This window comes from Litoribaculum gwangyangense (assembly GCF_039543505.1).
In the GTDB taxonomy this organism is placed as follows: domain Bacteria; phylum Bacteroidota; class Bacteroidia; order Flavobacteriales; family Flavobacteriaceae; genus Litoribaculum; species Litoribaculum gwangyangense.
This window is the reverse complement of sequence record NZ_BAABJW010000002.1, coordinates 691,420-806,762: the sequence shown is the minus strand read 5'-3', so window position 1 is coordinate 806,762 and position 115,343 is coordinate 691,420. Positions and strand designations below refer to the sequence as shown.

The 115,343-nt window shown below is 33.9% G+C and carries 83 protein-coding genes and 1 tRNA gene (2 of these 84 only partly in view); 34 read left to right on the top strand and 50 right to left on the bottom strand.

Annotated features, from left to right (window positions below; translation table 11 throughout):
- The 7 genes from ABD963_RS09085 to ABD963_RS09055 all read left to right on the top strand — a co-directional run.
- Window positions 1–225 carry the 3' portion of a DUF2891 domain-containing protein gene (locus ABD963_RS09085; RefSeq protein ID WP_345276634.1) on the top strand. Its footprint begins 888 nt before the window's first position, so only the last 225 of its 1,113 coding nucleotides appear in the window; its start codon lies off the left edge, out of view; the stop codon is at window positions 223–225.
- Between the two features lie 100 nt (window positions 226–325).
- Window positions 326–3,544 (top strand): S41 family peptidase, encoded by a 3,219-nt coding sequence (locus ABD963_RS09080; protein ID WP_345276633.1) that lies wholly within the window; start codon window positions 326–328, stop codon window positions 3,542–3,544.
- A gap of 3 nt (window positions 3,545–3,547) precedes the next feature.
- Entirely contained in the window at window positions 3,548–4,780 is a 1,233-nt protein-coding gene (locus ABD963_RS09075) for an Nramp family divalent metal transporter (RefSeq protein ID WP_345276735.1), read from the top strand.
- Window positions 4,780–5,520, top strand: a complete 741-nt coding sequence (gene pxpA, locus ABD963_RS09070; protein WP_345276632.1) for a 5-oxoprolinase subunit PxpA — start codon at window positions 4,780–4,782, stop codon at window positions 5,518–5,520. Before ABD963_RS09075 ends, pxpA begins: the two co-directional genes overlap by 1 nt.
- Window positions 5,521–5,526: 6 nt before the next feature.
- A complete protein-coding gene (gene pxpB, locus ABD963_RS09065; protein ID WP_345276631.1) occupies window positions 5,527–6,258 on the top strand; it encodes a 5-oxoprolinase subunit PxpB in 732 nt (243 codons plus the stop codon).
- A complete protein-coding gene (locus ABD963_RS09060) occupies window positions 6,251–7,102 on the top strand; it encodes a 5-oxoprolinase subunit C family protein (protein ID WP_345276630.1) in 852 nt (283 codons plus the stop codon). Before pxpB ends, ABD963_RS09060 begins: the two co-directional genes overlap by 8 nt.
- Window positions 7,103–7,150: 48 nt before the next feature.
- Window positions 7,151–7,900 carry a DUF6503 family protein gene (locus tag ABD963_RS09055; RefSeq protein ID WP_345276629.1) on the top strand — a complete coding sequence of 250 codons (750 nt, stop codon included), beginning with the start codon at window positions 7,151–7,153 and terminating at the stop codon, window positions 7,898–7,900.
- Here ABD963_RS09055 and ABD963_RS09050 read toward each other — a convergent pair.
- The 6 genes from ABD963_RS09050 to clpB all read right to left on the bottom strand — a co-directional run bounded on the left by ABD963_RS09050 (window position 7,890) and on the right by clpB (window position 14,618).
- Window positions 7,890–8,414, bottom strand: coding sequence for a SixA phosphatase family protein (locus tag ABD963_RS09050; RefSeq protein WP_345276628.1), 525 nt, complete (start codon window positions 8,412–8,414; stop codon window positions 7,890–7,892). The two genes, ABD963_RS09055 and ABD963_RS09050, sit on opposite strands and share 11 nt — an antisense overlap.
- Window positions 8,415–8,425: 11 nt before the next feature.
- The gene (gene deoD / locus ABD963_RS09045) at window positions 8,426–9,124 is read right to left on the bottom strand and encodes a purine-nucleoside phosphorylase (RefSeq protein ID WP_345276627.1); all 699 of its coding nucleotides are present in this window, start codon (window positions 9,122–9,124) and stop codon (window positions 8,426–8,428) included.
- 2 nt (window positions 9,125–9,126) lie between these two features.
- The gene (gene deoC, locus ABD963_RS09040; protein ID WP_345276626.1) at window positions 9,127–9,789 is read right to left on the bottom strand and encodes a deoxyribose-phosphate aldolase; all 663 of its coding nucleotides are present in this window, start codon (window positions 9,787–9,789) and stop codon (window positions 9,127–9,129) included.
- A 160-nt stretch (window positions 9,790–9,949) separates the two neighbouring features.
- Window positions 9,950–10,687 carry a deoxyribose-phosphate aldolase gene (gene deoC / locus ABD963_RS09035; RefSeq protein ID WP_345276625.1) on the bottom strand — a complete coding sequence of 246 codons (738 nt, stop codon included), beginning with the start codon at window positions 10,685–10,687 and terminating at the stop codon, window positions 9,950–9,952.
- A gap of 297 nt (window positions 10,688–10,984) precedes the next feature.
- Entirely contained in the window at window positions 10,985–11,845 is an 861-nt protein-coding gene (locus tag ABD963_RS09030; RefSeq protein WP_345276624.1) for a TraB/GumN family protein, read from the bottom strand.
- 163 nt (window positions 11,846–12,008) lie between these two features.
- A complete protein-coding gene (gene clpB / locus ABD963_RS09025; RefSeq protein WP_345276623.1) occupies window positions 12,009–14,618 on the bottom strand; it encodes an ATP-dependent chaperone ClpB in 2,610 nt (869 codons plus the stop codon).
- A 192-nt stretch (window positions 14,619–14,810) separates the two neighbouring features.
- On the opposite strand from clpB, the gene ytxJ reads away from it, so the two are divergent.
- The 5 genes from ytxJ to ABD963_RS09000 all read left to right on the top strand — a co-directional run bounded on the left by ytxJ (window position 14,811) and on the right by ABD963_RS09000 (window position 19,747).
- Window positions 14,811–15,200, top strand: coding sequence for a bacillithiol system redox-active protein YtxJ (gene ytxJ, locus ABD963_RS09020; protein WP_345276622.1), 390 nt, complete (start codon window positions 14,811–14,813; stop codon window positions 15,198–15,200).
- A 73-nt stretch (window positions 15,201–15,273) separates the two neighbouring features.
- Window positions 15,274–16,107, top strand: a complete 834-nt coding sequence (locus ABD963_RS09015) for a glycoside hydrolase family 16 protein (protein ID WP_345276621.1) — start codon at window positions 15,274–15,276, stop codon at window positions 16,105–16,107.
- Window positions 16,108–16,114: 7 nt separating this feature from the next.
- Entirely contained in the window at window positions 16,115–17,560 is a 1,446-nt protein-coding gene (locus tag ABD963_RS09010) for an MltF family protein (protein ID WP_345276620.1), read from the top strand.
- A gap of 22 nt (window positions 17,561–17,582) precedes the next feature.
- A complete protein-coding gene (locus tag ABD963_RS09005; RefSeq protein ID WP_345276619.1) occupies window positions 17,583–17,990 on the top strand; it encodes a gamma-glutamylcyclotransferase family protein in 408 nt (135 codons plus the stop codon).
- 71 nt (window positions 17,991–18,061) lie between these two features.
- Window positions 18,062–19,747: an RluA family pseudouridine synthase gene (locus ABD963_RS09000; RefSeq protein WP_345276618.1), complete on the top strand. Its 1,686-nt coding sequence runs from the start codon at window positions 18,062–18,064 to the stop codon at window positions 19,745–19,747.
- Window positions 19,748–20,020: 273 nt separating this feature from the next.
- On the opposite strand, the gene ABD963_RS08995 is transcribed toward ABD963_RS09000, so the two are convergent.
- From ABD963_RS08995 to fahA, 3 genes are all read right to left on the bottom strand, one after another.
- On the bottom strand, window positions 20,021–20,164 hold the full coding sequence (locus ABD963_RS08995) for a DUF5679 domain-containing protein (RefSeq protein ID WP_345276617.1): 144 nt from the start codon (window positions 20,162–20,164) through the stop codon (window positions 20,021–20,023).
- Between the two features lie 88 nt (window positions 20,165–20,252).
- A complete protein-coding gene (locus ABD963_RS08990) occupies window positions 20,253–21,428 on the bottom strand; it encodes a hypothetical protein (RefSeq protein WP_345276616.1) in 1,176 nt (391 codons plus the stop codon).
- Between the two features lie 124 nt (window positions 21,429–21,552).
- Window positions 21,553–22,836 (bottom strand): fumarylacetoacetase, encoded by a 1,284-nt coding sequence (gene fahA, locus ABD963_RS08985; protein WP_345276615.1) that lies wholly within the window; start codon window positions 22,834–22,836, stop codon window positions 21,553–21,555.
- A 201-nt stretch (window positions 22,837–23,037) separates the two neighbouring features.
- On the opposite strand from fahA, the gene glyA reads away from it, so the two are divergent.
- Window positions 23,038–24,309 carry a serine hydroxymethyltransferase gene (glyA, locus tag ABD963_RS08980; protein WP_345276614.1) on the top strand — a complete coding sequence of 424 codons (1,272 nt, stop codon included), beginning with the start codon at window positions 23,038–23,040 and terminating at the stop codon, window positions 24,307–24,309.
- A 63-nt stretch (window positions 24,310–24,372) separates the two neighbouring features.
- Here the strand turns inward: glyA and ABD963_RS08975 are convergent, their stop codons facing one another.
- The 6 genes from ABD963_RS08975 to ABD963_RS08950 all read right to left on the bottom strand — a co-directional run bounded on the left by ABD963_RS08975 (window position 24,373) and on the right by ABD963_RS08950 (window position 30,992).
- Entirely contained in the window at window positions 24,373–25,929 is a 1,557-nt protein-coding gene (locus tag ABD963_RS08975) for a hypothetical protein (protein ID WP_345276613.1), read from the bottom strand.
- Window positions 25,930–26,022: 93 nt separating this feature from the next.
- Entirely contained in the window at window positions 26,023–26,886 is an 864-nt protein-coding gene (locus tag ABD963_RS08970; protein ID WP_345276612.1) for a glycoside hydrolase family 16 protein, read from the bottom strand.
- A gap of 15 nt (window positions 26,887–26,901) precedes the next feature.
- Window positions 26,902–27,924, bottom strand: coding sequence for a UDP-glucose--hexose-1-phosphate uridylyltransferase (locus tag ABD963_RS08965; RefSeq protein WP_345276611.1), 1,023 nt, complete (start codon window positions 27,922–27,924; stop codon window positions 26,902–26,904).
- A 19-nt stretch (window positions 27,925–27,943) separates the two neighbouring features.
- Complete coding sequence (gene galK / locus ABD963_RS08960; protein WP_345276610.1) at window positions 27,944–29,092, bottom strand: galactokinase; 1,149 nt, start codon at window positions 29,090–29,092, stop codon at window positions 27,944–27,946.
- A 12-nt stretch (window positions 29,093–29,104) separates the two neighbouring features.
- Window positions 29,105–29,992: an aldose 1-epimerase gene (locus ABD963_RS08955; protein WP_345276609.1), complete on the bottom strand. Its 888-nt coding sequence runs from the start codon at window positions 29,990–29,992 to the stop codon at window positions 29,105–29,107.
- Window positions 29,993–29,999: 7 nt separating this feature from the next.
- Complete coding sequence (locus tag ABD963_RS08950; RefSeq protein WP_345276608.1) at window positions 30,000–30,992, bottom strand: GntR family transcriptional regulator; 993 nt, start codon at window positions 30,990–30,992, stop codon at window positions 30,000–30,002.
- 142 nt (window positions 30,993–31,134) lie between these two features.
- On the opposite strand from ABD963_RS08950, the gene ABD963_RS08945 reads away from it, so the two are divergent.
- Window positions 31,135–32,784: a sodium/sugar symporter gene (locus ABD963_RS08945; protein WP_345276607.1), complete on the top strand. Its 1,650-nt coding sequence runs from the start codon at window positions 31,135–31,137 to the stop codon at window positions 32,782–32,784.
- 70 nt (window positions 32,785–32,854) lie between these two features.
- Here the strand turns inward: ABD963_RS08945 and ABD963_RS08940 are convergent, their stop codons facing one another.
- From ABD963_RS08940 to ABD963_RS08880, 13 genes are all read right to left on the bottom strand, one after another.
- Window positions 32,855–34,288 carry a T9SS type A sorting domain-containing protein gene (locus tag ABD963_RS08940; protein WP_345276606.1) on the bottom strand — a complete coding sequence of 478 codons (1,434 nt, stop codon included), beginning with the start codon at window positions 34,286–34,288 and terminating at the stop codon, window positions 32,855–32,857.
- A 197-nt stretch (window positions 34,289–34,485) separates the two neighbouring features.
- Window positions 34,486–36,624 (bottom strand): T9SS type A sorting domain-containing protein, encoded by a 2,139-nt coding sequence (locus ABD963_RS08935; protein WP_345276605.1) that lies wholly within the window; start codon window positions 36,622–36,624, stop codon window positions 34,486–34,488.
- Between the two features lie 259 nt (window positions 36,625–36,883).
- Entirely contained in the window at window positions 36,884–37,792 is a 909-nt protein-coding gene (locus ABD963_RS08930) for a glycoside hydrolase family 17 protein (RefSeq protein ID WP_345276604.1), read from the bottom strand.
- Between the two features lie 17 nt (window positions 37,793–37,809).
- A complete protein-coding gene (locus ABD963_RS08925) occupies window positions 37,810–39,240 on the bottom strand; it encodes an MFS transporter (RefSeq protein WP_345276603.1) in 1,431 nt (476 codons plus the stop codon).
- Between the two features lie 16 nt (window positions 39,241–39,256).
- A complete protein-coding gene (locus ABD963_RS08920) occupies window positions 39,257–40,711 on the bottom strand; it encodes a glycoside hydrolase family 30 protein (protein WP_425562797.1) in 1,455 nt (484 codons plus the stop codon).
- A gap of 59 nt (window positions 40,712–40,770) precedes the next feature.
- Complete coding sequence (locus ABD963_RS08915; protein ID WP_345276601.1) at window positions 40,771–42,075, bottom strand: glycosyl hydrolase family 17 protein; 1,305 nt, start codon at window positions 42,073–42,075, stop codon at window positions 40,771–40,773.
- Window positions 42,076–42,077: 2 nt separating this feature from the next.
- Window positions 42,078–43,259: a glycoside hydrolase family 17 protein gene (locus ABD963_RS08910; RefSeq protein ID WP_345276734.1), complete on the bottom strand. Its 1,182-nt coding sequence runs from the start codon at window positions 43,257–43,259 to the stop codon at window positions 42,078–42,080.
- Between the two features lie 107 nt (window positions 43,260–43,366).
- Complete coding sequence (locus ABD963_RS08905) at window positions 43,367–46,825, bottom strand: hypothetical protein (RefSeq protein ID WP_345276600.1); 3,459 nt, start codon at window positions 46,823–46,825, stop codon at window positions 43,367–43,369.
- Between the two features lie 75 nt (window positions 46,826–46,900).
- On the bottom strand, window positions 46,901–47,788 hold the full coding sequence (locus ABD963_RS08900; protein ID WP_345276599.1) for a glycoside hydrolase family 16 protein: 888 nt from the start codon (window positions 47,786–47,788) through the stop codon (window positions 46,901–46,903).
- 31 nt (window positions 47,789–47,819) lie between these two features.
- Window positions 47,820–49,292, bottom strand: coding sequence for a hypothetical protein (locus tag ABD963_RS08895; protein ID WP_345276598.1), 1,473 nt, complete (start codon window positions 49,290–49,292; stop codon window positions 47,820–47,822).
- Window positions 49,293–49,327: 35 nt separating this feature from the next.
- Complete coding sequence (locus ABD963_RS08890; protein ID WP_345276597.1) at window positions 49,328–50,695, bottom strand: glycosyl hydrolase family 16; 1,368 nt, start codon at window positions 50,693–50,695, stop codon at window positions 49,328–49,330.
- A 6-nt stretch (window positions 50,696–50,701) separates the two neighbouring features.
- Window positions 50,702–53,926: a glycoside hydrolase family 2 TIM barrel-domain containing protein gene (locus tag ABD963_RS08885; RefSeq protein WP_345276596.1), complete on the bottom strand. Its 3,225-nt coding sequence runs from the start codon at window positions 53,924–53,926 to the stop codon at window positions 50,702–50,704.
- Between the two features lie 295 nt (window positions 53,927–54,221).
- Window positions 54,222–57,029, bottom strand: a complete 2,808-nt coding sequence (locus tag ABD963_RS08880; RefSeq protein WP_345276595.1) for a helix-turn-helix and ligand-binding sensor domain-containing protein — start codon at window positions 57,027–57,029, stop codon at window positions 54,222–54,224.
- 212 nt (window positions 57,030–57,241) lie between these two features.
- On the opposite strand from ABD963_RS08880, the gene ABD963_RS08875 reads away from it, so the two are divergent.
- Window positions 57,242–57,315: transfer RNA gene (locus ABD963_RS08875), tRNA-Arg, on the top strand.
- A gap of 163 nt (window positions 57,316–57,478) precedes the next feature.
- Here ABD963_RS08875 and ABD963_RS08870 read toward each other — a convergent pair.
- Window positions 57,479–58,858, bottom strand: a complete 1,380-nt coding sequence (locus ABD963_RS08870; RefSeq protein ID WP_345276594.1) for an exonuclease domain-containing protein — start codon at window positions 58,856–58,858, stop codon at window positions 57,479–57,481.
- Window positions 58,858–59,628, bottom strand: coding sequence for an XRE family transcriptional regulator (locus ABD963_RS08865; protein WP_345276593.1), 771 nt, complete (start codon window positions 59,626–59,628; stop codon window positions 58,858–58,860). The genes ABD963_RS08870 and ABD963_RS08865 overlap by 1 nt, the downstream gene beginning before the upstream one ends.
- 52 nt (window positions 59,629–59,680) lie before the next feature.
- Here ABD963_RS08865 and ABD963_RS08860 point away from each other — a divergent pair, with 52 nt between their 5' ends.
- From ABD963_RS08860 to ABD963_RS08850, 3 genes are read left to right on the top strand one after another with little or no spacing between them, the layout of a single operon-like run.
- Window positions 59,681–60,895: a DNA polymerase Y family protein gene (locus ABD963_RS08860; RefSeq protein ID WP_345276592.1), complete on the top strand. Its 1,215-nt coding sequence runs from the start codon at window positions 59,681–59,683 to the stop codon at window positions 60,893–60,895.
- Window positions 60,895–63,855, top strand: coding sequence for a DNA polymerase III subunit alpha (locus ABD963_RS08855; protein WP_345276591.1), 2,961 nt, complete (start codon window positions 60,895–60,897; stop codon window positions 63,853–63,855). The genes ABD963_RS08860 and ABD963_RS08855 overlap by 1 nt, the downstream gene beginning before the upstream one ends.
- 46 nt (window positions 63,856–63,901) lie before the next feature.
- Window positions 63,902–64,633 (top strand): SOS response-associated peptidase, encoded by a 732-nt coding sequence (locus ABD963_RS08850; RefSeq protein WP_345276590.1) that lies wholly within the window; start codon window positions 63,902–63,904, stop codon window positions 64,631–64,633.
- 117 nt (window positions 64,634–64,750) lie between these two features.
- Here ABD963_RS08850 and ABD963_RS08845 read toward each other — a convergent pair whose 3' ends face one another.
- The 8 genes from ABD963_RS08845 to tsaD all read right to left on the bottom strand — a co-directional run bounded on the left by ABD963_RS08845 (window position 64,751) and on the right by tsaD (window position 73,312).
- Window positions 64,751–67,063 carry a glycoside hydrolase family 65 protein gene (locus ABD963_RS08845; protein ID WP_345276589.1) on the bottom strand — a complete coding sequence of 771 codons (2,313 nt, stop codon included), beginning with the start codon at window positions 67,061–67,063 and terminating at the stop codon, window positions 64,751–64,753.
- On the bottom strand, window positions 67,060–67,731 hold the full coding sequence (pgmB, locus tag ABD963_RS08840; RefSeq protein ID WP_345276733.1) for a beta-phosphoglucomutase: 672 nt from the start codon (window positions 67,729–67,731) through the stop codon (window positions 67,060–67,062). The genes ABD963_RS08845 and pgmB overlap by 4 nt, the downstream gene beginning before the upstream one ends.
- A 265-nt stretch (window positions 67,732–67,996) precedes the next feature.
- Complete coding sequence (locus ABD963_RS08835) at window positions 67,997–69,178, bottom strand: class I SAM-dependent methyltransferase (RefSeq protein ID WP_345276588.1); 1,182 nt, start codon at window positions 69,176–69,178, stop codon at window positions 67,997–67,999.
- A 6-nt stretch (window positions 69,179–69,184) separates the two neighbouring features.
- The gene (locus ABD963_RS08830; RefSeq protein WP_345276587.1) at window positions 69,185–70,273 is read right to left on the bottom strand and encodes an AI-2E family transporter; all 1,089 of its coding nucleotides are present in this window, start codon (window positions 70,271–70,273) and stop codon (window positions 69,185–69,187) included.
- Between the two features lie 125 nt (window positions 70,274–70,398).
- Window positions 70,399–70,896, bottom strand: coding sequence for a TrmH family RNA methyltransferase (locus ABD963_RS08825; protein WP_345276586.1), 498 nt, complete (start codon window positions 70,894–70,896; stop codon window positions 70,399–70,401).
- A 38-nt stretch (window positions 70,897–70,934) separates the two neighbouring features.
- On the bottom strand, window positions 70,935–71,576 hold the full coding sequence (locus tag ABD963_RS08820) for a DUF4159 domain-containing protein (protein WP_345276585.1): 642 nt from the start codon (window positions 71,574–71,576) through the stop codon (window positions 70,935–70,937).
- A 5-nt stretch (window positions 71,577–71,581) separates the two neighbouring features.
- Window positions 71,582–72,286, bottom strand: coding sequence for a 16S rRNA (uracil(1498)-N(3))-methyltransferase (locus ABD963_RS08815; RefSeq protein ID WP_345276584.1), 705 nt, complete (start codon window positions 72,284–72,286; stop codon window positions 71,582–71,584).
- 3 nt (window positions 72,287–72,289) lie between these two features.
- Window positions 72,290–73,312, bottom strand: coding sequence for a tRNA (adenosine(37)-N6)-threonylcarbamoyltransferase complex transferase subunit TsaD (gene tsaD / locus ABD963_RS08810; RefSeq protein WP_345276583.1), 1,023 nt, complete (start codon window positions 73,310–73,312; stop codon window positions 72,290–72,292).
- A 254-nt stretch (window positions 73,313–73,566) separates the two neighbouring features.
- Between tsaD and ABD963_RS08805 the strand changes: the two genes are divergently transcribed.
- The 5 genes from ABD963_RS08805 to ABD963_RS08785 all read left to right on the top strand — a co-directional run bounded on the left by ABD963_RS08805 (window position 73,567) and on the right by ABD963_RS08785 (window position 82,283).
- Complete coding sequence (locus tag ABD963_RS08805; protein WP_425562796.1) at window positions 73,567–77,955, top strand: translocation/assembly module TamB domain-containing protein; 4,389 nt, start codon at window positions 73,567–73,569, stop codon at window positions 77,953–77,955.
- 142 nt (window positions 77,956–78,097) lie between these two features.
- Window positions 78,098–79,084, top strand: coding sequence for a 6-phosphofructokinase (pfkA, locus tag ABD963_RS08800; RefSeq protein WP_345276581.1), 987 nt, complete (start codon window positions 78,098–78,100; stop codon window positions 79,082–79,084).
- Window positions 79,085–79,101: 17 nt separating this feature from the next.
- Window positions 79,102–80,106: a type I glyceraldehyde-3-phosphate dehydrogenase gene (gene gap, locus ABD963_RS08795; RefSeq protein WP_345276580.1), complete on the top strand. Its 1,005-nt coding sequence runs from the start codon at window positions 79,102–79,104 to the stop codon at window positions 80,104–80,106.
- 84 nt (window positions 80,107–80,190) lie between these two features.
- Window positions 80,191–81,051, top strand: a complete 861-nt coding sequence (locus ABD963_RS08790) for an N-acetylglucosamine kinase (RefSeq protein ID WP_345276579.1) — start codon at window positions 80,191–80,193, stop codon at window positions 81,049–81,051.
- A gap of 20 nt (window positions 81,052–81,071) precedes the next feature.
- Window positions 81,072–82,283, top strand: coding sequence for an ATP-binding cassette domain-containing protein (locus ABD963_RS08785; protein WP_345276578.1), 1,212 nt, complete (start codon window positions 81,072–81,074; stop codon window positions 82,281–82,283).
- Between the two features lie 336 nt (window positions 82,284–82,619).
- Here the strand turns inward: ABD963_RS08785 and ABD963_RS08780 are convergent, their stop codons facing one another.
- From ABD963_RS08780 to ABD963_RS08755, 6 genes are all read right to left on the bottom strand, one after another.
- Window positions 82,620–82,949, bottom strand: a complete 330-nt coding sequence (locus tag ABD963_RS08780; RefSeq protein WP_345276577.1) for a hypothetical protein — start codon at window positions 82,947–82,949, stop codon at window positions 82,620–82,622.
- Between the two features lie 161 nt (window positions 82,950–83,110).
- A complete protein-coding gene (locus ABD963_RS08775; RefSeq protein ID WP_345276576.1) occupies window positions 83,111–84,976 on the bottom strand; it encodes a mucoidy inhibitor MuiA family protein in 1,866 nt (621 codons plus the stop codon).
- A gap of 200 nt (window positions 84,977–85,176) precedes the next feature.
- Window positions 85,177–87,612: a family 78 glycoside hydrolase catalytic domain gene (locus tag ABD963_RS08770; protein WP_345276575.1), complete on the bottom strand. Its 2,436-nt coding sequence runs from the start codon at window positions 87,610–87,612 to the stop codon at window positions 85,177–85,179.
- 26 nt (window positions 87,613–87,638) lie between these two features.
- Complete coding sequence (locus ABD963_RS08765; RefSeq protein ID WP_345276574.1) at window positions 87,639–89,273, bottom strand: sulfatase family protein; 1,635 nt, start codon at window positions 89,271–89,273, stop codon at window positions 87,639–87,641.
- Window positions 89,274–89,277: 4 nt separating this feature from the next.
- Window positions 89,278–90,684, bottom strand: coding sequence for a Gfo/Idh/MocA family protein (locus ABD963_RS08760; RefSeq protein WP_345276573.1), 1,407 nt, complete (start codon window positions 90,682–90,684; stop codon window positions 89,278–89,280).
- A 366-nt stretch (window positions 90,685–91,050) separates the two neighbouring features.
- Entirely contained in the window at window positions 91,051–92,157 is a 1,107-nt protein-coding gene (locus ABD963_RS08755; protein ID WP_345276572.1) for a heparan-alpha-glucosaminide N-acetyltransferase domain-containing protein, read from the bottom strand.
- 84 nt (window positions 92,158–92,241) lie between these two features.
- Between ABD963_RS08755 and ABD963_RS08750 the strand changes: the two genes are divergently transcribed.
- From ABD963_RS08750 to acs, 4 genes are all read left to right on the top strand, one after another.
- A complete protein-coding gene (locus tag ABD963_RS08750) occupies window positions 92,242–93,600 on the top strand; it encodes an alanine/glycine:cation symporter family protein (RefSeq protein WP_345276571.1) in 1,359 nt (452 codons plus the stop codon).
- A gap of 116 nt (window positions 93,601–93,716) precedes the next feature.
- On the top strand, window positions 93,717–93,971 hold the full coding sequence (locus ABD963_RS08745) for a DUF4212 domain-containing protein (protein ID WP_345276570.1): 255 nt from the start codon (window positions 93,717–93,719) through the stop codon (window positions 93,969–93,971).
- Window positions 93,972–93,990: 19 nt separating this feature from the next.
- Window positions 93,991–95,691 carry a sodium:solute symporter family protein gene (locus ABD963_RS08740; RefSeq protein WP_345276732.1) on the top strand — a complete coding sequence of 567 codons (1,701 nt, stop codon included), beginning with the start codon at window positions 93,991–93,993 and terminating at the stop codon, window positions 95,689–95,691.
- Window positions 95,692–95,733: 42 nt separating this feature from the next.
- On the top strand, window positions 95,734–97,641 hold the full coding sequence (gene acs / locus ABD963_RS08735; protein WP_345276569.1) for an acetate--CoA ligase: 1,908 nt from the start codon (window positions 95,734–95,736) through the stop codon (window positions 97,639–97,641).
- A 3-nt stretch (window positions 97,642–97,644) separates the two neighbouring features.
- Here the strand turns inward: acs and ABD963_RS08730 are convergent, their stop codons facing one another.
- On the bottom strand, window positions 97,645–98,259 hold the full coding sequence (locus ABD963_RS08730; RefSeq protein ID WP_345276568.1) for a fumarylacetoacetate hydrolase family protein: 615 nt from the start codon (window positions 98,257–98,259) through the stop codon (window positions 97,645–97,647).
- 134 nt (window positions 98,260–98,393) lie between these two features.
- On the opposite strand from ABD963_RS08730, the gene ahr reads away from it, so the two are divergent.
- Window positions 98,394–99,401, top strand: a complete 1,008-nt coding sequence (ahr, locus tag ABD963_RS08725) for an NADPH-dependent aldehyde reductase Ahr (protein WP_345276567.1) — start codon at window positions 98,394–98,396, stop codon at window positions 99,399–99,401.
- A gap of 257 nt (window positions 99,402–99,658) precedes the next feature.
- Window positions 99,659–101,419, top strand: a complete 1,761-nt coding sequence (locus tag ABD963_RS08720; RefSeq protein ID WP_345276566.1) for an ABC transporter ATP-binding protein — start codon at window positions 99,659–99,661, stop codon at window positions 101,417–101,419.
- A gap of 149 nt (window positions 101,420–101,568) precedes the next feature.
- Here the strand turns inward: ABD963_RS08720 and ABD963_RS08715 are convergent, their stop codons facing one another.
- Window positions 101,569–102,078, bottom strand: coding sequence for a hypothetical protein (locus ABD963_RS08715; RefSeq protein ID WP_345276565.1), 510 nt, complete (start codon window positions 102,076–102,078; stop codon window positions 101,569–101,571).
- Between the two features lie 136 nt (window positions 102,079–102,214).
- Window positions 102,215–103,420 (bottom strand): multidrug effflux MFS transporter, encoded by a 1,206-nt coding sequence (locus ABD963_RS08710; RefSeq protein ID WP_345276564.1) that lies wholly within the window; start codon window positions 103,418–103,420, stop codon window positions 102,215–102,217.
- A gap of 98 nt (window positions 103,421–103,518) precedes the next feature.
- Here ABD963_RS08710 and ABD963_RS08705 point away from each other — a divergent pair, with 98 nt between their 5' ends.
- The 5 genes from ABD963_RS08705 (at window position 103,519) to ABD963_RS08685 (ending at window position 110,345) form a co-directional block, all read left to right on the top strand.
- Window positions 103,519–104,103 (top strand): Crp/Fnr family transcriptional regulator, encoded by a 585-nt coding sequence (locus ABD963_RS08705; protein WP_345276563.1) that lies wholly within the window; start codon window positions 103,519–103,521, stop codon window positions 104,101–104,103.
- A gap of 108 nt (window positions 104,104–104,211) precedes the next feature.
- Window positions 104,212–104,790, top strand: coding sequence for a YceI family protein (locus ABD963_RS08700; RefSeq protein WP_345276562.1), 579 nt, complete (start codon window positions 104,212–104,214; stop codon window positions 104,788–104,790).
- 170 nt (window positions 104,791–104,960) lie between these two features.
- A complete protein-coding gene (locus ABD963_RS08695; protein ID WP_345276561.1) occupies window positions 104,961–106,049 on the top strand; it encodes an amidohydrolase family protein in 1,089 nt (362 codons plus the stop codon).
- 128 nt (window positions 106,050–106,177) lie between these two features.
- Window positions 106,178–109,081, top strand: a complete 2,904-nt coding sequence (locus ABD963_RS08690; protein ID WP_345276560.1) for a PEP/pyruvate-binding domain-containing protein — start codon at window positions 106,178–106,180, stop codon at window positions 109,079–109,081.
- A gap of 4 nt (window positions 109,082–109,085) precedes the next feature.
- The gene (locus ABD963_RS08685; RefSeq protein WP_345276559.1) at window positions 109,086–110,345 is read left to right on the top strand and encodes a serine hydrolase; all 1,260 of its coding nucleotides are present in this window, start codon (window positions 109,086–109,088) and stop codon (window positions 110,343–110,345) included.
- Here the strand turns inward: ABD963_RS08685 and ABD963_RS08680 are convergent.
- From ABD963_RS08680 to ABD963_RS08670, 3 genes are all read right to left on the bottom strand, one after another.
- On the bottom strand, window positions 110,335–113,169 hold the full coding sequence (locus tag ABD963_RS08680) for an Npt1/Npt2 family nucleotide transporter (RefSeq protein ID WP_345276558.1): 2,835 nt from the start codon (window positions 113,167–113,169) through the stop codon (window positions 110,335–110,337). The genes ABD963_RS08685 and ABD963_RS08680 overlap by 11 nt on opposite strands.
- Before the next feature lie 127 nt (window positions 113,170–113,296).
- Complete coding sequence (locus ABD963_RS08675; protein WP_345276557.1) at window positions 113,297–114,220, bottom strand: serine hydrolase; 924 nt, start codon at window positions 114,218–114,220, stop codon at window positions 113,297–113,299.
- A 158-nt stretch (window positions 114,221–114,378) separates the two neighbouring features.
- Window positions 114,379–115,343, bottom strand: partial view of an acyl-CoA carboxylase subunit beta gene (locus ABD963_RS08670; protein WP_345276556.1) — the 3' portion only. 586 nt of this gene lie beyond the right edge of the window; the window shows 965 of its 1,551 coding nt (coding positions 587–1,551); its start codon lies beyond the right edge, outside the window — the gene reads right to left on this strand; the stop codon is at window positions 114,379–114,381.

The window sequence follows — 115,343 nt, the reverse complement described above, 5'->3', positions numbered from 1 at the left end:
TCGGATAGAACGGACGGACAATTGGTGCATTTGGATGGCGTTAATTTTTCTCGCGCTTGGAGTTTAGCTAAAATAGCTGAAGGATTACCAGAATACAATCATTTATATAATGTGGCTAATAAACATATCAATTATTCATTGCCAAGTATATTTGGCGATAGTTATGAAGGTGGCCATTGGTTAGGAAGTTTTGCCATTTATGCGCTTAATTCAGTTGAGCAATAAGTTAAGCTATTGTTAAAATGTGTTAAAAGTATGTTGATAATTCAGACCAATCAACATATTCAAATTAACTTTAGGGCAAAAAATTAAAACCACCATTGAAATGAAAAAGTCTTTGAAGTTATCACTATGTTTTATACTCGTTTTTGTTGCCAAAAATTTTGCTCAATCCCCTTTAATAAATCATCCATCAATAAGTCCTGACGGACAGTATATTGCGTTTAATTTTCAAGGCGATATATGGACATCAGATATAAATGGTGAAAACCCAAAACGAATTACTATTCACGAAGGATACGATACAAAACCACTTTGGAGTTATGATGGGAATAATATTGCCTTTGAAAGTGACCGTTATAGTAATAATGATATTTATGTGATTTCAAAAGATGGTGGTGTTCCAAAACGTATTACGTATCACTCAACATCCGATTATTTGACCGATTATACAAAAGAGGGCTCCATTTTATTTTCCACACGTAGAGACTTTGTACAAGTGGAAAGAGAAATGGAAACTCATATGGTAAGTGATGTCGGAGGTACACCTACCAGATTGATGAGCACTATTGGTTTTGATGCAAAAGTCTCACCAAATGGTAAATTTATTGTTTTTGTAAAGGGTTCTTGTAGAATTGCCCGCGAAGCTTATCGTGGTCCAGCAAACAGGGATATTTGGCTTTATAATAAGGCGAATGATAGTTACACCCAACTCACAACGTATGATGGTAATGATTTTTATCCACAGTGGGGAAATGACTCAACCATCTATTTTCAATCTTCAAGAGATGGTAAATACAATGTTCATAAATTGAATATCGATTCCAATGGCAAAAAAGTAGGGGTCATAACACCTGTTACGACTTTTAAGGATATGGGTATTTTTTCTTTCAATGTAAGTGTTAACGGTAAGGATTTAGCCATGGTTCAAGGGGATAAATTGTTTGTTTTAAATACAACAACCAATGCACCCAAAGAAGTCAAATTGAATATTGGTTCAGATTATAGACACGACCCCGTTGAACATAAAACTTTTACAAATCGTATAGAGGAAATTGCTATTTCGCCAAACGGGAAATATGCCGCCATGGTAATTAGGGGTGAACTTTTTTTAAGATCCACTGATAAGGATAACAAAAGAACCATAAATCTTTCCAATTCGCCATTCAGAGATAGAATGCCCACTTGGTTAAATGATAGTGCCTTGGTTTTTGTATCAGATAAAGAAGGACAAAATGATTTGTATTTATTAAAATCGGATGATGCCAAAGAAACCGATTTGTTTAAAACCTTAAAACATCAAGTTGTTAGATTAACCAATACGAAAGAAGGTGAAGAAGACCCTGTAATGTCGCCTGATGGAAAATCCATAGCCTATAAAGTGGGAAGAGGTAAATTAATTGTTTCAAAAATTGATGCCAAGGGTAAGTTGTCAAATGAAACTACTTTGTTAAATGGCTGGGACACACCTTCAGGAGTATCATGGTCACCAGATTCGAAGTGGTTAGCTTATAATTTAAGTGATTTAAATTTTAATGGCGAAATTTATATTCATAAAGCCGATAATTCTATAAAACCAGTTAATATTTCCATGCACCCAAAGCAGGATACCAGGCCTTTATGGAGTGCCGATGGTAAAAAATTGGTGTTTTCATCCAATAGAAATAATGGTGATTATGATGTGTGGTTTACTTGGTTAAATAAAGAAGATTGGGAAAAAACACCACAAGATTGGGAAGAAGAAAAAAATGCTGATAAACTGGAAAAGGATAAATCTAAAAAAGATGATAAAAAAGATGCGGGCGTAAAAGATATTGTTATTGATTTTGATGATATACACGAACGTCAAGTTCAGGTGACTTCTTTTGTTGGAGGCGAGTTTGTACAATACATATCCAGAGATGGTAAAACCATTTACTACACGACTGGTAATGGCTCAAGGGGTGATGCCGATATCGAATCAGATTTATATAAAATTTCTTGGAATGGAGAGGATAAAAAAGCCATTACCACGGGTAATTCAAGGCCTTCTAATATAGTGGCTGATAAAAAAGAAAGCATGTTTTTGTTAACCACCAGTTTTGGTAGTTTATCCAGTATTAATATTTCCAATGACAAAAAGGAGTCATTATCAATAGGTGCAAAAATGGACGTGGATTATGTTGCAGAATCCAACCAAATTTTTGAAGAAGCATGGAAAGCCATCAACGATGGTTTTTATGATCCTAATTTCCACGGTCAAGATTGGACAGCCTTAAAGAAAAAGTACAAACCTTTGGCCATGAAAGCTTCTACAAGAACCGATTTTCAGGAAATATTTAACTGGATGCTCGGTCAAATTAATGCGAGCCATATGGGTTTTAGAGTGGGTGAAGACCGAGAGGAATTACAAAGAGAATCAACAGGTTTATTGGGAATAGAATTAAAACCAAATAACAATGGCGCTGTTGAGGTCACTAAAGTAGTTGAAAATATGCCTGCAGCTAAAAGCGCTAGTAATTTGAATGTTGGAGATGTTATTTTAGGTGTAAATGGAACCAGACTTTCAAAAAATCTAAATTTTTATAGTTTGCTAGAAGGCACTTCAAATGAAAAAATTTATTTGGAAATTAAGCGTGGAAATAATAACCTAGAAGTTGTCATCAGGCCTGATTACAGTAACAGAAAAGAAAATTATAATGCTTGGGTTAAAGAACGTAAACGATTAACCGATAAATATTCCAATGGCAAATTGGGATATATTCACATACAAGGTATGGACTGGCAAAGTTTTGAAAATTTTGAACGTGAGTTAATGGCTGCTGGGTTAGGTAAGGAAGGGCTTGTAATAGATGTGAGATACAACGGTGGTGGTTGGACTACCGACTACTTAATGGCTGTGTTAAATGTTAAACAACATGCTTATACTGTGCCTAGAGGAGCAGCAGAAAATTTAGAGAAAGAGCATACAAAGTTTAAAGATTACTATCCATATAGTGAGCGTTTGCCTTTAGCTTCTTGGACCAAACCATCTATAGCGATGTGTAATCATACCAGTTACTCTAATGCAGAAATATTTTCTCATGCTTACAAGGCACTAGGTATTGGCACGTTAGTTGGTGAGCCCACCTTTGGTGCCGTTATTTCAACTGGATCTGCGAGATTAATAGATGGATCATCTGTAAGAATGCCCTTTAGAGGTTGGTATGTAAAAAACACGGAATCCAATATGGAATTAGGGCCGGCAGTGCCAGATATCTTGGTGAAAAATAATCCTGATGATAAAGCTAAAGGTGAGGATACTCAACTAAGAATGGCGGTAGATACACTTTTAAAACAATTATAAACTATATTGAAAAACTGGTTTAAAAATATCGGTCCAGGGCCATTAATTGCAGCAGCATTTATTGGCCCTGGTTCGGTTACAGTATGTACCCTAGCAGGGGTTGGTTTTGGTTTTGAACTTTTATGGGCGATGGTTTTGTCTATTATAGCTACCATTGTTTTACAAGAAATGTCGGCGCGTTTAGGTATTATTACTCAGAAGGGTTTATCAGAAATTATTAGAACTGAATTAGAGCACCCTGTTTTTAAATTTATAGCAATTCTTTTAATACTTTCTGCTATCGTTATTGGAAACGCCGCGTATGAAGCTGGAAATATTACGGGTGGTGTATTGGGTTTGGAAGCTATCAGTGGAAACCCAAGTTTAAAAATGTGTGGTTTTTCAATAAATTTATTGAGTGTAGTTATTGGATGTATAGCTTTTATTTTGCTTTATATTGGTAATTATAAAGTACTGGAAAAAGCCCTTATTTCGTTGGTTGTTTTAATGAGTATTGCATTTTTAATTACTGCTATTATCACGAAACCTAATATAAGTGAAATTTTAAAAGGTGCCTTATTTCCAAAATTTCCTAAGGGAAGCTTACTTACCATTATTGCACTTATTGGTACTACAGTAGTGCCTTATAATTTGTTTTTACATGCTTCTTTAGTTACAGAAAAATGGAAAGCAAAGTCAGACCTACGGTTTGCAAAAAGAGACACCATCATTGCCGTTTTTTTAGGAGGTCTAGTATCCATGTGTATTATTATTTCGGCAGCTTCCATACAAAGTGAAACCATCAGGAACGCCTCCGATTTAGCACAAGGTTTAGAACCCCTTTTTGGCAGTTTCGCAAAATATTTTTTAGCAATTGGCTTGTTTGCTTCAGGAATTACCAGCGCTATCACAGCACCTTTAGCGGCTGCTTATGTGGCAAGTGGTTGTTTGGGTTGGTCATCTGGCATGAAAACCAAAAAGTTTCGTGCAGTTTGGATGTTCATTTTGGTTTTAGGGGTTGTGTTTTCCTCATTAAGCATAAAACCGATTGATATTATCAAGTTTGCCCAAGTAGCCAATGGTATTTTACTGCCGGTTATTGCTGGGTTTTTACTTTGGATTATGAATAAGAAATCTGTTTTAGGGGCTTTTAAAAACACTACAAAACAAAACATTTTTGGGTTTTTAATTCTAGGAATTAGTATCTTACTGTCAATGGCAACTTTAAATAAAGTATTTAGCTTAAACCTGTTTTAGTGGAAAATCAAACGGTGGATATTAATGTAGATGTTGGTGAAGGCGTTGGTAACGAGGCTTCACTAATGCCATACATCGCATCTTGTAATATTGCTTGTGGCGGACATGCAGGTGATTATGACACCATGAAAACGGTCGTCAAGTTAGCTAAACAAAACCAGGTCAAAATAGGAGCACACCCTTCATTTCCTGATAAGGAAAACTTTGGAAGACAACCCATGGATATGTCTTGTGCTGCCTTGTTCACATCCATAAAATCCCAAATAGATGATTTAATACATGTTTTAAATGAAGAGCATGTTCTGTTGCATCATATAAAGCCACACGGTGCGCTTTACAATATTGCAGCCGTAGATGAAAAGATTGCCAAGGTCATTATTGAGGTGATGAAAAGCATCACTTTACCCATAAAATTATATGTGCCTTACAAATCGGTTATTGAAGATTTGGCATTAAAAAATGGTATTAATATTACTTATGAAGCCTTTGCGGATAGAAACTACAATAATGATTTGACCTTGGTTTCAAGAAGTGAAAATCATGCGGTGATTGAAGACCCAAACCAAGTTTTTGAGCATGTTTTTAGAATGGTTTCTGAGCAGAAAGTTAAGACGATTCATGGTACAGAAAATGACATGAAAGCCGACACATTTTGTGTACATGGCGATAATCCTAAAGCGATAGATTTGATAAAAAACCTGAACGAAAAATTAACGTTAAAAGGAATTAAAATAAGATGATTTTTAATGGCTTTTGAACTTACATACAAACCCTTTGGAGAACGTGCTATTTTGGTTGAATGGCCTCAAGAAATAAATGAGCTGATTTTAGCGGACATTATCCATTTTAAGCAAAAAATCAAAAAAAGTAAACTTAAACTTTTAGTTGAATTAAAATCTTCATATAATTCATTATTAATAATTTATAGTAATTCGATTAAAAATTTAGAACACGAAATAGTGATTATAGACAAAATCTATGGCTCTGAAAAAATATCAGCTAAAAATGAGTCTAAACTATGGAAAATTCCTGTCTGTTATGACACTGATTTCGCATTGGATTTAGAGTTTATTTCAAAAGAAAAAAAGCTATCAAAAAAAGAGATAATAAAGCGTCATTCCCAACCCATTTACACAGTTTATTTTATTGGTTTTTTACCAGGGTTTTTATACTTGGGTGGTTTGGATAAATCACTAGAAATTCCCAGAAAATCATCTCCCAGATTACACATTGAAAAAGGGGCAGTTGCCATTGGCGGAAATCAAACTGGCGTGTATCCAAATACGAGTCCAGGTGGTTGGAATGTTATAGGTAATTCACCCTTAAACTTTTTTGATGCTTCTAATGTCAATCCTTGTTTTGCTCAAGCTGGGGACAGGATAAAATTTTATCCAGTGAGTTTAAAAGAATATCAAGATATTAAAACTCTAGTAGACGCGAATGTTTACCAAATGGAAAGCGAGGTTTACCATGATTAAAGTTTTAAATACTGGGTTTTACAGTTCTATACAAGATTTTGGACGTAATCATTATCTGGAATTTGGAGTGCCGTATTCTGGGGTTATGGATCGAAAAGCTGCTTCTTTTGCTAATGCATTATTAGGAAACAAGGAAGATGAAGCTGTTTTGGAAATGACAATGACAGGCGCTAAACTTCAATTTCAAGTTGAGACTTTTATGGTCATTTCAGGTGCTGATATGTCGCCCAAATTGAATGATTATCCTATCGGGCTAAATAAAGTAGTTGCCCTTAAACCCAACGATGTGTTGTCTTTTGGTAAATTAAACTCTGGTTTTAGATGTTATTTAGCCATTTGGGGAGGTTTTAAGAGCGAAACAATAATGGGTAGTAAAAGTATGTGTCAAAACATTACGGAGCAATTTAAGCTCTTTAAAAACGATGAACTGATAGTTTGTGATTATTCAACTGATATTATTTATAAAAATGCATCTGTTAGGTTTAATGTATCTTATTTGACCTCTGATATTGTGGAGGTTTTAAAAGGACCAGAGTTCGATCTGCTATCAGATGACCAAAAAAATCAATTGTTGAATAAGTCATTTACTATTTCAAAAGATAATAATCGAATGGCCTATCAATTGGAGGAAAACCTTAAAAACAACTTAAAGCCCATTATTACCTCTGGAGTGCTTCCAGGAACGGTTCAACTAACACCTTCAGGAAAGCTTATTATATTGATGCGCGATTGCCAAACCACGGGTGGGTATCCTAGAGTGCTGCAGGTTAAGGAGTCATCCATAGATATTTTAGCTCAGAAATTTACGGGGAACCACATAAAATTTAAATTTATTTCAAGCTAAAATTAGGCATCTATTGACTTTAGTACTTACTATAAAACTTTATTTATTATGAAAAAAATCACGTTTTTTATTTTATTGATGATGTCATTTTCAAGTTGTGAAAAAGACAGTAAAGATGCTAACGTCATCGTTGATAGATCCATTGAAGTTTCAGGTGGTGAGCTATTTAAGAAATCGACTATTGCATTTGACTTCAGGGGTAGACGATATGCAGCTAGAAGATATGGTGGAGGTTTTTCACTTTCGAGACTCATTATAAATTCTCAAGATTCAATCTATGATGTCCTAGATAATAATAGTTTCACTCGTTTTGCAAATGGTCAAAAAATGGAATTGGAAGATTCTTTGGTAAATAAACTCAAAGCCTCTGTAAACTCGGTACATTATTTTTCGGTTTTACCTTATGGGTTAAATGATAGAGCTGTTAATAAAACTTACCTTAACGAGGTTGAAATTAAAGGGCGCAGTTATTTTAAAATAAAGGTAACTTTTAATGAGGATGGAGGAGGAGAAGATTTTGATGATGAATTTATTTATTGGATTGATAATAAGAACTTTAAAGTAGATTACTTAGCGTATTCATATAATGAGAATAAAGGAAAAGGTTATCGTTTTAGAGAGGCTTATAACGAGCGCTACCTAAGTGGTATTAGGTTTGTTGATTACAATAACTATAAACCTAGAAACAATGAAATCAATTTACATGATCTAGATATTCTATTTGAAAAGAATGAATTGGATTTGCTATCAAAAATTGAATTGAAAAATATTACGGTCAGCACGGAAGCTACTCAATAAACAATAAATTGCTGGAAATAGTGTTTCCTGTTTTTGTAACAATATAAAGATTTTTATTGTTACTGTCGTCAATATCTTCATAAGTCTCGCTTCCTAAAATTTTATTGACAAAATCAGGAGTTGTGTTACTATGTCCAACAACCAAAACATGCTTGCCTTCATTATCGCTTAAAAACTTTGAAATATCGATGGTTTTCGGATTATAAATAATTAATTCTAAATTATTTTTTGATGCCGTTGGTGCTGCTGTTTCTCTAGTCCTATTATAATCCGTAGAATAAATAGCATCAAATGAAATGTTTTTAAAAACGTCATTCCATTTTTCTGCTCTTAAAGATCCTTGCTTATTGAGGTGCGGATTTTGGTTAGTGCTATCACTTCTGTCTTTTTCAGCATGCCTTATAAAATAAAAGATTGAGGTGCTTTCATTAGATGGTTGTATAGTTTTTTGTTCTTTTTTACAAGACAACGAAAAGAAAATTGAGATTACAGCCAGAGTTTTTAAAAATTTCATATTCTTTGATTTTAAGCTAATTCTAAAGCAATTTTGATCATATCTTTAAACGTGGTTTCACGTTCTTTACTCGTGGTCCTTTCTCCTGTAACCAAGGAATCTGAAATGGTTAATATAGATAAGGCATTTACATTATATTTTGCAGCCACGGTATATAAACCCGCGGTTTCCATTTCAACACATAATACACCAAATTTCGACCATTTTTTATACGATTCAAAATCATCTGCATAAAACTCATCACTAGTAAAAACATTCCCTGCTTTTAAAGGAATTCCTTTAGTTTTTGCTGCTTCAACTGCTTTTTGAAATAACTCAAAATTGGCAGTTGGTGCATAATCTGCTCCACCAAAGCGTAATTCGTTCACTCCGGAATTGGATGATGCAGCCATAGCTAAGACGATATCCCTGATTTTCACATGTTTTTGATAGGAACCTGCGCTACCTACACGTATAAGGTTTTTTACTTCGTATTCTGTAATTAATTCATGTGCATAAATAGAAATAGAAGGTACGCCCATGCCAGTACCCATTACCGAGACTTTTTTGCCATTATAATTACCCGTGTAGCCTAACATTCCTCTTATTTTGTTAAAGCAAACGGGGTTTTCTAAAAACGTTTCAGCAATCCATTTCGCACGTAAAGGGTCACCAGGAAGTAATATGGTTTCAGCGATGTCGCCTTTTTTTGCTTCAATATGTACACTCATTATTAATAATTTAAATTTGAAGAACCACCTTTAATAATAGCTATGCCCGAGGAGGTGCCCAAACGTTCAACACCAATATTGATATATTCTAAAGCGGTTTTAGCATCTTTTATGCCGCCTGATGCTTTTATTTTGGCTTTATTGCCAACAACACTTTTAATAAGTTTAACGTCATGAATAGTGGCCCCACCAGTACCAAAACCTGTTGAAGTTTTTATAAAGTCGGCACCACTTTGTAGGGCAAGTTCACTGGCTTTTATAATTTCAATATCCTCTAGATAACAGGTTTCCAAAATAACTTTTAATACGTTATTTGGCATGGAATTCTTAACTGCCTCTATATCCTTCCAAACAAAATCGAAGTCCTTACTTTTTAACAACCCAATGTTAATTACCATATCAATTTCATCGGCTCCATCATGTAGTGCAGCTTTAGTTTCATCAACTTTAGCTTTTGTGCTCATGGCACCTAAAGGAAAACCAATAACACTACAAACCTTTACAGAACTATTTTTTAAATGAGATTTAGCCAAAACTACATAACTACTGTTTACACAAACCGAAAAAAAGTCATGGGTTTTTGCTTCATTACAAAGATTAATAATTTCTTGTTTTGTAGCCGTTGGTTTGAGTAATGTGTGATCAATAAAACTATTTAGCTTCATCTGGTTTTATGGTTATATTCGTAGAAATTAATAGTAAGGGAGTTATTAATATTATTATTTATTCCCTTAAAAGTTACTAATTTGCTGCTTAAATTATATAAGAAAACCAATCTCAATTATGAAGATTGGTTTAAAATTTATTTTTTAGTTTTATATGTTTTTAAGCTTTACTGACAGTATTTAGGCTTGATTCCGTAGTGGTTTTTTCTAAATTTTCGATGTACTGTTTATAAATCTTACTATTTCTTATTTGTTGGGCTTTATTGGTAGCCATAATATTTGAGGATGTCTCAACTCTATCAGCTCCAACTTCAATAAACTTAATTGAAGTTTCGTAATCCTCAATACTGCCAGAAGCTACAATTTTTGTATTATCCCTAACTATTTTTTTAATCATTTTTACGGCAGTAAAGGTTGCTCCATTTTTTGAAAAACCAGTGGATGTTTTTATGAAATCTGCTCTAGCATCTAAACATATTTCGCAAATTTTAACAATTTCGTTTTTGTTTAGTTCAGAGATTTCTATGATTACCTTAAGAGGTATATTTCCAATCGCCATTTTAACATCGGTTATATCTTTTAAAACGGAAACATAATTTCTGCTTTTAAGTAAACCTAAATTAATAACCATCTCAATCTCGCTAGCACCATCGTTTATGGCTTGTTGAGCTTCAAATATTTTAGATTTTGTTGATGCAGCCCCTAATGGAAACCCAACTACAGTAGATATTTTGACACCAGTACCTTCTAAAAATTGTTTCGCTAAAGCAACGTAACAACTATTAATGCAAATACTATGAAAGTTACTTTGCACGGCTTCATGGCATAATTGAATAATATCATGCTCTGATGCAGTGGAGTCTAATAAAGAGTAATCAATATATTCCGAAATATTCATTTTATTCTAGTAGGGTTAAACATTTATCTATGTAAAAAACAATTTCAATTATTTTGAAATTATAACGAATTGAGGATTTTCGATAGGCTAAGTTAAAAATTTTAACCAATATTGGAAGTTTACTTGTAAGTTTTTATTAACAACAGCCTGTTGATTGTTCGAATAGTTAAACTTTAGTTATTGGTATTTTTATCCTTTCAAAAGTATTTTGGTAAGCGTCAAATAAAAAAACCATAAAAGAGCAACCTTGTTATGGTTTTAATTTAGAGTGATTTAATAATAATTTCAGAAAAATAATTATTGAATGGCAGTAACCGTATATCCAGCTTTCATAAGTAATTTAATAACGCCATTCTCTCCTGCTAAATGGCCAGCACCCACAGCAAAGAATGTAGGTTGTTTTTTTGAATATTCTGCAATTTTAGAAATCCAATTTTTATTTCTATTAGTTAATAATTTATCTTGATGTTTAGAGAATGCACTCATGTTTTCATCATTTATCATTTCCAACATCTCAGATATATTTTCTTCTTTATAGGTTTTAAGCATTTTAGCAAAATTCGCCTTATCATATGCTAAATTGTCCTTTGCCATTCTTAGTAAATCTGAAACTTGATCTGCATAAGGAATATCATCAAACACTTGTATTTGGTCTTCAATAGTTTCAAGACCATTAATTTCTTCCTCTTGGGTTTTAGCGACTTTTATTAATTCCATTTCAAAAGATTGCATTGGGCAGTCAATCATTTTTGGATATAGCATGGCTGTTAAGAAAAAAGGCTTAATATTTTCTATCATTTTTACAGACATACCTGCATTTTTAATAAAAAGTGAATCTATAACTGAATAATCTTCTTCAGAAACAAAATCTTTAATTGTTTTACCATCTTTCATATACATGCCACCCATCATTTTGGATTGCATAGAGGGGTCGTCCATGTCAATTTCCAAAACAATTTGTGTAGTTTCATCAAGTGCATTTTTTACATCTTCATCTAATGTGGCATCACATGTTATATGAATTGTACCAAACAAGTAGGAGGCTTTTTCCAGGCCATTCCCGGAGATTTTCCAAAGTGTCGAGTTTTCTAGTTGTTGAGAATTTACTATGAATACTGATAGTAATAATGTGGCAAGGAGTGATAATTTTAATTTCATAACTTTAAATTTAAATTCGGTATATCAGTAGCATTATTTTTTTTTTGTTACAAAAAAAAAAGCAACAATCATCTTAAATTAAAGATTCATGTTGCTTTTCAACTAACCAACCAATTAATAGACTTAATTAAAAAACTTTTGTTACAATAAATCCTAATTAAGTTTAAAATTCCTCTGTTACCAAATCACCTTGATTTCTAAAAACCAATTTATCATCAAAGGCATCCAACAAAATAATGCTATCTGTAGTTACTTTTCCTGCTAGAATTTCTTTACTTAAACCATTTAAAACCTCTTTTTGGATGACTCGTTTTACAGGGCGTGCGCCATATTCTGGATTATAACCTTTGTTGGCCAAATAACTTATAGCTTCTGGAGTGGCATCAAAAGTAATTCCTTGTTTAGCTATCATTTTTGTAACACTTTTTAACTGTAAACCAACAATTTCAATGATGTTCTCTTTCGTTAAAGGTGTGAACATAATCGTATCGTCTATACGGTTTAAAAATTCGGGTCTTACACTTTGTTTTAATAATGCCAATACATCAATTTTTGCCGCTTCAATAGCAGAATCTATGTCTTTTGTGGCTTCAAAACGGTCATGTATTATTGTACTTCCTATGTTGGATGTCATAATAATAATGGTATTTTTAAAGTCTGCTAAACGGCCCTTGTTATCTGTTAAATGGCCTTCATCCAAAACTTGTAATAAGATATTAAAAGTATCTGGATGAGCTTTTTCAATTTCATCCAATAATACCACTGAATACGGTTTTCTCCTAACGGCTTCCGTAAGTTGTCCACCTTCATCATAGCCTATATATCCAGGAGGTGCTCCAACTAATCTACTTACGGCATGTCGCTCTTGATATTCGCTCATGTCGATTCTTGTCATAGCATTTTCATCATCAAAAAGATATTCTGCCAACGCTTTAGCAAGTTCGGTTTTACCAACACCAGTAGTCCCTAAAAACAAGAAGGTTCCTATAGGTTTTTTTGGGTTTTGTAAGCCGGCGCGACTTCGTCTAACAGCATCACTAACAGCCTCAATAGCTTCATTTTGACCCACCACACGTTTATGTAATTGATCTTCTAATTTCAATAGCTTTTCGCGTTCGCTTTGTAGCATTTTAGTAACAGGAATTCCTGTCCATTTGGCAACTACTTCGGCAATATCATCATAAGTTACTTCTTCTTTAATTAAAGAGCTTCCTGACTGATTTTCCTGTAATTGTCTTTGATAAGCTTCCAATTGCTCTTGGGCTTCCTTGATTTTACCGTAGCGCAATTCGGCAACTTTACCGTAATCGCCATCGCGCTCCGCTTTTTCAGCTTCCAATTTAAAGTTCTCGATATCCTGTTTACTATTTTGAATGTTATCAACCACTTCTTTTTCGCTTTTCCACTTGGCATTGATTTCGTTGCGAGTTTCTTTCAAATTCGCCAAATCTGAACGCAATGATTTTAACTTGGTTTCATCTTTTTCGCGTTTTATGGCTTCAATTTCAATTTCAAGTTGCATGATTTTTCTATCCAAAACATCTAATTCCTCAGGTTTAGAATTGATTTCCATACGTAATTTAGAAGCAGCTTCATCCATCAAGTCTATCGCTTTGTCTGGTAAAAATCGATTCGTAATGTAACGTTGTGATAACTCAACGGCACCAATAATAGCTTCATCTTTTATTCTAACTTTATGGTGGGTTTCATACTTTTCTTTAATACCACGTAATATGGAAATGGCGCTTTCAGTGTCAGGTTCATCAACCGTTACTTTTTGAAAACGACGTTCCAAAGCTTTATCTTTTTCAAAGTATTTTTGATATTCATCTAAGGTGGTGGCACCAATGGCTCTTAATTCGCCACGAGCTAAAGCTGGTTTCAAAATATTAGCAGCATCCATAGCGCCTTGTCCGCCACCAGCACCTACAAGCGTATGGATTTCGTCAATAAACAATACGATATCACCTTCGCTAGTTGTTACTTCTTTAATAACCGATTTTAATCGCTCTTCAAATTCACCTTTATATTTGGCGCCTGCGATAAGAGCGCCCATATCCAAAGCGAAAATTTGCTTTTCTTTAAGGTTTTCTGGTACATCTCCATCAATAATTCTGTGCGCTAAACCTTCCGCGATTGCGGTTTTACCAGTTCCTGGCTCACCGACTAGAATAGGGTTGTTCTTGGTTCTTCGAGATAAAATTTGAAGAATTCTTCGTATTTCCTCATCACGACCAATTACAGGATCTAATTTTCCATCCTTTGCTAATTGATTTAAATTTTTGGCGTATTTCCCCAAAGCATTATAGGTTTCTTCCTGACTTTGGGAGGTTACATTTTCTCCTTTACGAAGCTCTTCAATTGCCGCTTTAAGGTCTTTTTCGGTAACACCTTGGTCTTTTAGCATTTGGGAAATTTTACTGTTTGATTTAAAAATGGCCATGATTAAATGTTCAATAGACACAAATTCATCATTCATTTTTTTAGCTATGATGGACGCTTCGTTTAAACTTTTTCCTGCTTCGCGAGATAACATCAATTCACCTCCAGAAACTTTTGAAAAGCTTTCCAGTTGCTTATCTAAAACTTGTTTTATTATGGAAACATTCACATTCAATTTTTTTAAAATGAATGGTAATACATTTTCATCAACTTCAAAAATACCTTTAAAAAGATGCTCATTTTCTATTTGTTGATGCCCATAACCTTGCGCAATTTGCTGTGCTTGCTGTATGGCTTCTTGCGATTTTATTGTATAATTATTTAAATTCATATCTTATATTTTTAATTTTCACTTGGGTGAAAACATTTATATTATTTTACTTTTACATCTTAATTTATTCAATAATCTTACCAAGGCTATTTAAAGGACAGAATGTCTGTTAAAGCCTTATTTTTAATGACTTTTAGTCAGTTTGTAAGATTTATGGATTGTTTCGACTTAGGTAAAGAATAAAAAATTATAATGGGGATATTAAACAAATTATTTGGTGGCTCAACCGAGCAAAGGGAGAAAAAAGAATTGCCTTGGATTTCATTAAGTGAACTACAACAATTGGACTTTATAGAAGAAAAATCAACCAATAAAACACAAGTTATTTTTAAACATTCTACCCGGTGTGGCATTAGCAGTATGGTAATGAACCTATTTATTGATGCTTATGATTATTCAGAAAACGATATTGACCTTTACTATTTGGATTTAATTAGTTATCGAAATATTTCAAACAAAATTGCTCATAAATTTCAAGTGATTCATGAATCTCCACAACTATTAGTGATAAGAAATGGTATCGCCGTGGCTCATGCTTCACACAGTCAAATTAATGACCTAAATCTGCAACAATTTATATAAAGCGGTATTTGCCACTTTAATTTTTTTAATAATTACCGTATATTTAGAAGGTTATTATTTAATATTCTAATTTATGAGGAATTATTTATACGTAATTTCACTTTTTTTTATTTGCTTCTTTACAACGCAATGTGGAAAAAAAAAGGAAAGTTCCCATGCTATATTCAAAAAACTTGTTTGGTCTGATGAGTTTGATGGAGAAGGTGCCATTGATTCAAAAAAATGGTTTCATCAAACCCAACTTCCTTCCGGTGGCGATTGGTATGGAGGATTAGTAAATCATTATACTGATAGACTGGAAAACTCGTATGTTAAGGATGGCTTTTTACATATTGTAGCTCGTAAAGAAATATTTAATGATCAAGGTGAACTTAAAGAATATACATCGGCCAGGTTAAACTCAAAATTTGCTTTTACTTATGGTCGGGTAGAAGTAAAGGCTAAATTACCAACTGGTATTGGCACATGGCCAGCAATTTGGATGTTAAATAAAAATATCAATGAGCCTGGTGCCTATTGGCAAAAACAAGGTTTTGGTACTACCTTTTGGCCCGTTTGTGGTGAAGTTGATATTTTAGAGCACTGGGGAAAAAACCAAAATTATGTTCAAAGCGCGGTACATACAGAGTCGAGTGCTGGTGATGATGTAATTAACCTAGGTGGCAAGCTTTTGGAAAATGTTTCCAACGAATTCCATACCTATGCCCTTGATTGGTATGAGGACAAAATGGTTTTTAGTATCGATGGAAGTGTTCATTACACATATGAGCCACCGTTGAAAGATTCGTCCACATGGCCTTTTACAACCGATCAATATTTATTGCTGAACATAGCCATAGAATCTGATATAGAGCCATCTTTTCAAAAAAGTGCTATGGTGGTTGATTATGTAAGAGTTTATCAATAACGGTTTTATGCAAAAGATATTAGCATCTAATAAATACATAAAAATACTTTACCTGGTTTTATTCCTTGTTTTTTGCTGTGAACAAGATTCTATAAAGAGGGATGCCATAGAAGAAATACCTAGTAAATGGGACTTAGAACAGATTAAAGCCTCTGGAACCCTCAAAGCCTTAACTATATACAGCGGTACCACTTATTTTCTTTACAAAGGTCGACCAATGGGTTATGAATTTGAATTACTACAACGTCTTGCAGATTTTTTGGAGGTAGGTTTAGAAATTATTGTAGTTCAAAATGTTAATGAACTGTTCGAAAAATTGAATAGTGGAGAAGGCGATATAGTCGCTCATGCCTTGACCATTACCAATGATAGAAAAGAGGACGTATCTTTTACTGACCATTTATATTTAACGAAACAAGTTTTGGTGCAAAAAAAACCAGATAATTGGAGAACCATGCCTTGGAGTAAATTAAAAAAGAAAATGGTGAATGATCCTGTAGATTTGCTGGGAGATACCGTATCTGTTAGGGACATGTCTTCTTTTAAGGAAAGAATCTATAATTTATCTGAGGAATTAGGAGGTACTATCCATATTGATACGGTTCCCGGAGCACTTGCAACCGACCAAATCATAGAGAAAGTGGCTAATGGAGAAATTAAATATACTATAGCAGATTATAATATAGCGAGTATTATGGCTACTTATTACCCGATATTGGATGTTAAAGTGCCTGTTAGTTTTTCCCAAAGGGTTGCATGGGCCACAAGACATGAGTCTGAAAATTTATTAAAAGCCACTAATGATTGGTTGGAGCAAATAAAAAGGAAGGTAGATTTTAATGTGATTTATAATAAATACTTCAAAAATGAAAAATATTTCAGAAGGCGTGTAAAAAGTAATTTTTATAGTTTGAATGATCAGCAAATCAGTCCTTATGATGAATTAATAAAAAAATATGCTTCGCCTTTAAATTGGGACTGGAGATTACTAGCGTCTCAAATTTATCAAGAATCTAAATTCGACCCACGAGTAAGTTCTTGGGCACAAGCTTCTGGTTTAATGCAGATTATGCCAGAAACAGCCAAAGATCTTGGAGTAACCAATAGGTCAGATCCTGAACAGAGCATCAAAGGAGGTACGAAATATTTAAATCAACTAATCAAAAATTTTGAAGAGGTAACAGATTCCATTCAACGTATTAAGTTTACATTGGCATCTTACAATTGTGGGCTTTATCATGTAAAAGATGCACAGGCCTTAGCCAATAAACGGGGTTTAGATGAAAATATTTGGGATGATAACGTAGAAAACATGATTCTTGAATTGAGCTTGCCAAATAATTACAATGATCCTGTTGTAAAATATGGTTATGTGCGCGGTATTGAGCCATATAATTACGTTCAACAAATTTTTGAGCGTTATCAACACTATGTACAGTTTATCGATATGTAACTTTTACAGGTAAGTTTAAACCATGTCCGAAAATTTATTAAGTTATCTTTTTGTTTACGGCACCCTATTAAAAGATGTTGATAATGAGATGTCATCGTTTTTGCATTCTCATGCTGTTTTAAAAGGGAAAGGATATTTTTATGGTAAATTATACCGAGTATCGTGGTATCCTGGAGCAGTAATTAGTGATAATACTTCAGAAAAAGTATTTGGGATGGTTTATAAAATTGAAAACCCAAAATACGTTTTTAGAGTTTTAGATGATTACGAAGGTATTGGAGCACTCTACCCCAAACCGCACCTTTATAAAAGGAAATTAATTGATACTTTTTTAAACAATGGTACCCAAATAAAAACATGGGTGTATCTTTATAACCAATCCATTACAGATTTACATCAAATTGTATCTGGAGATTTTTTGGAAAACTAAACCTCCGTGGTAATTTTAGTTATTTACAGCTAATTAAAAATTTGTTTCTTTGCAAGGTTTGTGAATCAACTATGCATCCATTTAGCTCGTTATTATTCCACCCCTTAAAAATTAATACGGCCCTATCATTGCCTGAAAAATTTACGTTCCCTTTTTATTATGAACCTCATGAGTTAAGTGTTTTAGCAGCAAAAGATTTACAATCATATTTGGAAACGCAAATTGATTTCATACATAATTTTGGCTTAAATGCGGAGCAAACAGGAATGGTAATTGGTAAGATGTTTGGAGTTATGGTTGTTAAAAACACCCAAGGAGATTTAGGGTATTTAGCAGCATTTTCCGGTAAACTTGCTGATAGTAATGACGTTAAAGGCTTTGTGCCGACAGTATATAATACCTTAAATGTAACTGGTTTTTATAAAAAAGGTGAAGCTGAATTAAATACAATAAATACTGAAATTGATGTTTTAGAGCATTCCAGCCAATTACAAAATGCGAAACGTAAATTAATGGAGGCGAAAAGCATTTTTGAAACCGAATTAAAATCCTTAAAGGCAAAAATTAAGCTGGAAAAAAAGCTGAGAGATCAGCAAAGAGAAACCATGGAAGATTGTTTAGATTCGATAGCTTATAACGAACTTTTAAAAAATTTAAAAGCTCAAAGTATTAGTTATCAAGTTAAATTAAAGCATTTAAAACGTTATTGGGAACAGAATATTAAAGAATTAGAAGATCATTTAGAGGTTTTGAAAACCCCTATAAATGATTTAAAAGTCTATCGAGCTAATTTGTCGGCATCACTTCAAAAACGGATACACGAACAATACCAATTTTTAAATTCAAGAGGAGAAAGTAAAGATTTGCTTGATATTTTTAAAAATACATCATCACCAATTCCCCCAGCAGGCAGCGGTGAATGTGCGGCACCTAAATTGTTTCAATACGCCTATAAAAATAATTTAAAACCCATTGCAATGGCAGAGTTTTGGTGGGGTGCATCACCAAAATCCCAAGTGCGTAAACATAAACAATTTTACCCATCTTGTCGGAGTAAATGCGAACCTATTTTAGGGTTTATGATGCAAGGTTTAAACGTTGACATAAACCCGATTGAGCAGGCGATTTCACACGAACCAGCATTAGAAATCATCTACGAAGACGACTTTTTGTTACTAGTAAACAAGCCACATGAGTTTCTGTCGGTACCTGGTAAAACTATATCCAATTCAGTACTTACCAAAATGCAAGCCTATTTGCCTAACGCTTCAGGACCATTGTTGTTGCACAGATTAGATATGTCTACCTCTGGTTTACTATTAGTTGCTAAAAGTATTCATATTCATAAACAATTACAAAAACAGTTTATAGAGCGTAGTATAAAAAAACGTTACGTGGCATTGTTAGACGGTGTTATACCCAATACTGAGGGAACTATAAATTTACCATTAAGAGTCGATTTAGATAACCGACCACAACAATTGGTATGTTACCAATATGGTAAACAGGCCATTACTAAATATAAGGTAATTACCGCTGAAAACGGAGTAACACGTATTCATTTTTATCCGGTTACAGGGCGTACCCATCAATTAAGGGTACATGCGGCGCATAGCCAAGGTTTGAAAACCCCTATTGTTGGAGATGACCTTTATGGCACGAAAGCAAAGCGTTTGTATTTACATGCTGAAAGCCTCACTTTTATACATCCGGTAACTAAAAAAATACAAACCATTACATGTAATGCCCCTTTTTAATAGCTCTAGTTAGGTAAATAACTAAAATTAGTTAATTAGTTGTATGCAAATAAGTTCGCAAGCGATTTAAGAAAAAAATTAAATTATAATTTTTTTAGTTCCTATCCTTAAAACTAATTGTAATTTTTCAAACATTTAGATCAGTAAGAATTTTGAACTCATGATAGCCAACCCAAACAATGAATATTAAAATACAGTTATGGACTTAAGATTAACACATAAAAAAACTCCTAAAATATTTGGAGTTTTTTATTTTCATTAAGAAAAGAATACTTATGCTTTTCCCATAATTCTGAACATGCCGGTTCCACATGTTGGACATTTACCCTTCATGGCTTTTCTACCGTTTTTCATAGTAGTTTCAGCGGCATCTTTCATTTCTTTTTTTGACTTACATTTTACGCAATATGCTTCCATTTGGTTAGTTTTAGATTAATATGCTCTAAAGTAATTTTAATCCTTTAAACACACAAGGTAATTTGTAAGTTTTTGTTAAAAAATATCTTTAATTCAATGTATATGAATTAATAATATTCTTTAATTGGAGTTTTAAATCCTCACCTGTGTCATAAATCATTTGTTCTTCTGTTGGAAAGGGGACAGCGCGTCTCTCCAAAAATGGTATTAAGTTCGTGTCTAAAGCACGTCTATCTCCTCTTGAGGTGGCATAGATATGTTCAAATACAAATTCACTAGTTACGGGGAATGCATCCACTAATTGATTCGTTTTTACATTAACATATTCTACATTTCCAGTTACTTGGGAAGCTTTAAACTGTATAAACTCATAATATTCACAACGTACCATTTTTAAATTATCCACTTTTATAACATTTCCAAGACTGTCTTTAACAACTTTTCCATTTTCAATTAACTCTTTTTTACCATCGGCAATTTGTTTTTCCTTAATAATTTGACGCTCTTTAATTTGCTCTGGTGATATATTTATATCTCTAAGGTTAACACGCATATGATAATCATAGGATACATTGTCTTCTGGTGAACTGTGATATACAGCCCAAAAATTATTGAGACCATAACTACTAAAGTTTAATAAATCATTTTCCAATCTTGTGGGGATTACTTTTCTTGTATCGTTTACCATATTCACTAAAACAAAATCAGTACCTTTTTGATGGGCAACTTCCATTAAATTGCGCACGTCTTTATAATTTGGGTTAATATCTTCAATTTCTTTTAAATATTGAAATGCTGTTCTAAAATCTAATTTATTATTGGAATTCAATAACACTTTAGCATTACTGTAGAGTTGCTCTGAAGCATCATTTTTAAAACTAATAATTTGACTGTTATAATTGTTGAATTTAAATGAAACTTCCCTACCATTTAAATATAAAGGCAATAATGGTTTTATACGTTCTTGTCTGTCATCCAAACCAACATATGCATCATAAATACGGATGTAATTTTCAGTATTATTATCCTTTTTTAGAAAATCGATATTACTCAAGTCACGCTCTGTAGCTTTATTGTAGGCTTCGTGAAGCATAGCAATAAAATCTGCTTTTCCTTTTTTGTCTTTATTAGTTCGTAATTTGCCTATCGCATCATAAATGGCCTGGTCATAATTTCCAATGCTTACCGCTTTTTCAATTTTTTTACTAGTGCTGCACGATAGTGTAACTAATAAAACTAATGTAGAGAGTAGTATTTTTTTCATGTGTTTTAGATTTTGGTGTATTGGCATTTGCTTTCAATAAGGGTGCCAAAATACTAAAATACCAGATAAAATACTAATAAATACGATAAAATGTAAAAATCAATTATTTTAAGTAATCTTAATCTTACTTTTTCTTGTAAACAGGTAGTAATTTATTTGAAACCTCGCCAAAGCCTATACGGGTACCATCTTTTTCACAATAACCACGCATAATTACAGTATCATTATCGTTGATGAATTTACGCTCACTACCATCTTTCATTTTTATTGGTTTTTCACCTTTCCAAGTCAATTCAAGCATAGAGCCATAAGAATCGGGTGTTGGCCCAGAAATAGTGCCACTACCCATCATATCACCAGAATTTACGGGACATCCATTTACAGTGTGATGCGCCAATTGTTGCACCATATTCCAATACATATATTTAAAATTGGAATTACTTACCACGGTTTCCTTAGCTCCTTTAGGACGAATTGCTACTTCTAAATTGATGTCATAACTCTTTTTACCTTTGTATTGCAAATAAGGTAATTGTGGTTTTAATGGTTTAGGGCCTTCCACACGATAGGGTTCTAAAGCATCCAAAGTTACAATCCAAGGTGAAATCGAGGTTGCGAAGTTTTTGGCTAAAAATGGCCCTAATGGGACATATTCCCATTTTTGAATATCACGGGCACTCCAGTCATTCAATAGTACCAATCCGAAGATGTATTCTTCAGCTTCCTCAATAGGGATAGGTTCACCTAAATCATTAGCATCGGTAGTTATGAAAGCCATTTCCAATTCAAAATCCACTAATTTACTAGGTCCAAAAACGGGTTCAGTAGCCTCATTAGGAAGCGTTTGTCCTTGTGGGCGGTGTATAGGAATCCCAGAAGGAATGATGGATGAACTTCTTCCATGATAGCCAACAGGAATATGCAACCAGTTTGGTAATAATGCGTTATCTGGGTCTCTGAACATGCTTCCTACATTGGTAGCGTGCTCGATACTAGAGTAAAAATCTGTATAATCACCTATTTGAACAGGTAATTGCATTTCAATTTCATCTAAACGAAATAAAACAATTTCTTTGTGATGTTTATTTTGTTTTAATGCGTCATTATTACTATCAAAAATATGAGCAATTCTATTTCTTACTGCACGCCAAGTTTTGCGGCCATCAGCAATAAAATCATTTAAAGTATCTTGTAGGAAAATATCATCTGTTAAAGGAATACCATCAAAATACCCTAATTGGTGTAAAGCTCCCAAATCGATAGCTGTATCTCCAATTCTAGTACCAATTGTAATGATATCATCACGGGTTAAAAATACCCCAAAGGGTATATTTTGAATGGGGAAATCAGAATTTTTATCGACGTGTAACCACGACTTTCTATCTGGGTTGTTAGCTGATAATGGCATAACTTATGTCTTGTTTAGTATATTAATTTGTATTCAAACCTACACATTTTTTTCATTTTAATAGAAAAAATTACTTAAAATTTAAGTTTTCTTTAATCGTTAATAAATTGGTTAAAAACTTACTGGTAAATATATATTTTTTAATGAATTTAACTAATGTATTTCCTATTTTTGCCCAACATTTAACAAGATATTAAATTTATGCAACGCGACGAACAAATTTTTGAACTTATTAAAGCTGAAAAAGAACGCCAACTCCATGGTATAGAACTGATAGCATCCGAGAATTTTGTTAGTGAACAAGTTATGGAAGCAGCAGGTTCTGTTTTAACCAATAAATATGCTGAGGGTTATCCTGGGAAACGTTACTATGGAGGTTGTGAGGTGGTTGATGAAGTTGAGCAAATAGCTATTGATAGGGCTAAAACTTTGTTTGGAGCAGAATATGTAAACGTACAGCCACACTCTGGAAGTCAAGCAAATACGGCAGTTTATCACGCCTGTTTGAATACTGGAGATAAAATTCTAGGTTTTGATTTATCCCATGGAGGTCATTTAACACATGGGTCACCTGTTAATTTTTCTGGCAAATTGTATGTGCCGTCGTTCTATGGAGTAGAGGAAGAGACAGGAGTGTTAAATTATGATAAAATTCAAGACATCGCCATAAAGGAGCAGCCAAAATTAATTATTGCTGGTGCTTCTGCGTATTCCCGTGATATAGATTTTAAACGTTTCAGAGAGATAGCTGATCGTGTTGGTGCTATATTATTGGCGGATATTTCGCATCCTGCTGGATTAATTGCCAAGGGAATTTTGAACGACCCGCTACCTCATTGTCATATAGTGACAACAACTACGCACAAAACTCTAAGAGGTCCAAGAGGAGGAATGATTATGATGGGAAAAGATTTTGATAATCCTTTTGGTCAGACATTAAAAAACGGCAGTTTGAAAAAAATGTCATCGTTATTAGATTCGGCTGTTTTTCCAGGGAATCAAGGAGGTCCATTAGAGCATATAATTGCAGCCAAAGCCATTGCTTTTGGGGAGGCCTTAACCGATGACTTTTTGCATTACCAATTACAAGTAAAAAAGAATGCTAACGCGATGGCTAATGCTTTAGTTTCTAAAAACTATCATATTATTTCAGGGGGTACAGATAACCACATGATGTTGATAGATTTAAGAAATAAGAATGTATCAGGTAAAGATGCGGAACAGGCTCTAGTAAAAGCTGATATCACTGCCAATAAAAATATGGTACCTTTCGATGATAAATCGCCATTTGTAACTTCTGGAATCCGTTTAGGAACTGCTGCCATCACCACTCGTGGACTAAAAGAAACCGATATGGCTGCTATAGTTGATTTGATTGATGATGTAATTACCAACTATGATAATGAAGCTGTTTTAAGAGCTGTTAAAGCAAGTGTGAATACGATTATGAAAGACAAACCTTTATTTGTTTAGTCATTGATATAAAATAGGTCATAAAAAATCCTGTGAAAACAGGATTTTTTATTTACGTCAAATTTACTCGGGAAACGTTATATGTTGATAGGCCCCCAAATCGGGAGAACTGGTTCTATTTTCATTTAAAATATCAAAAGGAACTTGAGTAGCAAAGATTAATAAACCTTGGTTATTGGCAGCCGAATCATCACCTATTAATAATTTATCTTTATCTGTATCAAGAAAATTTGGGTCTTGATTAAAAATATTCCCTTCAAAACGATTGGTATCACTTAAATCGTAATTTGGTCCTGTAAAATTATTATTGGAATCTTGAAAACGAATTAGGCAGTTTGTAAACTTGAAATTAAAAGACACCGCATCGTCTTCAATTTCCTCTAACAGTATTTCGGGGTTGTCATTTCCATAAATAATGCAGTTGTTAAAATTGGCTTCAGATAAATCTGCGAGTGTTGCTACGTTTTCCTCATCAACAATAAAATTATTTAGCAGAACAGAAGGTAATTGCCTAAATCCATTATTCCAATAGTTTACAATAGTTGAATGCGTAAAATTATATTTCCCGCCAATAGTTCCTGCAAAAGACGATTGGCCTGCATTATTTATTACAACATTTTCTCCTGAAATAGAAGTATTTCTGCCCAAAATACCGAAAGCACTTGAGTTGTAAATTTGTGTATTTGTAATATTAAGTTTATTTGTTACTTCGTTAGGATTACCATCACATAAAACGCCAACGGTGGCATTTTTTATTGTGGCGTAATTAATGGAGTTATTTATGCTACCGTCTAAAAACCAAATAGTTCCCCATTGTCCTGGAACTTCAGAAAAATTAGGTTCCAACCGGTCACCTTCAAAAATCACTTCATTTTCTAGTAATTCTTGGTCGTTACTAAAACCACCATTTATATTTAATGATGCCCCGTTTGAAACGATAATGCCTGAGTTATCATGAAAATGCACTCTTGAACCAGCTTCAATGGTTAAAGTTTCACCATCAGGAACCATGGCAAAACCATATATAACATAAGGTTTTTCGTTTGTGAATGTGAGTTCAGATGGCTGTAATTCCCGACCTTGTAAATTGGTTTCAACCAATTCCCCACCAATATTAAGCGTTAAAGTTTCAACAACCTTGTTTGAGTCTCGGTCTGGATAAATAAAAATAGCATCTTGAACCAAGGTTACTAATTCTACTTTTTGAAGATTGGAACCTGAATCAAATTCAATAGCATCTGTATCCAAAAACTGTAATTGATTTAAGGGGGTTATATTGGTGTCAAAGGTGGTTTCAATAAAAACAAACAAACTATCATTCGCAAGAATTTCAATATTTTCGAATGTTTTACCTGCTATACCATCAACACTTAACCTGTAGTTGGAGGTTTCTCCTGAGGCTAATCTTACCGTTGGAATAGAAATATCATTGTTGCTTCTATTATAAACTTTTAGGTTGTAAGTGCTCGACCCTATATTTTTAAAAACTGTATCTAAATAAACCGTGTCTTTTGAAAATTCAAGACTACCAGTACTAGGCACAAATTCAAAATCTTTGCGACACGAACTCCAAAGCAATAAAAAGCCAAGTGAAATGATAAAGTAGATGTAGCGTTTCATGAATGGTTTTAGATAAAAAAATCAATAAAAGGCTAAAATATAACTTTTGAAAACAATCAAATAGTATGTTGTCATTTAATTTTTACCGAAAAGTCATTCTTTTTGATATATTCTTGCATAATCAACTTCATAACTAATAGGAAATTTAGAATCAGTTGGATCTCCTCCATTAGAGCCTATTGCTAAATTTAACAGTAAGTAATGCTCTTGATTAAAAGGTTTAAAGCCGTCTGGATTTTTTGCTTTCTTTTGTGATATTTTATTTATCAACTCATTATCGATGTAGATTTTTATTGAATTTTGATCCCATTCCATTCTCCAAATATGAAATTTTTTAACCCAATCTGGATCTTTTTTTAAAAAATAAGCTAAAGGTATAACCTTACTGTCCCAAACGATTCTTGGATATTTCCCCAACCATGCGGCATTGGCTAAAATACTTTGTTCGTTGTTTTTGATATAAAATTCCATAATATCAATTTCACCATTAGCGGGCCAAGGGTTGTTATTTCCTAAAGTCCAAATAGCTGGCCATGAGCTCAGAGTAGAATCAATACGAGCTCTAATTTCAAAAACACCGTATTTCCATGATGCTAATCCTTCTGTTTTTAAACTGGCTGATGTGTAATAAGCATGTTCTCTGTTTTCTTTCCAATCGCTACTTATTGCTACATAATTTGGATTTTGAACTATCTCTCTTCTTCCTTCAATTAATAATACGCCATTTTTGCATGTTGCATTTTTTGGCTGATACCATTGCAACTCTTCGTTTCTAACAAAGCCATATTCATAAATCCATTTTGTAGAATCTGGTTTTCCATTATAATTGAATTCATCATTCCAAACTAATTTATAATGGTTGATTTTTTTCGGTTTTGAAAAATCTGGTTCATAAGGGTTTTGAGAATATATAGTTCCATAAAACAAAGAAACCAAACTCAGAAGAATTCCTTTCATTGAAATCATAAGCTTTTAAAGTAAATTTTTAAGCATTTTCACGGCGCTTTCGGCTGTAATGTCTCTCTGTGGCGAACCGAACATCTCATATCCAACCATGAATTTTTTAACCGTAGCACTTCTTAATAAGGGTGGATAAAAGCTCATATGCCAATGCCAATGTTTGTTTATGTCTGCATTTGTTGGTGCTTGGTGGATACCACTAGAGTAAGGGAATGAAGTGTTGAATAATTTATCGTAAGCTTTTGTTATGACTGAAATAGCCTCAGCATATAAAAATGCTTCATCTTCATCCATACTCAATATGTGAGGTTGGTGTTTTTTTGGAACTATCATGGTTTCAAAGGGCCATACCGCCCAAAAAGGAATCAATACAACAAACGAATCATTTTCATAAATAATGCGTTCTTGTTTTTCTTGTTCTTGTTTTAAATAGTCCCCTAAAAGACTGCTATTGTTTTTAATAAAATAATTTAACTGTTGTGTGTTTTTTTTATCCACCTCATTTGGAAGTGTTGATTGACTCCAAATTTGACCATGCGGATGCGGATTACTACAGCCCATTACCGCTCCCTTATTCTCAAATATTTGAACGTAGTTTATCATGGGGTTTGAGCCTAATTCTTGGTATTGTTTTTGCCATTCAAACACAACTTTTTGTATCTCCCCGGGAGACATGTCGGCTAAACTTTTTGAGTGGTCTGGGCTAAAGCAAATCACTTTACAAATGCCTTTTTCACTTTTTGCTACAAAAAGACCTTCTTCAAGTGAAAAAGTTGGAGAATCGCTTTGTAATGCTGCAAAATCGTTGGTAAACACAAAAACATCTTTGTAATTAGGATTTAGCTCGCCGTTTATTCTTTTATTTCCTGCACATAAATAACATGTTTCGTCATAAGTTGGGCGTTTTTCATTATTTACCGTTTCATTTTGCCCTTGCCAAGGTCTTTTGGCTCTGTGCGGAGATACTAAAACCCATTCACCAGTTAATATATTGAATCGTTTATGAGAATAGTCTTGTAAATCTGTTGGTTTCATTTTTAGCTAATTGAGTTGGTTAGTTTACGAGATGTGTACCCTGTGACAGTTCAATAAAATATACAGAACACTCCCTGTTGAATTTATTATAGTAAGCTTCAGAAGCTGCATCTGCAAATGCTTTTGCTTTGTTTTTTGCAACCAAATTAATGGTGCAACCACCAAAACCGCCACCCATCATTCTAGCTCCTAATACAAAATCACTTGATTTTGCAAGTTCTACTAGATAATCTAACTCATCACAACTTACTTTATACTGCTTTGATAATCCTTCATGCGATGCATATATTAAAGCACCTAAAGTAATTAAATCATTGTTTTCTATTGCTTTGGAAGCTTTTATAGCTCTATCATTTTCTTGAATAACGTACAATGCTTTCTGATAATTCTCAGGTGTTACTTTATTTTTTATTGTAACTAAATCCGCTTCATTGGCATCCCTTAATGCTTTTATACCTAACAATTCTGCTATGCTTTCACAAGCTGATCGGCGGTCATTATAGGCACTATCAGATAAGCTATGTTTTACATTAGTATTGATAAGCATAAGTTGATGGTCTTTAAAATCAACCTCATATGGCTTGGATTCAACTGTTTTGCAATCTAAAAGCAGTGCATTGTTTTTTATGCCAAACATACTGGCATATTGGTCCATAATACCACATTTTACCCCTACATAATTATGTTCTGCTTTTTGTGAAATTAATATCATATCGTGTTTGGTTAACCCTAGACTAAAAAGTTCATTCAAACCAAATACCACACTGTTTTCCAGGGCAGCAGATGATGACATACCGGCTCCACCAGGAATATTACCTTTAAAAACGATATTAAAATTACCAATGACCTTATTTCTGTTTTGTATTTCGGCCACAACACCAAACACATAATTTTCCCAGCTTCCTTCTTTCGAAGGTTTCAATTTATCTAAATGAAATTCAATTTTACTGTCCATATCCAACGCATAAGCAGTACTAAAATTGGAATTACTTTTTTGAATGGCTGCAGCAATACCTTTATCTACTGCAGCAGGAAAAACAAAACCATCATTATAATCAGTATGTTCACCTATGATATTAATTCTTCCAGGAGAAAATATAAGTATCGGGTCTTTTTTAAAAGTTTCTATAAAGGTTTTTTTAACCTCATTTATTATAGCTGTATTCATTTTTATGTTAGTTTAGTTATTGATTCTTAAATTCCAGGTTATAGAATAGGTTTCCTTTGGTTTTAAAATTTGTAATCCTATGTTGTTATTAAAACTATCTGAGACGCCTGTAGTTGGCTCAATAGCTATGGTATTTAACTTAGGAGGGGTGTAAAGTTGTAGGAAGTTATTTTTTTCTGAAGACTCTAAAATCAACTTATACTTTGGTGTTAAAAATTGTATTACTCCCGAATTTAAAATCCAACAATCATCTAGTTGTTTGTTTTTTACTTGAAATAGTTCAGAAGGTTTTATTTCTTTGATTCCCGTTGTAATATTTCGTTCGCCTATCATAAGTTTTTGGGTACTTTCAAATTTTAAAGCACTTTTAAATAGGTTATCACTTACAAAATAAGGGTGCCATCCAAGGGTAAATGGAAAAGCTTCACCATCGGTATTTTTCACGTCAATTTTTAAACATACATGAGTCTTTGTAAATTCATATTCTAGTATTATTGAGTAAGTGTAAGGAAACCCTTTGGGTTTGCTTTTCTCAACATATTCCAATTTTATGGTGGCACTATTATCATCTACTTTAGTTTCAACAACATGAAACGTTTTGTTGTAAACCAAACCATGTAAAGCATTGTTTTCTTCTTTTTGATTAATATCAAATTGATATAGGGTATTATTAAAGGAATATATACCGTCTTTTATTCTGTTGGCAAAAGGAAATAATATCGATGAAGCATAAGTGTTATCGTAAGTTAAGGGAGATAAATCTTGAATAATTTCATGGCTATTTAATTTTAATTCTTGTAGACTGGCACCATCATTTAGACAAATTTTGGCATGAACCTGATTTTTAGAATTATTAACTTCAAGGATATTGGTATTTTGATGATGTGTGATATCGTACATTTTTTAATCAGAGTGAGTTTCTAAGAATGAGTTTATTGGGGTTTTCTATTTTCAGGTGTTGTTTGTTTATTATCATTTCAGCTAAACGTTTTCCCATGACGTTAAAATCTGTTGAAATAGTGGTAACACCACCTTCAACAATTTCTTTTAGTAAGGTTTCATTGTAGGATATGATACCTATATCTTGAGCTAGCCTCAGGTTGTTGTTTTTAATGTTTTTAATGATTCTAAGTAAGTTTTTATCATCAGGAATGATGTATAATTCGCCAGAATCTAAATTTCTTTCTTTCACAGAATCAATGATATCAAAAGGTATGATATGTTTTTCACAAAATTTAATAAATCCTGTTTTCATACCTAGGGGCTGCTTTTCTTTGTCAAAAACAAGAACCATTTTTTTATATTTCTTGACAAGATTTATAACTTCGGAGAGATTATTAAAAATATCACTTTCAAAATTTTGATAAATAGCGGAATACGACTGTAAATCGCCATGAATTTGGTCTAGAATATAAACTTTGTCATGAGGCAAATTTTGAATAACAGCACTAGTGTTTGTTAAATTAGCGGGCATAATCACATAATAATTGTAATCTCCAGTGTTATCATTGATTAATTTATCAAATATGTTTTTATTGAAATGGTGAAAAAAAATATCCACTTGAACGCTGTCTCCCAGATGCTCTAAAAAGGAATTATATAAATCCTCTTTGAATGCATTTAATTCGTCAAAAAGTAAAAAGACTTTTTGAGTTACATCAATATTTTCACTAGAAACATAATAACCTTTACCTACCACAGAATGAATAATGCCTCTGGTTTTTAATTCATTAAATGCAGTTAAAACAGTATCTCTAGAAAGTTTGTTGTCGTTTTTTATACTATTTATTGAAGGTATTTGATCACCTTTTTGCAGAGTGCCAGAAAGTATAGCTTCTTCAATAGAATTGATGATTTGCTTATATTTTGGAATCCCTATTTTTTTTTTGACTACAATCATGATATACTACAAATATATAAAATTTAATCTAAAAAACATACTAGTAGGGTCTAGTATGTTTTTTCTATATTAAAATTGTTTTTTTTAAAAATTAAATCTTTATATTTGGCTTCATACAGTAACCAACTAAACTTATATAATTATGACATCAGGATTTGAAATGTGGGACTATGTGGTCTTTATTGCTTACGCCATTCTAATTTTGGGAGTAGGCCTTTGGGTTTCTCGAGATAAAGAGGGGCACCAGAAAAATGCGGAAGATTATTTTTTAGCAAGTAAATCTTTACCATGGTGGGCTATAGGTGCCTCATTAATTGCGGCTAATATTTCTGCTGAACAATTTATAGGGATGTCTGGTTCTGGATTTGCATCTGGTTTGGCTATAGCATCCTATGAATGGATGGCAGCCATAACTTTGATTATTGTTGGTAAATATTTCTTACCCATTTTTATTGAAAAAGGTCTTTACACGATTCCTGAGTTTGTTGAGAAAAGATTTTCTACCAACTTAAAAACTATTTTAGCTGTTTTCTGGATAGCTTTATATGTTTTCGTAAATCTAACTACCGTTTTATATTTAGGGTCTTTAGCTTTGGAAACCATAATTGGAATTCCTTTGGTTTATGGGGTTATTGGTTTGGCATTATTTGCCGCAGCCTACTCATTGTATGGTGGCTTGTCCGCAGTGGCATGGACCGATGTGATTCAAGTTGTATTTTTGGTACTAGGTGGTTTGGTAACAACGTATTTAGCCTTAAATACCGTATCTGGTGGAGAAGGCATTTTAGCAGGGTTAAGTACTGTTTTTGATGCAGTTCCTGAGCGTTTTGAAATGATATTGGATGAGTCTAATCCTGAATACAAAAACTTACCTGGTTTAGGGGTTTTAGTAGGAGGTATGTGGGTTGCCAACTTATATTATTGGGGTTTCAATCAATATATTATACAAAGAACCTTAGCGGCAAAGTCTTTAAAGGAAGCCCAAAAAGGAATTTTATTAGCCGCTTTTTTGAAATTAATAATTCCATTAATTGTTGTGATTCCTGGTATCGCCGCTTACGTTATGATAAATGATCCTGAAATTATGGCTAGATTGGGACTCGCGGCTCAAGAAAATTTACCTTCTTTAGAGCAGGCCGATAAAGCCTATCCATGGTTGTTACAATTTTTACCAACGGGTCTTAAAGGGGTAGCCTTTGCTGCTTTAGCTGCTGCTATTGTTTCAAGTTTGGCATCGATGTTAAATTCAACATCTACCATTTTCACTATGGATATTTACAAGCAATACATTAATAAAAATGCTGGAGATAAAGCTACCGTTAATATGGGAAGAATCTCAGCATTCGTAGCATTGGTGATAGCTTGTATTATGGCACCACTTTTGGGTAATTTAGATCAAGCTTTTCAATTTATACAAGAATATACCGGGGTAGTTAGTCCTGGAATTTTAGCGGTATTTTTACTTGGTTTATTCTGGAAAAAAACTACAAACAAAGCGGCTATTGTTGGTGCTTTAGTATCTATACCAATCGCTATGTATTTTAAGGTAGCTCCTAAAGGATGGTCTACATCTTCAATCTTTGTAGATGTGCCTTTTATGGATCAAATGGGCTATACGTTATTGCTTACTATGGCAGTTATAGCTATATACAGCTATATACAACATAAGGGTGCTGATGATGAAAAAGGTATTCCCATTACAAAGGCTTTATTCAAAACATCTCCTTTGTTTAATATTGGTTCTTTCGCCGTTCTGCTAATACTTACAGTTTTGTATAGTCTTTTCTGGTAAAACTAATTTATAATAAAAAAAAAGCATCTTAATTTTAAGATGCTTTTTTTTTAACTTTAACTCAATTGGGCTATTGTTTAACTAATTTTAAACTGGCTGAACCATTTTCTGTATTAATCTTAGCAAAATACATCCCAGACTTTAATTTCGAACCATCGATGGTCGCCTCATCCTTATTTGGGGATAAAGACGTTACTTTTTTGCCGAGTATATTGTATAATTCAATTGAATTTATAGAAATAGCTTGGGTTTTTATAGTCCAAACATTTTTAGAAGGGTTTGGATATACTTTTAAACCAGTAATCTCAAATTCTTGAGTATCTAGGGTAGAAACTTTTGAAAAATAGATGTTATCAACATAAATATCAGCTATACCAACAGGTTCTCCAATAAATACTAATTGGAAAACTTCATTTCTATCTCCAGCTAAACCTCCAAAACCATCCAAATCAATTTCGATACTATTCCATTGATTTTGTGTAATGGTGAAATTTTGGGAACCTTCAACTGCCGCAGTTAAATCTTGTAAACCTACTCTGAGGAATGTGGCATTGGCAGACCATACATCAATATGAAAGTATTTGTAATCGGTAATATTGGTGGTATTAAATTGAATAAAGGCGTTGTTTAAATTATTAAACAGTCTCACATTATCTGTAGGAATTACGGACGGTATGGCGTAATTGCTTGATGGACCGCTATAGTTAGATGGAGGCGTAGTGGCCCAAGAACTTGTATTTATTAACGCAATATTATTGGCGAGATTTGTATAGGCCTCGCTATAAATATACAATACATCTGCTACCGCTGGAATTGGTGTGGGAGCGGATACGGTTGGTGCAGGTGGTGGCGGACAAACATTGGGACACGTACCTCCACAATCTATACCGGTTTCGGTGCCATTTTGAATGCCATCGCTACACGATGGTGCCGGTTGGGAGCCAAAAGAAATGTTATCAAAATAAACAACGTGACCCGTCCCTCTTGGCGCATAGCTTGGATAAAAAATTATTTGATCTACCGGGTTGTTAGGATTTCCAATCCAAGCGGATAAATCAAAATAGACTTCTTGCCAAACATTCGCGGTAGTAACAGGAAATAATGAAGTAACCTCTGGTAAAGCGGCATTCGTTGCATTAGCTAATTTAAGGGCTATAGGAGCGGTAAATCCTTCTTGATACACTTGCATGGTAACATAACTGTTACCGGAAGTGATGGAAAAAGTCCCAATATCTGCACCATGGGTAGATTCTACTCCAGCTGAACCCCAGTTTGCTCCTGTGGCAAATGATATATCTATTTTGCCAACATTGGCTGAACTGTTTATGCCTGTAGTAGATGGGTTATTAACTACTGTAAATTCTACTGTTTCATTAAGAGGGGGTTCGAATGTAACCCATGTCCAAGATGCTCCATTCCCTGTGGGCTCAAAATCTATTGGTGCAATTTGCGAATACCCTATAGTTATCGCCAACACAAAAAAAAGTAAAATAATTTTATTCATTTTTTAAATATTATAATTATTAAGTTTTGAATTACTTATTGGATTAGTGGGATTTTATTTCATTAAAAAAAATGAGTTATAATAATTTTAAAACCAATAATGTAATTATTCCTGTTTTGAGGTTCAAATAATATAAAAAAAGGGAAAGGTTTATATTATGCCCCTTTCCCTTTAATTTAATTTATTTGGTTATAAACTTATTTTTTTACAAGTTTTAAACTTTCAGAACCTTCATCAGTTGTTATTCTCGCAAAATAAAGCCCTGTAGTAAGTTCAGAAGCCTCAATTTCTACTTCTGTAGATTCAGGTTTCAAACTCATCACATTTTTCCCTAAAATATCAAATACTTCAATGGTGTTCATTTTAATATTCTTAGTACTCACTGTCCAGCTATCTTGAGATGGGTTAGGATATACTTTTAAACCTTCTACCTCGAAATTTTTAGTAGATAATGTAAATGCCGATTTTGAGAAATAAATATTATCAAAATAGTAATCAAGACCTGCTGTAGCTTCAATCACAAGTTGAAAAATACCAAATCTATCACCTGGATTTGAAAGTCCTCCAAAAGTGTTCAAATCTATATCCACACTTGTCCATTGTCCAGGAGTAAGTGTTACTCCAACGTTTCCGTTAAAAGTAGGACCTCCTGCACCTTCTAGTTTTACGATAGCAAACGTGCTTGTATCAGACCATATGTCTATGTGAAAATAATTGTATGCACCGGCATCAAACTGAGTGAATGGCATGAATAAAAGATTTACATCTGTAAAATATCTTATATTATCTGTTGTTCCAGAAACAACTTCTGCTGTTGATGTTCCAAAATTTGATGGTGGAACAGTTGCCCATGTAGGATTATTAAAATCTAATTTATTCGCAGGGATAGTATACTCATCGCTAAATATATATTTTTGGTCTGTTTCTGGTGTTATCGAAACAGGAGCTGAAACTAACGGTGCAGGAATAACACATGAATTACCACATCTACCTCCACAATCAACGCCTTCCTCATCACCATTTTGAATCCCGTCAAAACAATCACCAGATGGTACAGCTCCAAACGTAATATTATCAATATAAATGGTGCGAGCTGTAGCACTTGGAGCGAAACTAGGTAGAATAATAATTTGATCTATTTGCTCTCCCAATGTATTATATGCACTCATATCAAAAGTCAATTTCGTCCATTCGTCAGCTACAGTAGAATTTTGTGAAGTTACTTCGCCTACAGATGCATTAGCAACGCCAGCCAATTTAATTCTTACAGGTGCAGAATACCCAACTTGGTAAACCATCATTGTCATGTAGTTGTTAGTGTCATCAACAGTGTATGCTGGTAAATCAGAAGGTGTAACTGAAGGATTTCCTGCCGGGTGTCCGGATTCGGCACCTATTCTACCCCATACTTCCATAGTTGGATCACCAGTAAATTGAAAAACATTAGCAGATGTGTTTATTCCTCCAGCAACTGGGTTGGCAACAATACTACCGGCCACATTATAACCATTTACAGGATCGTTTTCAAAGACTGTCCAGGTCCAACCAGCACCCGTATCAGCTGTTTCAAAGTCTATTACTAAAGCTTCATCTTCTGGACAAACGTTAAATTCATCTCTATCATTAATTCCAGCAGTGTGAACTCTGTTTGCGAATGAAAAATTATCAGTATTTACAGGACCTGCAGCACCTCCATTAGCACAGGCTATTAAATTTTCTTCCGTCGTGGTATCTTGGTTGTTCCATAAATATTCAAAGCCAACTGACGGTCTTACACGAACTGTATGTGTTCCATCACCATTATCTACGGCACCAGGACCACCATTTATGTCAAAACTATTTACACTATATCTTATATAATGGAATTCACCTGCTGTACCAGTTACTGCTATTTCTGGGTAAATAACCCCTGGTTTTCTGAATGATTCAAAATAGTATGTATCCGGCGGCGTTCCACCAGTAGCGATTCTATTACAGAAAGCAAAGAAATCAGTATTTTTTGGTTCATCAATCGCAATATCATTCTCTAATCCCTTTGATGCTACAAGTGGAACTAAAGCTTCATTATATCCAGCAAATGCATTAGCTGGCCAGTACGCCCTCCAAATATATTCTATTTGTTGACCGAAAGGAACTGCAGTAAATGTGTATGACCAAGTACCATCGTTATTGTTGACTGCTGCATTCTCTTGAAAAGCTGGATTTTGGTAATTATGAACAATGTTCATTCCACCAGTACCAAGATCTATTTCACTTACATCTACGGTAACAGTTAAGTCAGCCTGTGCCCAAGTAAATGAAACAAAAAGGCAAATTAATAAAGTAATTTTTTTCATAATAAAATAGTTTTAATTAAAATTAGTAGTTAATATTAAATTCAGTTTTATCAAAGTTAACTAATATTATTTAAAATAACAGTTAATTTACCCCATACATTCATTGTACAAACTCGTGAATTTGAAAACAGGTTTTTTAGGTATTACAACGATAATTTTGGTATATTATCGTTATTATTAAGCTAAATTTTGCCTCTGTTCTTGCTATTACAATTATTTGTTGTGGTAATGTTGTGTTTTAAATAATGTTAATTATTTTTTAAAATTTTAATTTTTCATGTTTATCCCATAAGCCCCAGTAAGCTCCAACATCACCTTCCGGTCCCGTTTTCCAAGATTCATCAAATGATGAAAAATAAAATATCTCAACATTGTCTTTCATTGACCACAATTGTGTATTTATAAAATACTTCATGGCATTTTCTCCAGAAGGGATAGCACCTCTTAGGCTTTGACCTTCACTAGGCCACCCTGTTTCGGTGATAATTACTTTTTTACCTCGACCAGCATCGCTAGCCTGTCCAAACATGCGTTGCATATGGTTTAAAGCACCATCAATATGGCAACCTTCCCAAAATGGGTAGCAATTACTTAAAATAACATCGCAAATATTAACCAATTCGGGGTGCACAGAAAATTCATAATAAGCATCCACATAACCTACTTCGATATGTGGAATGGCTTCTTTAACCCTTTTAATGTAGCCTAATAATTGGTCTAAAGTTAAATCATTTCTATATAAAACTTCATTACCAACAGCAGCGATACTCACGCATCCCTCTTTGGCCAATTCAATTAAAGACTCAATTTCTTGTTCATTTTTTTCCATATCATCGCCCAACCAAGCGCCCACCATCGTTTTTAAACCATGTTTATGCGCAATTCTAGGTACATGTTCATTTCCTTCAATACAAGAAAATGAGCGCACCCATTTGGTGTATGGTTTTATGATATTAATTCTTCGTTCAACTTGTTCTTCTGTTATCGTATCGCCTGGCTCTTGACCATCTTCATACATACTAAAACATAAGCCATGCATTCCGTTTTCAAGTGTTTTTCTCCAGAGTTTTTGCAACTCTTCTAATGAATATTTACTAAAATCAACACCAGTATAATCTGAATAGTTGGTATCTTTTAACAAATAATCGTGTTCTCCTCTATATGACATCTTATTTTTATTTAAAGTTATAATTCTCCTCTTCTTTCTATTAATTCTTCTTTTATTTCTCTAGCTCTTTCTTCGTTCAGACTATAATTCCACATCACCCAAATGGCTAATGCTGCCGTAGCAGCAGGTATCACGATATCTGCTATTCGTAGATTCGTCATGGTTTCTGCCGATTGAATGGTTAAATTTTGATCAAATCCAACAAGTTTTAATACTAAACCACCTAATACCAATGCTAATGCTTGTCCTAATTTTACCATCCACCAGTAAATAGCACCAAAAGTTCCTTCTTTTCGGGGCATCCCATTTCGTAGCTCATCTAAATCGCACACATCGGCAGTCATACTCATCATTAAGGTAAATAAACCACCTAAACCAAAGGCCATAAGCGGTATAGGCATAAATATTAAAAATGGTTCATCAGGGTTGAATCCCCACCATTTTAATAAATAACCAACTATAGAAATAACAGTAGACATAATGAAGGCATTGCGTTTTCCCCATTTATTAGCCATGGCAGAAATTATTGGTATGACGGCAAAAGCTGTTACTACGGCAGTAATAGTTGAAAACCATGCTGGCCAGTTACCTGCCGCACCATAATCGCCCTGAAACATATAAAATACAATGATAAAATAGCTAAAGGATGCTACCAACTGAAATCCGTTAAAAACCAAAAATGTCGCACCACAAAGTCTCATGAAAGGCTTGTTTTTAGATACTTGAACAATCCCTTGAAAAAGATCTTTTAAATTTGAAAACATCGTTTTAAACGTAATTACTTTTCTGTTTTCCATGTTAGCTGAGTCTATACCTTTACAAAAAATGGCAGGTAATAAACCCAGAAGAAGACAAATAGCACCTACGATAATGGATAGTCGTCTTACACCAACCGCTTGAGATTCGAATAAATCTGGATCTGCAATAAGGACCCAAAACCATGGAACGATCATCCAAGCAATTTGACCTATGGTTTGTGAAAAGGCCATCAAACGTGTACGTTCGTTATAATCTGAAGTCATTTCGTAACCTAAACCAATTAAAGGTGTTGCGAACATGGTATTACCTATTAGGAAAACCATAGACATTATTAAAAAATACCAAAAGTTATAGTTTACAGAATCTTCAGGGTCTAATTGCCACAATACGATAAAAAATAGACCACTCAGAATAGCTCCCACGAATATATAAGGTCTTCTGCGACCCCATCTGGAATTTGTGTTATCAGAAATAAAGCCCATTATCGGATCGGTAAGTGCGTCAAAAATTCTTGGCAGACCACCTAACAAACCTGCTAAAAAAGGATCCATTCCGAAAGCAGTAAGCAAAAAGAACATAAATATGCCGAGTGCTCCTGGTAATAAGTTTAATACCAAATGTCCAGCACCAAAAGCCATTTTTTGACCAATTGGCACTCTATCTTTTAAGGGAGTTACATGATGTTTCATAATTATTCAGTTTTAGTTAGTTTATATTTTTAGGAATTACAATAGTTTGAATGGCTTTAGCATCAATAGTAAATTCTACGGATTGGTCATTTAAAGTCAATTGAATACCGCTAGGGGTTTCCATTTCATTAAAGACAACAACGGCAATCGACCCATCAGGGTTTTCAGCTGCTGTAACCATTAAATTTTTATCGGAATTTTCAACCCCAATTACTTTAGCATTAGGTCTTATGAATTTACTGAAATGCGCCATGGTGAAATACAGTGGTGTAAAATAGACTTCATCTTTATCAGGATCTACAATAACTGGTGCTATACACCAGTTTTTAAACCAGTTTGGACCACCTTGTTTGTCAAGAACCATATTCCAGTCTACCCATCCATCTACCCAATTATTTAGACACCCAATAATATCTCTCGCATAGCGGTTAACAGGAGCATACTTAGGGTGTAAATGTTTATCTTCTTCAGGTGCCCAATCCCAACCCCAATCGGTCGCTTCTTTTTTCCAATACCAAGCATCATCTTTCCATACCGGAACTTCAGCATCAACGCAGGCTTCTGATTGTATTAAAAGTTTGGAAGGCGCTTTGTCATGTGCATATTGCAATTCTTCAGGGAAATAATCGTAGGTACTTGCATACCAATGAATAGCTGTTCCATCAAAATATTTGGAGGTTTCCTCATTCTTAAATTGTGAATCTACCCATTCTTTTAAATGTTCTCTATTTTGATCATAACCCAAAATTTTCAAATTCCCTTTTCCATCGGCTTCCAATTTGGGGCCTAAATAATTCTGTACGAAATGAGTCATTTCATCAGGAGTGTAATGCATACTTTCCCAATTATTACCATTACCTAAAGGTTCGTTTTCAACAGTAAAGCCCCATATATCAATACCTTCTGCTTTATAGGCATCTGCATATTTTGAGAAAAATAAAGCCCACGTATCATAATATTCTGGAAGTAACTTACCTCCAACCCATTTATTATTATCTTTCATCCACGGAGGAGCTGTCCATGGAGATCCAAAAATTTTAAACCCATCAGTTGATGCCGCCAAGGCTTCTTTTATAAAGGGTATTAAATCGGCCTTATCCTCTTGAATATTAAAATGTTCTAGCTCTTTATCACCTTCAATAGGCGCGTAAGAGTAATTACTCAATGAAAAATCACAGGAATTCATGTGGGTTCTGGTTAATGAGTAATTAGCACCATCTTTACTAAAATAAGCATCAATAATCTTTTTGCGATTCTCGGTGCTTAACTTATTTAATAAATATGCTGAGGACTCTGTAAAGGCACCTCCAAAGCCTGTTATGGTTTGGAAAGTTTGGTTCGGATTTAATTTAATAACCGTAGTGCTATCATTAGATTTGAATTCCTTTAACCGAGTTAGTTTATTTCCGCTAGCCGAAGTTTCATATACTTCTAGAACCAATGTTTTGTTTTCCATATTACAACTTACCATAACCAACGTTACTAAGAAAAATGCTATTTTTTTTATTTCGTTCATTAGGTTTGTACTCTTTAATGTTGTTTTATTGCATGCCATTCTTCCGCAGTGGGAGGTACCTCAACATCTTTCATCAACTCATTTTTATTACCATCGTACGTTTTAGTTATTGGATTTCCATTCCTTGTTAATCCTTCAAATATGCCTTTATCTACGGCATCCCAAAGAACATATTTGGCTTTACCATCAACAGTGAATAATCCAAAATGTTTTTCAGAATTCCCAGAATTATCGCCACCTTTCCATGGTTCATCAAATCCTTCAAAATAAAAACAAGACATCCCAGCTTCGTTTGTCCAGTCTCTCATATGTTTATAATAGAGCGCTTCTTTGTATTCATCACAAGCTTTTGAGCCATTCGTACCATAATAACCTGAAGAATAACTGGCCCATCCCGTTTCGCCAATATGAATGGGTTTGTTAACACCAAGATTTTCCATGTATTTCTTAACATTTTCGTATTGGGTTATGGCGTACTCCTTAGCTCTGAGCATTGAAAGTTCAATTTTTTCCATATCGGTTTTACCTTCCAAACCTTCTTGATTTAACCAAAATTCTGGCTGGTAATGGGTGTCATGCATTGGGTAAGTATGTACAGAAAGAAAATCGACAGCTTCAATTAATTTATTTAAATCTTCCACATGATATTCTTCACCTCCGCCTCCCCAAGAAGCAAAATTATCTGAACTGGTTACCCATAAATCTTTAGGGAGTTTACCTTCATTCTTTAAAGTTTGCAGGTGATTGACCCATTTTAATATGATCCAAGGTTCTACATAATAACTTACAGCCCATTTCACCATAGCCTCATTGCCAACGGCTATCACTTTGACGATATCAGGGTATTGATTGGCCAATGCTACAGCTTTTTCTATTTGTGGTTTGTTATCTTCGCTTTCTATATTATGAATGGGCTCTTGGTCCGTCCAAGCGTTTTTGCAGTCAATCCATGCACCAAGCATAACATACATTTCAAAGCTAGGATCTGTTTCTTTTATTTCGCTGATAGCTTTTAAAAGATTTTGGGCCTGAGGTAAATGTACTTTGTAGGTTCGAACAATCCTGATGCCTAAAGCGTGTAGGATTTTCATATCTTCCTTTAGTTCATCTAGAGTAGGCTCTATGCTGTGATCTGGATACCTGTAGCCTCCATAAGACATTGCTAAATAGTTTGGATTCCCTAGAATATCTTTTGCCGTTAATTGATTTTTTTCCGCTACTTGATTCACATTATTATTTTTAACTTTACCACAAGACCATAGAAAGCTGATTAAAAAAACCAGTATGCAATTTCTTATGATTGATACATAATTTTTCATAACTAATAATTATAAGTTGCTTCTGTTTTCAAAGGAGGAACTAGAACCTCTGATAATAATTTTTCCTTTTTTCCTTTATAAGTTTTAGATATTTTTTTACCGTCTCTCGTTAATCCATTGAAAACACCACGGTCAACTAAATCCCAAATCGCATATTTTGCTTCTCCCTTCAGGTTTATAAGTCCGAAATGGTTTTCAGAGCCACCAGGATTATTGGCGTCTTTCCATTGCTCATCAAATGCTTCGAAATAAAAACAAGAAACCTTTGCTTTATAACTCCATTCTCTCATAAGTTGAAAATATCGGCCCGATTTATATTCGTCAGCAGCTTTAGATCCACTAGCACCATAGTGTTCATTCGAAATGGTAGCCCATCCCGTTTCACCAATATGCACAGGTTTGTTAACCCCAAGACTTTTCACATATTTAACAACAGCTTCGTATTGATCCGTTGCAAAATTTAATGCCCTTTGCATCACAGACTCAATTTTTTCAAAATCTGATAAGCTATGTTCGTTTTCAGGAACTAACCAAAAATCAGGGTTATAATGAGAATTGTGCATAGGATAAGTGTGCATAGAGATATAATCTACGGCCTTAATAAGATTGGTTAAATCTTCACAATGGTAACTTGGGTCTCCAGCTCCCCATGATGAAAAATCATCGGAACTGGTTATCCATAAGTCTTTAGGAAGCTCTCCATTTTTCTTTAATTTTTGTAAATGATTAACCCATTTTAAAATAACGTTAGGACGTACAAAATAACTAGTAGCCCATCGCACCATAGCTTCGTTTCCAACAGCAATAATTTTAACGATATCTGGATAGGCTTTAGCTAGGGCTACTGCTCTGTCAACTTCACCAGCATTATTTTCACTTTCCACATCATGATTGGGTACCATATCTGTCCAAGCATTTTGGCAATCAATCCAAACACCTAACATCACATACATTTCAAAAGAGGGGTTCTCTTTTTTTAATTCAGTTATGGCTTTTAATATATTAGGGGCTTGTGGTAACTGTAAATTATATGTTCTTAAAATTTTAACGCCCATAGCCGCTAAAATTTTCATATCTTCTTTAAGTTGGGAAATGGTAGGTTGAATATCTCTGGTTTTCTGCCTGTAGCCACCGTAGGAAATTGCTAAATAATCGGGATTACCTAAAATTTCTGCTGCCGTCATATGTTTAAGTTTATTCACTTTTCTTATTTTTATACTTATTCCTTATCTCTATAGTTTTTTCAGAATGATAAGACAATAATTTTAATTAATTGGGGATGTATTTTGGTTTACTTATTAATAGAAACTGTAATTGTTTTTATTTTTCCTTCTCTTTCAAAAATAGATTTCGAGGTTTCCTCATCCAAACTCAAACCATTAAATGTTTTACTGTCATTGTTATTGTAATCTACAACAATACTATTGGAATTAGAAAGTGTATAAACAATGGGAATTTGACAATAACTAAAACACAATGCGTCCTTTTTCAATTCCATTTCCATGACTTCATTTTGAATGTTGGTATAACTAAAAACAGCTTTTTCTTTTAAAAACTCTTGTTTCCTTAACAATCTGGGATTAAAATATAAAATACCTTGATCGACAAATACGCCTAATTCTCCGTAACGACTTAATAAATCTTCTTTTACTTGTCCTGTCATCCCAGGTTGTTGAGCGCCTTTGGTTGCAGGAGTGTGCGAATAGGGGTCAGTTGGGAATGCGCCATATAATTCTGGCGATTTATGAACACCAATTCCAGCATTAATTTCATAATAATGGTCTAAAAGCTTGCCTATTATTACTTCACTTTCATTGTTGTTTACAGCAAGCAAACAGTTCTCTTGAACTGCAAGTAATAATTTTGATACCATATGCCAGTAAATAGACCCTAAGCCTTCATAACCAAAGAAAGTTCCTGAACGGCCTGTAAAGGACTTATGATCAAAAATATCTTCAAAAATATTTAGTAATAATTCCTTGTCTTTTGATGCAAGAGTTTGATATTGTTTTGGTAAGTTGGTTAGCGCTTGTTTTAAGCTATTTGCGTTATTAAAATTACCGTTAAAATGGTATTGACCCAAAACATCTTTCTCTATTATTTGAGTATTTCCATTGGAAATCAAAACCTTTAATAACTCTGATTTTTCAACTTTTTCAGAAGGAATATTATTCTTTTTATCGAATCTCGGTAGTTCTTTATTTGGATATAAAATATAACTGTATTGATCATCTCTAAATAATGCACTATTTTTTAAGCCATCTAATAAATCTAAAGCTTCTTTTGGAGACAGATGGCCAGCACTTAAGGCTGCTACCTGTCCTTCCAACATTTCGGATAAATATGAAATAGAAACTTCATTATCATTTTCAACGGTCATTAAGTTATAGGCATGATACATATTATCAGAGCGTTTATTGGCATCAATAGTATGTTGTAAATATGCTTTAGTGAGTTTAATAAAGTCTAAAAGATCTGTTTTAAGTACCGATGATTTTTTAGCAGAAAAACCCTCCTTATAAATAGTCATGCGGTATTTACTACCTGCCAATCCAACGCCGTCTAACACCGTTTTTCGGTCTTTATTAGAAACCTTGCCTGAAAGTATATTTTTGTTATTCTTTAATGTTTCAAAAACCTCGTTAAAAAAGACTAATAATTCATCAGATACTTTTACGGAATTGGTTCCAGATTTTGAAACTACTTTTTCAAAGAAATTAAAAAAGCGATTTAAATAACAAAGCGTAACCATAGATACTCCGTTACCAACTAAGGCATTATTAGCATCATTCCACTCGGGTCTTTGCGTATTTAACCAAATACCGCCTTCCGGAATGAAATTTGAGACTTTTGCAAGCACTGTGGCCAGTAATTTCTCAATTAAATTAACCTTGTGGATATCAGAATTTTTATTTTTTAACAAGGCTCCATCTGCTCCTAATACTTCTTTGTTTTTATTGATTTCTACATCTAATTTATGATCAAAATCTATGGTGTCTTTTGGGTTAACCAAAGTGTCCTCATAACTTTTAATTTTATAAGGAACATTGGCATATACAAAAATTTCTTGGGTAAAACGTTTTTCTAATAGGCTAGGGTAGTGGTTTTCTATAATCTCCAAGAATTTTAAGAGATAGATTATCTGGTGGTCACCCCAATACCCTATGTATGACCAAGGGTCGTTTTCTTCAATAATTTCCCAATCAAAACCATCTTTTGTTACTCTGTATGGGTTATAGCCTTCAAATGTGGTAGCATTTAAAAACTTATGAATCATACTTTCTATATATTCTGGGTACGAATGGGCTAAAGCTTCCCAATTTTGGAATATATCTCTCCAGTTACCTTCATAATCCAATATTTTAGAGCCATCAATTTCACTTCTTGTATTTATCGAAAATTTATTCCATGGCCTGCTTGGATCTCCGTGCCTTCTACTAAATTTTAAGGGTAAGTATTCAAAACAGAGTCTTTTAAAATTACTATCGTTATCATCCTCTGCCAAATTTTTTAAATAATCGAGCGAGAAAACTTCTGGAAGTGTATTTAATTGTTCTTCTTTTGTTGAGAAAAGTGATTTATTGGCCTTTGCAAGATATTTTGTAAAGTCTTGTTTTTCAATATTATAACCATCATCAAAAATACCACCACGCATAATATTGAAAAGGGTATTCGAAAAATGACGCGTATTTATCAATGAATCCGCCGTAAATTGCAATCCATCTGAAGCAGCCGTGAGATTGATTAATCTTCTTGTACCAGTATTAATATCCGTTTGTACAATTTCAAATAAATTATTTTCTTTTTTTATAGTTTCAGCAGTTTCATTGACACCAGTTATAGATTGATTAACGTTAGCTACAAACATCCATGTCTTGTCAGAATCAACATTAAGGTCAATTGTAGAGGAAATAAAATAAGCGCCTTTTTCAGCCTTAATGTCTTCTTCTTGTGTGACAGATTGCCCTTTTCTAAATTTATCCAATTGGACAGAAGACACGAGATAGGTTGCATTTTTCAAACCTGATGACCATACAATATTAGCTTTTAAAGCTTCGCTAGGTTCTGCTTTATCAACTATAATAGCGCTTAATGCATAAATACCCAAACCAGTTTCGGGCATTAATTCGCTTCTTTTATAAGCGTCAACCAAATTACTACGTATAGCCTGTGTATCTGCTGTTACACCATTTGGCAGAATATTTTGTAAACCATCCAAAACGGTAATTGTTTTTTTAGATTTGGAATTATTTATAAGTTTAGACTTTTTAACAAAGCCAAACTGATTACTGGAATTCCATTGGTATTGAAACGTTAGGCCTAAATCATGATTGACTTCTTCAAATACAATTTTATTACCATAAGTATTTTTATAAAGATTTCTTGATACTTTATAAATGCCCATTTGGCGTATTGAAAAAGGTTCCCAAATGATGGTTTGATTGTTTGAATGTATTTGAAAAATAGTTTTACTTCCTGTAATTTCAGCAGATTCGGTTATTTTATCATCTGTGTAATAAGGAAATAGTGAATATTCAGCATTTTTCCTTCCAGCTGTCAAACCACCATTACTAGAAATAAACATCCAATGATTGGAGTCGCTTACGATGCTCATAAAAAAGGGCCGCATAGCATCACTATTGGAAATTTTGTAAAACAACTCATTTTCAAAGGTTACCAATTCCCCTTTTATAACTTCTGGTTGATCTGATATTACTTTAGATTCTTCTGTGTGATTCGTATTGCTCATTTATTTGATATTGAGTTTTAACAAAAAAGGTTAATCATAAAATGGGTGATTAACCTTTTTTTAATTGGGCTCTTACTACTTAGTGTAAACACGCACGTAGTCCACTAACATAGTTTGTGGAAAAATAGTTTCGGCGTTTGGAGATCCAGGAAAATCTCCACCAACAGCCAAGTTGATGATGATGTAAAATGGTTGATCGAAAACCCATTGGTTCCAAGTTCTATTTAATGAAAAACATTCTTGTGCCGTTAATTCGTCACAAGCTTCTTCAGGAAGAGGAGTTGTTGGCAAGTCGTCAGGGGTAATTTGATTATATAAAACATCATCTATGTAATAATTAATATAGTTTTCACCCCATTCTATTCCATAAACATGAAAATCGGTATCTAAGCGATCGTTCTGTAAATCATATGTTTTAGTTATGGCTTTGGACGCAGAATATCCCGGACCATGAACACTGCCGTGAACTATGGTTGGCTCTTGACCCCTATTCTCCATAATGTCGATTTCACCACAGAAAGGCCATGTAACCTCATCTATATTATTTCCTAATAGCCAAAATGCTGGCCAAAAACCTTTACCCCAAGGTAATTTTATACGGGCTTCAAAACGGCCATATCTTTGTGCAAATAGACCTTTCGTTTCTATACGAGCTGACGTGTATTGAGACCCATTGAAATTTTCTTTCCTTGCCGTAATATGTAGCATACCATCTTCAACTTTAATGTTTTCAGGCCTATCGGTATAATATTGTAATTCATTATTAAAAGCCGTTCCTATCCAGTTGGTCCATAATCCAGAATTAGGACTTCCATCCGTATCAAACTCATCGGCCATAACTAGCTTATTAAAGGTAGTTACCGTTTGTGTATCATCCGTTTCACAGCTAAAAACCACAACAGATAGAGTTAAGATATATAATAATTTATATGTTTCTGTTTTAAACTTATTTATAAAATTCATATTAAAAATTTTTTGTGTTTGAAAGCTTTTATTAATTGTGGAAATAAATATTATCTATAAAAATATTTGTTATTGATCCAGTTGCATTCGGATTAGTCCCTTCTGTTACATATACTAGTTGCGCTAAATTAGAGCGCGTAGTTAAAGTAGGGAAACTTGAAAATGGAACATCTACACTTATCCAACTTCCGTTTACCAAAGGAGTTGCACTTGTACTTGTTAAAGTAATTGAGCCCGCTCTATCATTGCCGCCTCCAAAAACATTATCTGCTCCTAAATCCTGCAAAATGATTCTGATAAAATCGCCAGGTTTAAGTGTGTTTTCTACAAATATATCTATATGAAAATGCGTCATTTGGGAAGCATTAATCGTTTTAGCGCCTTGAAATTCTGTGCCCACAAAATTCAGCGCGGTATATTTGATAATTTTGTTACCATTTATATTGATATCGTCCTGACCTTGTGTTGTAGAAAAATTCCAATACCCGTTGAAGTAGTCGACAGGTCTATTAGTGTAAGCATCACTGAATATAGAAATTACTCTGGAAGGATCTAAAGTTGGCGTTGGGGCCAAACCTATTGAGCTAATTTCTAAAGAACCATCAGCATCGGTAGTACCTAATTTCGCGGTAATTGTAGTAGTACCTTCACCAACTAATGAAACTTGGCTACCTTCAGCACGCGCTACACTAGGATTTGACGATGAAAACGTAAAATAATTAGGAGAAGCTATTACACTTATATTTTGTCCATTTGCTAAGTTTGAAGTCACTCCAACTCCAGTAACTATCAAGTTTTCACCAACAAAAGCCGCCCCATTTGAATCCAAACCTTGGTTTATAAAAGGTCTTGCTTGACCTATGGTTCCTAGGTTTTCAAATTTAAGTTCGTCTATCCAAAAAGTGTACCCCAAACCACCAGTACTATCCGATCCCGCTGCAAAAAGAAATAATCCTGTTTCTTTAACTAGTCTGGATGGATCTGGTATTGGAATTATATATTTACGCCAATCTGTAGATAGTTGAATATTTTTCGCAGAAACTGCATAGGTTTCATCTAAAAAATCTAGCGGTAAATCGTCTCCAAAAGTTGTTCCGAAGCCTATATCACCTATGGTTGCTGTGGTAGAACCTTTGGCCCAAAACGTAAGTGCATTATAACCAGTTAAATCTCTGCCCGCACCACGATCTCTAAAAATACCACCTATATACCCTCCAGCAGGGTCCGTGCTTGAAGGTACATCAATTCTAATGGATGATTTACCTTCATAAGCCACATTATCGTCCACACCAAATCCATCTACATTGGCTCCAGTTGCTGGATCGAATGATACAAAAAACTGATCTGTTAATCCTACAGGGTTATCAGTAAATATTTCTGCAGTATTCGGAAATTTTGCTGGAACAACGTCATCCGAAAGTTCTCTTTCACAACTAACATTGATAACAGAAACCAACGCTAAAAGGAATACCATTTTTAAATAAATAAATCTTCTTTTTTTCATTTTTTTTAATTTTAAGTTTTTGTAAAATATTTTCACTAGTTATGAAAATAAATATTGTCTACATATATATTATTTAAAGTTGAAGCACTATTAAGCACAATTTGTGCCAGTCTATCTCTGCGCGCAAGGCCCAGAGTATTTAGGTCTATTTCAAGAGACATCCATTGTTGTGACACTAAAACCGTGCTATTAAATACAGCACCTGCTCTTGAATTTGGCGGATTAAAATCTATTAAGTCTATATACATTACGGTAGGCGCAATAATAGGGGTTGTTGTATATAAATCTATATGCATGTACCTCATATTAGTAGCGTCTATTGTTGGATTTGTAAACTGAACACCAACGAAATTGAATTTTGTATAGTTAATCATGCTATTACCATTTATGGTAATTTCTGAAGATTCCGTTGTTTGGTACGGTTGCCAATATCCATTTAAATAATCAACATTTATATTGTTATAAGCGTCACTATAAACAGAAATAACACTATCAGCACTATATTCAGGGTCTGGTGCCGTTTCAAATGGAATGGCTTCAATGGTTAACGATCCGGGTACTTCTTTTCCATTGAAGGTGGCAGTAATTTTTGCATTTCCTACATTATGGATACTAACAATACCAAGGTCGTTTACCGTTGCTACATTGGTGTCAGACGTGTAAAAATCAAAATAAGAAGGCGCTATTTGTGTGGTTTGATCGATGCCTAAATCTAGGTTAACAGTTTGTATTAAACCATCTACTTTAACTTGTGAATTCACAAACCCAATCATCGATTTGTCTTCACCTTCATAAATTGATGTTCTGAATTGACCAAGTGTTTCTAACTTTTCAAATTTTAATTCATCAATCCAAAAAGTATATCCATCGCCATTTTCAGGGCCTTCCGCATACCAAAACAATCCTTTTTCAAGTTTTAATTGTGAAGGTTCTGGTAATGGAATAATCACTTTTGCCCATTTAGTTCCTACTCTTAAATTACTTAACGATACCAAATTTTTTGATGTTTCGAAGTCATTACCGAATCCTATGTCATTTATGGTACCCGCTTGTGAAGATTTTATCCAAAAAGTTAAAGCATCGTAACCAGATAAGTCTCGACCGCCCAAATCTCTGAAAGTACCTCCTGCATAGGGACCTAAAGGGTCCCCTGCATTAGGAACATCAAAACGCATGGATGCACTTCCCTTATATGCAACCTCTGTATCTACTTCAAAAGCAGTGAACTTGGAATTGCCAAAAGCAGCATACTCTAGCCCAGAACTAAAACCGTCCATAAAAACCTCACCTGTTTTAGGAAAACTAGCCAATACAGCATCCTCAGAAACTTCTCTTTCACAACTAAAAATTGTGCAGAAAATGAATCCTTGGAAAAGTGTGATTTTTAAGCGATTTAAAATCATATGTTATTATTTTCCTAGGTTTATTTGAATGTATGTCATGATTTCCCATTCTGAACCATTTGGAAATCCAACGGAACTAATTATTTGCTCAGGTGGAAACGATTCTTCATTAACTGCGTTAGGGCTATATCTTGGTGAAAACTGATTTAAGGATCTCCAAGTTCCACGCACCCCAATTTGAGTGGTAGGCAAGATAAACCAATCTGGTTTACTAATGGTGCTGGATATATCTAACATTAATTGCATTGGGAAGGTTAGGTTGAAATCCCTATGATAATCAAAAGGCCCCCAATCATTCACTTTTATGTGAGAATTGATTTTCATTTTCTTGTGGATAGCTCTAATATCAGCTCCAAACCTAGTAATGGTTCTGTCCGAGTCACCATTGGCTTGTCCGTTTCCATAATAGAAGTTCCCAACGACTCCAAAGTCGCGACCGAGTTTAGAAACCATACGGGTATGTGCTTCCCATAAATTTTGCGCTGGAACAGATTGACCAAAGGCAAAGAAATTACGGTTTTCATTAAAACCAATATGAGAGTCCATGGTTGTAGGCAGATTACGGAATACAAATCCGGCACTTATGGCAAATGGTGCATCTTCAGCTCTATCGTTATCCCATGCATACATCCAAGTAGCAGGTGTTGGATCGTAAGTAAATAGAATTTCTCCGGCTGTTGTTTTTCTGTTTCCATTTCTTACCGCAAACGGATCATCTATCACATTTCTTAATCTGCCAGGTGCAGCACCTCCATTTGGCATGGGGTCAACTAAAGGTTGTTGGTACATAAAGTTTGGAGCTATTTGTAAGTCTCCAACAGCAAATGTAAAACCTGTTAAAAAGTTAGCCATATTGCCACTACCACTATCCTTTAATTTCCATCCAGTAAAAGTCTGTGTTTGATCAAAGCCTCCATTGGCAACTAAGCCCATGATAGAACCTTGAGCATACCAATTGAATTTGCCTCCTGCATACGTTAATTTTCCTTTACCTCCCCAGTTATCTGAAGATTTAATTTTATCTTCAACAACATTTCCATTACCATCTATATCTTGGTATGAAATTCCATTTAAAGGTCTTCCTCCCCAAATTCCTCCTACGGTTAGCTCTACTTTTCCGAATTCTCTTTCAAAAACAACCGTAGCTCTTTCTGTTGGCCATGCTGGAATCACACCACTACGAACTTGGTCTGCATTTAAAACACGTCTGCCATTCTCATCAAGAGGAACATCTTTACCTCCTCCAAAGAAAAGCACAGAATTTAGTGACTCATCAAAATCTTTGTGGTATATACCTGTGATGTCCCAATGTCCTACTTTCTTTCTATATTTTAACAACATAGCTGGGTTGGCTCCCCACCATAGTTGCGGTCCTATAGCGGCCTTAAATCCTGCTAATGAACCTTTACCATCAATTTCCATCCCTAGAATTTCACCATTATAGATGTCTAAATTCGGACCATAGTTAGATTCCGGATATAAATTAAAGAAATCACCTTCATAACCCCAGTGATAATGACCGGTTCTATAAAATCCTCTAAAGTCAAATTTCTTAGTATTCCATTCAAACTCTGCTTGATACACTCGAACTCTATTGTTATCAGTTAAAACAACATCTTCTCCAGTAGCGCCTTGAACAGTAACAGGTCTAGAGACATTTTCATAAAATATTTGATCAATTGGATTTGTAGCTACATTACCTACAATATTGAAATTTACATTCGCTCTCACGCTCGCAGTTGGTTTTGCTTCCACTCCAATAAAGTAAGATTGCATGTGGTCAAATCCAGTTCTATTTGGAAAAGCATTGGGCTCATCGGGGTCTGCTTGTGTAGGTGTAGTTAATAAGGAACCTCCTGTATTGAATGTGCTAAATCTAGCACTGAATTCGCTAAGTCTTAGTTTTTCTGAGTCTCCACCGCCTAATGCTGCTTTGTCGCCTCTTGCTCTTAAAACGGCATCCATTAAATTTACTTTCTTAAAGAAATTTTCTACAAATTCAGCATCAACACCTTCTGCATATACATCCAGACTATGTACATCTTTTAAAGCGTAATAAGAAGCTCTTGGATATAATGTGTATAATCCTCTTTGATTCGTTGGACCCTTTGCACAGATACCAAACCACTCTTCATTCATGTTGTTAGCGCCTGGATATGCTTGATCAATCGTATATCCACCCGCATTCCAGGTAGATTCTGTTTGGTGAGTATCGGCATCTTTTCTATCGTCAAATCCCGCTTTCCACCAACCATCAGAAAATTGGAAGGTAAATCCTCCAATGGAATTTCCAACTTTGCCTAAGCCAGCAGCATTTTGATAGATTTCTTTCCAGTTTTCTACATTATAATAGGCTTGCATTTTTTGATCTTCAGCATTTTCGATGGCATTAAAAGCATCTGAACCAAATTCGGTAAACATAATAGGTAAATTAAGTTTATCCTTAACAACTTGAAACATATCACCAAATGAAACCCCGCGGTAAGCATTGGTTCCATAGATATCGATGTCTTTACATTCATCAGCAATGATGTCTATAAATAAAACATCTCCATTACAAATAGCGACAGGGTGGTTTTCATCTATAGCTTTCATAGCTTTAGCAGCTTCATTCATTAATTTATACATGGGTCTCCCTCTAAGTTCTCCAACGGCATCTATCTTTTCTTGACCTTCAGGGAAATCTTCTGTTTCAGCACCTTGCCAAAACAGACCATAATTGTTCTCATTACCTATAAGATAGAGTAATATACCCGGTACATTTTTGTACTCGGTTACCATATTGGTTATTTCTGACATTAACAACTCTTTTGTGCGAGGATCTTTATAGTCAGTAATTGGGGTCCATACGCCATCTATAGTTAAACCATATCTACCAAAAGAGTCATTTAACATGGTGTAAATACCATACCTCTCATATATATATTTAACCCATTTGGCTGGTACACCAGTATATTGACGTATAACATTGACATTCATGTTCTGCAAAAGTGCCATTTCAGCGTCGAGACCAGCTTTTATAATATCGTCTGGTTTTTCGTAGAATTTAGCATCTACCACGTTGGTACCAATTGGAACATAATCCCAGTTCATACCGTTAATCATGAAATCTTGTCCATTTACCACTAATTTCATCCCTTCGTCATTTTTTACTACTGACACCTTACTCACCTGAGAGTACATGCAAATAGTGAATAAGAAGAGCACTAATCTTAGAAAATTGTTTTTCATAGTTTTATATAATTTAAATTGGTCAATAATATTAATTAAACTTCAACATGCTTGTGTTGTGGTTTAATATTTGAAAAGATTTGTGGGAAGCTAAATTTATTAAATTAAATACGAAATCAACAAAAAATACCGCAACAAAAAATATACATGGTAATAATTGTATTATTTTTTTAACAATAAACTAGTTGTATGGTCTTTTTGTACCGTAAACATTGATGGTTTTAATTAATCTGTTAATTTAATAATATGGTAATGTTGTGGTTTTGTATAGGAGTTAAACTAGTCTGTATTGTTATTAAATTTTTAAAATATAGTCTGTTAAGCTAGATTCATGCGATAAATCCATCTTTTTTCTAAGCCTGTAGCGTTTAACTTCAACGCTTCTCGGGGAAATGTTAAGTAGAGGAGCTATTTCTTTGGATGATAAATTTAATCTCAAATATGCACAGAGGCGCAAATCATTTGAGGTTAAAGAAGGGTGTAAGTTCTTTATTTTCTTAAGGAAATCTTTGTCCGCATTATTAAATGCTTCCTCAAATAAATGCCAATCATCATTATCGTTTAAATTTCTATCAATGATCTTGATAACTTTTTTAACACCATTATTGTTTTGTTCTTTTTGTAATTCTTTTTTTATAGTATTTAAAAATTCATTCTTTTTAATCAAGCTCATTGTTGAAATTCCAAGTTCTCTGTTTTTACTTTCTATATCCTGTCTCAATTTATCATTGTTGAATTTCATAAGCTGTTGCTTGTTTTCTAACTCCTTTAGTTCTAACTCTTGCAATGTTTTTTGTAAAAGTTTTTCCCTTTGTTTTTTGTAGTATCTTTTATATGCGTTATGCATGAATATTGAAAACAGTAAAATAGATAGAATGTAAATAGCAATCATTACATTTGATAAAAACCATGGACGTTTTATTTTAAAGCTGTAAGATTCTATGTTTTTTGTAAGCGTATTTCCAACTCTTGATCTTACTTTAAAGGTATAATTTCCGTAAGGTAAGTTTTCAAATACTGCCATGGAATTTTCAGACCACTCACTCCAATCTTGATACATTCCATCTAGACGATACTGGTATTCGGTATCAAGATATTTTTCAAATTCAGGAACACTAAATGAAAAGGCTATATTATTTTCTTTATTTTCAAAAGAGCCTTTACTTTTTTTATTAACTATAACATCTGGACAATTTATACAGTTTTTTGATATTGAATTAATGGTAATAGTGTAGGGATTACTTTTTAATTTGTCTAAATCTAAAATAATGAAACCAGTTGAAGTGCCTATTAAATATTTTTTATTATTTAAATAGGACATATTCTCGTATCCTGTTAAGCCCCTAGGTAAAGACTTTGAAAATGGTATTTTATTGATTTTTGGGATGTTACTAAGTTTGCCAAGGGATAAATAGTTTAAATTTTTTTTAGAAAAACACCAAAGGGTATTCGTCTTTTTGTTAAATAAAAGTTTTCCAGAGGTGTATTCTTCTTTATTAAATAATTTGCTTAGTAATGTATCCTTAACAAAATTATTATTTATGCTATCATACTTGTGTACTCCTTCCCTAAAGGTGTAAAGTAATTCATTATTGTATTTTATTAAGCTAGAATTTATTTCTTGGGTAAATGAAGGATTTTTTTCAACCTCTATGGCTTTAAAAAAATCAGGGTCGGTTTTAATCTTGAAAACACCTTTATATTCATGACTTACAAAAATTTGGTTATTAAATATCTCAAAAAATTTACTTGAATTATCAAAGCCGTTAATTTTATTCCTAAATTTCCATGTACCATCTGATTTTTGAAGGATGTAAAGCCCATCATAATTTCCTTGCAAAAGTAAATCATCTCTTCCATTGATAGGTTTAATAGACCAAGTTCCTTGTTGGTTGCCACTTATTTTTTCAGACGACGTATTTCTTACTATAGAGGTTCCAGTGTCATGTCCACAAAATAATTCATCATCTATTTCTACCAAACACCAAACAGCTTCCTGTATACTTTCTAACAATTTAAAATCATTATTACTTTCCAAGCGTTTATAAAATAGTCCTTGATTGGTTCCTAAGTATAGTATATCGTTAAAAACAATGGATGTATGAACGGTTCCTATTTTGCCATCTTTATCGTTGTAAATACTAAAAGGAGATTTTACGTTTATACAATTAATCCCATTTTCCAATGCCAACCATATATTGGCTTCTTCGTCCTCAAATACCCAATGCACCGTGTTATTTCCTAAACCATGAATGGTATCAATATTATAGTCGATTTCTCCTTCTTGTGTTAAATGTAGAATGCCGTTGGATCTTGTGCCTAAAATGAAACTTTTATCTTTCAATTGGATGCTGCGGAATACACTGATTTCTGAAAGAGTTTCATTGGCAGGAATATCCCATTTTGATAGCGTATCTATTTCAAGTGTGTAAAAGCCATTATTTTCCGTTTCTATTAAAAGCTTTTCGTCTGAACTAAAAATATTGACCAGTCTATTATTTTGTATTACGGGATCGTTAGAAACCAATTTTGGTTTACCATTTTCAATTTTATAAATTCCATCCTTGGTTTTTTGAAAATAAATAGTTTCATCTACTTTAAATATCTTATATATTATAGTTTCAGAATCAATTGTATTGAAAGAATGATTAGATTTATTATAGATATAGATTCTTTTTAAAGATTGAAATAAGATATATTCGTCTATACTTACAATATTCCAAAACTCCTCATCCTCCAAAAAATTTATTTCAAGGTTTTTAGACAGTGAAGTGTAATATAGCAAGCCCAATTCGTTTCGTTGCCAATACCCAAATTCACTATTAGCTCCCGTATAAATTAAATCATCAATTACATTAACAGACCTAATTATGGTTTCGTTGGGAGATAGATAAAGCTGCCAATTAGCACCATTATATTCGAGTAAGCCTTTATTGTTCGCAACATAAATATATTTTTCTTTTGATTGCGATATTGACCAGTTCTGAGTTTCTCCACCATAATCCTTAGGAGTAAAGATCTCTATAGGAGGACTTTCTTGGGATAGTATAATAGTTTTAGTGAAAAAAAGTAAACTAAAAAGTATAAGTTTTGTAAGGTTCAATATAAATAGTTTTAGTTGTAGGGAAACTAATATAATAAAAATAATAACTTCAAACTTATAAGTGTAGGTTTTGTTTGTTAGAGTGCTATCTAATATATTTCTTTAAATCATAAAAACCATCCTATAAAATAAATAAACATTTCTTTTGGTTAGATATATAGTTAATTTTATATTTGCGCACCGGAAAATAAAAAGATTTTCTTCTTTATTATGGTCGCGTAGCTCAGTTGGATAGAGCATCTGCCTTCTAAGCAGACGGTCACAGGTTCGAATCCTGTCGCGATCACTTAAAAAATTAATCAATTCCATATCCCTACAGTTCATTTTAGCTGTAGGGTTTTTGTTTTTAGTTAGGTTATATAAAATGTGCGTAGTGTCATTTATTGGTATCTCAAATGCTTAACGAAATGAAATAATTTTTTGAAAAACATCAACTTTATTAAAATATCTTATAATAATTCCTCTAAAGATTTATTAGTGATAGTTTTAAATTGATTTTGTAAAAGTGTTTTTTTTAAGATTCGCTGAATGTCAGCATTATCTTTTTGTGAAATTAGAAATGGTTCCAAATCTTCCGAAGAATTAATTTGTTCATTTTTATCAATGAAACCATATCCACGATAAATGCTACTTTTAATCATTATAAACGCCTCCTCATTTTTATTTCTTCCTGGTTGTTTTAAGATCACATCTTTAGAGTGTTTTTGAAGAAATTTAATTGCTTTATTAACACGGTTGTTATATAATGTCTTTGATTCAGTTTTTTTGCAAACCCCTTTACAAGTTTGAATTGAATAATGTGAGCAATGGATAACATTTTCCTGTAAATGACAATATTTTGGGCAAACCTGAAATTGTTTACAAAGAAATTCTAAGTAGAATCGACATTCTTGTATACTATGCAATGTTTGTATGGCTTTTGGATTCGATTTCTGGTTATTATAGGCTAAATGAATAACGCCATTTCTGTCTTCATAACTAAATAAGACATAAACTTTTGGTACTCGTTTGGCTGCTTCATTATATTTTGGAAAATGATGCTTTATAGCAGCATCTTCCATTAATAAAGCTATAGTCTCACTTCCTGAGAGTTCAAAATCCAATTCGGCAGTTTCTCTTGTTAAATTCAGCTCTTTTTCCGTTTTATTGTAGAAATGGCTTAATACGCGCTTTTTAATATCTTTTGCTTTTCCAATATAAATAATTTTTCCTTTTTTGTCCTTAAAATAATAGACTCCTGTCGCGTTAGGTAGTTTTTCAAAAGATTCTTGTTTTAAATGTGGAGGCAGCGTAGTCTCTTTAGAGTCTTTTTTAAAAAAGGATTGGATAGCTTCTTGGGCCTTTGGTTGATTTAGTAATAACTTAAAAAGCATAACAGTTGCTTCTGCATCTCCTCTTGCACGATGTCTGGCAACAATTGGGATATCTAATTTGTCACATAATTTCCCTAAACTATAGGAATTAAATCCTGGTAACAATTTTTTTGATAATCTAACGGTGCATAGTTTTTTCCTGTAGAAATTAACTCCAATAGATTTGAACTCATTTCGAATCACATTGTAGTCAAAATTGACACTGTGTGCAATAAAAATGGCATCCTTTGTAATAGATAAAATGGAATCAGAAATCTCAGAAAATACAGGAGCTTTAGCTACCATGAAATCATCAATTCCAGTTAAGGCAGTGATATAACTGGGAATTAGTCTTTCAGGATTTACTAGGGAAGTGAACTCATCAATTAATCTATTGTTGTTATATCTGAAAATTGAAATTTCAGTAATTTTATTTCCTGCTCCAGTAGTTTCAACATCGATTATAGTATAAACCATTACATTAATTTTCCCAATGCTTTTAGTTCAACACCTAAATTGTTAAACATGTTAATGATACTGCTTAATTTGAGCTCATCTTCACTATACTCTTGGGTATTTATGCTACATGTAAATTCCCAAATCTCCAAAACTTCATTGATAGGGACACTATAGGCATTGTAAGTTTTATTGTCTGACATTAAAAGCAACGACCCATTAAAATCAATATTATTCATAATACGTTTATATACCATACCATCATTTAAGGTTACTAGTACATAAGTTTTACCCGTTTTAATATCGTTTCTGTCTTCGATAAAACGTCCCACAACATATGAACCGTCTTTCATGGGTAACATGGAATCCCCTTTTATAGGAAATGCTCTATGTTTTCCAGTTGGTAAAAAGGGGAGCTTTATTTTTTGTAATTGTTCAATGTATTCAGGGTCGTCATAACCAGTTAAATAACCTGCAGAAGCTTTAATAGGAACTACTTCTATTAAATTTTCGTTCTCTGAATCAACAACAATAGGAAATAATACACGTTGATTTCCTATTTCAATAAATGAAGAATCCTTTGATTTGGTTAAGTCATTTTTTAGTAAAATATCAATGGGGATTTTGAAATAATCAGATATACTTATTAGAAACTCAATGGTTGGAGCAGAGCGGTCTTCTTCATAGGATCCAATTTTAGAGCGTGTTACTCCCAATTCATCTGCTAACAATTCTTGAGTTAGGTTTTTGAGTTTTCTTAAATGTTTGATGTTTTTAGATATCATTCTCATAATACTACAAATATAAGCAATAAATACTTAAATATGTAGCTAATTTTGTGACATGACTAAAAATATTTTACATCTAGATTTAGACACCTTTTTTGTGTCTTGTGAACGCTTAATTGACAGTCGTTTACAAAAGAAGCCATTGTTAGTGGGAGGCATTGGAGATAGAGGTGTAGTAGCAGCTTGTAGTTATGAAACTAGACGATTTGGTGTTCATTCTGGGATGCCCATGCGTTTAGCAAAACGCTTATGTCCAGAGGCAGTCGTTATAAGGGGTAATTCGTCAATTTATACTAAGCAATCACATTTAGTTACTGATATAATTAAAGAAAGTGTGCCGGTATTTGAAAAGGCTAGTATAGATGAGTTTTATGCAGATTTGAGTGGCATGGATAAATTTTTTGGCAGCTATAAGTATGCTTCTGAATTACGAACAAAAATAATAAAGGAAACTGGTTTACCTATTTCTTTTGGATTGTCTTCTAATAAAATTGTATCTAAAGTTGCCACTGGGGAGGCTAAACCAAATAACCAACTAAGGGTAGATTATGGCTTTGAAAAATCCTTTATGGCACCTTTATCTATAAAAAAAATACCCTCCGTAGGGGATAAGACCTATCAAACTCTTAGAAATTTAGGTATCGATAGAGTGAGTATTGTTCAACAAATGCCAGTTGAAATGATGAGCAGTGTTTTAGGTTTAAATGGGATAACCATTTGGAAACGTGCCAATGGGTTGGACAATCCACCTTTAATTCCTTTTCATGAAAGAAAGTCTATTTCTATAGAACGAACCTTCGAGAAAGATACTATTAACATGGTAAAATTACGAACAACCATTTTTGCGATGGCTGAAAATTTAGCATATCAATTACGCAGAGGTGAAAAATTGGCAGCGTGTATAAGCGTAAAAATCAGATATTCAGATTTTAACACCTATACCAAACAAGTAAAGATACCATATACAAGTGCCGATCATCTTATCATACCCAGAGTATTGGAATTGTTTGACAACTTATACCAAAGACGCCTTTTGATACGCCTTGTTGGTGTTAAAATTAGTGATCTGGTAAGTGGTAATTATCAAATTAACTTATTTGATGATACAGAAGAGATGCTTAGTTTATATAATGCTTTAGATACTATTCGAAATCGTTATGGAGATTTAAGTGTTCAAAAAGCAGCTTCTATTGGAGCAAAATCAATTGGTGGCTCACATAACCCTTTTAATGGGGAACCTCCTATTGTTTTAGCACACAGAAAACAATAATGTATTTGAATTGTCATACATATTATTCTTTGCGTTATGGTACATTTTCGGAAGTTGATTTATTAAAGCTAGCCAAAGAAAATGGTATAAACACTTTAGCCTTAACCGATATTAATAATACATCGGCTTGCCTTAATTTCATTCGTAAATCTGAGGAATTTAATATTAAACCAGTAATAGGTATAGACTATAGAAATGGTGCCAAGCAATTATTTGTGGGGTTGGCAAAAAACAATCAAGGTTTCCAGGAGTTGAATGCTTTTTTATCGCATCACTCACACAATAAAATTTTACTACCTAATACAGCACCTTTTTTTAATAATGCCTATATAATATATCCATTTGAACGAGTCATGCAATTGGAGAAAAAAGAATTTTATGCGAATGAGTTTATCGGTGTTTCAATTGAAGAACTAAAAAAATTACCATTTTCGAGTTATAAATCCTATACGGATAGATTAGTCATTCAACAACAGGTCACTATTAGAAATAAACGAGATTTTAATGCACATAGATTATTAAGGGCTATCGATAATAATACGCTATTAAGCAAATTACAAAAAACAGAAGAATGTCATGAAAATGATAAAATGATTCCAGTGAGTGAATTGAAACATAAATTTTCTGAGTTTTCCTTTATCATTGACAATACTGAAGAACTTCTCAATAATTGTGTGATTGATTTTAAGTTTGGTGAAAACAGAATCTCTCAAAATCAATCGCTTTATTTAAATACAGAAGAAGAAGATTATGAGCTATTAGTTAAACTTTGTGAAGATAATTTATATAAACGATATAGCAGGCCGGATAAAAAAGTAAGAATCAGATTAGAAAGAGAACTCAAAACGATTCGCCAGATGAATTTTGTCTCATATTTTTTAATCAATTATGATATTGTTTCCTATTCTAAAAGGATGGAATATGTACATGTTGGTAGGGGAAGTGGGGCAAATAGTATTGTTGCATATATTATTGGTATTACTGATGTAGACCCTATTGAGTTAGACTTATATTTTGAGCGTTTTATAAACCCTTTTAGGCTCTCACCACCAGATTTTGATATTGATTTCTCATGGAAAGAACGAGAAGATATCACTGATTATATTTTTAAACGATTTAAGCATGTAGCACTATTGGCAACTTATAACACTTTTAAGTATAGGGCTGTTGTGCGTGAATTGGGTAAAGTTTTTGGATTGCCAAAAGATGAAATTGATAGGCTAAGTTCTGGAAGTTACAATATCAAAACCTTGGATAACATTTCACAATTGGTTTTAAAGTATGGAGAACTCATAAAAGGATTTCCAAATCATTTAAGTGTACATTCTTGCGGGATATTGATTTTAGAAAAGCCTATTCATTACTATTCAGCTACTAATTTACCCCCTAAGGGGTTTCCAACGGTACAGTTTGATATGATTATAGCAGAGGATGTTGGTATTTTTAAGTTTGATATTTTGGGACAACGAGGCTTGGCTAAAATCAAAGAGGCTATAGAAATAATAAAGTATAATCGACCAGAATTACCACCAATAGATATTACACAAGTTGAAACCTTTAAGAAGGATCCTAAAATCAATAAGTTGTTACGGCAGGGTAAAGCCATTGGAGCTTACTATGTTGAATCTCCAGCTATGCGCGGCTTAATGCGAAAACTACAAACACAAGATTATTTGGGCTTAGTAGCAGCTAGCTCTATCATAAGACCTGGTGTTTCGAGTTCAGGTATGAAAAATGAATTTATCATAAGACAACGGTGTCCTGAAAAGAGAAAAGATGCCAATCCTATCTTACTTAACATAATGCCAGAAACCTTTGGTATTATGGTATATCAAGAAGATGTACTTAAAGTAGCCAATCTGTTCGCTGGTTTAGATTTAGGTGAAGCTGATGTTTTAAGACGAGGCATGAGTGGTAAGTTTAGGTCACGGGCAGAATTTACTGCTGTTGAAGAAAAATTTATCAATAATTGTAAGGCTAAAGGTTATTCAGAAGCACTGACTTTTGAAGTATGGAATCAAATAAAAAGTTTTGCTGGTTATGCCTTTGCGAAAGGACATTCAGCTTCATATGCTGTTGAGAGTTACCAAAGTTTATATTTAAAATGTTATTTCCCTTTAGAATTTATGGTGGCCGTATTAAACAATGGAGGGGGGTTTTATAGTGCAGAACATTATATTCATGAAACAAAAATGTGTGGGGGTATTATAGAGGCACCATGTATTAATAATAGTGACCACCCCAATATTATAAAAGGTGATGTGATTTATTTGGGATTTGGATATTTGAAAAGTTTGGAAGTTCTTACTGTAAAAAGAATATTATCCGAAAGGCAGTTAAATGGTTCATTTATATCGCTGGATGATTTTATTGATAGGGTTATAATCAGCATTGAGCAAATCACTATTTTGATTAGAATCGATGCTTTTAGATTTACAAAAAAATCTAAAATTGAATTATTATGGCAAGCTATATTTAAGTTAAATACCAGTAAGGTAAAAACAACACAATCCAAATTATTTAAACCAAATCATAAACAATTTAAGTTGCCAAGTTTAAAAACAAGTTGGATTGAAGATGCTTATGATCAAATGGAATTATTAGGCTTTCCACTTTGTAATTATTTTGAATTGGTAAATGAAGAGTTGATTGACCATATCAAAGCAAAAGAGATGGATAAGTATATCAACAAAACTGTAATACTTTATGGTGTGCTTGTTAATACAAGATTTCATAAAGGCTCCAATGGAAAACTCATGCGTTTTTGCACTTTTACAGATAGGGAAGGAGACTATTTTGATACGGTTCACTTTTCCCAAGTAGTAGATAAATACCCAATAAATGGGTTAGGTGTTTATGCTTGTTGTGGCAAAATAGTTGAAGAATTTGATTTTTGTAGTTTAGATATAATATGGACTAAAAAGTTATCATTGATACAAGACCCAAGAAGTTTAAATTGAAAAGGATGCGTTTTATTTTTTAACTTTAACATATAAAATAAACCCTATGTGCTTCCATACCAGTACTATCCATAAAACTAAAAAGTTAGAAGAATATTTCAAAGTAAATTTAAGTTCTGAAACCATTCGTCCCATTTTTGATAAACCAAATTATCATTTAAATGGATTTGCACATCCCAATATGTTGGTTATACCACAAGAGAAATCAGATGTTTTAGCTCCAGGTGTTTGGGGAATAGTGCCTTCAAATAAAACATCAAGTGAAATAAAAGCCTATTATAAAGAAGCGGTAAAATATGGAGGGGGTTTAAATGCCCAATCTGAAAAGTTATTTAGCCATTTTTTATATAGAGAAGCTGCCATATCAAAAAGATGTATAATACCTGTCTCCGGGTTTTTTGAACCGCATGAACATAATAAAAAGAAATATCCTTTTTATATTTCTCAAAAAGAAAAAGAGCCTTTAGCTTTAGCAGGCATTTATTCTGTAGTGGATACCTATATTACTTTTTCTATATTGACAAAAGATGCATCACCAATGTTTGCTAAAATCCATAATTTAAAGAAGCGTCAACCTGTCATTTTAAATGATCAAGCCATTGAACATTGGTTATTACCTGAATTAACGCAAGAAGACATTAAAGAACTAGTGAAAAGTAATTATCCGGAATCTGAGCTAAGCGCTTACACGGTAAGTAAAGATTTATTTAGCCCTAAAGTTGATAGTAATGTTGAATCTATTATAGACAAATTCGTTTTCCCTGAACTTGAAATATAGTACTTTTTTATTCTAAACACTTATAAAATCTACGAAGAAAGTTTCATGAAATTTTTATTTAGTGTGTGAAATTTTCAAAAATTCTTGCTTTAACCTTTTAAAGGTAAAAACAGTTTTTCACGATTTTAAACTAATTAAATTTTTTGGAGAAATTACTAATGGCTTATTGTTCACAACAATTTGTATGGATTTGATACCCTCCAACTCAAAATCTGTTTTGTTTTTTGAAACCTCTATCTTTAACACCTGACCTCTAAAATTCACTTTAAAAGAGAAGGAGTTCCACTGTTCGGGTATTTTAGGTTCAAAATGTAAAGTGTTATTTTTAACGCGCATGCCACCAAAACCTTCCACAATACTCATCCAAGTTCCTGCCATGGAAGTTATATGAAGCCCTTCTTCAACCTCTTTATTATAATCATCTAAATCTAATCGAGAGGTACGTAAATAAAAGTTGTAGGCTTGTTCCATTCTACCTAGTTTAGCCGCTTGTATGCTATGTACACAAGGTGACAAGGAACTTTCATGAACCGTAAAAGGTTCATAGAAATCGAAATGACGTTCTAATTCTTCATCGCTAAAATGGTCTTCGAAGAAGTAAAATCCTTGTAATGTATCGGCTTGTTTGATGTAAGGCGAACGTAAAATTCTGTCCCAACTCCATTTTTGGTTTATAGGGCGTTGCGATTTATCGAGGTTTGCAACTGTGATTAATTCTTTATCTAAAAATCCATCCTGTTGAAGGTACACATTGTATTTTTCTGAAAATGGAAAATACATATTATCGGTTACCTCTTTCCACTCGTTCAATTCGGAATTGGAAAGTTTTACTTTATTCATAATTCTAGTGAAGTCACTAGGGAATTCTGATGCTACTTTATCAATATTTTCCAAAGCATAATTAATACACCATTTGGCTATATAGTTGGTATAAAAATTATTATTCACGTTGTTTTCATATTCGTTGGGTCCTGTAACCCCTAGAATAACATACTTATTTTTATCGGTTGAAAATGTAGCACGTTGATGCCAAAAACGAGCAATGCCAATTAATACTTCTAAGCCCTTTTCTTTAATATAACTGTAATCTCCAGTGTACCTGTGATAATTATATATAGCGAATGCAATGGCGCCATTACGGTGTATTTCTTCAAAGGTTATTTCCCATTCATTGTGACATTCTTCACCATTCATGGTGACCATGGGGTATAAAGCGGCACCATTTTTAAAACCTAATTTTTCAGCATTTTCAATAGCTTTTTCTAAATGATTATATCTATATTCCAGAAGATTTTTCGCGACTTTTTGGTCTTTAGTGGCCATATAAAAAGGAATACAATAAGCTTCAGTATCCCAATAGGTACTTCCTCCATATTTTTCTCCTGTAAATCCTTTTGGTCCAATATTCAATCTAGAGTCTTTTCCTAAATACGTTTGATTTAGTTGAAAAATATTAAAACGGATGCCTTGTTGCGCTTTTATATCCCCGGAAATAGTGATATCGGCCATGTCCCAAATATTTGCCCACGCCTTTTTTTGGTCATCCAATAATTGATTAAATCCTTTTTTGGTAGCTATTTTCAAAACGTTTTTTGCTGCTGAGACTAATTTTGTTTTGTGATGGTTTCTATCTACAGTGTAACCACCAAACTTATGAATAGTATAGGTTTCGCTTTTTTTTACTTGATAGGAATAACTAAATGTTGCTGAATTAGAATCGGCTTTTATATTCGGCTCAATTAATACAGATTTACCATTAATGAACACTTTAGATTCCATGAATGTGCAAATATGAAAATCTGTTTTCATGGTTTTAGCTTCTATGAATGCTTGATGGTTTTTATGGCACACATTTATTGTATCCCAAAATTTATCATCCCAATTTGAGTCTTCGTTGGTGATTCCTGAATCTAAATAAGGTTTAAAGGTAATTTCAGCGTCCTTGTTTAAGGGTATTATTTCATATTGAATAGCACCAACTTCATCTAAATCTAAACTTAAAAAACGCGTTGTTTTAACATCTATTTTAGTATTGTTTTGAAGAGTAGCCTCGAAACTTCTTGATAACCAACCTTCTTTCATGTTGAGTTCTCTTTTGAAATTCTCAACTGTTTTACAAGTAAATAAATCCAAAGATTCACCATTTACATATACCTTAATACCAATCCAATTTGGGGCATTCAATACTTTGGCAAAATACTCTGGGTACCCATTTTTCCACCAACCTACACGGGTTTTATCTGGATAGTAAACACCCGCTATGTAACTGCCTTGGAATGTTGCTCCAGAGTATTCTTCTTCGAAATTTGCACGTTGACCCATAGCACCGTTGCCTATGCTAAATAAGCTTTCTGAAGATTTTACGCGTTTGATGTCAAAGCCTTCCTCTATGATAGACCAATTGTCTGGTTTTATGTAATCTTGATTCATTTTATTTTATTATTTTCTGAAAGAAATTTTTCAAAGAAATGTTCTGGTATTTCTGTTAAGTTGTTAAAATTATAATTGGCCTTGTTAAGGGTTTTTTTGTCTCCAACTCCTATGGAAATCATGTTGGCTTTATTGGCTGCTTCAATACCAGCGATGGCATCTTCAAACACGATACATTTTTCTGGAGGGAGATTGAGCTTTTTTGCACCTATTAAAAACACTTCGGGATCTGGTTTTGCTTTTGATACGCTATTACCATCAACAATCCCCAAAAATCGATGTAGTAAATTAACCTGTTTTAAGATTAAAGGGGCATTTTTACTTGCTGAACCCAATACATATTTAATTCCTAAATCATCTAAGGTATTCAATAGTTTTTCGGCTCCAGGAAGTATTTCTTCAGGTCCCATTTTGGTTATGTAATCAAGATAGTCCTTATTTTTACTAACCAAGTATTTCTGTTTCTTTTCTTCAGAAATTGTAACGTTTCCTATGCCTAATAAAATTTCTAAAGAACGAACTCGACTCACTCCTTTTAATAATTCGTTATGGGTTTCGGTAAACTCAAAACCTAATTCGTCGGCAAGATTTTTCCAGGCCAAAAAATGATACTTTGCGGTGTCTACTATAACTCCATCTAAATCGAATATAACGCCTATATTATTCATTGAATTTAAATGGAATGTGGATGTAGATTCTTTATGACTACCATAAACTTTACTTTTATTTTTTAAAATTATCAAACTATTGGTTTTTCAACGCAATTTTTTAATTTAACTAAAATGTTTTTGAACGAAAACGTTTTCGTGAGTAAGTCTTAATATATTAAAAATGGATTTTCCCAATAAAAACCTTAACCAAAAATTGATTTAAAGAGTATTTAATCAAATAAAAAAAAAGCGGGTTTTCCATGACAATCAAAGTGTCTTTTCTTTAGTCTAGTTTTTGGGTAATTATAACTATCCTTTGGTTATTTAAATCGGTTGTGAAAAACATATAGGTTTCCCCACCATCTTGAATATGGAATTTTTTACGTATTTCTTGAACAGTCTCAGGAAAATTCCGCGTCGTAATATTGGCTTTCGAAAGGTTGAGTTTTTTAATGTCTTTTTTATTGTAAGGAATAATATTTTCAATTTTAAAACGTCTTCCAGGGAAATCCATTAAAATATCACTAGTGTATAGATGGGAGTGCTTATGTATTTTGAAAACCGCCATCTGATTAGAAATCTCATTAAAAGCACCAGATTTTAAAATAGCAGCATTAGGCTCGTACAAAAAGTTTAAAGGCAAACTATAGCAAGCTTCCGTATTTCTTTCCTCATTTAAATTGAAACGGAATCGTTCTTTATTTTCATTTTTAAGGTTTACGGTTTCAACGTTAATAATACCATCAAATCCACTTTCTAAAATCCAAAGTAGTTCCTTTACCTCATTATGAACCGCTATTACATGAATCGTTTTAACAAATTTTAGTTCATTAATTCCCATACTTATATCAAGTAAAGGTGAAGTTTTAATCATTATTTTTTCGGAATTTTTAAAAAGTAATTCCAAATGCTCTGGTACGTTAGGTTCACAATCTTTTAAAAAGAATACTTTCCCTTTGGTATCGTGTCTTCTTGAAGGGTCGATATAAATCCAATCGTATGGTGTAGAATTTGTTTTTAAATACTCAATTCCATTATTATTAATGGTTTGAATGTTTGTCATGTTCAATTCACTAAAATTGTGAGCAACAATATTAGAGATATTGTCATCAATCTCGCAGTGAATGACCCTTTTAAACTGTTTAGCAAAGTAAAAACAATCTACACCAAACCCACCTGTTAAATCAATAATCGACGCGCCTTTGATTAATTCTGATTTATATTTGGCTGTAATTTCTGAAGAGGTTTGCTCAATATTAAGTTTGTTTGGATAATAAATATTTTTTGCTCCAAACCAAGTTGGTAATTTCTTTTCACAACGTTTTTTAGATTCAATTTGCTCAATAATTTCTTTAGTTTCAATGCTATTGAAAGAAGTTCCTTTTAATAAAATTGAAGCAATATTAGAATTTAAATTATTATTTATAAATTCTTGAATTTCAGTATTTAATATTGAATAATTCAATTGAAATTATAAATCTTTTGTCAATTTTTTAACGATTTTATTTTCGGAAAGAAATTCTTTTAAAATAACTTTTATAGCTGTGTATGCTGGGACCGCTATTATCAAGCCAACGATACCAAAAAGTATACCTGTCATTAATATCACTAAGAAAATTTCTAAAGGATGTGATTTCACACTTTTGGAAAATATAATGGGCTGACTTCCAAAATTATCAACCAATTGCCCAATAATAAAAACAACAAAAACCCATAAGGTTTTCGGTAATATAAACTCACTAAACGATGCTCCTAGGTTACTTGTCATGGTAAGCGTTAGCATTAAAAAAGCACCTATTAGCGGCCCAACATAAGGGATTAAATTCAGCAAAGCACATAAAAAAGCAATAACCACAGCGTTTTCTACCCCTATAATTAAAAGACCAATCATGTAAATAATGAACAGTATTAATATTTGAAAAATCAACCCTACAAAATAGCGCGATAGTAAATCCTTGATTTTTGTTGAGGATGTTTTCCAACGAGATTCTTTATTGTCTGGAATGAAAGTCATAATAGCGCTTTCAAAAAGCCTACTATCCTTTAAAAAGAAAAAGGATATAAAAAGTACAGAAAACAATCCAATGCTAAAACTGCCTAAACCACTAATTATGGAGTTTAAAAAGTTTGGAATTAATGTAAAATCTATTTTTGAAAGCAGGTTAGAGTCTTTTAAAGATTGCTCAACATCTATTTGATGTATATCGAAGTAAGTAACAATTTCACTATATAAATTTTCAATATCACCCTGTAATTCCTCAATATTTAATAAAGATAAATTCTGACCTTGTTTTATTACCAAAGGAATAAATAAACCTATTAAACCCGCAAAGGCACCAAGTAAAACCACCATGGTAACTACAACAGCAATGGTATTCTTAAACTTCAATTTACGTTCTAAGAATAATACTATGGGTCTTCCAATTAATGAAATAACGGCAGCAATAGCAATGTAACCTATAACGGATTGAATTTTAAATAGAAAGTATAAAACCAAGGCAACACCTAAAATGATGGCGACAGCCCTTAAAATACCGTTGGAAATGGTTTTGGAATTCAAATGATAAAATTTAGTCGAGTAAATCTAGTCATTTCGAATGAAAATGAGAAATCGCATAAGGAAGAATATTAAAGTAAAGCAAAAAGATGGCGTGGTATCTCAATCTTAGCTTCTTTTCAAATGACTTACAGTAATTGCTTTGTCATTTCATATAAAGCAATATTGGCAGCTTGAACCACATTCATACTACTGTTTAGACCAAACATATCAATATGAATGATGTCATTAGAAAGCTTTAAAATTCCTTCCGAAACACCAAAGTTTTCATCGCCAATTATTAATGCTATTGGTTTTTCTCGTTGAAATTGAAATGAGTGTAAAGGTTTACTATTTTTAGTAATTTCCAATGAAAGAATTAGATAATCATTATGTTTTAAATTTTGAACTACTGTTAAAGCAGATTCATTCATGTTATAATCAACAACTTTTTCGGTGGCCCTGGAGGTCTTTGTTATTTTACGCCCCATGGAAACATCACCACATAATATCAGTTTTTCAATACCAAATGCATCACAAATTCTGAATAGACTACCAATATTGGGTGCATTGGTTACGTTATCACAAACTAAAGTGATGGGAAATTTTTGTTTTTTAAAGTGTGTATTGTAGTGGGTGAGTTGCATTTTTAATTGTCAATTAACAATTATCAATCGACAATTGATTAGTTTTCGAAAGCATATTTAACAATATTAGCTCCCATTTTCAGAGCTTTTTCTCTAACATCTACTGGGTCGTTATGTACTTCTGGGTCTTCCCATCCATCGCCTAAATCACTTTCAAAAGTAAATAATAAGATGAGTCTATCTTCATTAAATATTCCAAAGGCTTGCGGGCGTTTACCATCGTGTTCATGTATTTTTGGTAAGCCATCTGGGAAATTGAAGGCCGCATTGAAAATAGGATGATTGCTTGGCAATTCAATCAAATCCTTATCAGGAAACACCTTTTTTAATTCCTTAGTTATGTAGGGTTGCATGCCGTAATTATCATCAATATGAAGAAATCCACCGGCTAGTAAATAGTCTCTTAAATTTTCAGCATCACTCTCACTAAAAAACACATTGCCATGCCCTGTCATGTGTAACAGTGGGTATTGAAAAATATCAGGACTGCCCACTTCAACCGTTTCTGGTTTTGGATTCATTTTTGTTTTGATATTTTCATTGCAAAATGTTATGAGGTTAGGCAATGATGTGGGATTTCCATACCAATCGCCACCACCTTTGTATTTTAAAACCGCTAAATCTTGGCTGAGTAAGACCATAGAAATGAGACCAAAGAAAGTAGAGAGAAGCAGTTTCATATCAATTATTCATTAATAAACGCCACCGAGTGGCAGGCCACAAGGGCTGCAGTTTCGGTGCGTAATCGGGTTGCTCCCAAAGTTACGGGAATAAAATTATTTTGAAGGGCTATTTCAATTTCTTTAACAGAAAAATCGCCTTCAGGGCCAATAAGAATGGTAATTTCTGTTTTAGGTTTTAATTGCTTTTTTAAGGATTTTCTATCTGTTTCTTCACAATGTGCTATAAACAAATCGCCAGTAAAATCTTGTTTGATAAAATCTTGAAATGATATAGCTTCGTTTAGTTTAGGTAAATAGCATTGTAACGATTGTTTCATAGCCGATTGTAAAATACGCTCAAAACGCTCGGGTTTAATCACTTTACGTTCGCTATGCTCACAAATGATGGGCGTTATACTATCTAAACCAATTTCGGTGGCTTTTTCCAAAAACCATTCGTAGCGGTCGTTCATTTTTGTAGGTGCCACAGCTAAATGTAAATGATAGTTATGTTTTGCTTGAAATTTTTTTGAGACGATTTCTGCAGTACATTTATTAATATTAGCGACTGATATTTTTGCTGTAAACAGCCAACCTTTACCATTAGTAATATGCAATTCGTCGCCAACCGATTTACGTAACACTTTTACAACATGACGGCTTTCTTCTTTATCTAAAGAAAATTGTGTGGTTTGTTCAGTTATTTCTGGGTTGTAAAAGAGTTGCATATATCAAATTTTTAACCTCGCCGAAGCCGCTATATTTTGTTCAGCAAAATCGCCTTGTAAAAATTTTAAATACCCTACAATGGCAATCATAGCGGCATTATCAGTAGTAAATTCAAACTTAGGGATATAGGTTGTCCAACCAAATTTTTGTTCACCATCTTTTAAGGCTTGCCTAATTCCAGAATTAGCCGAAACACCGCCACCAATAGCGATGTGTTTTATGCCCGTTTGTTTACTTGCCATTTTTAGCTTATCTATTAAAATACCAATAATGGTATATTGAATGGAAGCACAAATATCGTTTAGATTATCCTCAATAAAATTAGGATTTGTTTTTGTTTCTCTTTGAATAAAATATAAAACCGCTGTTTTTAAACCTGAAAAACTAAAATTTAAACCATCTACTTTAGGTTTTGTAAACTTAAAAGCTTTAGGGTTGCCCAGTTTAGCAAGTTTGTCAATTTCTGGTCCTGCAGGATAGCCTAAGCCTAAAATTTTTCCGCTTTTATCAAACGCTTCACCAACGGCATCATCAATGGTTTCGCCAATAACGCTCATATCAAAATAATTATCAACTCTAACAATTTGGGTATGTCCACCAGAAATCGTCATGGATAAAAAAGGAAAAGGCGGTTTCTCAAACCCTTCCTCATCGATGAAATGGGCCAAAATATGACCTTGCATATGGTTTACATCTATTAAAGGAATATTTAAACCATAAGCCAATGATTTTGCGAATGATGTGCCTACTAACAGACTACCCATAAGGCCAGGTCCTCTCGTAAAAGCAATAGCATGAAGTTGTTCTTTGGAAATATTGGCTTTTTTTAGTGCTTGATGCACTACCGGTACAATGTTTTGCTGATGTGCTCTTGAGGCTAATTCAGGAACCACGCCACCAAATTCTTCATGTATTTTCTGGTTCGCTACAACATTGCTTAAAATGCGTCCGTTTAAGATGACAGAAGCCGCTGTATCATCACAAGAAGATTCAATTCCAAGAATATAAATATTTTGTGAACTCATTAATGAATATTAGGCACAATAATTGTTAATTTTGAAAACAAATAAACGTCTTTACCGCTATTTATTCGTAAATGCAAAACTACTCATTTATTTTTTTAATGCATGAGTAATCTGGTTTAATGTAGTTTACCTTAGACCTTAATTTACAATATAAATGAGCTAAGGAAATGTAGTTTATTCTCAATAAAATCATAACTTTAAAGATTATCAAGAAATTTTTTAAAATACTATACAAAATAGTGGGTATTTTACTCATGCTGTTCATCATTTTGGTGCTGATACTCTCTATTCCGTTTGTTCAAACAGGTATTGGTAATTATGTTACAAAACGCTTGAATGAAGATTTTAAAACCAACATTAACATCAATAAAGTAAGTCTTCAGTTAAATGGTGATGTAGAACTTAAAGAAATTTACATTGAGGATTTTAAAAAAGATACGCTCATCAGCATCAAGGAGTTAAACACTTCTATCATCAACTTAAATAATCTTGTAAACGGAAAATTAAATTTTGGAGATATCGATATAGAAAAACTATTTTTTAACATAAAAACATATAAGGGTGAAACTCAAACAAATCTCGATGTTTTTGTTGAAAAATTTGAAGACGATAACCCCAGACAAGAAAAAAGTAGTTTCCTTTTATCATCCAGCGATGTATCTATTTACAACAGCATTTTTATGTTATCAGATGAAAATAGGGAAACACCCAAAGTGCTTCAATTAGAGAATTTAAACATTAATGCCACTAATTTTTTAATCAATGGAAGTGATGTAAGTGCCAGAATAAACACATTAGCTTTTATAGATAGTAGAGGCGTGGAGGTGAAAAATATGATGACGGATTTCGCATATACATTAACCGATATGACTTTTGCCAATCTTCAAATAAAAACTCCAAATTCAGTGTTAAATGGTGATTTGAAATTTTCATATATCAGGGAAGACTTGCAATACTTCACAGATAAGGTGCAAATCCATGCCAGCTTTAAAGATTCTAATGTGTTTTTAAATGAGCTTAATAGGTTTTATAATGAGTTTGGGCTTGACCAAACCGCTCAATTTAGTGTAGATCTATCAGGTACTCTAAATGATTTAAAAACAAATAACTTAAAATTAAATACCAGTACAAAAACACAGGTTTACGGCGACATAAATTTTAAAAACTTATTCAATAAGGAGGAAAATAATTTTTATATGAATGGGAGTTTTAGAAATTTAACTTCCACATATAAAGATTTAAAAGCACTTCTACCCAATGTTTTAGGGGAAGCCATCCCTACATCTTTTGATAGATTGGGAAAATTTACGATTGTTGGAAATTCTCAAGTAACATCTTCAACTGTGATAGCCGATATTGAAATTGATACCGACTTAGGATTTGTGGATTCCAACCTCCAAATAAGTAAAATCAATGAAATAGATAACGCAAATTACAAGGGAAATATCGTTTTTGAACAATTTGATTTTGGAACTTTCTTAAATGACCCTAAAGTAGGTATGGGTTCTTTGAATTTTGATGTTAACGGAAAAGGGTTCGTTGCCGAAACTTTAAGTACCGAGGTCAAGGGAGATATTTTTGAAATTGAATACAATGATTATAATTACAAAGGCACTAAGGTAGCAGGAACCATAAAAAACAAGATATTCGATGGAAACCTTATAGTGAACGACCCTAATCTGAGGCTTAATTTTAATGGGTTGGTCGATTTCTCAGAAACTATAAAGAAATACGATTTTGAGGCGGTTGTTGATTATGCTAACTTAAATACATTAAACTTTGTGAAGAAAGACAGTATTTCTGTATTCTCGAGTAAAGTTAAAATGAATATGAACAGTAGTAATTATGACGATGCTTATGGAAGAATTGCTTTTCAAAATACGGTTTATAAAAATCAAAATGATACCTATTTTTTCGATGAATTCTATATATCTTCTAGATTTGAGGAAGATATCCGTTTCATAGAAATTAATTCGCCCGATATTATCGAAGGCGAGTTAAAAGGACGTTTCAGGTTCAAAGATTTAAAGAAATTGTTTGAGAACTCCATTGGGCATATTTACACCAATTATATACCCAACAAAGTAAAAGAAAATCAGAGCATCGATTTCAACTTTAAAATTTATAATAAAATTGTTGAGGTTATTTATCCCGATTTGGAACTCGGAAAAAACACCTTTATTCGTGGTAGGGTTGAAAGCGAGGAAGAAAAATTTAAACTCACTTTTCGCTCGCCAAAAATCAAGCTTTTGGATTATTTTGCTGATAATATTGAATTGCAAGTAGATAATAGTAATCCGGTATTTAACACCTATGTTGAAATGGATAGCTTAAATACCAAATATTACAATGTATCAAAATTTAATCTAATTAATGTTACGGTCAATGACACCTTGTTTATGCGTTCAGAATTTAAGGGTGGAAAAAACAACAATGATATTTTTAACCTAAGTTTTTATCATACTATAAACAAGGAAAATGAATCGGTTATTGGGTTTAAACAGTCTGATGTCACTATAAAAAACAGTAAATGGTATATAAATGAAGCACAAGATAAATTTCATAAAATATCATTCGATAAAAAACTCACTAAATTTACTATTGATAAGTTTAAAATCAATCATAATAACGAAGAGATAAGGCTCTCAGGCTTTTTAAGAGATTCTACGCAAAAAGATATTAAACTTAATTTCACCAACGTAGATTTAGCTAAAATCACCCCAGATATTGATAGTCTATCTTTGGCGGGAAACGTTAATGGTAAACTTGATATCTTACAGAAAAATGGCAATTATTTGCCAAATTCAACCGTTATTATTGATGATTTTAAAGTAAATAATTTCCTTTTAGGTTCTTTTGATGCCACCATTACTGGTAATGAAACGCTTACAAACTATAAAGTTGATGCTTCAATTAAGGATGATGATACCAAATCATTTAGTGCTAAAGGCGATATTTATGTGTCTGGTAGGGAGTCCGAAATTGATGTGCTTTTAGATTTTAATAAGTTTAACCTCTTTCCATTGAACCCACTTTTAGAGGGTGTTTTAAGTAATATCAGAGGCGAAATGACTGGCGATGTAACAGTTATTGGCGATTTAAAACTACCGGATATCAATGGTAACCTAACCCTCAATAAAGCAGGTTTGGGTATCCCATATCTCAATGTCGACTACAGTTTTAATAATAAAGCTTCTGTAACACTTAAAAATCAATCATTTATTTTTAACAACGTTAAATTAACCGATACTAAACACAACTCAAAAGGGGAGTTAAATGGCACTTTAAGTCATGTTAATTTTTCAAAGTGGAACCTAGGATTAGATATCACGGCTACCCGATTATTGATTTTAGACACTAAGGAAACAGAAGAATCCTTGTATTATGGAACAGGTTTTATAGGTGGAAAAGCCAGCCTTTATGGCCCTACGGAACAATTAGTTATTAGTGTAGTGGGGGAAACAAAAAGAGGTACGGTATTTAAAATCCCTTTAAATGATTCGGAATCTTTTGGAGACAACTCATACATTCATTTTATAACCAAAGAGGAAAAAGAAGCTCGAAAAGAAGGTAATCAAGTTGTTTTTAATGAAATAGAAGGATTGGAGCTAGATTTTGAATTAGATGTCACCGAAGACGCCGAAGTTGAAATCATTATAGATAAAAACACGGGCCACGCTTTAAAAGGGCGTGGTCGTGGTGGTTTGTTGGTCGAAATCAATACCAATGGTAAATTTGATATGTGGGGGGATTTTGCAGTGTTTGAAGGTGTTTATAATTTTGCCTATGGTGGTATTATCCAAAAAGAATTTATTGTGCAACCTGGTGGAACCATAAACTGGGAAGGGGATCCTTTGGAGGCTGAAATTGATATGTTAGCTATATACAAAACTCAGGCAAATCCTTCTCCCTTGCTGGATAATCCAACAAATAGAACCATTCCAGTGGAGTTGAATATAGCTTTAACGGGCAATTTAGAACAACCCGATCCTGAATTTACGTTTGAATTTCCTAATGTCAGCTCTACCATTAAATCGGAGCTTCAATATCGATTGGAATCTGATGAAGATAAACAGAACCAAGCTTTGTATTTAATTTCCACGGGCTCCTTCTCAAGAGGTTTAAATGAGGTGAACTTCTCGGGTACCATTGCTGAACGACTTAACGGGATCATTAATGGCATTTTTACTAGTGAAAATAGCAAACTTAACATCGGTATAAATTATGAAGCGGGACAAAACAGACCCGATTACCAAACGGATGATAGGTTTGTGGCTTCCATTCAAACTCAAATAAGCGACCGGGTGCTTATTAATGGTCGAGTAGGGGTGCCCGTTGGTGGCGCCACAGAAACTGTTATTGCAGGTGACGTAGAAATTAGTTTTCTTTTAAATGAAGATGGTACCCTTACTGCAAAAGTATTCAATAGGGAAAATAGTATACAAAACTTCGGCCAGCAAATTGGCTACACCCAAGGTGTTGGTCTCTCTTATAATGTTGATTTTGATACCTTCAAGGAATTACTTCAAAAACTATTCACAAAATCAGAAAACAGGGAAGAACTTACCGAGGAAACGACCGAGGATTTGGAAAATAGTGCCTTGCCAAATTTTATATCTGTAAAGTCCTCTTCTGAGAAATAAGACAAAGAATCTCCTATTTTTTTATTAAATAAGTTTTTTGTTAACTAAAACGTTGTAGTTTTAAAACTTTTATAAATTACTGTAAATACCATAGATATATACTATTTGTTTACTAATTTTACATTATAAATTAAATTAATTAATGCCAAAAACTTTAAAAAAAATTGCCGTATTAACCTCAGGAGGCGATTCCCCAGGCATGAATGCAGCCATACGTTCAGTAGTTAGAACTTGTGCGTATCATAGTATAGATTGTATTGGAGTTTATCGGGGTTATGAAGGTTTGATAGAAGGTGACTTTAAGGAAATGAATGCTAGAAGCGTTCGTGGAATTATTAATAAAGGAGGAACCATTTTAAAATCAGCACGATCAAAAGAATTTAGAACTAAAGAAGGAAGACAAAAAGCTTACGATAGTTTAGTGAAAGCCAATGTGGATGGTTTAGTGGTTATTGGTGGTGATGGATCGTTTACAGGAGCCCTTATTTTCAACCAAGAATTCGGTTTCCCAGTTATGGGAATACCCGGAACCATTGACAATGATATCGTTGGAACCACACATACCCTTGGTTTTGATACGGCCTTAAATACCGTTGTTGATGCCATAGATAAAATTCGTGATACAGCCAGTTCTCATAACAGATTGTTCTTTGTTGAGGTGATGGGACGTGATGTTGGCCATATTGCCTTAAATGCTGGTATTGCAGGTGGTGCTGAGGAAATTCTAATACCTGAAGAAAATTTAGGGTTAGAAAGGTTGGTGGAATCTCTTAACCGAAGTAGAAAGTCTGGAAAATCATCAAGTATCGTGATCGTTGCGGAAGGTGATAAAATAGGAAAAAATATTTTTCAGTTAAAAGATTATGTTGACGAGAATATGGAGGGCTATGATGTTCGAGTTTCTGTATTGGGTCATATGCAACGTGGTGGAGCGCCTTCGTGCTTCGATCGTGTTTTAGCCAGTAGAATGGGAGTAAAGGCTGTTGAATCCTTACTAGAAGGTAAAACCAATTTCATGGTTGGTTTATTGAACAGTAAAATGGAGTTAACACCATTAGATAATGCTATCAAAGGAAAAACAAAAATAAATTTAGAATTATTGCGTGTCTCAGATATTATGAGCACTTAACATTTACAAATAACATTATGTCAAAATTAAAATTAGGAATTAACGGATTTGGAAGAATAGGTAGAATCGCTTTTAGAGTAGCGGCTTCTAGACCTGATATCGAAATAGTAGGAATCAACGATTTATTGGATGTAGATCATCTAGCATATTTATTAAAATATGATTCAGTACACGGAAGATTTAATGGTACAGTTGATATAGCTAGCAATGGAAACTTGGTGGTTAATGGTAATGAAATTAGAATTACTGCGGAACGCAACCCTGAAGATTTAAAATGGGATGCTGTTGGAGCAGAGATTGTTTTAGATTGTACAGGTATTTTCACAACCCTTGAAAAAGCACAAGCACATATTAAGGCTGGAGCTAAAAAAGTAGCTATTTCTGCACCATCAGCAGATGCGCCTATGTTTGTTATGGGTGTAAATCATGATAAAATTACGGCTGCTGATACCATTGTATCAAATGCTTCATGTACTACCAACTGTTTGGCGCCATTAGCGAAAGTTATAAATGATAACTTCGGAATTGTAGAAGGTTTAATGACCACCGTTCACGCCACAACAGCTACTCAAATGACAGTTGATGGCCCTTCTAAAAAAGATTGGAGAGGTGGCAGAAGTGCCTTAGCCAACATCATCCCTTCTTCTACAGGGGCTGCAAAAGCAGTAGGTAAAGTAATTCCCGAATTAAATGGAAAACTAACGGGCATGGCTTTTAGAGTACCTACTCCTGATGTATCTGTTGTTGATTTAACCGTAAGAATTGAAAAATCAGCTTCATGGGATGAAGTTAAAGCTGCTTTAAAGAAAGCTTCAGAAGGCCCGTTAAAAGGTATTTTAGGTTATACGGAAGAAGCTGTAGTGTCACAAGATTTCGTTTCAGAACCAATGACCAGTATTTTTGATGCCGAGGCAAGTATTGCTTTGAATGATAATTTCCTTAAATTAGTATCTTGGTACGACAACGAGTTTGGTTACTCAACGAAATTGGTTGATTTAGCACAACACATAAGTAAAATATAATTTAACGATATATAGTATTAACAACTCCACAGATTTATTGTACAAGAAGCAACAACATCTGTGGAGTTTTTTATTTAAAGACTCATGATTTTAATTGTTGATAGTGGTTCTACAAAATCCGATTGGATAATTATAGATGCGAATGGTAAACAGCTTTTTGAAAAGCAAAGGACCAAAGGGCTCAACCCAGAAATCTTAACTGAAAAAAAGTTAAGAAAGACTATTTTAAAAAATGAGATTTTAAAAACAAATAGTGGTTCTGCAACCCACATTTATTTCTATGGGGCAGGTTGTGGTACAGATCGAGGTAAGGAAATCGTTTTCGAAGCCCTTACAACGGTATTTCCAAACGCCATAGTAAAAGTTGATGAAGATACCATGGCAGCTGTTTATGGTACCATCAGTCGAGTGGACGAAGCCGCTGTGGTATGTATTTTAGGAACAGGTTCTAATTGCAGTTATTATGATGGCACTAAATTACACCAACGTGTCCAATCTCTGGGGTATATTTTAATGGATGATGCCTCTGGTAATTATTATGGAAAACAACTTATAAGGGATTATTATTTTAACCTGATGCCAGAAAATATCAAGGTGGCTTTTGGCAGTAAATTTAATTTAGAAGCCGATTACATCAAATACAACATCTACAAGCAACCCAACCCTAATGCTTATTTGGCAAATTTTGCCGAATTTATGTTTCTGAACAAAGATTCTGATTATATTTTGGAACTTATAAAAAGTGGTATCAGAATATTTGTGAAAAACTACATCATGCAATATAAAGAAGAACTAAAAACCGTTCCTGTTCACTTCGCAGGCTCTATAGCGTTCTTCTCACAAGATCAAATTAGAGAGGTTGCTAACGAAATGGGATTCGTTGTGGGCAATATAGAGCGTAGACCCATTGATGGGCTGGTGGCTTTTCATACCAAAGGCTTATAGTTTTTATCAAACATATATAATTGCAAAAGCATATAGCGGTTTATATCTCCAATAACGATGATAAGGAAACCCTTATCGAACGTTTAGTGTCTGGGCACCTTATAACCGAACTTACCCAATTAAAAGGGGCTTTTTTTTCTGAAATAACCTTAGATAAGTTTATAAATGAAGAAAGGCGTCACGGACTTTTCGATATCACTACCGAAAAGAAAAATAGCTTGTCTCATTCCTCAGAGGGCGAACGTAAAAAAGCTTTGTTGCAACACCTCATTTCCCAAAACCCAGAATACCTAATAGTCGATAATATCTTTGGAAATTTAGACACGTCATCCCAACAGGATATTGCCAATACCGTATCACAATTAGGTACCCGTATTCCCATTATTCAAATAACCAACAGAAAAAGAGAGATTCTGCCTTTTATAACAGCCCTTTATCGCTTTGATGGGGAAACGCTTATCAAAACTAAAATGGAAAGCCTAATCTGGAATTCGAAGTTTGATGCCCCGTTGCCCGCGTCACTTCATCAAGAGGTGCATCCTTATAACACCTTGGTAAAGTTCCATAATGTGCAGGTATCGTATGGCGAAAGGCCAATTTTAAGGGATATTTGTTGGGAAATCAAACCAGGTGAGTTTTGGCAATTAATGGGACCCAATGGTTCTGGGAAAAGCACCTTGTTAACCTTAATTTCGGGGGATAACCCAAAGGCTTACGGACAGGATATCACCTTATTTGATATAAAAAAGGGAAGTGGTGAAAGTGTTTGGGACATTAAAAAGAATATAGGCTTTTTTTCCGCGGATATGGTTCGGGGGTTTGCCCGATTGGATGCCATTGGCAATATGATAGTTTCTGGTTTTTTTGACTCCATTGGTTTGTATAAAACACCCACCAACGCCCAAATAAAGATAGCCCACCAATGGTTGCAGGTTTTAAGCCTGTTTGAGGTTAGAAAGCAAGCTTTTTCCTCGCTGTCTCTGGGGCACCAACGCTTGGTTTTAATAGCACGTGCTATGGTAAAAAGTCCACCGTTATTAATTTTAGACGAACCCACCAATGCCTTGGATGATGCCGATGCAGCCTTGTTTTGTAACCTCGTTAATAAAATAGCCCGAGAAACCCGAACGGCCATCATATTTGTATCGCACCGCACCGAAGCCGATTTAAAACCCGATTTTGTATTTGAGTTAACACCAGGTAAACAGGGCTCCACAGGTAAAATGAAATGACGACAGTTGTCTTGTTGCCGTTTACCGTATTTGTGTGAGAATGGTTTGGTTTTTTAGGCGAGAATTTTCTGAAGAAAAAACTAAGCTAGTAATACATTATGAACGGTGTAGTAAGGTGTTATTTTTGATATGATAACTGTTTATTACTTTTTCAGAAACTAACGCTCCAGCCATGATTCCAACGTAGACAAATAATTTTACTTGAGTTAAATTTTTCAAGAAAATTCCAAAACATAGACCAATTAAAATTCCTATAATTATTATTGCAATATATTTGAGCATTTTTATTTTTCCTAGTTTTATTAATTCATTATTTTTTCTTTCAAATGTTTCATTTTAATTTATAAACTTTTCTAGGTTGAATAAGTATTTTTCAAATAATGGTGAAAATGCTATTGGAGTAATAAACCCAAAACCATTACTTATTACTTTATGATTTATTTTAACTTTATCATTTTCAGTTAAATCAATTTTAATTTTGGATTCCCAGTTTAAAATATTCAATTTCCATCCGTCTAAAATGGACCGTTTTTTTTCAAACAGAATCTTATTATTTTCATCCTTTGCTACTGTAATATTATAGCTGTTAAAATACCTTTTAAATTTGTTTTTTAGATTTGAATTATTTTTTAGTTCAAATTCAAAAATTTTATCATACTCTTTCATTAGTTCTGATTTTCAATGCCTTACAATGGTATCGGCTATAAGTAGTTGTGTGTTTTAGCAGTTAACTTTTCAATTATACACTAAGTTGAAAACTAGTGAGGATTTTTTTAGAAGAAGGCCAGAACAAGTAATTAGTTATAGGAATTATTGGTCATATTTTTTTATTCTAAAATTAAGTTCCTGTTTTTTGGATATTTAACCGAATAATTTAATTCAAATTTCTTGGTTTCTTTAGGTTCTATTGAGAAATCCCATTTTATTTCACCTGTTTCTACGTTATGCTTTGCGCCTGACATTTCAACTAAATCAACTTTAATTTCTTCTAGAGTAGACACTGGAACCTGATCAAAAATTAACATATCAACTTTTTGATTCTTATTGTTTTTTACATTAATAGACCAAGCTCTTGTTTCTTCTTTTTTACTTCCAATAAATTGTTTTGTTGTAAAGTTTTTTAACTTTTCTCTTTTTACGGAAACATTTTTATCTCTTCCAAGTGAAATCTCTAATGTATCACTAGCGTATCTGATATCTAATAAGGTTTTACCAACATAAGTTTCCTCAAAAAATAAGTTTGCTTCACCTTCAAGTAAATTATATTTTTCCCAATCAGAAATGTTAGCAATCAAAAAAGCATCTTTATCTATTTTAGGAACACATATGTATTTGTATTCTGCTGGTAGTTTATAATTTGCCATATCGACAGAATAGCTTTTATTGTCTGATTTTACTGAATAAGGGATATCAATAACAAAATCTACCGTTGTTTGTTTAACAACTTGATTTGAAGGAATTTGAATACTGTTTGCCCCTCTTATTTGCAAACCACTTACTTTTCCGTCTAAGTTCTTTGTTATTGATTCTCTTTTTTTACTTCCATATCCAACAATGACAACCTCGTCTAAAGATTGACTATCTTCTTTCATATAAACATTCAAAGAAGAATTTGTTATTGGTAATATTTGACTTTCATAACCTATGTATGAAAACACTAATTGGCTCGAAAAGTTGGGTATAGTAATAGAATAGTTACCATCAAAGTCTGTACTCGTTCCAATAGTTGTGCCTTCAACTATTACATTTACTCCTGGAAGTGGCAAATTTTCTTCATCAAATACTTTTCCTTTGATTTCATTTGAAGATAGATTATATGAAGGAGGTAATGTATTGTAATTTAAATAATAAGTTTTTAGTTCTGGAGCAACTCCAGTAATATTTGGATTAGCAGATGATAAACTTAATTTTACATTAGTCCAATCAATTTTAGTGTCTTGTTTAACATTTGCTTTATAAGTAATCTCTATGGGCTCATTTATATTTTTTGCTCGAATATCATAACTTGGAAACCAACCAGAATTTCCAACTAAATAGGAAAGTTCAAAATCTGCTTTTGTAAAATTTTCAGATTCTACTTTAACAAGTATTTCTCCATTTGGAAAATCTCTTTTACTAGTTAGTGTTTTAATTTGAAGATCTAAATCAGATTTAGAATTATTTAAGTCTTTCAATCTTTTATTTATGTCAATTTCTTTGAGTTTTAAAGTTGATAATTTTGTGCTATAGAAATTTGAGGCGTCTTTTAGATTGGTAACACTTAATTCTTGGTTTTTACCTCCAATACTCCTGTTTTCTTGTAAAAAAACTAATTCCTCTTTTAAAATATCCAAATAGGTTTTTTCAAGGTTAATTTTGTCCTCAAATTCTTGAAAATTTTGTTCCAAATCTAACAATTCTTTTTGTTTATCAAGCTTGTCAATATAGTTTTGCTGATGGTTTACTGATAGAACTGTTACTTTTCCATTTGCTTTAACCTGAATACTTTTAGCATCTATGAATGGTGATAAATTAATAAATTTCAGTATGGTAGTTCCCTGTTTTAAATCAATTGTTTTTTTCCGTGTAATTTGAGCATCTTGAATAAATACAGTTACTTCATTTACTTTCGTCTCTACTTTTTTTTCCGTTATTTCTTGGGAGTATGTTTTACTAAGAATTAAACAAAAAATTAAAATGATTATCTTTTTCATACGTTTATTTATGTAGTTTTATGATGTTTGAAAATTATGTACAATTTAAACGAAATAAGGTCGTTTTAATGACTCATATCAGCCAATAAACGAAGTTAGAATTTTCTTACTAAAAATTCAATACGTACTTCTACGTATTTTCATCAGTTTCTAAACAATGGCTATGCAATAAACATTAAAATCAGCCTTACCATATACATTTAGAATGTGGCTTTGTTTGTTTGAGAACTAACTTTAAACTCATAGTAACCCTCTGGCAACGTGAATTTTCCCGTTTCTAGGCCCTTCATACCATCAGTATTATCCATTCCTTGGTTCTTTACAACCAATACGGTTTGGGTTTCTAGTAATGGCAAGGTTACATGCGCCTTGGTACCTTTAGGAATGGTTAGTTCGTAGCTATAACCATCAGTTGTTTTTTCCCAACGGGATACGATGTTGCCAAAAGGCGAGTGGTAGGTACCAGTTACAGAGTTAAGCCCTATGGGTGTTGCTGGGGTTAAGAAAAATTCTTTAAATCCGGGATGTTCTGGATCTGGGCGAATACCTGCCAACCAACGATAATACCATTCGGAAACAGTTCCAAACATGGGGTGGTCATTCGAATAGGTATCATCACTCTCTTTCCATGTTTCCCAAATAGTGGTGGCTCCACGATCTATCATAAAACCCCAACCCGGATATTCACGGCTATTTACAATATCAAAAACAATTTGTGGTGAAACGTATTTCGATAAGGTTTCCAGCGCATACTTCGTTCCAAAAATTCCTGTATTAAAATGACCCGATGGTCCTTTTTTAATGGCTCTTAGCAAGGAATCCTTAGCCTCTGGAATATCCTCTTTTGGTATTATGTCATGATACAGCAAAGTTGCGAAAAGGGTTTGTCTGTTAATTTTTCCAGGGTATGTTTGGTCCCAAAATGCCGTTTTAATTTGGTTTTTTAAGGTTTCGGCTAACGCTTCATACTTTTGCTTATCAGCCACATGGCCCATAAATTCGGCAAAGGTTGCCATAATACGCGCGCATTGCAGATAATGAGAGGTCCCGGTGAGCTGCACGGGCACAGGCTCTAAAGATTCATGATCGCTTAGGCCTTTTCCCACCAAACCGTTTGGATGAACACGTGCCACTTTATCCATCCATTGGTTATTAAAAGTGTATAGTTCTTTTATGATATCGGTGTTATTATAATACAAATAGAGGTAATATTGCGTGGTTAAGTAAGCAGATTCCCAACTAATGCCACAATAGGCCACGCCTGTAAAAGGTGCGGTGTCCACAAACGTGGAATCGTTCATAGCGTCTATCCAATCATAGATGGTTTTCCGATAGAACGATTGCATATCAAAATTATAAATGAAGGCTTCACTGGTGGCATTCAAATCACCACCATATCCGAATCGTTCCCGAGCAGGACAATCGGACTGAACGCTAACTAAATTGGATAAAAAGGTTCGTTTGGTAGCCTCCTGAATCGAATTAAGCAATTCAGATGAACTGGAAAAACTATGTTCATTAGCCACATTGGAATGCATAAAAAGCCCACGGACATCCTCAACTTTTGGCAGTTCCTTTAAGCCTTTAATTTCCATGTACCGATAGGTATGATAAGTAAAATCAGGGCTAAACCAGTCTTCTTTGTTATGACCCATAATATAGCTATCGGTTTGCCAAGCAATGTCTGGTGCCCCGGGACCACCTATGCCTTTTTTCTTAATTTGACCAGTTACGGTGGTCATGGGATTTAAAGTTCCATCGTCGTAAATGCGTTCCCCAAACCTAAAAACAATGGTATCATTTAAGTCACCATATAGTTTAATTTTATAAGTGCCCGTAAAATTTATGCCCATATCCACTATCCAAGTACCATCACCAGGCGAATTAATAGCTATGGGTGTTATTTCTTGGGTTATTTCAACTGGTGGGAAAAATGCTTTTTGGAGTTTTCCACCGGGTGCCTTTCCAATTGTAACGGGTTGCCATTGGGTATCGTCAAAACTTGGTTGGTCCCAGCCATTTAATTCGAAATTGGCATTATACACGGTGCCCAAATAAACACTATTTTTTCGAATGGGTCCCAATGTGTACTTCCAAGAGTCATCCGTGACTATGTCCTCAGATTCTCCATTGTTATAATTTATATGGAGTTTAGCAATAAAAACGGGTTTCCCCACGGTTAGGTCTTCCCTTAAATTTCGTCTTCCCCATTTCCTTAATGGCAACGGGTTGTAAAAGCCGTTACCCAAGACAACCCCTAAACAATTAGTACCTTCCTGAAGAAGTGATGTCACATCATATTCGGAATAATAAATACGCTTACTAAAGTCTGTCCAAGCGGGGTCCAGTATATTTTCTTTGATACCTTGACCGTTGATAGAAACTTTGTAATACCCTGCAGCGGTGATGTTTAAGTAAGCGGATTCAACAGCTCTATCGGTTTTGAATGCTTTTCGAAATAAAGGTGAAGGACGCTCTAAATAAAACAAGGAGTCGCTTTTTGGGAGTGGAATGCCATCTTCTATCCAAAAAGCACCATCATGTTCCCCTAAGGTTGGCTCTATGGGTTTAGGAGTATTTTTGCATGAAAATAAAAGCAAAAAATAGATACCAAAGCCGAGTTTTACAAGTTTCATGGTTGTTCTATCGGATTGCAATTTGGCTAGTTTACAGGTTTGCTTAAATCTATAAACTTTTTGTCTAATTCTGGCGAATCTTTGTATTTTAGTCTTAATTCATTCAATTTCTTGTGTAAGTTGGCAACTACAGACGCATAGGCAGGATCCTCATATACATTTTTCATCTCTTGTGGGTCCTTCTTTCGATCGTACAACTCCCATTCATCGACATCGTAATAAAAATGAACCAACTTATATGCCTTGGTCACAATGCCATAGTGGCGTTTTACCATGTGTACAGCAGGGTATTCGTAATAATGGTAGTAAACCGCTTCTCGATGCCATGCTGCGGTATTCCCTTTTAAAAGGGGCATTAAACTTTCGCCTTGCATATCACTTGGAATTTCAATTTGGGCGGCTTCCAGAAAGGTTTGTGCAAAATCCAAATTCTGAACCATTTCGTCGTTTGTTATACCTGCTTTTATTTGGTTTGGCCATCGAATTAACAAGGGCGTTTTAAACGATTCATTGTATATAAATCGTTTATCAAACCAACCATGTTCTCCAAGGTAAAAACCTTGGTCCGAGGTATATATTACCATGGTGTTTTCAGCTAATCCGCTGTCATCTAAGTAATTCAAAACTCTGCCCACATTTTCATCCACCGAAGCAATACACGCCAAATAATCCTGCATGTAACGTTGGTATTGCCAACGCATTTTTTCTTCTTCACTCATAGTGGGCCAATGTGTTTTGAAATCTTCAGCAATAGCATCTAAGGTGGGTTGATACAGGGATTTTTGCTTTGGGTTTAATCGCGCAAAATCTGCTTTTTCAAAATATAATTTATTTCTGGAATCAGCAATCGGTAAACCAATTTCTTCAATAGCTTGAGGAAGCACTTTATTGTCATAACTCAGCAATTGATCTCTGATATTCATCTCAGCACTTTTAGCAGCTTGACCACGATTAGAATAATCATCAAACAAGGTTGCTGGCTCAGGGATGTTTTTTTGGCTGTATTCTTTAAATTTCTCAGGACTTGGCCACCAAGCTCTGTGCGGTGCTTTGTGCAAATACATCATCATGAACGGCTTTTCTTTGTCCCTTTTTTTATCAAGCCAATCTAAAGTTAGGTCGGTAATGATGTCCGTAACGTAGCCTGTAATGGTGGTATCGCCTTTTTGTGTAATGAATTTGGGATTTATATAACTACCTTGACCAGGTAAAATCATAAAATCATCAACCCCTTTGGGATTGTTGCCAAAATGTAGCTTCCCAAACATAGCGGTTGCATAACCAGCCTTTTGAAATAGCTGCGGAAGGGTAACCTGTGTGGTGTCAAAGGGCATAATATTATCTATCTTACCATTAATGTGGGTATGTTTACCTGTTAATATGGTCGCTCTGGATGGCGCACAAATGGAATTGGTTACACTAGCATTGGTAAACAAGATGCCTTCTTTGGCAATACGGTCAATGTTAGGCGTTTTTATAAGCTTATCAGAATAAGCACTAATGGCCTGATAAGCGTGGTCATCAGACATGATAAAAAGAATATTAGGCTTTGCTGATAACTTTTTTTGAGGCGTGTCTACCTTACCATTTTTACAAGATAAAAGTGTTAAAATCAATATTGATAGGACAATAAAGCTTCTTAAAATGATTTTTCTTAACATAATTTTATTTCAAATCGATGGCAACAATTTGTTTAGATTCCCTACTTTTTTCTGCCATAAAGCCCATTATATGGCTTTCAACCGAAGCGTCAATAGTGGAAGTAAGCAGATTAGGATCTTGTTTTCTAACAGCCTGAATCCAATCTGAAACCAAGGCCCAATCACCACCACCATGGCCACTGTTTTTATAATCGCCCACATCTTCTACATTCATATCCCATTTGGTTACTTTTTTAGTTAAGAAATCGGTATGAACAAATTGGTCCATATCCCCAACAATATCTCCCATGGCACCCATGATTCGGGTTCTGCGCCCGTGGTAAGAAGTAAAGGCTTCCATAGAAAAATTAACGGTAATATCATCTTCAAACTCCATAGAGGTTATGTAGTGATCTGGTTGGTCGTTTTCCATTTTATAAACACAACGCCCGTAATTGGTTGTTTTTAATTGCTCTAATATAAAATCGCCATGAGTAGATTTGTCCTCAGGAAAATCAAACACATAGGTGCGCTGGCGATCTCTATGGTAAATTTTTAAAGCTGAATACGGACATGATGCTTCAACCGCACACCCATCGGTGCAACGCTGTGTACTCCCAGCTGGTGCATTGGATGCCTTAAACCATTTCAGGCTACCAAAAGCAGAAATGCTTTTACAAGGTTTACCTACTAACCATCTAAGAATGTCTAAGTCATGGCACGATTTGGCGAGTATGATAGGTGTTGTTTCTTTAGAATTATGCCAGTTTCCTCGAACATAGGAATGAGACATGTGAATATGCTCTATAGGCTCAAAATGTTGAATGCTTATAAGCTCTCCAACGGCACCGGAGTCTATCATGTCTTTGAGCTTTTTAAAATAAGGTGCATAGCGTAATACATGACAAACCGCAACGATACGCCCCGTTTTTTTAGCTAGATTAAGAATGTCTCTACATTCTTTTTCGGTAGGGGCAATAGGTTTTTCTAACAAAATATCGTAGCCCATTTCTAGGGCCTTCATACATGGCGCATAATGAAGGTTATCCGGTGTGCTGATAATAATGGCATCGGCAAATTTGGGACGCTCAAAAACATGTTCCCAAGTGGTAAATCTATTTTCATCTGGAATGTCATGTTTTTGAGCATACCGTTCATTTCTGATTGCAATGGGTTCTGCAACCCCAACTATATCCAATTGATTTGGAAATTTAACGCCATAATTCCCGTATGTGTTTCCTCTAGATCCAGCACCAAGGGTAATTACGGTAATAGGTTTATCCATATTTGGATTATCAAACTCCGCTGCCGAAATAGTTTTAGACTGTTTGTTAACATCATCTGCATCGGTTAAAGCGTTTGATATAAAGGGGATAATTCCAATGCCAAGACCTAAGTTTTTGAGTGCTTTTCTGCGATCTATTTTTTTCATCTATTAATTTTTTATTTGTTTTTGATAGGGCAGATGCCTTGCCCTGATTATTGTTTGGGTGTGTTTACCATATTCCCTATGGTCATTTCATAAATAAATGGTTTCTAACGACTGTTACCAAAGTATACGTTTCAATTGATTAACCTGTCCTGTTCTATCATGCCTAAATATCAAAAAATATAAGTACAATGTTTTCAAATAAAATACTTGCTTTAATATCCATATGGGAAAGATATTAAAACAAATTCGAATGATTTTTTAGGTTATCATGCCTGATAAATGACTACCAGTTATTGATTAAAATTAGATTGTTTTTCTTGTAAAATTGAGTGATTCCTATTTTATTAAATTTATACTAAGACTTCATTACTTTTTAACTTTATCAACCATTTTTCGAATAAGGTTATAAACAAAATGATTGGTTTTTGCATAGTGAAACGATATAAAACAAACCACTGTCATAAATATAAGGGCTCCTAAAATGGCTTCGCTGGGTTCTAATGATTGATTAAAATAACGTTTCAAACTATATCCTGTATAACTTCCATAGAGTATCACAAAATGAATCACATAAATGGATAAGGTTTTTTCGCCAATTTTCACGATTAATGATTGCTTTAAAAAGCGTTCTAAAGTATAAAACACCCCAAACAAAATAAGAACGTTACCTAATCTGGTGAACAGGTAATTATAATCGGCACTCAAATAAAATAATTCAATATTTGTTAAAAAACTTAATTTTTTTAAAACCCAGGACGATTGGTAAATTAATAAACACCCAACAATAAAAAAGGTTATGATGGTAAATGTTTTAAAGCTGTTTCTATGCGCATGCCTAAAAAATACAGTAGATATAAAAGCCCCAAAAGCCGTATATCCAAACCATGGTAAAATAGTGAACACCGAACCATTGGCTTTAGTCATATAGTTAGCAAAAAATTGTGGAACATGTTCGAGGGTTATGGTTCGGTAAAGAGGTTCTGTAACAAAGCAAATACAACCAATACTAAACAAAACAATAGAAAAAATATAACTATGCTTTTTTAATAGCATATGTAATAAAATCAATAGAATAAGAGCCAAACCGATACATTGGAGTACATCAATTACCAAAATATAAGGGCTAAAATAACCTTCAAACCAACTTTTTAAGTTGATACGCAAGCTATACCCTATTACCAATAAAAGAACACCCCTAAAAAGGCCTTTTTTAATTCTGGATTTATCATCTCCCTTAGCATAGGCTTTTAATAACAAGTAAGCAAAAACAAGGCCCGAAATGGTAAAAAATACAGGGGCAGTTATACCTCTAAAATAGGTCCAAATATTATACACGACATTGGTGTTATCTCTGTAAATAGGATTTAACAGGGTATCAATAAAATGCCCCTGTAGCATCATCAAAATAGCAAATGCTCTAACGGCATCTATGAAATATAAGCGATTAGGTTGCAATACAAGTTGGTTTAGCAATGATAAATATACTTTTAAATAATTAAATGTGAATGTTTGTAAAGTGATATATTTATAAATTATTTATTAAAAGGCCTATAAATTATGAATGAGCTTATTAAAACCTTTTCTGATTACGCATGGGGATTGCCATTGGTAATTTTGTTAATTGGTGGAGGTTTGTATTTATTGATTTATTCAAGGTTTTTGCCATTTCGCTTTTTAGGTCATGCCATTCAAGTACTTCGTGGGAAATACGATAATCCCGAAGATTCAGGAGAAATAAGTCATTTTAAAGCTTTAACCACGGCGTTGTCATCTACTATAGGTATGGGAAATATAGCGGGTGTTGCAGTAGCTATTTCGGTTGGTGGTCCAGGGGCCATGTTTTGGATGTGGGTTAGCGCCATTATTGGGATGTCTACAAAATTTTTTACTTGTAGTTTAGCGGTGTTGTATCGCGGAAAAGACTCAGCTGGTAATATACAAGGGGGGCCTATGTATTTTATCACCGAGGGACTTGGTAAACAATGGAAACCACTGGCAATATTATTTTGTATTTTCGGAATGATTGGTGCATTACCGGTGGTTAATGTTAATCAATTAACGCAGGCAATTAATGATATTGTTTTAATTCCATATGGTTTTGAGGTGGGCTTGCAGTCTAACTTAATTTTAGCAATAATATTGGTTTCCATTACTGCTTTGATAATTTTAGGAGGTTTAAAGCGCATTAGCGATACGGCTTCTAAAATGGTACCGAGTATGGTATTTCTTTATTTTATTTTGGTGTTGTTTATTTTGATTTCTAATTATGAGGTGGTACCTAAATATTTTATGATGATTCTCACGGATGCTTTTTCAGCTGAAAATTATAAAGGTGAACCGTTTTATGGAGGCGTTCTGGGGGCTCTAATATTATTAGGAATTCGTCGGGGTGCTTTTTCTAATGAAGCTGGTATAGGTACAGCACCTATGGCCCATGGTGCGGCTAAAACAAATGAGCCTATAAGAGAAGGATTAGTAGCTATGTTAGGTCCGGCTATTGATACCTTAGTAATTTGTACTCTTACGGCCTTGGCTATTTTAGTTACTGGAGTTTGGCATACCACAACAGATAACGGCGTGAGTTTAACAGCATCAGCATTCAGTCATACCATGCCTGTTTATGGTAAGTATTTATTAATGATTTGTGTGGCAACTTTTAGCATTTCTTCATTGTTTTCCTATTCTTATTATGGTACAAAATGCCTATCATTTTTAATAGGAGCTGATAAAAAACATTATTATAATTATATTTATATCCTTAGTATTATTTTGGCTGCTACCACACCATTTTCTATGATGTTAAATTTAATTGATGGCGTTTTTGCCCTAATGGCGATTCCAACTATGATAGCAACCCTTATGTTGGCCCCCAAAGTGATAAAAGAATTTAAAGATTATATACATAGAATGAAGTAAATGAATTTTAAGAAATTACCCCTATTTATGAATGATATGTCTCCTACATTAAATACTATTACTATTAAGTTTGTTTCTAGAATAGTGTATATAAAACTTCAAATAACTAAATAAATATGAAAAAAAATAACGCTAAAGCCTATTGGAAAGAAAATATACGGTATGTACTTATATTGTTGGCCATATGGTTTATGGTATCCTACGGAGCCGGTATTTTATTCAAAGAAGCTCTAAACGAGATAAAATGGGGTGGCTTTAAACTTGGATTTTGGTTTGCCCAACAAGGAGCGATGTATGTTTTTGTGGTTATAATTTTTGTGTATGTTCGATTAATGAATAAACTCGACAAAAAATATGGGTATGACAAATAGTATATTTTTATTGGAGTCTATTGGTGTCCAAAACTGGACATACATATTAGTTGGGCTAACATTTGCTTTGTATATTGGAATAGCCATTTGGTCAAGGGCAGGATCCACCAAAGAATTTTATGTCGCAGGCGGTGGTGTATCCCCGTTAGCGAACGGCATGGCCACAGCAGCCGATTGGATGAGTGCCGCATCTTTTATTTCTATGGCAGGAATTATTTCTTTTGCTGGCTATGATGGGGCTGTGTATTTGATGGGATGGACAGGAGGTTATGTACTTCTTGCATTATTGTTAGCACCTTATTTACGAAAGTTTGGAAAGTTTACAGTTCCAGATTTTATAGGCGATAGATATTATTCTAAAACTGCAAGATTAGTAGCTGTATTTTGCGCATTATTGGTGTCATTTACCTATGTAGCAGGTCAAATGCGGGGAGTAGGTATTGTGTTTTCCCGTTTTTTGGAAGTTGATATCAATGCTGGCGTTATTATAGGTATGATTATCGTATTGTTTTATGCTGTTTTAGGTGGTATGAAGGGAATTACCTATACTCAGGTTGCTCAATACTGTGTCCTTATTTTTGCCTTTATGGTACCCGCCATATTTATTTCTATCCAAATGACAGGAAATCCCATACCACAGCTTGGATTTGGAAGTACGCTATCAGATGGCTCTGGAACTTATTTATTAGATAAGTTAGATGGTTTGAGTACAGAATTAGGATTTAATGAATACACCGAAGGATCAAAATCTCTAGTGGATGTTTTTGCTATTACTTTAGCTTTAATGGTTGGAACGGCAGGATTGCCCCATGTTATTGTTCGTTTTTTTACCGTTAAGCGTGTTAAAGATGCTCGGAAATCTGCAGGAATTGCTTTACTATTGATTGTTATTTTATACAGTACAGCGCCTGCGGTAGCTGTTTTTGCCAGAACAAACATGATAGAAACCGTATCTAATCAACCTTATGTTGATGTACCTGAATGGTTTAAGAAATGGGAAACCACTGGGTTAATAATGTTTAATGATAAAAATAATGATGGATTAATCCAATATGTGGCTAATGAGCAAGAAAATGAATTAGTAGTAGATAGAGATATCATGGTTTTAGCCAACCCAGAAATTGCTAAATTACCGGATTGGGTTATAGCCCTAGTAGCAGCTGGTGGTCTAGCAGCGGCCTTATCAACGGCTGCAGGTTTACTTTTGGTAATTTCTTCATCTGTTTCACACGATTTAATTAAAAAAATTATCAATCCAAAAATTTCAGAAAAGGGCGAATTAGTGACGGCGCGTTTGTCGGCTGTTGGAGCGGTGTGTGTTGCTGGTTACTTTGGTATTAATCCACCTGGTTTTGTTGCTGCCGTTGTTGCTTTAGCCTTTGGATTGGCTGCAGCTTCCTTTTTCCCTGCCATTATTTTAGGTATTTTCTATAAAAAAATGAATAAGGAAGGCGCTATTGCTGGTATGGTAGTAGGCATTACTGCCATGCTTCTTTACATGATTAAATATAAATTAGGCTGGTTTGACGAAGTAGTTCCAGATAAAAGTGAATGGTGGTTTGGCATTTCGCCTGAGGGCTTTGGAACTGTGGCGATGATTTTAAATTTTATTGTTTCAATAATTATAATGAAATTTACTCCAGATCCACCAGAAGAGGTACAAGACATTGTTGAGTTAATTAGAATACCCAGCGGTGCCGCGGAGGCAACTGGTCATTAAGCTAAACCGTTAACAACTAAACCATAAAAGAGTAACTAAAAAATGAGTAATTACCACATAAAACACTTAGAGGAATATTATCAAGTTTATAGAAAATCAATCAGGGAACCAGAAAATTTTTGGGAAGAAGTAGCAGAAGAGCATTTTATATGGCGAAAAAAGTGGGATAATGTATTGAGTTGGGATTTTACTAAACCTGAAGTCAAATGGTTTGAAGGGGCTAAACTTAATATCACCGAAAACTGTATTGATAGACATTTAGCAACCAGAGGTGATAAAACGGCTATTCTTTTCGAACCAAACAATCCAAGTGAACTTCCAGAGCATATTACTTACAAAGAATTACACAAACGGGTTAATAAGTTTGCTAATGTTTTAAAATCGTTTGGTATTTCAAAAGGCGATAGAATTTGTATTTATCTACCTATGATACCTGAATTGGCTATTTCCGTCTTGGCTTGTGCAAGAATAGGAGCCATCCATTCTGTGGTGTTTGCGGGATTTTCTTCTACAGCATTATCTACCAGAATAAACGATAGTGACTGTAAAATGGTGATTACCAGTGATGGTTCATATCGTGGTGCGAAAACCATCGATTTAAAAGGTATAGTGGATGATGCACTTGAAAATTGTAAAGGTGTAAAATCAGTTTTAGTAGCCAAACGTATTTGTTCAGAAATAAACATGACATTAGGTCGCGACCATTGGTTACAACCGCTTTTGGATGAGGCTTCCGATGATTGCAAAGCTGAAATTATGGATGCCGAAGACCCATTATTTATTTTATATACATCGGGGTCTACAGGAAAACCCAAGGGTATGGTGCACAGCACGGCAGGATACATGGTTTATACGGCTTACACCTTTAAAAACGTATTTCAATACAGAGAAACGGATGTCTATTGGTGTACAGCCGATATAGGATGGATTACGGGACATAGTTATATTGTTTATGGCCCTTTGGTGAATGGTGCCACCACGGTAATGTTTGAAGGCGTGCCAAGTTACCCGAATTTCGGACGTTTTTGGCAAATTATAGAAAAGCACAAAGTCAACCAATTTTATACCGCACCAACGGCCATTCGAGCGTTAGCAAAAGAGGGCATGGAATTTATTGAGAAACATGATTTATCTTCATTAAAGGTCTTAGGTTCTGTAGGAGAACCTATTAATGAAGAAGCATGGCATTGGTACAACGATAATATAGGAAAGAAAAAAAGCCCGATTGTAGACACTTGGTGGCAAACTGAAACCGGAGGAATCATGATAACTCCCATACCTTTTGTAACGCCAACCAAACCAACGTATGCTACCTTACCATTTATTGGTATTCAGCCTGCTCTAATGGACGAAAATGGTAAAGAAATAAAAGGGAACCAAGTAGACGGTCGTTTGTGTATTAAATTTCCATGGCCTAGTATGGCAAGAACCATCTGGGGCAACCATGAGCGTTACAGAGATACTTATTTCTCGGCGTTTGAAAACAAATATTTTACTGGTGATGGCGCTTTGCGTGATGAGGTTGGGTATTATCGAATTACTGGTAGGGTAGATGACGTCATTATAGTCTCGGGTCATAACTTAGGAACTGCACCCATTGAAGATGCCATTAATGAACACCCCGCAGTTGCTGAAAGTGCGATTGTTGGATTTCCACATGATATTAAAGGAAATGCGCTTTATGGCTACGTCATTTTAAAGGATGTAGGTGAAACTCGAGATCACAATAATCTTCGAAAGGAAATCAATCAAATTATCACCGAGCATATTGGCCCCATTGCAAAACTGGATAAAATTCAGTTTACAAGTGGTTTACCTAAAACAAGAAGCGGAAAAATCATGCGACGTATTTTAAGAAAAATAGCCTGCAAGGATACCAGTAATTTAGGAGATACCAGTACGCTTTTAAACCCTGAAGTCGTGCAGGAGATAATGGATAATGCTTTATAAGAATTATACTAATTTAAAATCCAATAGCAATTCTCCTTCGATAGAAGCTTGTAAATGATCACCTTTAAAATTTTGGCCAGCACCACTTGCCGGCGTTCCTGTAAAAATGAGGTCGCCAGCCTCAAGGGTCATATATTTCGATACATAGGCAATGATTTCTGCAAAATTATAAATCATATGTCCAGTATTTCCTTTTTGTTTTGGTTGACCGTTGATTTTTAAATCAAAATTAATGTCATTCAAATTTTTGAAACTAGAAATAGGCTTAAACGAAGAAATAGGTGATGCACCATCAAAGCCCTTTGCCAAGGCCCATGGCCCCTTGTTTTCCCTACTAGCATTTAAAACATCTTTTGCTGTATAGTCTATACCAACAGCCATTTCAGAAATATATGAATTGGCTATTTCCTCAGATATTTCCTTTCCTTTTTTTGCAATTTTGATAACCAATTCAACTTCATAAAGAAGCTCACTGGTAATCTTTGGAAATTCAATGTTTTTATTGTTCGTAACTAGGGTGCTTTCAGCTTTTATAAAAATTAATTGCTCCCCTTTTTTTAAAGAACTTACCTCGCTGATGTCGTTAACGTAGTTTTTCCCAATACCTATTATTTTCACTTGTAAAAAATTAAAACTTGGGTTTAAAATTAATAATTAATGAGTAATAATGATAAAGAAATTTAACTAATTATTTTTATGTAAATAATTTATTATTAGTACCTTGATACATGTAATTTTTAAACAATTTAGATATGATTAAAGTGAATGCATATGCTGCAAATGAGGCAGGTGGTACATTAGAAAAGTTTCAATACGAATTACCTAAAATTGATAGTGAACATGTAGACATTAAAGTTTTGTATTGTGGTATTTGTCATTCAGATTTGAGTATGATAAATAATGAATGGGGAATGTCCCAATTTCCCTTAGTGCCAGGGCATGAAATAGTTGGTGAAGTTGTAGCTATGGGAAGCGAAGTTAAAAACTTAAAAATAGGAGATAAAGTTGGTATGGGTTGGTATTCGGCCTCCTGTATGCAGTGCAATCAATGCTTGGATGGGAAACAACATTTGTGTGGTACCGCAGAAAGCACAATAGTAGGTCGCCATGGCGGATTTGCAGATAGGGTTCGCGGACATTGGTCATGGGTAACTCCGTTACCAAAAGGATTGGATATCGCAAAAGCCGGCCCTTTATTTTGTGGTGGTATTACCGTTTTTAACCCAATCGTTTTATCGGGTGTACAACCTACTGATAAAGTCGGTGTTATTGGAATTGGAGGGCTAGGGCATATGGCTATAAAATTTTTAAAAGCTTGGGGTTGCGAGGTTACTGCTTTTAGCTCTAATCCAAATAAAAAGGATAGTATTTTAAAAATGGGAGCGCATCATGTAGTAGATTCTACGAATCCTGAGGATTTAGATAGTATCGCAGGCACTTTAGATTTTATTTTAAATACAACTAATGTCACGCTAGATTGGAATTCATTTTTAACAACTTTAGCTCCACAGGGTAAATTACATACCGTTGGAGCCGTTTTAGAGCCTATGGCCATTCCTGCTTTTAGCATGATTATGGGAGAAAAATCGGTTGGAGGAAGTCCTTTGGGAAGTATAGCACTTACTAGAAAAATGTTAGAATTTTGTGTAAGACATAATATCTATCCAACAGTAGAAGAATTTAAAATGGACGACGTTAACAAAGCTATGAAACACCTAGAAGATGGAAAGGCCCGTTTTAGAATTGTATTAAAAGCTTAATTTTAGTTTAATCATTAAAAATAATAATCATGGCAAAATCGCATGATGCAAAAAAGAATGTAAAAAAAGAGGCTGTTTTAACGCCTAAGGAAAAGAAGGCAGCAAAATTAGCTAAAAAAGCTAAACGCACTTAGTTTACAGTATTACAGAATTTTTAAATAAAACCACTTTTTAAAAGTGGTTTTTTATTTTAAAGTATTTTTTAGAGTGCGTTCTAGAGAATACGTATTTTTACTCGCTATTTAAATGAAACTCAAATGCAACACCTAAAAGATAAAACCAAAGAAAAACCAAAGGTCACTATGCTACAAGCCTTTAAAACTATCATTTGGCCACGGCGAAATTTGGTTTTTATTGGTTTAGTTTTGATTGTTATTAAAAGCTTATCGGGTTTGGTTTTGCCATGGCAAAGCAAGGTTTTATTGGATGAAGTCGTGCCCAATAAAGATTACGACCAGCTTTATACTTTAATAGTTTTAGTATTATCAGCCCTTTTAATACAATCGGTAACCTCGTTTTTACTGACTCGAATTTTAAGTGTACAGGCACAATATTTGATTAGTGAGTTACGAGCAAAAGTTCAAAAGAAAGTATTGTCATTGCCTATTAGTTTTTTTGATAATACCAAGTCGGGTGCGTTGGTATCGCGGATTATGACCGATGTTGAAGGCGTTCGAAACTTAATTGGTACAGGTTTGGTGCAATTGGTTGGTGGTTCTTTTACGGCCATTATCTCGTTAATTATTTTGATAAAACTAAACCCATGGATGACCCTTTTTGTGTTCATTCCACTCTCTATATTTGGTTATATAGCACTTCGCGCTTTTAAATACATTCGCCCAATTTTTAGGACCCGTGGGAAAATAAATGCGGAAGTCACAGGAAGACTTACCGAAACCTTGGCTGGTGTTCGGGTAATCAAGGCATTTAATGCAGAAGAGCAAGAACAGCAGGTTTTTGAAAGGGGGGTTGAAAGGCTATACCAAAATGTAAAGAAGAGTTTAACAGCCACCGCATTTATGACGAGTTCGTCCACCTTCTTAATTGGTGTCGCCACAACAGGCATCATGGGTATAGGAGGCTACTATATGATTATAGGTGATATGACTACCGGAGATTTTCTATTTTTTACCTTAATTCTTGGTTTTATGATAGCGCCCATCGTACAAATGAGCAACATTGGTAGTCAGCTAACCGAAGCTTTGGCAGGATTGGATAGAACCGAAGAACTCATGAATATGACCGCCGAGGAGGATAATTTGGAGCGCGAAATAGAGTTGAAAAGCTTAAATGGTGATATTCAATTTCACGATGTATCGTTTGCTTATGAGGAAGGGAAAGATGTACTACACAACATTAATTTTAAAGCACCGGCAGGTTCTGTGACAGCATTAGTAGGAAGTTCTGGATCTGGAAAATCTACCATTGCCGGGTTATCGGCGACGTTTTTAACACCGAAATCGGGTAAGGTGACCATTGATAACCAAGATTTATCAAAAGTAAAATTAAATAGTTACCGTAAATATTTAGGTGTGGTATTACAAGATGAATTTTTATTTGAAGGCACCATTAAGGAAAACATCCTGTTTCCCAGACCCAATGCCACTGAAACAGAATTACAAAACGCCGTAAAAGCCGCGTATGTTAATGAGTTTACTGATAGGTTTGAGGATGGCTTGGAGACTTTAATAGGGGAACGAGGCGTGAAGCTTTCTGGTGGGCAACGGCAACGATTAGCCATTGCCAGGGCTATTTTGGCAAATCCAAAAATTATTATTTTGGATGAAGCCACCTCTAATTTGGATACTGAAAGCGAAGCGCTTATTCAAAAAAGTTTAAATGAATTGGTGAAAGATAGAACCACCATTGTTATCGCCCATCGTTTAAGCACCATTAGAAAAGCAGACCAAATTTTAGTGATTGAAGCTGGCCATATTGTAGAGCGGGGCACCCACGATGAACTCATTGCTAAAGGAGGTAGGTACTTTGATTTATATACCTATCAGGCTAAGATTTAGGAGATTCGTTTAACGGTTTTGTGTATGGTTAGTTGCGTGTTTAAGCAACTAATTTAGTAAACAAAAACGAACGCGAGAAAATTCCGAAGGAATTTTCCAAATAAGCAACGACCAAAGCAATTAATTATACACGTTGTTACCTGCTGGCTTTATTTCGCTCGTTTTAATTTTTTTCCAATTTCTTTTTCAAGGTCTTTTAATGTGCTTTTTTTAGTTAAATTCAATTCCGATAATATTTTTTTCGTAACTGGTCTACAATAATCAATGTCGTTTTCACTTCCTGCGCAATTCAAACAACCAGAATTATTATAAAAGATATAACTATAATTTATTATTAAATCTCCACCAAGATGCGAGTCAAGACAACTTGAAAACATTTTTAGTTTTCTTGAGATTTCTTCGCAATATTTTAAGTCCGAAATATTATAAATGTCAAATGCCATTGAAGGATACCATTTTTCATTATAGGTTTCTTCTCTTAATTTATCTTTTATAGATTTTGTTCTGCGAAATTCAATTCGTCCAATTGGTTTTATAGAGTCTTTGCTTTCAATTTTATAATCAAATTCATAAGTCCAATTCTTTGGATTATTTATGTCAGGTTTCGAATCACACGAAAAAAGAAACAGAGTTAATAAAATGAATAGGATTTTCGGCATTCTCAATGTTGGTTTTCAGCTTGCAGGTAACTCTTAAGATATGGTCAGTTTTAATTGATTATATCGATAGTTAAACGAAGTTAGCTGAAAACTTTTACAAAGTCAAATGCTGGTCAATTATTTTAACTAACTTTATTTAAATACTTGCCAATTTCATTTTCGTCCTTAAAACAACAAAAACCAACAACGAACATATCCCGAAAAAGGAAAACCCAATAAAAAGAGGTAAAACGGAAGTTTCTACAAAGCTACCAATGTAGTTTGCAATAGGAACTGCCAATACCGTGGAAAGAAACCCATTAATGGCTGCACCAATACCAGCTATATGTCCTAAAGGTTCCATTGCTAACGCTCTTAAATTTCCAAATAAAAAGCCAACCGCAAAAAATTGTAAGGCAAAAAAGCCTAACAATACATAAATACTTGGGTTGTGGCCAGAGAAAAACAACATAACATACAAAATGGAAATAACCGCATAAGCAATACAGGACACATAGGCTATTTTAAACATGCCAAACCGCACTACCAATCGGCTGTTTAAAAATGTGGCTAACCCCACCGAAATGGCTAAACTTGCAAAAATGTATGGAAACATATCGGCTAAATTATATTGTTTCTGGAATATTTGTTGTGAGGTACTTAAATACACCATAAATGAGCCTGTAATAAAACCAGAAACCATAGTAAAGGCCACCGCTTCCTTATATTTGAAGAATTCTTTAACGCCATCAATAAACAAATGCGACGAAAATTTAATACGTTTTTCTTTTGGTAGGGTTTCAGGTTGTCGTATCCAAAACCACAGCATGATAAAAACACCAAAAATTAAATTGAAATAGAAAATGGCTTCCCAATTAAAGCTATGTAATAAAAACTGTCCCAAGGTTGGCGCTATAACGGGTATTAACAAAAAAAACATCACGATAATGGATATGATTTTAGCCATATAATCGCCACTAAATTGATCCCTTACCATGGAAATGCTTATGGTTCTTGCCGATGACAACCCAAATCCTTGAAGGGTTCTGCCAATTATCATCATTTCAAAATTTCTGGTGGTTACACAAATCATACTTGCCAAAATAAATATGATGAAACCCACATATACCATTGGTTTTCTTCCAAAACTATCGGATAATGGTCCCAACACCAATTGTCCGCAACCAATGCCCAGAAAAATCATGGTAATCAACAATTGGTTGTCGTTTGGATTGTTTATTTGTAAGGATTTCCCAATGTTTGGTAAAGCGGGTAATAAAGCATCAATAGAGAGGGCTACCAAAGACATTAAAGAGGCCATTAAAGCCACAAATTCAAATTTAAAGTGTTGAGGTTTTTGCATGTTTCAAAAGTAGGCTAATTTTTATGATGAAAAATCTATAAGCCATCTATTAACCTAATCTTATTATTGTTAAATTTGATGAGACCGAATAGTTTCATATGAATATAAAACCTCTTCTAAATTACATTACCAATTTTGTTGTTTTAACGGAAGCAGAAGAAGCCTTTTTAACTTCTAAAGTCATTTACAGAAAGTATTTAAAGGGTCAGTACATACTACAACAGGGCGATATTTGTAAATTTCAATGTTTTGTTATTTCTGGTTGTACCAAAACCTTTTATGTGGATGACAGCGGGCAGGAGCATATAGTGATGTTTTCTATTGCAGATTGGTGGGCTTCAGATATGGGGAGTTATATAACCCAAACTCCAGCAGACTATAATATTCAATGTATCGATAAAACAGAATTAATTATGTTCCCATATGATGTCATGGAAGAATTATTTTCTGAAATCCCCAAATTAGAACGTTTTTTCAGGAAAATTATTGAGCGTGGTTTGGTGGCTTCTCAAAAGCGCGTAGTTAGAAGATTTAGTCTTTCAGCAAAAGACCGGTATTTATATTTTAGAAATCAATACCCAAAAATAGAAAAACTTATTCCTCAATATATGGTGGCATCCTATTTAGGAATAACTAAAGAATTTTTAAGTAAAATAAAGGCTCAACTTCTCGAGGAGGAGTAAATGTTAATCTAGATTAATATCATTTAATAAACCACTTCATTTTTTTTGTTGTTAAAGTTTATGAATTTTGTAGAACAATAAGGAAAACAAACATAAACAATATTTACAATGAAAAACACAATCAAAAATTTAATAATTATAGCGGTGGTATCCGTATTTACTGCTTCTTTTACAACGATTGATAAAGAAAAAAAGGAAGTGAAAACGGCTGAAAGTCAAGTAGTTTGGAAAGGCTATAAAGTAACAGGTTCACATGAAGGAACCATAGCTATCAAATCGGGTGCTTTCATATTTGAAGATGGTAAACTTACTGGTGGAGAGTTTGTTATAGATATGACAACAATCAATTCAACCGATTTACAAGGTGAGTATAAAGGAAAATTAGATGGTCACTTAAAATCAGATGATTTTTTCGGTGTTGAAAACCACCCAACGGCATCCTTAGTTTTTACAGAAGTTACAGCTTCCGGGAAAAATTCATATAATGTTACTGGAGATTTAACTATAAAAGGAAAAACCAACCCAGTAAGTTTTGCGGTTTCAATCTACGGAAATAAAGCAACTGCCACAATGAAAGTTGATAGAACCAAGTACGATGTTCGTTACGGCTCTACGAGCTTTTTTGACAACTTAAAAGACAAAGCCATCTACGATGAGTTTGATTTGGTTGCTGATTTAGAATTCTAAAAAAATTGCACCGTTAAATGGCCTTTTTGAAAAAGGAAAAATAATTAATAGCTATGAAGGCACTCTAAACGGGTGCCTTTTTTAATTAATCTTGTTAAACGCATCATAAAGTTTGTTAGGTATTCATTTAGATGTTTATTTTTAGGATCGAAATAAATAAACGCCAAGCTATGCTTTTCAAAAAAATCCTTTTCATTTCAGTTCTTGCTATTTTTACAATGGGCGCTTCTGCCCAAGAGATGTCTTTTGAAGACTATAACCCTAAGTCCACTTTGGTAGTACCCGGAAAAGTAATCAATCGTGCTAAATTTCCTTTTATAGATGTCCATGGTCATCAATATAGAATGCCCAAACAAGATTTAACGCCTCTAATTACGGCTATGGATACCTTAAACGAGGCCATTATGGTTAATTTAAGTGGCCGTTCAGGAGAAGATTTGAAGCAATCGGTAAAAAATATAGCAGATCATTATCCCAATCGGTTTGTGGTATTTGCGAATGTGAATTTTGATGGAGCAGGAGCGGAGGGTTGGATTGAAAAGACCGTCAATCAATTAAGAGAAGACGTTAAAAATGGTGCTAGGGGTTTAAAAGTTTATAAAAGTTTGGGTATGTATAATAAGGATGTTAATGGCGATAGATTAGCCATTGATGATGACCGTTTAGGCCCTATTTGGGAAACATGCGGTGAGTTGAGGATTCCTGTTTTGATTCATGCCGCTGACCCCAAATCGTTTTGGGATGCATTTGATAGTGATAACGAACGTTGGTTGGAATTGAAAACGCACCCAAGACGAAAACGAGGCGCAGATAATCCAGCACCATGGGAACAAATTATAGCAGAACAACATAATATGTTTAAAAAGCATCCAAATACAACGTTTATCAATGCGCACATGGGTTGGTATGCTAATAATTTGGGAAAGTTAGGTGAGCTTCTGGACGAGATACCCAATATGAATGTTGGTATAGCAGCCATAATTGCTGAATTGGGAAGACAACCTCGCTTCGCTAAAGCCTTTTTTATTAAATATCAAGACCGTATTTTATTCGGTAAAGATAGTTGGGTGCCGGAAGAATTCCCAACCTACTTTAGAGTATTAGAAAGTGCGGATGAATATTTCCCGTACCACAAAAAATACCATGCCTTTTGGCCGATGTACGGAATGGATTTACCAGATGAGGTTTTAAAAAAGGTGTATTACAAAAATGCACTACGTATTGTACCCGGTTTGGATAAAAGTTTGTTTCCCAATTAAACTTTTTAAAATCAAGTAATTATCATCGATATCTAGTCTTATAGTTTCTTCATAAATAATTTAAAATCAGCCGTTTTTTAAACAAAATTGGTTTTACATTTGATTTAAATTAGTATATTAATAGTTATATGAAAAAGTTTGCCTTATACTGTATATTATTCCTAACCACTGCCTATGGCTTTTCTCAAAAAGTTAGTGACGAAACCATATCAGAATTAATTTCAAAATACAAAAAGGATGTTCGAGGCCCTTACAAGGATATCCGTTGGTTTTGTACGGATGGTAGTATTAGGCAGCCTAAAGATCCATGTCCTGAAGATATTGGTCCAGGTGTTCAACATGCGCGTTATAAAGATGAAGTTGTAAAATTAGCTGAAACCAATCAAATTTATTTAGGTCAAATCTTGGCCTACACTGATAAGAAAGATTTTTGGGATGCTGAAAACAATCATTCTCGATTAAAGCAATACCAATTAGATAAATATTTGCGAAGTATTGATAACGGATGGATTAATCAAAAAGGGCAATTTTACAGAGGCTCTATTCAGGCAGAAGATGAGCAAGCTTGGGGTATTGATTTTTATAAATGGTTATTGGCAGATGATGCCAATATTGAAAAAAACTTTTTTTTAATTCGTCAATCTTTAAAGGATATTCCTCACAGTGGCGATGATAACTTATCTCAAACTATCCGAAGTCAATCCAAAGTTATTTCAGATGAATTTTTGCCTTTTATGGATTTGAGGGTAAAAATTCATAGCTTACCCGAAATTAGTGATATTGATAAAGTTAAAGCGTTCAAGGAAAAGTATAATTCTAAGCTTTCAACTTCGCAAAAGGACCAAATAGATGTGCTGGTAAGTAATATGCAAAAGTTTTATAAACCTATTGATATTAAGTCTTTGGTTGCCAAAAATGCATTATTTAAAAACACACCCATTGGTGAAAAAATATTAAGTTATATTTCTAGCCATAATTCTGAAACAGCAGCCTCTTATTTAATTCCTGATACCTCGGAGTTATTGGTGGATATTAGAGAATCTCTTCCCGATGTTAAAAATCCAATGGCACGATTGCAGCTTTTAGATTTGTCCTTAAAGTTGGAAGACCTAATTTTTAAAACGGCACCACAATGGGAACCTGAAAATCTGCAACAAACGTTAGAAAAAATATGCTATTTAGGAATGGCAACCACTGGTTCTGGTTATATAGAATTGTCAGAATGGGATAAAATAAACCTGAAAGCGCCTATTGAAAATAGCGGTGACCTGACTCTAAATGAACTAACCAATACCCTTGAAAATGCCAGAAGTTTGGTGGAATGGAGTGCGTCTATGGTGAAAGCCAATTTTCAACACATCGTGGATGTTTATTCGGGTTTCGAACCAAAAACCTATGGATTTATAGACGATAAAATAAGAGGATCTATTGCCTTGCAATTGGGAGAGAGCGTGGGTAGATTGGGTGATTTTATCGCTAAAGAATCGGCGTTAACCAATAAGGTCATGGATATTCCCAACCAAAGTTCATTTAGAGGTTTGAATCCTGGATATGCGTTTGGTGAGTTGGTTGTAGTGGATGGAAACCCTGATAATATAGAAGTTAATTCAAATCATATTTATATTTTCCAACGACCTCCATCCGATTTGAAACCTGTTGCAGGTATAGCCACCGTATCTGAAGGCAATATGGTATCGCATGTACAATTATTGGCAAGAAATTTAGGCATTCCAAATGCGGCATTATCCGATGAGAATTTAAAAAGTCTCAAAAAGTACGATGGTACAAAAGTATTTTATGCGGTTTCAAATAAAGGAAATATCATTTTAAAACCTGAAAATGAAATGACCGAGACCGAGCAGTTGCTTTTTGTAAAAAAAGAACGCAACGAAGAAAGAATTGAAGTGCCTGTTGAGAATATCCTTTTGAATGAAACCAATATTTTGAACTTACGAAACGTAGATGCCAGTGATTCTGGAAAACTCTGTGGGCCCAAAGCTGCTAATTTAGGGCAGCTTAAAAAGATGTTTCCTGAACAAGTAGTAGAAGGTTTGGTCATTCCGTTTGGAATTTTTAGAGAACATATGAATCAAGAAATGCCAAATTTAGGGATCTCTTATTGGACATTTTTAAACCTGATGTTCGCTAAAGCTGAAAGACTACAAAACGAAGGTGTTGCTGAATCAGATATTGAAAATTACCAATTAGAGCAATTGGCAATACTGCGAGATGCCATAAAGAGTATGACCCTAAGTCCTGAATTTGTCTCTCAGTTGGAAAATCAATTTAAAACGATTTTAGGTAAAGATTTAGGTGAAATTCCTGTGTTTTTAAGGAGTGACACCAATATGGAAGATCTTAAAGATTTTACTGGGGCAGGTTTAAATTTAACCTTATTTAATGTTATTAATAAAGAAAAAATACTACAAGGTATTAAAGATGTTTGGGCATCTCCATACACAGAACGCAGTTTTAAATGGCGCCAAAAATATTTATTAAATCCTGAAAATGTATTTCCTTCTATTTTGGTAATTCCTAGTGTGGATGTTGATTACTCGGGTGTTTTAATCACGAAAGGAATTAGTAACGGTGATGAAAACGATTTAACAGTGGCGTTTAGTAGAGGCGCTGGAGGTGCAGTTGACGGACAATCTGCCGAAACTTATTTAATTTACATCGAAGGAGGGACCCGTTTTTTAGCGCCCGCAAGAGAGCCTTACTATAATAGTTTACCTGTAACAGGTGGTACGCTTAAAAAATTAGCAACGTTTGAAAAGCCTATTTTAAATCAACTGAATATTAACCAAATAAGGAATTTAGCCAATACCATTCGTAAAACGCTTCCAAAAGAAACCAACTCTGATTATAAAGGGGCTTTCGATGTGGAACTTGGGTTTAAAGACGATAAACTTTGGCTATTCCAAATACGTCCGTTTGTTGAAAATAAAAAAGCATTGAGTTCGGGGTACTTGGAGTCTATAACACCAGTTATTGATAAAAACAAAAGCATTCCACTTTCAAAAAAAATATAAAAAGATGAAAAAGTATATTTTAATTTTTGGTTTAATAGTTATTTGTTCGGCATTTACAACCTATACTTTTTATCCTATTGATGGATACGAGCATACAGGTATCAAACGATTAAAACGTTTAGAACTGATAAAAAGTGGTGAAATTAAGGATGCTTCTACACTTCCCGCTGGGGCCTATAAATCCTATATGGATATCAAATTGAATTTATTGCCAAAAGGAAATGATAGCGTACAGTGTTATTTAAAAGTGGATGACGCCTTTCAAAAACAAATTAGTAGTTTATTCCGTGGATTGGATAAGAGTTACTCCTTGGCGGTATTGGATATTTCAGATATTGACCATGTCCGTTATGCCCAAAGGAATGAGACTTTCGGATATCAACCCGGTAGTGTTGGTAAATTAGCAGTTTTAGTGGGCTTATTTACGCAATTAGCAAAAATATATCCAGACGATTTTGAAAAGCGTTTGGAATTATTGAGAAACAAACATGTTAAAGCTGGTGTTTGGGGATTGACAGATGAGCACACTATTCCGATTTACAATATCGAAACCAAAAAACTGGTAAAACGCCAAGTTGTTGCCAGCGATGTTTTTTCGCTTTTTGAGTGGGCAGACCATATGCTATCGGTTAGCAATAACGGTGCAGCAAGTATTGTTTGGCGTGAAGCATTGCTTATGCAAGCTTTTGGAGAAAAGTATCCCGATTTAACTGAGGAAGAAGCTTTGGAATATTTTAAAAACACCCCCAGGAAGGAGTTAACCGATATAGGTAACGATGTGGTGAATTTACCGTTACGTGATTTGGGAATTACCAGTGATGAATGGCGTTTAGGAAGTTTTTTCACCAGAGGCGCGAACACTTATGTGGGCGATAAAGGAGGAAGTATTGGAACCCCAATTGGCTTGATGAAATTTTTAGTGCAACTTGAACAAGGTAATGTGGTAGATATTGAATCTAGTCTAGAAATGAAACGACTAATGTATATGACTGATAGACGTATTCGCTATGCCCAATCGCCAGCTTTAAAAGAAGCTGCTGTGTATTTTAAATCTGGAAGTCTTTACAAATGCGATAGAAGTAATGGTGAAACTTGTGGAAAATACATGGGGAATGTGCAAAACTTTATGAACTCGGTAGCGATTATAGAACACCCAGATAATTGTACCTATATGGTTGTTTTAATGACTAATGTTTTAAGAAAGAATTCTGCAACAGACCATATGATGCTCGCTGCAAGTATTGATAAGATTATTAAGAAATAACTGATAAAATTTCTTGCGCCCGTTGCTTTATTTTTTCATTACGCTCTGTCTGAATAATCATTTCTAAAAGGGCAGAAAATTTAGTAGGGTTTGATTGCTCGATTAAATACAAAACAGCCATTTTAAGTTTAGAATCTTTTCGTTTGAACAACGAATGGTAACATTCTACTTCACTTAAAATTTTAATATTTAAATTTTTTATTTTTTCTTCAGAATTGGTTTCATACAAAATTGATTCAGTTACAGGAATCAACTCCTTTTTAAGTTGTTTATCAAGAATGTTATCTAAAAACTCAATAGCGTGAATGCGCTGTTCTTCTTTACCGTTTAAAATGGTATTAATAATCGGGTCTAAATCATTAGGCGGATATTTGATACCTAAAAACCTAAACATAGGCTGTAATTGTCTATCTAAACGCTGCTCTAACAAGTTAACCAATGCATTTCTGGCTTCGTTTTCTTTTATGCTCTCCAGTTCATCAGTTTTCTTTTTGTATTGTAATACAATTTGGGAGTGAATTACAGATAGCGTATTTTGGTATAAATAACATTCATCTAAAATATTATCAACAATAAAACGGTCTTTAATAATTAAATTTGGATGTTTCCATTTCAAACGTTTTAAGGCTTCAATGGCTTCAATTTTTACAATATGTTCGGTGTCTTCGGTAAGTTTAATCAATCTATTAATCGCCTTTTGAGAAGCAAATTTTTCAATAACGAGCATTACAAAAGGAGAGTCTTCTAAATCAATTAATTCGTTTTTAATGACTTCAAACAATACATCAATTACGGAATCGCCATAGGCATAAAGTGCATCAATGGCGGTTTTTCTATTTTCCTTATTAGATAAATGCGAAATAATCTCAGGAATGAACTGTTCGTGAAGAGTTTGGGAAGCACTTTTAAGAGCCGTATTGACAATATCAGTTTCGTTTGATTTTAGTTGTTGAGTTATAAATGGATAGAATTTTTTGAGTCGAATATTCCCAATGGCTTCTAGTATGGCTTGCGTTTTATGAGTTTTATCTAAATCATTCTGCAACGTATTAAGTTCACTCAAAGCATTACTTATTTTGTTTTCTATATTGAAGCGTTGTTGAAGGGCTTGGTTGTTTCTTAACTCTAACGACAACCCTATTAAAGCCGCGTTTTTAATAGTCTTGTCATCATTGTTTAGATAGAAATTAAAGAAAGCCACCGTATCTTCTTTTTTGTTTTTTAGCAAGTACCTAAAAGCTGCGGTTGTTACTTCTTGATTTTCATCATGAATTAAAGGCTCAATATGGCTTACCAACTTCTCAGTTTTTAAAAAGTATAGATTTTCGATAGCGAGTGTTTTTATTTCTGCTGAAGGATGATTTAAAAGGTTCTTAATAGCGAAAAAAAAGCGTTCGTCTTTTACTTCAAGCGTTTTTTGAAGCATATGTATAATTTGGTTTTCCGTGCCAGAATTAAGTACCCTAATTACCGTATCAACAATGGAGGTTATTTTGATAGTTTCTTTGGCGTTTTTCTCCTTCTTAACCACCGTTTCATCTTCTAAAAAGGCTTTGAATGCTACAATATACTCAAGCCTTAAATGGTAAATGAAGTAGAGCCATATACTAATTAAACCAATAATAATTAAGCTAATATAGGTAGACGAAATATTTAAACCGTTTATAAAAAAGATTAAGATAAAACCAGCCAAACCTGTAGCTATACTATCAATAACCACATCTGTAAAGGTTTTGGTTTTCTTTTTTATTTCAATCGGAATAGGAATGGAAAGTAATTCAGTAGCCGCTTTATTTACAGATTGTTTTAAGCTACCATCTACTATTTTAATGAATACAATAACCCATAGTTGTGGTAAAATCAATAATAAAAAGGATCCAACCAAAATACCAGAAGGAAGCCATAATAATGATTTACCTACCCCAAAAGTTCCAACAATGCGTTTGGTCAAGAATAGCTGGATTATTAATGAAACAACGCTTAGCGTAGAAAACCAAAAACCAAAAAAGGATGTTAATTCATCTTGATCATCAATAAGTTTAGATGCATAATCGCTGTACTGATAATCAACTAATTTTGCTACCAAAACACTGATACCAATTACGGTTGCTATTAAACTCAGCAATTTTGATTGTTTAATTAATTTAATTGGAGATTCCCCTTTGGGATTAGTCCTCAGGGATATTTGAAAAGGATTCAATTTTTCGACTTCGTGTTTCCATAAATATCGAGTTATGGGTATACAAATACACAATAACAACGCGGCCACAAATAATAAATATTCGGTATAAAAAAATTGTGTTAGCAAGGATGTTAAATATCCACCAAAAATACCACCAGCTATGGCACCTGCACCAATAAACCCAAAAACACGCTTAGCTTCCCGAACGTTGTAAACCAAATTAGCCAATATCCAAAACTGCGAAGCTGTTAAAAGCCCAAAAATGGCTACCCAAACATAGGGTATAAATAGTAGCATACCGTTAGCGACATTGAAAATGAAAGTCAATGAAAAAATGACTAATGATATTACCGATCCTATAATAGTTCGATCAATAATGATATTTAATGGATATTTTTCAAGGGCTTTATCATAAAAATGATAGCCAATTATGGCCATGATAGCTGTTAAAACGTACCCCAAAGGCAAAGCATCAGAGGTGAGTTCAGATAGAAATAATGAATTAATAGTAGGCTTTATTATTAGTAAAGCCGTTATGATAATAAAAATGTTTAATTGAAGTAAAAGTGTTTTGGAAAGTTCGTCTTCCTTTAAATCAAAAACTTTAAGAATGTATAATTTGAGTGTTTTATTAATTGACATTTAATTGTTCAATTTTTATTTGTGTAATGGTTACAACAACTAAACAAAACTAATGCTTTTAGTGTTGATTTGATTTAAAACACTTAAAATAACAAATTATAAGATAAAATATCATGGGGCTTTAGCCTTAGTTAAAAGCTATGCTATTTTGATTACTTTTTTTTTTGAGTACAGATTCAATGGGTTTTACTAAGTCTCTAATAATTTGTTCACCATGTGAGTCATCAATTAAAGCGACTAAAATATAGCGTCTATTTTCATTCCCCCAAACTAAAATAGAATCAGAATGATAGGTTTGCCACGAACCTGATTTTCTAAAAAGCATTGCAGCTGGTGCAATTTTTTCAATAGTACTTACAAATTTGTGGTGCAAATCTGGATTTCCCATAATGTCTAACATTTGTTTTGAACGTTTTTCATTTACAAGTTTCCCGTGAGCCAACAAGTAATAATATCTACAAACCTGATTTACAGTAGCTGCATGACTTAAGTTTTTGAGAGGTTCTCTGTTGGTTGCTCCACCAGAGGCATAGCGCTTACCAACCCAAAGCCCACCACCATCGTGTTCGTCATAAAACTTGTATTTGGGATCCGTCATTACAGATTCAATTTTTTTATAACCTAAACGGTCTATCATCCTTGTGGATGCCTGATTATCGGATTTACTAATCATCAATCTCATATCACTTTTAACATCTGGGGTTTCTTTTAACTCACCTTTTTCAATGGCGTCCATAGCAGATAAAAGAATAGCGATTTTTGGCAAACTTGCTGCATACATCATGTGGTTACCATTAACGCTAGCATATTTCACTTCAGATGGATTGCTTAAATCCACAATACCAACAGACATCTTTTTTTGAGAAATTAAACGCCTCCATTCAGGTTTTGAATTTAATTCTTGTTCTAAGTTATCTTGTAAGATGGTATTTCTTAAGGATCTTAGAGGTTGAATTTTTGAATCCTCAACTTGAATAGGCAGACCTCTCTGACTTTGCACCGAAAGATTGAACCCGAAGAATAAACATAAACAAAAAACTATTTTTTTCATTTTAAATTACAAGATGTTTTAATGTAGGCAAAAGTATTTAATTATTAATCTACTAAAATGTTAATATTTATTTTTTCTAAATTAGAAGATAATCAATAAGTACGTAGCTTTTTAAAGTTTAGCCTTTTTAAAGTGTTAAATTTTTAAAATATTATTTGCTACAGGGGAATATTACCATGCTTTCGTTTTGGAATATCTACTTTTTTATCTTCAAGCATAGAAAACGCTTTAATTAACTTTCTTCTTGTGTTTTTTGGTAAAATAACTTCATCAATAAAACCGCGTCTTGCTGCTCTGTATGGGTGGGCAAATTTATCGGCATATTCTGCCTCTTTTTCTTTCCATTTTTGTTCGGGGTCTTCAGAATCTTGTATCTCTTTTTTAAAGATAATTTCAGCCGCACCTTTGGCGCCCATTACAGCTATTTCAGCTCCGGGCCATGCGAAATTCATATCCGCTCCAATGTGTTTAGAGTTCATAACGTCATACGCACCACCATAGGCTTTTCTTGTAATAACCGTCACTCTAGGAACAGTTGCCTCACTTAAAGCATACAAAAGTTTTGCCCCATGCACGATGATACCATTCCATTCTTGATCGGTCCCCGGTAGGAATCCAGGAACATCAACCAAAACCAACAATGGAATATTAAAACAATCGCAAAAACGGGTAAATCGGGCCGCTTTTTTAGAACTGTTAACATCCAAAACGCCTGCCAAAAACATAGGTTGGTTGGCAATAATACCGATACTTCGTCCTCCTAAACGCGCAAAACCTACAATGATATTTTCAGCATAATCCTTGTGGATTTCAAAAAAGGAATCTGTATCAATAATTCCAGAAATTACTTGATGCATATCATATGGTTTGTTGGGATTATCGGGAACTATATCTGACAAAACTTCACGTATTTCGTCATTTAATGTATAATCCAATAACTTTGGCGTCTCGGTATTGTTTTGTGGTAAGTAACTGATTATTTTTTTTACGTCTTCCAAACATTCTACATCATTTGCCGATGTTTTATGGGCGACACCTGATTTGGAGGCATGGGTTTGTGCTCCACCTAAATCTTCACTAGAGACTTCTTCATTGGTAACGGTTCTCACCACATTTGGTCCAG

Excerpts from the sequence above, each read along its gene's own strand:
- acs (WP_345276569.1), top strand. The coding sequence starts at position 95,734 with ATGAGTAATTACCACATAAAACACTTAGAGGAATATTATCAAGTTTAT.
- ABD963_RS08975 (WP_345276613.1), bottom strand. The coding sequence starts at position 25,929 with ATGAAACGCTACATCTACTTTATCATTTCACTTGGCTTTTTATTGCTT.
- ABD963_RS08685 (WP_345276559.1), top strand. The coding sequence starts at position 109,086 with ATGAAAAAGTATATTTTAATTTTTGGTTTAATAGTTATTTGTTCGGCA.
- deoD (WP_345276627.1), bottom strand. The coding sequence starts at position 9,124 with ATGAGTGTACATATTGAAGCAAAAAAAGGCGACATCGCTGAAACCATA.
- ABD963_RS08970 (WP_345276612.1), bottom strand. The coding sequence starts at position 26,886 with ATGAAAGGAATTCTTCTGAGTTTGGTTTCTTTGTTTTATGGAACTATA.
- ABD963_RS08890 (WP_345276597.1), bottom strand. The coding sequence starts at position 50,695 with ATGATTTTAAATCGCTTAAAAATCACACTTTTCCAAGGATTCATTTTC.
- ABD963_RS08870 (WP_345276594.1), bottom strand. The coding sequence starts at position 58,858 with ATGGTTTATACTATAATCGATGTTGAAACTACTGGAGCAGGAAATAAA.
- ABD963_RS08705 (WP_345276563.1), top strand. The coding sequence starts at position 103,519 with ATGAATATAAAACCTCTTCTAAATTACATTACCAATTTTGTTGTTTTA.
- ABD963_RS08710 (WP_345276564.1), bottom strand. The coding sequence starts at position 103,420 with ATGCAAAAACCTCAACACTTTAAATTTGAATTTGTGGCTTTAATGGCC.
- ABD963_RS08850 (WP_345276590.1), top strand. The coding sequence starts at position 63,902 with ATGTGCTTCCATACCAGTACTATCCATAAAACTAAAAAGTTAGAAGAA.
- ytxJ (WP_345276622.1), top strand. The coding sequence starts at position 14,811 with ATGGGGATATTAAACAAATTATTTGGTGGCTCAACCGAGCAAAGGGAG.
- ABD963_RS08790 (WP_345276579.1), top strand. The coding sequence starts at position 80,191 with ATGATTTTAATTGTTGATAGTGGTTCTACAAAATCCGATTGGATAATT.
- ABD963_RS08900 (WP_345276599.1), bottom strand. The coding sequence starts at position 47,788 with ATGAATTTTATAAATAAGTTTAAAACAGAAACATATAAATTATTATAT.
- pfkA (WP_345276581.1), top strand. The coding sequence starts at position 78,098 with ATGCCAAAAACTTTAAAAAAAATTGCCGTATTAACCTCAGGAGGCGAT.
- ABD963_RS09015 (WP_345276621.1), top strand. The coding sequence starts at position 15,274 with ATGAGGAATTATTTATACGTAATTTCACTTTTTTTTATTTGCTTCTTT.
- ABD963_RS08955 (WP_345276609.1), bottom strand. The coding sequence starts at position 29,992 with ATGTACGATATCACACATCATCAAAATACCAATATCCTTGAAGTTAAT.
- ABD963_RS08940 (WP_345276606.1), bottom strand. The coding sequence starts at position 34,288 with ATGAATAAAATTATTTTACTTTTTTTTGTGTTGGCGATAACTATAGGG.
- ABD963_RS08860 (WP_345276592.1), top strand. The coding sequence starts at position 59,681 with ATGACTAAAAATATTTTACATCTAGATTTAGACACCTTTTTTGTGTCT.
- ABD963_RS08885 (WP_345276596.1), bottom strand. The coding sequence starts at position 53,926 with ATGAAAAACAATTTTCTAAGATTAGTGCTCTTCTTATTCACTATTTGC.
- ABD963_RS08770 (WP_345276575.1), bottom strand. The coding sequence starts at position 87,612 with ATGAAACTTGTAAAACTCGGCTTTGGTATCTATTTTTTGCTTTTATTT.
- ABD963_RS08720 (WP_345276566.1), top strand. The coding sequence starts at position 99,659 with ATGCAACACCTAAAAGATAAAACCAAAGAAAAACCAAAGGTCACTATG.
- clpB (WP_345276623.1), bottom strand. The coding sequence starts at position 14,618 with ATGAATTTAAATAATTATACAATAAAATCGCAAGAAGCCATACAGCAA.
- ABD963_RS09060 (WP_345276630.1), top strand. The coding sequence starts at position 6,251 with ATGATTAAAGTTTTAAATACTGGGTTTTACAGTTCTATACAAGATTTT.
- pgmB (WP_345276733.1), bottom strand. The coding sequence starts at position 67,731 with ATGAATAATATAGGCGTTATATTCGATTTAGATGGAGTTATAGTAGAC.
- ABD963_RS08780 (WP_345276577.1), bottom strand. The coding sequence starts at position 82,949 with ATGAAAGAGTATGATAAAATTTTTGAATTTGAACTAAAAAATAATTCA.
- ABD963_RS08845 (WP_345276589.1), bottom strand. The coding sequence starts at position 67,063 with ATGAATCAAGATTACATAAAACCAGACAATTGGTCTATCATAGAGGAA.
- ABD963_RS08965 (WP_345276611.1), bottom strand. The coding sequence starts at position 27,924 with ATGAAACCAACAGATTTACAAGACTATTCTCATAAACGATTCAATATA.
- ABD963_RS08775 (WP_345276576.1), bottom strand. The coding sequence starts at position 84,976 with ATGAAAAAGATAATCATTTTAATTTTTTGTTTAATTCTTAGTAAAACA.
- ABD963_RS09080 (WP_345276633.1), top strand. The coding sequence starts at position 326 with ATGAAAAAGTCTTTGAAGTTATCACTATGTTTTATACTCGTTTTTGTT.
- ABD963_RS08805 (WP_425562796.1), top strand. The coding sequence starts at position 73,567 with ATGCTGTTCATCATTTTGGTGCTGATACTCTCTATTCCGTTTGTTCAA.
- ABD963_RS08825 (WP_345276586.1), bottom strand. The coding sequence starts at position 70,896 with ATGCAACTCACCCACTACAATACACACTTTAAAAAACAAAAATTTCCC.
- ABD963_RS08910 (WP_345276734.1), bottom strand. The coding sequence starts at position 43,259 with ATGACGGCAGCAGAAATTTTAGGTAATCCCGATTATTTAGCAATTTCC.
- ABD963_RS08865 (WP_345276593.1), bottom strand. The coding sequence starts at position 59,628 with ATGAGAATGATATCTAAAAACATCAAACATTTAAGAAAACTCAAAAAC.
- ABD963_RS08855 (WP_345276591.1), top strand. The coding sequence starts at position 60,895 with ATGTATTTGAATTGTCATACATATTATTCTTTGCGTTATGGTACATTT.
- ABD963_RS08935 (WP_345276605.1), bottom strand. The coding sequence starts at position 36,624 with ATGAAAAAAATTACTTTATTAATTTGCCTTTTTGTTTCATTTACTTGG.
- ABD963_RS09005 (WP_345276619.1), top strand. The coding sequence starts at position 17,583 with ATGTCCGAAAATTTATTAAGTTATCTTTTTGTTTACGGCACCCTATTA.
- ABD963_RS08995 (WP_345276617.1), bottom strand. The coding sequence starts at position 20,164 with ATGGAAGCATATTGCGTAAAATGTAAGTCAAAAAAAGAAATGAAAGAT.
- ABD963_RS08700 (WP_345276562.1), top strand. The coding sequence starts at position 104,212 with ATGAAAAACACAATCAAAAATTTAATAATTATAGCGGTGGTATCCGTA.
- tsaD (WP_345276583.1), bottom strand. The coding sequence starts at position 73,312 with ATGAGTTCACAAAATATTTATATTCTTGGAATTGAATCTTCTTGTGAT.
- ABD963_RS08760 (WP_345276573.1), bottom strand. The coding sequence starts at position 90,684 with ATGAAAAAAATAGATCGCAGAAAAGCACTCAAAAACTTAGGTCTTGGC.
- ABD963_RS08905 (WP_345276600.1), bottom strand. The coding sequence starts at position 46,825 with ATGAGCAATACGAATCACACAGAAGAATCTAAAGTAATATCAGATCAA.
- pxpB (WP_345276631.1), top strand. The coding sequence starts at position 5,527 with ATGGCTTTTGAACTTACATACAAACCCTTTGGAGAACGTGCTATTTTG.
- ABD963_RS09000 (WP_345276618.1), top strand. The coding sequence starts at position 18,062 with ATGCATCCATTTAGCTCGTTATTATTCCACCCCTTAAAAATTAATACG.
- ABD963_RS08680 (WP_345276558.1), bottom strand. The coding sequence starts at position 113,169 with ATGTCAATTAATAAAACACTCAAATTATACATTCTTAAAGTTTTTGAT.
- ABD963_RS09010 (WP_345276620.1), top strand. The coding sequence starts at position 16,115 with ATGCAAAAGATATTAGCATCTAATAAATACATAAAAATACTTTACCTG.
- ABD963_RS09050 (WP_345276628.1), bottom strand. The coding sequence starts at position 8,414 with ATGAAATTTTTAAAAACTCTGGCTGTAATCTCAATTTTCTTTTCGTTG.
- ABD963_RS08950 (WP_345276608.1), bottom strand. The coding sequence starts at position 30,992 with ATGATTGTAGTCAAAAAAAAAATAGGGATTCCAAAATATAAGCAAATC.
- ABD963_RS09030 (WP_345276624.1), bottom strand. The coding sequence starts at position 11,845 with ATGAAATTAAAATTATCACTCCTTGCCACATTATTACTATCAGTATTC.
- ABD963_RS08745 (WP_345276570.1), top strand. The coding sequence starts at position 93,717 with ATGAAAAAAAATAACGCTAAAGCCTATTGGAAAGAAAATATACGGTAT.
- ABD963_RS08815 (WP_345276584.1), bottom strand. The coding sequence starts at position 72,286 with ATGCAACTCTTTTACAACCCAGAAATAACTGAACAAACCACACAATTT.
- ABD963_RS09055 (WP_345276629.1), top strand. The coding sequence starts at position 7,151 with ATGAAAAAAATCACGTTTTTTATTTTATTGATGATGTCATTTTCAAGT.
- ABD963_RS08750 (WP_345276571.1), top strand. The coding sequence starts at position 92,242 with ATGAATGAGCTTATTAAAACCTTTTCTGATTACGCATGGGGATTGCCA.
- ABD963_RS08920 (WP_425562797.1), bottom strand. The coding sequence starts at position 40,711 with ATGGTAAGTTGTAATATGGAAAACAAAACATTGGTTCTAGAAGTATAT.
- ABD963_RS08990 (WP_345276616.1), bottom strand. The coding sequence starts at position 21,428 with ATGAAAAAAATACTACTCTCTACATTAGTTTTATTAGTTACACTATCG.
- ABD963_RS08930 (WP_345276604.1), bottom strand. The coding sequence starts at position 37,792 with ATGTCATATAGAGGAGAACACGATTATTTGTTAAAAGATACCAACTAT.
- ABD963_RS08675 (WP_345276557.1), bottom strand. The coding sequence starts at position 114,220 with ATGAAAAAAATAGTTTTTTGTTTATGTTTATTCTTCGGGTTCAATCTT.
- gap (WP_345276580.1), top strand. The coding sequence starts at position 79,102 with ATGTCAAAATTAAAATTAGGAATTAACGGATTTGGAAGAATAGGTAGA.
- ABD963_RS08915 (WP_345276601.1), bottom strand. The coding sequence starts at position 42,075 with ATGAAAAATTATGTATCAATCATAAGAAATTGCATACTGGTTTTTTTA.
- ABD963_RS08895 (WP_345276598.1), bottom strand. The coding sequence starts at position 49,292 with ATGAAAAAAAGAAGATTTATTTATTTAAAAATGGTATTCCTTTTAGCG.
- ABD963_RS08765 (WP_345276574.1), bottom strand. The coding sequence starts at position 89,273 with ATGTTAAGAAAAATCATTTTAAGAAGCTTTATTGTCCTATCAATATTG.
- deoC (WP_345276625.1), bottom strand. The coding sequence starts at position 10,687 with ATGAATATTTCGGAATATATTGATTACTCTTTATTAGACTCCACTGCA.
- ABD963_RS08820 (WP_345276585.1), bottom strand. The coding sequence starts at position 71,576 with ATGAAACTGCTTCTCTCTACTTTCTTTGGTCTCATTTCTATGGTCTTA.
- ABD963_RS08945 (WP_345276607.1), top strand. The coding sequence starts at position 31,135 with ATGACATCAGGATTTGAAATGTGGGACTATGTGGTCTTTATTGCTTAC.
- ABD963_RS08690 (WP_345276560.1), top strand. The coding sequence starts at position 106,178 with ATGAAAAAGTTTGCCTTATACTGTATATTATTCCTAACCACTGCCTAT.
- fahA (WP_345276615.1), bottom strand. The coding sequence starts at position 22,836 with ATGCCATTATCAGCTAACAACCCAGATAGAAAGTCGTGGTTACACGTC.
- ABD963_RS08715 (WP_345276565.1), bottom strand. The coding sequence starts at position 102,078 with ATGCCGAAAATCCTATTCATTTTATTAACTCTGTTTCTTTTTTCGTGT.
- deoC (WP_345276626.1), bottom strand. The coding sequence starts at position 9,789 with ATGAAGCTAAATAGTTTTATTGATCACACATTACTCAAACCAACGGCT.
- ABD963_RS08925 (WP_345276603.1), bottom strand. The coding sequence starts at position 39,240 with ATGAAACATCATGTAACTCCCTTAAAAGATAGAGTGCCAATTGGTCAA.
- galK (WP_345276610.1), bottom strand. The coding sequence starts at position 29,092 with ATGAATACAGCTATAATAAATGAGGTTAAAAAAACCTTTATAGAAACT.
- glyA (WP_345276614.1), top strand. The coding sequence starts at position 23,038 with ATGCAACGCGACGAACAAATTTTTGAACTTATTAAAGCTGAAAAAGAA.
- ahr (WP_345276567.1), top strand. The coding sequence starts at position 98,394 with ATGATTAAAGTGAATGCATATGCTGCAAATGAGGCAGGTGGTACATTA.
- ABD963_RS08695 (WP_345276561.1), top strand. The coding sequence starts at position 104,961 with ATGCTTTTCAAAAAAATCCTTTTCATTTCAGTTCTTGCTATTTTTACA.